This window comes from Halobacillus locisalis (genome assembly GCF_013694105.1).
Taxonomy (GTDB): domain Bacteria; phylum Bacillota; class Bacilli; order Bacillales; family Halobacillaceae; genus Halobacillus; species Halobacillus locisalis.
On sequence record NZ_JACEFG010000002.1, the window covers coordinates 345,682 to 461,024 of the forward strand.

Genomic DNA, 115,343 nt, shown 5'->3' on the forward strand with positions numbered 1-115,343 from the left:
CAATTTTGGTGGTTCATATCAGGTAAACATGACTGAAGGCGAACCTGCTTTATTCAATCATCCTAAAGTGAACGAAATCATTAAGAAAGCTGCTTCACACGTAACGATTCATGACGAACCATTCGGTATGGGTAGTGAGGATTTTAGTCACTTCACTGCAGCTTATCCCGGGGCCATGTTTTTCTTAGGTTGTGGAACAGATGATGCCGCCAGTTTACATCAATCGAATTTTGATATTGATGAGGCGTGCATGGTAGAAGGTGTAGCTATTTTATATCGGGCGGTACATTTATTTCTACAAGAGAACCAATGAAAACCGAATACATCTAATACAATCTTATGGTTTACTTTTAATGGGAAAGGGAACTCTTCTTAGCGAGAGGAGGAGTTTAAATGGCTCAATTTTATGTAAATCAAAATCAACAAACAAACGGGGATCACGAAGTGCATGAAGAGGGATGTAAATTCATGCCTTTTGAAAAGAACCTTCTTGAACTTGGTGGTCATAAAGACTGCGCAAGTGCTGTCGAGGTTGCAAAGAATACTTACGATCAAGTGAACGGGTGCAACACCTGCTGTCCGGAATGCCATACAACGTAAGCGGAACCGCTATCCTAGATAGCGGTTTTTTTAGTGGAAAATGGAATGACTCCTATAGGATAAAATAAGCTTCCGCGTACATAGTAAGAAAGAAGAATTCCTAAGGAGGATGAATATGAAAAGAACGCTTTACCTACTCATTACGATACTCACTATGCTGCTCATACTCGCGGCTTGTAATACAGAAGAAGGTGCACGTGAGGACCAACAGAACAACATGAACCAAGTAAGCTTTGGTCCTGAAGATCAAGGCATACAACCTCACCAAGGTGGTTCAGAAAAAATGGCACCGGGACAGAACCGTTTTGATGCCAACATTCCATTTGAAGGATTAAATCCGAATGGGACTGGAAATTACACCAATAATGAAGGTCTGAATGCCTCTCCGGAGTCTGACCGTTACGCAAACGGTGATGATCATATGGGGTCGAATAATGAACGGATCGATCAAGCAGACGGAGCGTTCAAAGACCAAGTCCTTCGGCTGACAAACGATGCACGTGAGAAGAATGGATTAAAACCTTTGAAGATGAGCACTGATGTAACCGAAGTGGCACAAACAAAAGCAGAAGATATGTCAGAGAACAATTATTTCTCACATACGTCCCCGACTTACGGATCTCCGTTTGATATGCTGAAAGAATTTGGCGTAGATTACCGTACAGCGGCCGAGAATATTGCTGCAGGTCAGCAGACACCCGATCAAGTAGTCGATGGTTGGTTGAATAGCCAAGGTCACCGCAAAAACATCATGAACAAAAACGTAACGCATATCGGAGTCGGATTTGCCCAAGATGGTCAATACTGGACTCAGATATTTATTGGAAAATAAACAGGTGAAAAACAAGACGCTCTGAAACAAGAGCGTCCTGTTTTGATTGCGCTAATAGAAATGGAGCGGATGGTGATGAAGACTTGGATGATCATGATTGTCGTAGCTACAATGCTTTGGGCACCTTATGCAACCAGTGCGGAAGAGAAAAGACTGGTGGCCATAGGGGATTCCATTCCATTCGGCTACAACATCGAAGAGGAAAACCTTTCGCCACCGAAAGATTCCTTTCCCTCTATTATTGCAAATGAAAGAGGGCTTGAGGTGACCAACCTCAGTATCCCTGGACTGACTTCAAAGGAATTATTACAAGCGATCAAAGACAACGATATTTTTCGTGAATCCCTCAAAAATGCTGATTATGTAACGGTTTATATCGGTGGTAATGATCTATTGAATGTGGTCAAGAAAAACAAAGGTTTGGATGGGTTGAAAATCGAACAAGTAGCACCTGTCATGAGGAGGCTGGTGGACCATGTCCACTCCATCATTCTAGAGATCGATAAACTGACAGATGGTAAAATCCTCGTCTACAATTTATATAATCCTTATCCTCAGGCAGGGAAGCAATTAGATGTTCCCCTTACCTACATCAATCAACAGTATGCTTCATTGATTCAATTGTTGGATCATTTTTCTGATGTCCAATTAGTCGACGCCTATCACGCTTACCAAGGTCATCCTGAATATATTCTCCCCGGTGATGTACACCCGACCAAACAAGGTCAGCGTGTATTGGCACGTTTATCACTGAAATACATTCAATGACTTGTGTATAATGGGGATCAAAGAGGAGGTTGAACGATGATTCGATTCGGAGTAATCGGAACCAATAGTATCACAGAGAAATTCATTCAAGCAGGCAAGCAACATGATGCTTTTCAGTTAATAGGAGTCTATTCGAGGACTGAAAAGCGAGCCCGGGAATTTGCTTCTGAACATGGAGCAGACTTAACATTCACTTCTATTGAGGAGATGGCTAAAAGCGATCGAATCGATGCCGTTTACATTGCCAGCCCAAACTCATTTCATGCGGAGCAAGCGAACGTATGTATGACACATGGCAAGCACGTCCTATGTGAGAAGCCCATGGCATCGAACCAGCAAGAAGTCGATTCTATGATCGAAACAGCTCAAACTCACGGTGTCACTTTGATGGAAGCGGTGAAGTCGACTTTCATTCCAGGGTTTGCTCTCATCCAGGAGCATCTACATAAAATAGGGCCAGTCCGTCGATACGTCGGGAACTTCTGCAAATACTCTTCCAGGTATGATGCTTATAAAGAGGGAACGATATTAAATGCGTTTAATCCTGCATTTTCTAATGGATCGTTAATGGACCTTGGATTGTATGGTCTTTATCCCATGGTCGTGTTGTTCGGAAGACCTGAAAAAGTCCAGGCTCAAGCGGTCATGCTAGACTCAGGAGTCGATGGTGAGGGGAGTTTACTTGCGACCTATGACGATATGGAAGCGGTGGTGATGCACTCTAAAATCGTGCACTCGTATGCCCCTTCTGAGATTCAGGGGGAACGAGGGGCTATGATTATTCCGGATATATCCGAACCCACGAGTCTAACCCTCCGTTACAATGACGGGCATGAAGAAACGATTGATTGTACTGAAGATTACGATCCCATGTACTATGAAACGAAAGAATTTATAGACTTAATTCAAAAAGAACAAAAACAATCTACAATCAATTCGCATCAAAATTCACGGATTGTAGCAGAAATCATGGAAGAGGCTCGTCGTCAGATCGGACTCATCTATCCTGCTGATGAAAAGTAAGAAAAAGACATAGCTCCTGGTTTTTCTAGGCATACTAGAAAAAACGAGGAGCTTTTCTTATGAATTTACAATCAGGTACGTACTATTGGCCAACGACGATGGCTGCAGCCCCTCGCTATCCTTCCCTCGATCACAGCATTAGTTGTGACCTTTTGATTGTGGGTGGAGGAAGTTCGGGTGCTCAATGTGCATATTATTTTGCAGAGACCGGAATGGATGTCGTCCTTATAGAGAAAGGTGGCATCGGGCTTGGGAGTACAGCCACAAATACGAGTATCCTTCAGTACATGGGAGAGAAACTATTCACGGACCTAGTTCACCAATTTGGGGACGACTATGTGACAAGACATATGCAGTTATGTCAGGAAGCGATCGATGATATAGAGACAGCAAGCCAAGCCGTCCGTTTTGATACGGAATTTTCCAGGCGCAATACGTTGTACTATGTAAGTGAAGAAGAGGATGAATTAAGACTGAAGGAAGAGTGTCGCTGGTTGTTGGAGAGAGGGGCACCTGTCGAATGGGTGTCGGCAGATTGGATTCGTGATCATTATTCGTTTGAAAAGAAGGGTGCCATTTATACTTCAAACGACGGAGAATTGAATCCCTTCACTTTCACACATGGGCTGATTGATTTTGCATCTAATAAAGGCGTTCGAGTATTTGAACATACGGAAATGGTCGGTGTTCACAGTGACGATGATTCGCCAATTATAACCATTAAAGGTGGACATACGATTAGAGCGAATCAAGTCATTTATGCCGCTGGTTATGAAGATATGGATATCGTAAAAGAAAAGAAAGCTCGCTTTGTCAGTACCTATACAGTGACCACGACCCCTGTTCAATCTTTTACAGGCTGGCATGAAAGATCATTGATTTGGGAAACAGCCAGGCCATACGTGTATATCCGGACGACGAAAGATCAACGCATTATCATAGGTGGTCTTGATGAAGATACAGATATAGCGGAAGAACGGGATGCTAAACGGATTCATAAGAGAGATCAACTCATGCACGAGCTACGAGCAAGGTTTCCAGAAATCGAGGCGGAACCAGCCTTTGATTCGGCCGCTTTCTATGGAGGATCGGTAGACGGATTGCCGATGGTCGGCATGTATGAAGAGCATCCAAATAGTTACTTTTTGATGGGGTATGGTGATAACGGACTGGTCTACAGTATGATGCTCGCTAAGTTGATTCGCGATCATCTTGTCAGCTCTCAGTCCGAGGACTTGCATCTATATGAGCTAGAGCGACCATTGAAGAAGAGCCGTTTGTATAAATAAACGAAAAGCACTTGCCCACATAAGGCAAGTGCTTTCGTTCATCCTTTGAAGCTATATGTTCGTTTCCTTCTTTTCCATTGCTTTTTGGTAACCTTCCATAATTCCTTGTGCATAGACTTTGTTTAAAACAGTCATGGTTTGAGGAATGACATGGTTTTCAGAAGTATTGGACACTTGGTTCAGTAGATCCACCAATTCCAATAGTTCATCGGTGATCGGAAAAATCGGTTTAATATTGTCCCTCAAATACATCACCTTCCTGATTTATCATCTTGGGAATGAATATCGAAAATGTTATCTTAATAAACTAAGCCCAATGATTCGCTTTCAAAGAGAAAAGTAGACACTTATTATTATCACTTTAATTTTATACTTTTTCAATGACTAAGCCCGGGTTTTTGAAAAGTCACCCATTCCCATTGTTCATGCAATTGTTGTACAAACATTATACTGAAAAAATTAGAGTTTAGAGTTGGAAAAAGAGGGTGGTCAATGGCTTCTATCTCCCTGCTTCATCCTGTATAATTATAGGAACTTTCAGACATATCGGGGGACATCATTGTGCGTAAATTATTTACATACTCGCTTCCTTATAAATGGTCGGCCATCGTTGCCCTTTCGTTAATGGGCATCGAACTGGTTGTTGAATTAGTACAGCCATTGCTGATGGCGAAAATCATTGATGAAGGGATATTAAATGAAGACTACAGGCTAGTCTCTGTGTACGGAGCAGGACTGTTGGGCCTATCGTTACTCGCTTTTGCTGCAGGCGTGACGAATTCTTTTTTTGCGGCACGTCTCAGTCAAGGAGTGGGATATGATCTGAGGAAAGATGTGTTTGAAAAAGTTCAATCTTTTACAAGTAAGAACTTTCAATCGTTCTCCACGCCTGGCTTGATTACAAGGATCACAAACGACGTGGTCCAAGTACAAAATCTGCTGTTCATGCTTGTCAGGATTGCCTTGCGTGCCCCGTTGTTCATTATCTTTGCCTTAATCATGGCTTTTACCATTGATGTCCAATTAGCGACGATTTTAGTCGTCGCTGTTCCTGTATTTCTTCTGTTTCTATTTTTCATCCTAACCAAAGGAGTACGGTTATTTAACGCTGTTCAAACAAGAATCGACCGCGTGAATACGGTGATCCGGGAGAATTTGACAGGCATTCGCTTAATTAAAGGATTCAACAGAGGAGCTCATGAAGAACGTCGCTTTTATGACGTGAATGATTCATTGATGGAAAAGAATAAACGCGCGTTATGGCTGATGGAAGTAGCGATGCCGGTGGTGATGCTCGGAGTGAATATCATCATTCTTGTCATTCTATGGCTCGGAGCGAGTCGTCTTCAAGAACAGAGTATTCAACCAGGGGAAGTCGTTGCGATCATCAACTATGCGACGAGGATCATGTTTACGTTTTCCATATTCACGTTTCTCATCATGGTTTTTTCACGCGGTCACGCCTCTGCTACAAGAATCGGTGAAGTATTGGACGAAGAAACACCAACCTTCTTACAAGTAAGTGATGGAAAAACACCAGTGCTCAAGGGCGATGTCACATTTCAAGACGTCTCTTTTTCTCATGAAAGAGAGCCCACCCTCCATTCGATTTCGTTTCAAGTGAAGGCGGGACAGACGGTCGGCATCTTGGGAGAAACGGGATCTGGGAAAACATCGATGTTGCACTTGATTCCGAGGTTATTTGAGAAAGATAGCGGCTCTATCTACTTAGATGACTACAAGATTGAAGAGTTGGACGTCAAAGAACTGCGGAAGCAAATCAGTCTGGTTCCTCAAGAGATTCACCTGTTCTCTGGGACAGTCAAAGAGAATATCGCATGGGGGAAAGAGCAGGCGACAGACGAAGAGATTATAACAGCTGCGAAACAAGCACAAATCCATGCGTTCATCACTTCTCTCCCTGATGGCTACGCGACGCAATTAGGTCAGAAGGGCGTCACGTTCTCAGGAGGTCAGAAACAACGTTTATCGATTGCCCGTGCTCTTGTCCGTAAGCCGAAAGTGTTGATTCTTGATGACAGTACGAGTGCATTGGACGCTCATACAGAGTATCGACTGATGGAAGCCTTGAAAGACCAATCGTGTACGGTGTTTATGGTCGCTCAAAAAATCAGTTCACTCAAAGCCTCGCATACGATCATGTTGCTTCATAAAGGAGAATTGATCGCTGAAGGGACACACGAGCAGCTGCTGAGAGAAAGTCGTTACTACCTGGATGTGTACCAATCTCAGTTGGAGGAGGTGCAGTAATGGCGCAACGATCGAACATTCGCCGTCACCAAGGAATCGGCACGACCCCGCCGAAAGTGGACGATATCCGTTCTACAATCAAGAGGATTTGGAGATATATGAGAGCGGAAAAGGTCCGTTTTTATACCGTTCTTGCTCTTATTTTATTAAGTTCTAGTTTATCGTTGTTAGGACCGTATCTGTTAGGTCGGACGGTCGACTTAGTGATTGAAAATCCCAGCGTCAGTGTTTTATTTACGATGTTACTCGTGCTTTTCTTTGTGTATTTATTTCAATCCGTTTTTTTATGGTTGCAAAATTATTGGATGATCGGGATAGCTCAAAACGCGGTCTACGAAATGAGGAACCACTTGTTCTCACACCTTCAACAGCTGCCACTCCTTTTCTTCCAGGATTATCAGCAAGGGGAGCTGATGAGCCGCCTTACGAATGATATGGAAAACGTCAGTAGGACATTGAATACCGCCATCGTCCAATTTGTCACAAGTGTCCTTACGATTACGGGAACACTTGCCATCATGATTTGGTTAAGTCCTTTACTGACACTAATGACGGTGACGATTGTTCCGGTTATGTACTTCGGGATGAGGTGGATTACGAAACGGACGGGTAGGTATTTCAAGGAACAGCAGCATCATCTCGGTGAAGTGAACGGGTACGTCGAAGAAATGTTTTCTGGGCAGACGATCGTGTCGATGTTTTCTCGGGAAGAGCATGTGGTCAATGAATTTCAAGAGAAAAATGAAGCTTTACGAAAGTCTGGCTATTGGGCTCAAGTCTATACGGGCTTCATTCCGAAATTGATGAACATGTTAAATAACGTCAGTTTTGCCATCATTGTAGGTGGGGGTGGTTTGCTTGCATTGAATGGATTTGTTTCCATCGGAATTATTGTGACATTCACCACCTATTCCAGGCAGTTTACTCGCCCGTTGAATGATTTGGCCAACCAATTCAACATGATTTTATCCGCGGTGGCAGGTGCGGAACGAGTCTTTCAAATTATCGACGAGCCGGAAGAAACAAAAGATGAACAGGAAGCAGGGGAGCTTCATAAACTGACCGGTGAAGTCAAGTTCGATGGTGTCGACTTTACGTATGAAGGGGATCAGCAAACGCTTAGGGACTTGAACTTCCATGTGAAGGCAGGCGAAACCGTCGCCTTGGTTGGTCCCACGGGAGCTGGGAAGACGACCATCATTTCTCTTCTTTCGCGTTTCTATGAACCGACAGGGGGGCAAATCCTTATCGATAACTTACCGTTGTCCTCGGTCACACGTGAAAGTTTGAGGAGTCAGATGGGGGTCGTTCTTCAAGACTCGACGATGTTCCATACGACGATTCGAGAAAATATTCGCTACGGTCGACTTGATGCCACAGATGAAGAGGTAGAACAAGCAGCGAAGGCCGCGTATGCCCATGATTTTATCCAGCAGCTACCGGAAGGCTACGGTACATGGTTAGACTCGGATGGAAAAGGCGTCAGTCACGGACAACGACAATTGTTGTCGATTGCAAGAGCAATGATTGCAAGTCCCCCGCTGCTTATTCTGGATGAAGCGACGAGTAGCATCGATACCGTGACAGAAATGAAAATTAATGATGCCCTTGCCACCCTGATGGAAGGGCGTACAAGTTTCGTGATTGCCCACCGTTTAAATACAATCCGCTCAGCTGACTTGATTCTTGTTCTACAAGACGGGAAAGTTGTTGAAAAAGGATCACATAAAGAGTTGCTTGCGGAACGAGGGTTCTATGCGGATTTGGTAAAAACCCAAATGGCAGAAAACCAAGCCCTTTCTTAACGGAGATCAACACGCCTGATATCAAACGGACATACCCTAGTAAAAAAGGGGTATGGCGAATGAGTAAACGTAAAAAAAATCTGCCGTCATGGATCGATGTTCCATACGCTGGCGCATCATCTCCACCGACAGTGGCCGGTGGAGTCGAGCCAGAAGCAGGAGATTGGAAAACCTATTTTATTAAGCATAGCAAGAGACACGGATTCACAAAGTTGGATGGACGTCCGATTCGTTTGGCCATTCAAGATCCGAATTCCATCGATTTCTTACAACAACTGCAAGTCGTGAAAAAGACCTTAGCCAATTTGACTGAGGAACAAAAGGATATCGCCATCTATTGGGGGAGTGGACCTCCTTCCAAACAGTGGACACCGATAGCTGATCGTCTGATTGACACTTATGAGGTGGAAGCACCACGGGCAGCAAGGATATTGGGAGCGTTATTCAGCGGCATGAACGACGCGTTCGTTGTCGGGTGGACATTAAAGTATAAGTGGCTAGTGCCAAGACCGAACCAATTGGATAAGAACCTGGCGACGGTCATCTGTACGCCGAATCATCCATCGTACCCGTCTGGTCATGCTGTTGTTTCGGGAGCGGCCGAAGTGATTCTCAGTTATTTCTTCCCGAGTGAACGTAGAAAACTGCATGAACTGGCAGAAGAAAATGCGTTATCTAGGTTATATGCAGGAGTACACTACCCCGCGGATAACGAGCAAGGACTTCGTTTAGGACGTCAAATTGGGCGGGTCGTTGTAGAGGAGTTACAGAAGGATGAAGTGAATGGGTTTCCCCTTGACCGTCCATTCCGTTCCTATCGCGATGCAGATATCATACTGAAAAACTATGAACAGGTCATCCCGTTCGACTATGATGAGAGATGTGACTCGCTGTTGTTAGGTGATGACGATGAATCTTCTTCGAGTAGTGACTGGGGAAGGCCGCGATTGTTCTTCTAAAAGAGTAGCGAAATGCTGCTCTTTTTTGTATGTATTGAAAATGGTTCCTTAGCTCTGGGAGTAAGGAAGTTTAAAGCAACCATAGAGCATATAACATCGAATTCTCAAACTCTATTTTCTCGAATATATATTCTCTTTAAGCACCTCTAAAGTACCCAATTTATACCTCTCCCTCGACTGGATAGAATTTTTTATGATTGCAAAGTACATACTTCATACCAAAGTGGTAAACTAAGGGGAGTTAAGAGAAGGTGAGGGCATAGAATTTGTCTTATAATAAAAAAATGAAGTCGACCGAATACCGTGTTCAGGAGCAAGGTGAATTGCTCCTTTTTTTGTTTGAAGTTTTACCCGATACGGGGAGGAACTCTGTGAAATCCATGCTGAAGCGAGGGCAAGTGTTGGTGGATGAGCAGACGGAAACGAAGCACGACTTTCATCTTCGTGAAGGTCAAAAAGTGACGATCATCAAAAACAAAGTCGCGAAGCGCAAATCGACGTTGACTGGTCTTTCCATACTCCATGAAGACGATGATGTCATCGTTGTGGATAAAAGCTCAGGCTTGCTCTCGATTGCGTCTCCGAAAGAGAAACAGATGACCGCTCATCGCCAATTGATGAATTATGTGAAGCAACAAAATCCGGGTAATCGTATTTTCATTGTTCACAGATTGGACCGAGACACATCAGGGGTCATGCTTTTTGCCAAGAGTGAAGAAGTGAAAGAGAGACTGCAAAAAACGTGGAAGAAGAGCGTTGAGGAACGAACGTATATCGCACTCGTTGAGGGGCGTCTAAAGCAACAGGAAGGTACAATCACTTCTTATTTGAAAGAAAGCAAGTCATGGAAAGTCCACTCCAGCCAAAAGCAGAATGGTGGGCAGCATGCTGTCACTCATTATCAAGTTCTAGAATCCAAAGGAAATGGGACGTTGGTTCAAGTTCAACTGGAAACGGGGAGAAAGAATCAGATCCGTGTTCATATGCAAGACATCGGCCACCCTATTGTAGGAGATGATAAGTACGGTTCGACGGTGAACCCTATTCAACGCCTTGGTTTACATGCTCATATCCTCGCTTTCAAACATCCGAAAACAGGGAAGTCGTTGCGATTTGAATCCCCTGTTCCGAAAGGTTTTTACAAAAAGTTTTAAAAAGAAGACAACTTCCCAGGGCTTGTTCGCATATACATGAAGCAAACAAGTCTTGGGAGGGATTTCATTGGATGCACTTATTTTATCTGCGAAAAAGATCGGACTGATTGCGGGCGCATTAGTCATCGCTTTTGCCGCCTACTTCATTGGTAGTTATTTCTGGCAAGGAGCTGTCCCGACATCTCTGATGAACAAAGGCGAACCTCGGGTCATCAATATGGTGACTGGAGAGTTCAAGGCACAAACAGCGGATGGAAAAGAAATTGAAGCGTACCGGTTTGACCCAGGAACCGTTTTTGTTGAAAAAGGAGAACCTGTCCAGCTGAACATTTATGGTGTGAACGGTAAAGAACACCCTTTCTATATTGAAGGAACGGACATCAAAGGGACGGTGAAACAAGGGGAAGAGACTGTCGTAGATGCAACGTTCGATAAGGAAGGCATATATCGCATGATCTGTGAGACTCATTCAGATACATCGACAGACGGTCCGATGATTGCTTATATCGTCGTTGATTAAAGAAGAGGAAAAGGAGGGGGACGAGCTATTGTCTCTCTTTTTTGAATCGAATCTGCGAAGGGGTCGAATAGATGTTAGCGATGATTGTGGGGAACATTTTTCTTGGTCTCTCGATTGCAGCTCCTGTTGGTCCGATCAATATAGAGATCATCAAAAGAGGGCTGTCATTCGGTTTTTGGCCGGCATTGTTCGTCGGATTTGGCGGCATGTCCTCAGATCTCCTGCTTATGGGGGCCATGTTTGTTGGAATGTCAGCGGTGTTGTCGATTACATGGGTAAAAGTCCTTCTGATGTGTTTAGGTGCAGTCGTGCTTTTACATAGTGGCTGGTCGAGTCTTCGAGCACCTCAGGTTTTGGAAGATCAATCACACGATCAGCGCGGGGGAAACAGCCGCTCTTTAAGGTGGCATTCTTTCTTGAAGGGCTTTATTATAGCGGGGACGAATCCGATGAACCTTCTCTTCTGGATCAGTATCTATGGTTCGGTTCTTAGCGGAGCATTCCAAGAAGAGAATATCATGACGTCTTTTTTACTCAGTGTCCTCGTCTTTATCGGAATCGGGCTTTGGAACCTGAACTTGGCCTTCACGACGCATTTCGGGCGACTCTTAGCCTCCCCTTTCTTTTTGCGAACGGTGAATGTTGTGGCGAGTTTGGTGCTGATTGGATTCGGAGTCCGCTTTGGTTATCTAGGGGTTCGGTTGCTTGTTGGTATGCTATAGAAAAAGGCTCCGTCTAGAGGGACGGAGCCTTTAACGGTTTGTTGAGAAAGCCACTTTCGGTTCTGACAAAATGAGAAGAAACCGGTGGCGTGGAAACGACTCCCTTTCCGCAGGAGGCGGTGAGCTTCCTCGGACGCTTCGCGCCCTGCGGGATCTCACCCAAGCCTCAGGATCCTGCAGGAGTGTCGCCGTTTCCACGCCACCTCAACCAAGGAAGGCTGAACCTTTAGAGATTCAATTACAATGGGGATCTTTACTGATGACAGCAGCATTTTTAGCAAGGTTCTGTTCCCGCTATTTATAGCATAGTGGGAGGGGAAACGGGGAGACTCCCGCGGGAGAAGGACCTAGGCGAGACCCCACAGAGAGTGTTAACGAACGAGGAGGCTTGCCGGCTCCCCCGCAGGAAAGCGAGTCGTTTTCCATCCCACGGCATTCTTATATGATCTAACAGAACCTTCTTCAACAGCCTGAAAAAGGCTCCGTCTCGAGGGGCGGAGCCTTTAATGTTTAGAAGTTAGGAAGCATTGTTTTCTTTAAGAAGACGGTTAATTTCATTTTTGTAAAGGTCCGATCGTCCACCGAATATCGCTTGGATATTTTTATCGACCTTCACGACACCTGCCGCTCCTAGTGATTTGAGGTGATCTTCATCAATCTCTCCCACATCAGATACTTCGACGCGAAGGCGTGTAAAGCAGGCATCCACGTGTTTCAAGTTTGTTTCTCCACCAAGAGCCTCCATAATAGCAACGGCTGTTTCTTTCGTTTGGTTGGATTTGCCGCCTTTTTTATTTTTCTCGTTGAAATCTTTACGTGTGTATAATTTGTTCTCTTGACCGCCACGACCAGGGGTAGCAAGGTCCCATTTCTTGATAGCGAACGAGAACGAGAAGTAATAAATGACAAAGAATATAGCACCAGCGACCAGATTCATCCACCAGTTGCCTGTACCGGGCAGAGCGTTGACAAGGATGAAGTCTATCAATCCAGACCCTCCGGCCCAACCAAGATGTACATCAAGCATATACATAACGGCAAAGGACACCCCAGCCAATAGGGCGTGGAAAACGAATAATAAAGGTGCGACGAATAAGAATGTAAATTCAATCGGTTCTGTTATACCTGTTAAGAATGCTGTACCTGCTGCGGCAATCAACATTCCCTTCACGACTGGTTGGTTTTTCTTATCTGCGCGTTTATACATAGCCAGGGCAGCACCGAGTAATCCGAACATGATGACAGGGAACTTACCAGCCATAAAGCGTCCGGCTGTTACTTCCACACCTTCTGCAATCTGAGCTAAGAAGATGTATTGATCTCCCGATACCATACTTCCGGCAACCTCGGTTGTACCACCGAGAGATGTCCAAAGGAACGGGGCATACCAGATGTGGTGTAAACCTGTTGGAATCAAGGCACGCTCCAAGAATCCGTACAAACCAATATATAACGGATTAGTTGCTCCGTTTGCGATGACGTTTGCGACAGAGTTAATGCCCATCTGGATAGGAGGCCAGACGACCATCATAGCAAGAGCTAAGAAAATCGAGGAGAACACCATGGCAATTCCGACAGAGCGGTCTCCTGCGAAAAAACCGAGAACTTCAGGTGGGTCGAATTCATGGAATTTATTATAAATCCAGACAGCTAGTAAACCGACAACGATACCACCAAGGACACCGGTTTCTAAGGTTGGTATCCCGAGGGCCATGCCATACTCTCCGCTTTCAGACACCATCTCAGGAGTAATGTCTAAAGCGAAAGAAATCGTCTTGTTCATAATGATGTATCCAAGTAAGGCAGCAAGGGCGGCGATGCCGGATCCTCCGGTCAAACCGATTGCGACACCAATGGCGAAGATTACTGCTAAGTTATTGAAAATGCTGATTCCGATATCAGACATGCCGTTTCCGATCAGTTGTATAACATCGTTTTGTAAAAAGGTAAGCGAATCGGCGAGCGGCCCTGTTAATGCGGCTCCAAATCCAAGCAGGATTCCTGCTGCGGGTAGTAGAGCGACAGGGACCATCAGCGACTTACCAAACTTTTGTAAACTCCCGAAATATTTCTTCACTGTATATCCTCCTTTTTAAGGAAACGCTTTCGTAATCGTTCAAGAAAAGCCCGGACCGAGGTCCGGGTGTGACCGGTTACGATTGAGTGACCAACTGCTTGTTTTTATGAAGTTCAGGCCAGAAATCTTTATTCGCTTCGATCATGTCATCAAGAATTTGGCGAGCGCGTGGAGCATCAACGACTGTGCGGTTAAGCGTGAGTGCTTGAAGCGCTTTTTCATAACTGTTCTCATAGTAGGCATCTACCACAAGCTTCTCATAGCCTAGTTGTCCTTCGATCAGGCCTTTATAGAATGTGGAGATATGCCCAACAGCGAATGGTTTTGGTCCGCGGTTCGTAATCATCGCTGGCACTTCCACCATCGCATCGTCAGGTAAGTTAGCAATCGTGCCGTTATTTTCCACCATTACGATGAAGATGTCCCCATTGTTATACGCCATTGAAGCGGCTACACGAATCATATAGCGACCATGAATGTCTACTTCGAGTTCCACATTAGCTGTTGTGTCATCAGCTATGATTTGGTCGGCTAGCTGGTGTACGCGAGCTTCACGACCATTGATCACTTGACGAGCGCGGGTATTGGTCGGCTCTTCTTTTTCCACCATTTCTGAAGGATAGAGATAATATTGCAAGTACGTATTCGGTAAATATTCAGGGAAGTCGGTAACCATCCGCTCGACTTGTTTGAATGTCTTGATCCATGATGGATCGTTTGCGATTTCAGCGTCTTCCGGGATGAATCCGTCTTCCGTGATCGCCCTTTTTATCGTGTTCGTGTGATCGTTTCCGTCTTTGTCGAGAATCTTCGTAAACCAACCAAAGTGATTCAGACCGAAGTATTCGGGCACAAGGTCGAAAACATCTTTTCCTAGAATGCCGGCGTAGCTGACCATGATGGCTGCAGGCATATCACAAATGTTCAAGAGCTTCTTATCTTCAGGGAACTCACGACGAAGTGCTTCCGCAACGATAGCTGCTGGGTTCGTATAGTTGAGGATCCATGCATCCGGTGAATAGTGACGGATGTCGTTGACGAGTTCGATCATATCGCCGATGGAGCGAAGTCCGTAAGCCATTCCACCAGGTCCGCACGTTTCCTGTCCGACCGCACTATATTGGAGTGGAATCTGTTCGTCTTTCTCACGCATCGCAAGACCGCCTGTACGGATTTGAACAAAAACGAAATCCGCATTCGTTAAGGCTTCTTTTTTATCCGTCGTGTATGAGAAGCTTTCCAGCTCAGGGTATTTTTCACGTAAGATGATTTCAGAAGCTTTGGCGATCTTTTCTTGACGTTCTGAATTCGTGTCATAAAATGTGATGGATTTCAACGGAAACTGATCTTTTTCAGCGATTAAGCTCATAATCATTCCGATTGTGTACGTACTACCGCCGCCTACTACGACTAGGTTTTGCTTTTTCATATTGTATGACCTCCATAAAGGTATTATATTTGTATTAATAATTTGTTGATACAAATATAATACATATTCATGTAAGCGTCAACATGTTATTTTATATCTTTGTTATACTAAGACTATCGACACACACAGGAGGATGTACTATGGGATCTCCTTTATATAGAAGGATTGCACAACAAATCAAAAAGGAAATAGAATCGGGCCAATGGAAGCAAGGCGATTCAATTCCAGCTGAGCTCCACTTGTCAGAGAAGTATGAGGCGTCCAGAGTCACTGTGCGGCAAGCCATTAAAGTGCTTGTGGAAGAGGGGTTATTAGAAAAAATCCAGGGGAGCGGTACGTACGTTAAAGAGCAGAAGATCGAGCACAATATTTTTGAACTCATCAGTTTTACAGAAGAAATGCGCAGTTTAAGCAAGGAACCGGTAAACCGAGTATTGGACTTTCAGCTGATTCATCCGCCAGATCATGTTCAGCGGAAACTGAAGCTATCTGATAATGAAAAAGTTTTTTATGTAAGGCGTCAGCGTTTGGTAGATGAGGTTCCTTACGTACTCGAAGATACGTATTTGCCAGTCAATCTTTTTCCGAACTTGTCTTATCAAATTATGACCGGTTCCAAGTATGACTATATTGAAAAAGAAGTTGGGAAGAAGATCAAGGATAGTTTCCAAGAAGTCATTCCGGTTCTTCCGAGTGAGGATATTGCTGAGGCGCTGACGGTTAATGTGGATACTCCGATTTTAAAAATTCAATCCTATAGCGTATTTGAGGATGGGACGGTATTCGAATATAGTGAGAATCATTTCAAGAGTGATGAGTATAAGTTCACTTTAAGAGCATCTCGCCCATAAAAGCTGAAGCAGGTAATTCTCTTGATTTATTACTATGATTGTTCAAGAATAGGGCAGTAATGTTGAACACTCAATTTCGAGACTTTTGTATTGAGGACGGGGGAGATGGGGAACGAGTCGCTTTCCGTGGGGCGGGCGCTGAGCCTCCTCGAGCTAAAGCTCTGTGGGGTCTCAGCTGTCCCACTTAATCCCACAGGAGTCTCCCCGTTCCCCATCTCCCCTTGCCAAAATAGTCTCTCGAAATCACCCCCCTGGAGTCCGTGAACAATGCGACTCCAGGGGGATGTATTGGATGAACGCACCCCAATCCGGACATTTACCTAAGCAATCAGGACAACAGATGCACGATTTCAGACATCTTCTGCTCAATCAGGACAAGTGATCCTCTATATCGGTCATTTCCTTACGATTCGGACAAGAATGGCAATTTATCGGACATTTACTTAGCCTATTCAGTCAGACGTGCTTCTTTTCATCAATGAATGGTCCGACTAACTATATTTGGACGGGTGTGGTGGGAAATGGCGAGACTCCCGCGGGAGAAGGAACAAGGCGAGACCCCACAGGGAGTGTCAACGACCGAGGAGGCTCCCGCAGGAAAGCGAGTCATTTCCCACCACGCCCTTTTCTTACTTCAGTAGAGGACCCAAACACCTCACCTTCAAGTCTTCAAGATAAGGGGGATTATCTTGAATATATAGATTGAATAATGAGGGATTATAGTGAAAAAGTTACAATAATAACGACAACCCATAACAAAGCCGATTGAAAAGAAAAAGGAAACCGCAGAGGGTTTCCTTTTTTTCGTGTCTATTCTTTTACCGCACCAGAAGTCAAACCAGAAACGATTCGGCGTTGGAAGAGCAGAACCATGATGACGAGCGGTATCGTAACGATAACCGTCGCAGCCGATATCTCTCCCCAAGGAATCGTGTACTGTCCTTGGAACATCCCGATCCCGACAGGAACGGTTTTGTAATCTTCCGCTGTGTTAATGACGAGGGCGAAGAGGAATTCATTCCAAGCAGCGATGAATACAAGAATCGCTGTGGTAAAAATACCCGGCACAGCAAGCGGAAGGATGATACGGAAATACGTCTGCATCATAGATGCACCATCCATCTTCGCTGATTCTTCAAGGTCGAACGGAATTTTGCGGAAGAAGGTAACCAACAACCAAATGGATAATGGTAAAGCGAATGTTGTATAAGGGATGATCAATCCTAAGTGACTGTTTGTCAGGCCGATATTTCTTAAGAATATATAGATCGGGGAGATCGTTGCAATCTGTGGAAACATCGATACAGACAACACGACACCTAGAATGATCGCTTTTCCTCTAAATCGTAAGCGTGCAATAGCGTACGCTGCAAAGGCAGCTACAAATACGGTATATACCGTTGTCACGGTTGCTACGACTAGGCTGTTCCAAAGGTATAAATGGAACGGGCGAATCGTGAACACGGAAATATAACTTTGAATCGTAGGGTTGCTTGTGAACCATGTGAACGCTTGGTCTCCAAAAAGCTCAGATAACGGTTTGACGGAGCTTAAGAGAATCCAAAGGAACGGGAACATGATGACGAAGACAAAGATCACTAAGAATACGTAAAATCCTACACCTGCTTTTTTCTGCATCTATTCTCTCACTCCTTTATTTTTTAACTCCGTCACCGAGTAAGTCGGATCCCAAGAATTTAATGTAAATCGACGAAATGATCGCTACACAGATAAATACGATAACCGCTAAGGCTGACCCTTCACCGAAGTTGGTTTGTTGGAACATGACCTTATAGGCGAGTAGCGAGATGACTTCTGTGGAGTTCGCCGGTCCACCACCGGTCAGTACATAAATCAAGTCAAAGACGCGGAAAGCATCCAGCGTACGGAACAACAGGGCAACTAGAATACTAGATTTGATAAGTGGTAGCGTAATGTTGATGAACTGCTTCCATTTGCTCGCCCCATCAATCGAAGCCGCTTCATATAGAGAAGACGGGATTGTTTGAAGGCCGGCAAGTAATAATAGCGCCATGTAAGGTGTCGTTTTCCAGACGTCGGTAAGAATGACGGATGCCATCGCCCCGACAGGCGTTGTCAGCAGCACACTCATATTTTCAATAATTCCGATTTCAGCAAAGAATTTTGCAATAATTCCGTTTTGACCATCGTACAAGTACTTCCACATCATAGCGGAAACGGCTGTCGGAATCGCCCACGGAATAAGAATCGATGCTCGCACGAGTCCTCGACCAAAGAAGGCTTTGTTAATCAATAAAGCAATGGCCATACCTAATACAAGCTCAAATCCGACGGAGACGAATGTAAATACAAACGTATTTCCAAGTGATCGCCACAGTCGCACGTCTGTTAAGTTATTGGCGTAGTGTGAGACACCGATGAAGTTCGGTCGAATGATACTTTCATTGAGTCCACTGGCAAGTCCAGTAAGACGGTCGGCGTTTTGTAAGGCGTCTTCTGACTCTAACTCTACGAGACGCTCTTCAACCTGTTCAAAGGTTTGCTCAAAATCTTCGCCAAAGGAACTATCGATTGTGACTAATTTCAGCTCTTCACTAGGTACTTCAAAGTTGAATAGTATTTCATTCACTTCATTATAGGGTTCCTCGATGCCTTCTTTTTCTAAAAGTTGGTCATCATAAGACACCACGTTCGACTTGATGTCTTCCAGCACCTCATCCACTTCAGGTGGGGCGACTTCTATTTCATTATCTAGCGCGGTAAGTAAGAAGGGTTGGTTATTTAAGTATCGTTCTAAATCTAAGTTATAATCTAGATGAATGCTCGACTTTTGAGGGTCGTTTAGTTGGTAATCGAATAAACTGAAGTAAAATGACTGGATAACGGGCCAAATGGCAATCGCTAAGATTAAAATTAAAGAAGGGGCAACCAATAAATACCCAAGCCGTCTTTCTTTTTTCAATGAATCATTTAACGTCTTTTTTGCCACGAATAGTTCCTCCTTTATGCCAAAAGGGGATTTAGCCCCCAGGTTCCATAGATCGACCTGAAGGCTAAATCAGAGTGTAGAGACTTACTGCATGACAGCTTTTAGTTCTTCTTCCATGGCTGCTACAGCTTCTTCTGGTGTCAATTCACCAGCGATTGCTTTAGATACATTGATTTGAATGACTTCAGAAACCTCAGGATAGTTCGGTGCTACAGGGCGGGATACTGCACCTTCAAGAGCGTTCTGGAATCCTTCTTGTGTGAAGAATGGGTTCGCTTCTAGGATTTCTTCGTCTTCAAATAGAGCAGGAAGTGTCGGAGCTAGACCACCATGGATGGCAGAGATCTTCTGACCTTCAGGACCCGTCATGAATTTAACGAACTCCCAAGCCTCTTCTTTGTGCTCAGAATATTTGTTGATGGCAGACATCCAACCACCAAGGGCAGCTGCGCTTCCAGCATCACCTTCAGGTAGTGGAGCTACACCTACGTTACCAGCAATTTCAGACTGTTCTTCATCGTTCGCAAGGTTCCATTGGTAAGGCCAGTTACGAATGTATGGAGATTGACCTTCAATGAATGCCGTGTGAGATTCAACTTCTGTGAACGTGTTGATGTTTCCTGGTACAAAGTCAGAAGTCGCTACTTCTACAAGTTTAGAAATCCCTTTGATTGTTTCAGGACTGTTAACAGCTACATCACCGTTTTCATCAAGAATCGTTCCGCCGTAAGAAGCGATGAACTCAACAGCGTTACAGACAAGACCTTCATACTGCTTTGCTTGCATCAAGTAACCGAATTCTGTTCCACCTTCACCTTGAAGGGAAGAAGCAGAAGACATCAAATCGTCCCAAGTTTGTGGAACTTCGCCTTCACCGACTAGATCTGTACGATAGAAAAGCATTCCAGCATCGATGAATTTAGGCATCGCCCAAGTTTTTCCGTTGAATTGAGCAGCGGATAGAGCACCTTGGTTGTAATCGCTTGTTTCGATTCCGTCACGTTGTAGGAAACGATCCAATTCTAGAACGTATCCTGCTTGTGCGAATTCTGCAGGCCATACAACATCTAAGTCCATAACGTCGATCTCAGAAGACTCAGCGTTCAACATCGTTACGTAAGCATCGTGTTGCTGACCAGTATCGGACGGCATCTCACGGAATGTTACGTTAATGTTCGGGTGCGTGTCATTGAACTCTTGAATTAACATTTCAGAAGCCTTCGTAGAATCTTGTCCACGGGCATAAACGAGTTCAACCACTTCATCAGAGGATTCACCTTCACCAGCTGATTCACCAGTGTCACCGTCAGTTTCTTCTGTTCCTTCATCTGTTCCTCCATCGCCTTCACCAGACGTTCCATCATCGCCACCACTACAAGCAGCCAATGCTACAACGACCAACAACATTAGGGAAAGTAACCAATACTTTGCTTTCATTACATAACCTCCTGGTTTAATAAAGATTTATTCTACAGCGCGTAAGGGACCTCCGACAGTGGACTCACGAATGATGAGCTCCAATGGAAGTTCATAACGCTCTCTAATCAAGGGTTTCTGGTCATTAATCTTATCAACCAGCACGTGCACAGCCTTTTGAGCCATCTGTTCAATAGGTTGCTCAACCGTTGAAATCTTTGGTTCGGTAATCTTCGAGATGACTTGATTGTCGAAGCCGATGACGGATAATTCGTTCGGAATCGTCACGCCGTATTCTCGTGCTCCGGCAATGATTCCCGCTGCCACTTCATCACTTCCTGTAAAGACAGCTGTCGGCGGGTCTTTCATGGCATGAATTTGTTTGAATACTTCCATTCCATTCTCAATCGTATAGGCATTATAAAAACCGTACGCATCTTGAAAAGGGATTCCATGCTCAGCTAATGCTTTATCGAAACCGAGCTTTCGATGATTGGCGACCATGCTCTTATAGCCTCCAGAACAATAGGCGATTTTACGATGTCCTTGGCGTAAGAGATGTTTTGTCGCCATATAGCCGCCATGGATCTGGTCAAGTTTGATAATCGGAATATCAGCGGATTCGTCAAATTCGTTACACATGATCAAAGGGCCATAAGTTAAGTATTCAGAAATGGTGCTCCAGTCGTTCTCCAGTGAAGCCATAATAATGCCATCAACCTGCTTCGTTTTCAGAAGCTCAAGATGTCCAAGCTCCGTTTCTTGAGAGTACATCGTTTGGCAGATCAGTAACTGGTAACCGGACTGGTTGGCTGCTACTTCCATGGATTCCACGAGCTGGCCGAAGAATGGGTTCATCAATCTCGGTACAATCACAGCAATCATTTTTGTTTTCTTATTACGCAAACTTCGTGCCGATGAGTTCGGGACGTAGCCTAGCTTTTCCATCGCCTCGAATACTTTTTGTTTCTTTTCTTGAGAAACATGAGGGTAATGGTTGATGACGCGTGAGACTGTCGATTTTGATAATCCAGCCAGCTCGGCTACATCATCAATGGTGACCACTATCAAACCTCCTCTCTGTCAGATCCACTATTGAAATCGTTTTCAAAATTGATGAAATAAAAAAGTGCTAAACGCATTATGTGGAGTAAGTATGACTTTTGAAAACGTTTTCAATAACTTGAATAAAGTATATGTGATAATCGAATGAAATTCAATGGGATTTGTAAAAAATTCTGAAAATTATTTTCGGCATCTAGGACAATTGGCGTGGATTAAGGATTTAGCGTCTTTTCGAAAATGATCATATCTTGTCCTTGGATCCCATGTTCGAAAAAAGTTTCAGGATAGGAGAGGAAGAAATCCCTTTCTATAGATGAGAAGCGGAATCCGGCTTTTGATAGAAAGCGAGATTTTCTAAACTGGAATTCGATGTTCCTACAATCAACTGTTTATACCCACGACCTTTATAGTGGTCCACTAGCCATGCAATCGTTCTTTTTCCTAGACCTTGTCCTCTTACATCCTCACTTAGGGCGATATTTTTAATTTCAGCTATGCCGCCCTCTGGAAAGGTCATGAGACAAGCGCCTATTGTTGCATGATCGTAGATGAGTTCATACAGCTCCCCTTGATCATAATAAGACCTCACCACGTCTTCACTTTCATCAGCCATCAGTAAATAGTCGAGTAACGCTTCGTGGTTCTTGGTTCTTTGAATAAGAAAAGAATCTTTCATTGGTCCGCATACTCCTTTGAAAACGTTATTATATTTTTTGTGTTGTTATCCCGCCTTAACAGGCAGTAATACCCCTTCAGGATTTTAGGATGAACCGAAAAAGTTAAGATGGGGGTAAACTGCCTGTTAAGGTCCGATTGGTTCAACTTACAAGCAGTGGGGGATGAAGAACCCCACTGCTTGAAATTTCACTTTATGGTACCATAAACATAGAGGAATGATTTCTGAATGGAGACTCTTTTCAGAAAAAAGGAGCAGTGAAAAGATGGAACAACATGAGAAATTGTATGATCTTATCGGGGTAGGCGTAGGCCCTTTCAACTTGAGCCTTGCTGCGTTGCTAGATAAAGTAGAAGAGGTAGACAGTTTGTTTTTTGAACAAAACGAAGGATTCGATTGGCATCCTGGCATGTTGATTGAAGGAACGAAGATGCAGGTACCGTTCATCGCTGATCTTGTTACAATGGCTGATCCTACAAACAAATATAGTTTTCTTAACTATATTAGTAAAAACGAGCGAATGTATCAGTTTTACTTTTTGCAACGCTTGGATATCCCGCGCCGCGAGTACAATGATTATTGTCAGTGGGTCGCTGAACAATTAAATAGCTGTCAGTTCGGGAAGCGCGTCACCAATTTGCGTCACATCAAAGATAATCAGGAGTTTTATGAAGTGGAAGTGACGGATGTTGAATCAGGAGAACAAACGGTTTATCGAACGAAGCATTTGGTCATGGGCACAGGTAGTAAGCCCGTCATGCCGAAATCTTTCCAAGGATTCCCTGAAGAAGATGTCTTTCACACCGCAGACTTTCTACCTAACCAAGACCGCTGTCGTAAAGCCAAGTCTGTCACAGTTGTGGGGTCTGGACAAAGTGCGGCCGAAACTTTCCGGGAATTATTAAAAGAACAACGAGAATGTGGATTCCGATTAGACTGGATCACCAGGTCGCCCGGATTTGCTTCAATGGAGGAGTCGAAGCTGAGTCTGGAACATTTCTCCCCGGATTACGTGAATTACTTCTATCAACTTCCTCAAGAGCGTAAAGATGAAATATTCGCGACACAAGGCTTGTATTATAAAGGAATCAGCAATCATACGATCAATGACATCTACAACCTTCTATATGAGTATTCTGTCGGAGAGGAAGAATTGGACGTCGGTTTACAGGTGTTAAGTGAAGTGCGCGATTTGAAACAAAAAACAGATGGTCGCTACGAAATCGATTGCTACCATTGGCAAAAACACGAAGCGTTCACGCATGAAACGGATGTGGTCATTGCCGCAACGGGGTACAAACCTCATGTCCCTGATTTTGTCCACGAGCTCTCTGATTTCATCGAATGGGACGAGCAGGGCCGTTATAAGGTGACAGCTGATTATCGTCTGGAGAAGCAGGTTGATACGGAAGGTGAAATTTATGTGCACAGTGGCATTTCCCACACGCACGGAGTAGGTTCAACCAACTTAGGCTTATCTGTACACCGAAACAAAGTCATCATCAACCACCTGGTCGGACGTGACGTGTACCCAATGAATGAGAAAAGTATCTTCCAATCGTTTAACGTATAAGAGAGCAGCTTCGGCTGTTCTTTTTTTTATGTGCGGGATTCATTTGTCCGAATAGGCCGAGCAAATGTCCGATAAGGTGCATCATTTGTCCGAATAAGAAACAAATGTCCGATATCGTACGTCTCCTGTCCTAATAATCCAAACACGTGTCCGAAATACCTCAACTCTTGTCCGATTGGCTCCACTAGATGTCCGAAATAGAATCCAAGTTATTCACCAGGCCCTTATAAGAAAAATGTCGAAAATGTTCGAATAGATGACATATGTGTAAACATTGCCCGAAATCCATAGCTATTGGTTGACATCTACCAGCTGAGGGTTAATAATATTGTAAATATACAAGGTAAATTATAAATATACATAGAGGTGAATATAGATTGATAGCAGGAATTGTAGGCGCAACCGGATACGGTGGAATCGAGCTTTTTCGACTTCTCTCGAAACACCCACAAATAAACCAACTTAAACTTTATTCCTCTTCCCAAGCAGGTGTGGAGTTCGAAGCGATTTACCCCCAATTTGAATCACGTGAGAGGCACCCCCTTCATGAAGTAGATCCTGTAAAAATGAAAGAAGAGTGTGATGTTGTTTTTCTAGCGACACCAGCTGGCGTGTCCAGTCGGTTGACACCAGAATTACAAGACGGCAAAGCGAAAATCATCGACTTGTCCGGCGACCTCCGTTTGAAGAATTCCGCGGATTATTCGGCGTGGTATAAAAAAGATCCGGCACCAGAACCATCGTTAGAAAAAGCGGTGTATGGACTTCCGGAATGGAATAAAGAAGCGATTCGCTCAGCAGATGTCGTTTCGAATCCCGGCTGTTATCCGACGGCCACGCTGCTCGGTTTAGGCCCGGTCATGAGTGAGCAACTGGCTGATCCTGGTTCCATTATTGTAGACGCAAAATCTGGTGTTTCTGGAGCGGGGAAAAATCCCAATGCCTTGACCCATTTCGCACATGCGCAGGAGAACTTCCAAATCTACAAAGTGAATCAACACCAGCACATACCAGAAGTGGAACAGCAACTGATGCAGTGGAATGAGGAGACGACACCGATTACATTTTCAACCCATCTAGTTCCCATGACGCGAGGGATCATGGCGACGATCTACTTTACACTAAAAGAAGAGAAAAGTGCGGAAGAGCTACTCGCCTTGTACAAGGATGTCTATGCTGATCAGCCTTTTGTCCGTGTGAAAAGTGAGGGCCAATTCCCCTGCACGAAAGATGTCTATCAAACGAATTTCTGTGATATCGGTTTGACGGTCGATTCACGTACGAAGCGTGTGACCGTTGTATCGGTAATTGATAACTTGATGAAAGGAGCGGCGAGTCAAGCCGTTCAAAATATGAATCTAGTATTCCATTTGGATGAAGCAGCGGGTCTACCTCAATTCCCAGTTTATCCTTAATACAGAAAGGGAGCGTTAATTTGGTTCAAACAGTGAAGCAATTTCAGGTTGATAAAGTGGATGGAGGAACAATCTTAACACCTGGAGGATACCAAGCTGGAGGTTTTCATAGCGGATTGCGCTACAAGAAACGGGACTTCGGATTATTGATGAGCGACGTGCCTGCCTCTGTTGCGGCGGTTTATACACAGAGTCATTTTCAAGCACCTCCGCTTAAAGTCACACAGGAAAGCATCGAAGAGAGTGGAAAGATTCAGAGCGTTGTCATCAATAGCGCGGTTGCGAATGCTTGTACCGGAAAGCAAGGACTTGAAAATGCCTATCAAATGCGAAAGATGATTGCGGATCGCTTTCAGATTCAAGAGTCTTATGTAGCGGTGGCGTCAACGGGCGTCATTGGTGAACAGCTTCCTATGGACAAGATTACGTATGGTTGTGAACACGTAGAGATTACCAATGAAGATGCCCCATACTTCCAAGAGGCGATCTTGACGACGGACACGTGTCAAAAAAGTACGTGTTACCAATTGCAGATCGATGGTCAAACGGTAACGATCGGCGGAGCGGCAAAAGGGTCAGGGATGATCCATCCCAATATGGCGACGATGCTCGGTTTCATTACGACCGATGCTGCTATAGAGTCGGATGTTTTACAAAAGGCGCTCAGCCAGTCGATTGAACGTTCTTTCAATCAAATTACGGTTGATGGAGAAACGTCTACGAATGACATGGTGCTTGCGATGGCTAACGGCAAGGCCGGTCATGACACGCTTACAGAAGATCATAGTGATTGGGAAGCATTCCGGCACGGCTTGCAGCTCGTTTGCGAAGACTTAGCGAAGCAGATCGCTCGTGACGGCGAAGGCGCAACGAAATTGATCGAAGTGAACGTGTCGGGCGCACAAACCAATGACGATGCTCGTGTAATTGCAAAGAAAGTCGTAGGATCGAGTCTAGTGAAAACAGCGGTGTACGGTCATGATGCAAACTGGGGCCGGATTGTTGGAGCTATTGGGCACAGTGAAGCACATGTGAATCCAGAAGCCTGCGATATTTACATCGAAGACCAACTCGTTTTTAGTGATGGGACGCCTTGTGCCTTTTCAGAAGAGCAGGCAACAGAAGATATGAGCAATGATAAAGTGGTCATTGAAATCCGTCTGCACGAAGGGGACGGAGAAGGAACGGCTTGGGGGTGCGATTTGACTTATGACTATGTCAAAATCAATGCCAGTTACCGAACATAAGGACAAGCCTGTCGTCGTCATCAAATTAGGGGGGAGTATGCTGGACCAGCTCACCGGTGATTTCTATGATAGTTTCAAGGAATTGATTGATCACTATCATTGCATCATCGTTCATGGAGGTGGACCAGCGATCTCAAGACTGCTGGATCGTTTACGTATTGAAGGCGTTTTTTATGACGGCTTACGAAAAACGACGGCCGAAACGCTGGAAGTAGTCGAGATGACACTGGGCGGAACAGTAAATGGGCACATTACTTCCAAACTATCAGAGCGGGGATTACTTCCTCTAGGTATAAAAGGTTCGGATGCGGGATTGTTGAAGGCGACCATCATCGACCAAGAACGTCTCGGTTATGTCGGTGAAGTGAGTCATGTGCAGCCTGATGTCATCCATCATTGCCTTCAGGCAGGCTACACACCTGTCATAGCCCCTTTAGGAAAGACGGAAAGTGGGCAGACGGTGAATATCAATGCGGATGTCTCCGCCGCTGCCATTGCCAAAGCGATAGGTGCGGAAAAACTATTATTTGTCACGGATGTACCCGGCATTCTAAGGCAAGGAGAGTTGATCGAAGAGACGACGCCTGAAGAAATAGCGTCCTTGATTGAACGAGGGTGGATTTACGGTGGGATGATCCCCAAAGTACAATCCGCCACTCAAGCGCTCTCAGAGCGTCTGGAAGAAGTCATGATTGTAAGTGGAGACAGGCCGCTGATCAAAGACCAGCAAATGGTTGGAACGACAATCCGGATGAAGCGAAAGGAAGGTGTGGAATGAGTTTATTCCCAACATACAACCGATTCCCGCTAACGATTGTATCCGGCTCCGGAACGAAGGTGCAGGACAATCAAGGGAAAGAGTATTTAGATTTTGTTTCAGGCATTGCGGTCTGTAACTTGGGCCATAGACCTCCTGAAGTACAGGCAGCCTTGCAGAAGCAATTAGACGAGGTGTGGCATGTTTCGAACTTGTATCAAATTCCGCAGCAAGAGAAAGCGGCGGAGTTGTTGACCGAAGCCACCAACTTAGACCATGTGTTTTTCTGCAATAGCGGAGCCGAAGCGAATGAAGCGGCGATTAAACTCGCCCGTAAACATACACAGAAAGAGAAAATCGTAACCTTCAAGCAATCCTTCCACGGGCGTACTTTTGCTACCATGAGTGCGACAGGACAGGAAAAAATCCATGAAGGCTATGGCTCCTTGTTGCCGACTTTCGACTACCTTCCGTTTAACGACGTTGAGGCGGTCAATGGACTAGAAGGAGACGATGTCGCCGCGATTATGGTCGAAGTGATCCAAGGAGAAGGTGGTGTCGTACCGGGAACAGAGGCTTTCCTTCAGTCCGTTGAACAGAAATGTAAGGAGCTTGGGGCCTTGCTGATCATTGATGAAGTACAAACAGGGATCGGGCGGACAGGCGCACCTTTTGCACACCAATTATTCGGCCTTGATCCGGATATCGTAACATCAGCGAAAGGACTCGGAAGCGGGTTTCCTGTCGGGGCTATGCTAGGTAAAGCCTCACTAGTCGACTCTTTCCAAGCAGGAGCTCACGGTTCGACGTTTGGTGGTAATCCACTGGCATCTGCAGCCGTTTGTGCTACGGTAGAGACTATTTTTAACCCATCCTTTTTAGAAGAGGTCCAGGCTAAAGGGCAATTCTTTATGCAAAAACTGGAACAATCCGTTCTTCCACTGCCAATGGTCCGTGAGATACGTGGAAAAGGGTTGATGATAGGAATGCAGATTGATGGACAAGCGATTGATCTTGTTCATAGGTTAAGAGAACAGGGCTTACTGACTGTTGTCGCCGGTCCACACGTCCTTCGCCTATTGCCCCCTTTGACGGCAAGTTATGGGGAAATCGAGAAAGCCGTCGTGTTGATCGAACAAGTGCTGCAAGAACAAGAACGTCTCCAAAATGTATAAAACGGTATAAATCTAAAGCGGGGAAAACTAATGTTTGTTTTCCACCGCTTTTTTCTTTCAAAGCATTGTATAAAAATTCATTATATATTATAATTATTCAAACATTGAGGTGGTGGTAGAGTGAAAGGTTATCTTTTATTACAAGATGGTCAATGGTTCGAAGGAGAAGCTTCCGAACAGTGGAAAACTCCGGCACAAGGTGAAATTGTCTTTTTTACAGGGATGACAGGATACCAAGAAGTATTGACGGATCCTTCCTATAAAGATCAAATTGTCGTGTTCACGTATCCGCTGATCGGGAATTACGGAGTGAATGAAAGAGATTCAGAGAGTAGTAATATCCAAGTGAGTGGCGTCGTGATGTTCCATTGTGCCGATGCGGCCTCTCATTATGAATCGACAAGTTCACTCGGTGCGTATTTAGAGAAAAACGGGGTTCCGTTTTTGACGGGAGTGGACACAAGACAAATCACCAAGACGATTCGAACGGACGGTTCAAAGCAAGCACTGCTTACACAACAGAAAACAGGCGTTTTGCAAACGAGTGATAAGAAGCAGATCTTTGAGACGCAGTCTGAGCAGATCGCAACGTTCGGTGAAGGGTCTATGCATATTTTACTTATAGACTTCGGTTGGAAGAAATCGATTGTCAGTTCCTTGATTGCACGAGGGATGAAAGTGACGGTCGTTCCTTTTACCAAGGTAGACCAAGTGTCGAAGCAATCGTTTGATGGGGTTGTGTTATCGAATGGACCTGGGGACCCGAAAGATTCGCTCTCTTTACTTCCAGAACTGAAAAAACAAATCGAGTCGAGTCCGACTTTCGGAATTTGCATGGGGCATCAAGTGATTGCGCTCGCTTTCGGGGCAAACACGAAGAAACTGCCGTTCGGTCATCGTGGGGCGAACCATCCGGTGAAAGATAGGCAGACGGGAAAAGTGTTCATGTCTTCGCAAAATCACAGTTATGTCGTTGACGAGACAAGTCTTGAACAGACGCCGCTTGAAACGCGTTTCTATAACGTGAATGATGGTTCCGTGGAAGGTTTGACACATAAGGATAAGCCGGTTTTATCTGTCCAGTTTCATCCTGAAGCACACCCGGGACCAGCGGATGCAGAATGGTTGTTTGATGAATTTTTAACGATAGTACGTAATAAGAAAGGAGAGAAGGTTTATGTCTAAGACGGTGCTCGTCATTGGGTCCGGTCCGATTGTCATCGGGCAAGCGGCTGAGTTCGATTATTCTGGTACACAAGGGTGTTTGGCGGTTCGAGAGGAAGGTTACAAGGCGGTTCTCGTTAATCCGAACCCTGCGACGATCATGACCGATTACACCATTGCTGATGCCGTCTATTGTGAACCTTTAACCGTTCAAAGCATCATCGCCATAATCGAGAAAGAAAAGCCGGATGCGCTCCTTGCCGGTCTAGGCGGTCAAACCGCTCTGAACTTAGCCGTCGAATTAGAGAAAGAAGGCGTGTTGGAGCGTTACCAAGTAGAATTACTGGGTACGAGTGTCGCCTCGATTCAACAAGGGGAAGACCGTGAATTATTCCGTGAATTGATGGAGTCGCTCGGTCAACCGATCTCCGAAAGTCAGGTGGTTTCTAAAGTAGAGGAAGCCATCGAATTTGCCACTAAGGTAGGGTTTCCAGTCATTAGTCGTCCTGCTTATACGTTAGGGGGACGTGGTGGCGGAATTGCGAGCGATCCGGAAAGTCTTAAAGAACTGATTGAAAATGGGCTTAAAGCGAGTCCGATTCAACAAGTCATCATGGAGAAAAGCATTGCCGGTTTTAAAGAAGTGGAGTACGAAATCATGCGTGACCAAAATGGAACGTGTATTTCTGTTTGCAACATGGAGAACTTTGATCCTGTGGGAGTACATACAGGGGACTCGATCGTGGTCGCTCCGTCTCAAACACTGACAGACACAGAGTATCAAATGCTGCGAACGGCTGCGTGCACCATCGTTTCTGCACTGGATGTGATTGGTGGCTGTAACGTGCAATTTGCGCTGGATCCTTATAGCAAAGATTACTATGTCATTGAAGTGAATCCGCGAGTCAGTCGTTCATCTGCATTAGCTTCTAAGGCAACCGGTTACCCGATCGCCAAGATGGCAACAAAAATCGCGCTCGGTTATCCGCTTGATGAATTGATAAATCCGTTGACGGGAGATACCTATGCCAGTTTCGAACCAGCACTCGATTACGTTGTCGTCAAATTCCCGCGTTGGCCATTTGATAAATTCCCAGAAGCGGACCGTACACTCGGGACAAAAATGAAAGCAACAGGCGAAGTGATGGCGATCGATCGTACGCTGGAAGCCGCTTTCCAAAAAGCGATCCAGTCGATTGATACAGCCGTTCCTTTTATAGAAGATATCGAAAAAGAAATGACGGCTCCCACTGACCTGAGGTTCTTTGCCATTTTACAAGCGATGAGACTGCAGGCTTCGGTCGATTGGATTCATGAAAAAACGCAGATCGATCGCTTTTTCTTGCAATCTCTAAAGCAAATGGTCGACCTCGAATCCAAGTTGCAGGCGCATACAATTTCCAGCTTGCCTCATTCATTGTTAAAAACGGCGAAATGGTTTGGATTCTCTGATCAGCAAATTGCCCAGCATACGAAAGCATCTGAAGCAGAAGTGCGTGGATTAAGGGAACGTTCCCATATTGTGCCGAGCTACAAGATGGTTGATACGTGTGCTGCCGAGTTTGAAGCACAAACGAATTATGTCTACCGCACGTATGCAGGCGTGAATGAGATTGAACCACTGCAAGCCGAGAAGAAAGCGCTCATCATTGGATCAGGGCCGATTCGGATCGGGCAGGGTGTGGAGTTTGATTATAGTGCTGTCAAAGCAATCGATAGCTTGAAAGCGCTCGGTTGGACGACGATTATGCTGAATAATAACCCTGAAACGGTGAGTACGGATTATGAGACGGCTGATCGCCTTTATTTCGAACCGATTACTACAGAAGTCATAGCCGGTATTGTGGAGCATGAAAGTGTAGATCTCGTCTTTACGGCCTTTGGTGGTCAGACGGCCATCAATTTAGCGGAAGACTTGGAGCATGCTGGTCTACCGGTTGCGGGAGTAAGTACAGATGTGCTGGACGCTTTAGAAGATCGTGACCGTTTTTATGAAGCGCTCGATCAGCTTCAAGTTCCGCGTGTCGCAGGACAGACGTGTTACAGCCAGCAGGAAGCCCTTCAAGTTGCAGATCAGTATGAGTACCCTTTACTTTGTCGTCCGTCCTATGTAATTGGCGGACAGGGCATAATGAAAGTCCAAAATAAACAAGAGTTGAAGGAAGCCCTTGCTAAGACGAATAAACGTCATTACCCGGTTATTCTGGATCCATTTGTCGTTGGAAAAGAAATCGAAATCGACCTTGTCGGTGATGGAAAAGATGTGTTCATTCCAGGGATGATGGAACATATCGAGCCGGCCGGTGTTCACTCAGGTGATAGCATGTCCGTCTTTCCAGCTTCATTACCGCAAGCGATTAAAGAAAAGGTAAGGCACTATAGTCAACAAATCGTCGAGTACTTTACGTATAAAGGAATCATGAATATTCAATTTTTGTGGCAGGAGGAAGAGGTATTTGTCCTTGAAGTGAACCCTCGTGCCAGTCGTACCGTGCCGATTGTCAGTAAAGTATCCGGTCATTCATTGGTCGATCTAGCGGTTCGCGTGATGGCGGATAGCCAAGATGTAAAGCAGATTCCATTTGTCGAGATGCCTTATGTCGCCGTGAAATATCCATTGTTTTCTTCTCATGCGATGCCGGAACTTGACCATATCCTAGGTGCGAATATGAAATCTACGGGAGAAGGCATGTGCTTAGGGCACTCTGTAGGTGAGGCTTTGGCGAAAGTATTCTCTCATCTGCCAGACCTACGTCAAGAACCGGAAGCTTGCTTCATCGACTCTGATGATGTAGATGAGTCACTGGCCACTTCCCTGTCATTTGATGAATGGGTTCAAACGAAAGAAGCCGCTGTCTACGTAAATGACAAGTCAGGGGAAGTCGCAAAAGGAAGAAGAATTCAGGCTTTAAAATATGGAATATCTGTATTTAGCGAACCTTCTACATTCAAGGCTTATGTTGATTCATTCCCTTACAAAAACACAGAGCCGATTGCGTTACCGAAAATGAACCAAGGAGTGCAAAGTATATGAATTTGATGGAACAAATGGCATCGACCACAAACTTCAAAGGACGTAACTTACTTCATTGGCTGGATTATTCCCAAGCCGAAGTTTCGGAACTGTTAGCTCAAGCCCAATATGTGAAAGAGAACCCCCATTCTAAAGTGTTGAGCGGCAAGACTCTTGGGATGATTTTCGAAAAATCTTCAACGCGTACACGTGTCTCATTCGAAGTCGGCATGGTGCAAATGGGCGGACATGCGTTGTATTTGAATACAGACGACATTCAAGTCGGTCGAGGAGAATCATTAGCGGATACAGCCAAAGTGCTTTCAGGCTATGTGGATGCCATCATGTATCGTACGACATCCCACCAGAAGTTAGAGGAGTTAGCCGAACATGCAACCATACCCGTCATTAATGGACTGTGCGATGTGTATCACCCCTGCCAGGCGTTAGCCGATATTTTCACGATGCTTGAGTGGAAGGGGCGTCTATGTGGACTCAAGGTCGTCTACATCGGCGATGGAAATAACGTCGCGCACTCTTTGATGATTTTGAGTGCGATGATGGGGATGGAAGTCGTCGTCGTGACGCCAGAAGGCTATGAACCAGATTCAGATGTCGTTGCCCAGTCGCAAGCTGTTGCTGAGAAGTATCAAGGGTCTGTAACGATTTCCCACGATCCTGAAGAAGCCGTTTCAGGAGCGGATGTCATTTACACAGATGTATGGGCATCCATGGGGCAAGAAGAGGAACAAGAGACGAGAATGAAGGATTTCCAAGGATACCAAGTCAATCAATCTCTTTTGGAAAAAGCAAAGCAGGACGTCCTGTTTCTCCATTGCCTTCCCGCTCATAGAGAAGAAGAGGTGACAGCGGAAGTCATAGACGGTCCTCATTCAGCTGTTTTCCAGCAAGCGGAAAATCGTATGCATGTCCAGAAGGCGGTATTACAGGCTTTGATCGGGTACCGTTAAAAAAAGTAGCATAAACGTTAGGGAGCGTGAAGTAGGATAGTAGGGATGCTTGCTCTGAAAAAGAATATCGAACGCCTTCTTATTTTGTCGAAGGAGTAAAAAAGACAAGGGATCTGTCAATTGGTGTGGAAATGGTTAGGGAGAGCTGAACAAATAATAAAGGAGTGGCCCTTACATGAGTGAACAAATCTCAACGGCTGTCCAACCGGAGGTCGTCAAGAAATCGAACTTCAAAGTCGTCGGTACGTACTGCCAAACGATGATGGATGAGAGGCATGTGAAGATTCCAAGGCTGATGGAGAAATTTCATACATCCAAGCTTCATAAGGTGAAGAATCGGATTCATTCCCCTCGTTCGATCGGAATGTTCGTCGATCCTCCCAACTGGAATGAAGAAACCGACACGTTTTATTGGATGGCTGCTGTTGAAGTGGATAGCTATGAGAAGGTCCCGCCCGATATGATTACGAAAACGATCCCATCCCACGACTATGCCGTGTTGGATTATGATCCCGATGTCCATGATTTCAATCCCTATCCTTACTTATTCGAGTGGATTCAGGAGAAAGGATATGAGCTGATTGAAGGGTTCGGATTCGAGGTGTACCACCCTTACACAGGCGCGAACACGAAATATACGCTGTATTTACCGATTAAGAAATGATGCTACAGAAAAACGTCCGGACTCTCTCCCGGACGTTTTTCTTTGTTTACGTTTCGCTCATGCTCAAAAAGGAAGATACTATTCCGGACATTTATCCGAGCAATTCGGACGAGAGGTGCACGATATCGGACAACTATTCGGTTAATCCGGACAAGAGACTTACTATTTCGGACATTCACTTCCGATTCGGACAAATGATGCACGATATCGGACAACTGCTCGGACTATTCGGACAAAGGCCACGCTTTTCCGGACACCCACGCTATATTTATAAAAAAGATATGCCGAAGTAGAGTGCTGCAGCTATACCGGCGGCGATCAGGGCCGGTTTCAGCTTGAATTTTGCATACTGGACCGCATTCAAATTCAAAATCCCGGCCGTCGTATTCGTATCATCACTGAGCGGAGAGGAAAAAGCACCGAACGTACCACTTGCAAAGACAGCGCCGATGACGATGGGTAACGAGCTCCCGGCCACCGTTGCAATCGATACACCGACAGGCATCAGAATACCCCAAGTTCCCCAGGAAGACCCTATGAAATAAGATAGGGCACAGCCGACCACGAAAATGACGACAGCGACAAATCCAGGAGGTACCCAATCAAAGGAGGAGGAGATCGTTGTCGCAAATTCCAATGCCTCCGACCCCTTACTCAATCCCCACACAGTCGCTAGAAGGAGAATGACGCCCATCATCTCATTACCACCAACAATTAAAGCATCCATTGTCTTTTTCAACGGTTCTTTCATGATCGTTAAATAGATGACAAAGCCGATCAGCGTCAACATGACGCCGAGTACCATCGCATCAAGTACATTAGGGTTGATCAGAGCTTGGAAGCCTTCTTCCCCGTTTTGCACCCCTACTTGATACATAAGGAAGAATGTGAGCACGATGACGCTGGCTAAGGGAATGATCAGCCGCCAAGGTTTAGCGGGTAAGTCTTTAGTGACCGCTGGGTGGCAATCCTCCCACTGATCATCTTCTTGATCAGGTTGGTCTTCTTGAACATCTGTAGCTGGCTTTTTATTGCGGTGAAAAAAGCTGAGATAAAAGCCGATGACCAACATAGAAAAAGCAAAGAAATTGAAGGGGATGCTTTGAATATACAAGGAATACGAATCCCCACTCGTGTTGGCCTGCTTCAACGACAGGTCAATGACGGATGTCATATAGCCGACAAAAGCTGTAGCCACAGGAATAAGCACGACGAGAGGAGAGGCGGTCGTTTCAATAACGAACCCTAGCTCTTGTTTTGTCATAGGAATCTTTTTTCTCATCGCTTTCATGACAGGTCCGATGGTGACGATGCGGAAACTAGGAGCGCTGAAGGTTCCGACCGAGGAGAGCCAAGTGAGGATGAAAGCCCCGCGCTTATGATCAATGCGTTCCGTCGCAGCTTGTACAAACCCTTTAATTCCACCAGACATTTTTACAATTCCGATTAAAGCAGAGAAAGCATAAAGGAACACGATGATCTTCAAGTTGTTTTCGTCCATCAACCCTTCATAAATAAAAGAAAAAGCAGTCATCATTCCACCTAGCCAATGAGGGTCGACCAAATATCCCGATACAATGACCGCCAATAAAAGACTCGGAATGACCTGCTTCGTCCAGATTGCTACAATAATGACGACGACAAAGGGAATCACTGATAACCATTCCACGAGAAAGCCCCCTTTCTGTTACACTTCATATAGGTTGTGAATAGGCGATTCAATTTATTCATCACTTTGTAAACAAGGAATTCAGGGAATAATAGCGAATAATACAGAAGAGATAATGATTAGGGGGGAGAACCATGTCCTTTTTAGAAAAAAGCATTATGATCAAGAAACCGATTGAAGATGTGTTTCAAGCGGCAACCGATTTTTCGAACAGTCCTGAAATCATGGATGCGGTCGTAGGCGTTGAGCTGCTGACAGAAGGGCCTGTACGAGAAGGCTATGAGTTTAAAGAAACGAGAGAAATACGTGGACGTAAAGTGTCATCAAAAATCGTCGTGACTGATTTCGAAAAAGATAAATCCTATTCTGTCAGAAGTGTTCAACAAGGTCTTGATTTGCGTTATCATTACACATTTACCCAGACGACAGAGGGGACACGTGTCGACTTTAAAGGGGATCTATTCACCGAGGGGTTAAGAAACAAGTTGGCACAGCCTCTTATTAAAAAAATTATTAAAAAGGAAGATCAGGACCATTTGAAGCATTTGAAAAACTATATCGAATCCATGAATTAATGGTGCTATAATAGTAATAAGCTATGGATTATTTAAGGCCTCTTCTGATAGAGGTCTTTTTTTCATTCATGTGAAATGATCGAAACGTTAGATCAACTAGTCATAATGATTTAGATTGGGTAAGAAAAGGAATACTAACTATATAAAAAAGGATGAAGAATAGATGATGAATAAAGAAGGATTCCCACAATGGCCTTCGTTTATCGAAGACGCATGGAAAGCATCAGGATTCGAGTCATGGACAACGGTACAAGAAAAAGCCATCCCGTTTATTCATAACGGAGAAGACGTGTTGGCTGAAGCCCCTACAGGCAGTGGGAAAACGCTCGCGTATCTCTTACCGCTTCTAGAGAAAGTCGACCCGAATGTGAAGCGCACCCAAGTCATGATCTTAGCTTCTTCTCATGAACTAGTTATGCAAATTCACCAAGAAGTACAAGAGTGGACGAAAGGAAGCGGCATTGTCAGTACCCCTTTGATTGGCGGAGCGAACATTAAGCGCCAGATTGATAAGTTGAAGAAGAAGCCTGCCGTCATTGTCGGGACACCAGGCCGTATTCACGAACTGATGAACCAGAAAAAAGTAAAAGCGCATGAAATTAAAACGATCGTAATGGACGAAGCTGACCAACTGCTTGTGCCTGAGCATATGCCTACGGTAGAAAGCATTCTGAAGGCGATGCAGCAAGAAGACCGCCAAGTGCTGCTATTCTCAGCTACTCTGCCAGAAGAAGTGATTGAAGTAGCTCAAGATTTCATGGACGAAGAAGCAGAAGTGATTCAAATCGAAACAGAAGCGAAGAAACCGAATGTTGATCACGTGTATGTGACTTGCGCAGATCGAGAGAAAGTAGATGTGCTGAGAAAGCTTGCTCATATGAACGGGTTCAAAGGACTTGCCTTTATGCAGGATATCGCTAAGCTGAATGTATTTGCAGAGAAGCTCACGTATCGCAACCTAGATTTAGGGCTGCTTCATAGTGATGCAAAGAAAGAGCAACGGGCGAAAGCGATAAGAGAATTCCGAACAGGCGAATACGACCTGCTATTAGCCACTGATGTCGCTGCTCGCGGGCTTGATATTCTAGATATCACGTATATTGTGAACTTGGATGTACCGAAAGAGTTGTCTTCCTACATCCACCGATCAGGCCGAACGGCTAGGATCGGTGCTGAAGATGGCGTCGTAGTCTCTTTAGTCAATCCTGTAGAAGAAAAGCGTTTGAAGAAGTACGCACGTGACCTGGACATCCCGCTTGTGAAGAAAGAGGTCTTCAAAGGAAAACTGGTCGACGCTAAATAGGTCGAATCGGTCGTGATAAGGAGTGGCAAAGATAATGAAAAAATGGATTGTCGTTTTCGTTGCTGTCTTGTTGTTGTTATCTTTTGCTGGTCCCACTTCTCCTGTGAATGGTTGGAAAATCAATGCTGAGACCATAGGATCCGTTGAGAATGCGGCTCAAAATGTATCATCTTGGATCAAAAATCAAGACCTTTCTCAAGAGTTTGATGAGCTCTTCATGCAAATCAAAGATTTCCTCCAAGCACTTGAACAGTTTAATGAGCTGGAAAATGAACAGGGGACGCCTGCAGAAATTCCATCACTTGATGATGCGAAAGAGGAAAGTGACGCTCAGGTTTCGGAGTATGAAAGCCGGGTGGTTGAACTTGTAAATGTGGAGCGTACGAGCAGGGAACTGTCTCCTTTACAACCCCACAAACGATTGAGTGATTTAGCCGAGGTGAAATCTCAAGATATGGCTGACAAAAACTACTTCAGCCATACCTCTCCGACATATGGTTCGCCGTTTGACATGATGAATGAATTTGATTTCACTTATCGTGCAGCTGGGGAGAACATTGCCGCTGGACAACGGACACCTGAGGAAGTAGTAGAGGGATGGATGAATAGTGAAGGGCACCGTAAAAATATACTGAATGAGCAATTCACGCATATAGGAGTGGGGTATGTAGAAGGTGGTTCGTATCGAACATACTGGACACAGCTTTTCATGACGCCTCGCTAATCCCAAACGGTCTTCCTGAATAGGGAGGCCGTTTTATTTGTTTTCTTTGATTGGATGAACGTAACCTTTGACGGATATCCGGTCTGTATGGGACTCCGACTTTGACCAAGTCACCATCATATAAAGAAGGGTTAATAGCATGGCTAGTAGCCCGCTGATCATAAAACCGAGGGTTGGTTTAGCCTGGTAAAAATAAAAGGTAATTTGATGGTAAATGAAGAATAATATAGAAGTAAGCGTGAAATAGGCAAATCGATTCATGTGAGTTTTTGTCTTCGTAAACGAACAATGTAGAAGTAGCGGTGCCCAGTAAATAAGGGAGCAAATACTAAGAAAACAAAGATGGGCGAAGAATCCATACGGTATCATCAAAGAAACTTCGTAGCTGACAAGTGTACCGATAAAGAATAGAGCGGCGCTTGGAATGATGAGTTGGCTGGTGTGGACGATCCATCGATAGCTTTTTCGAAACCATAGGTGCCGGTGGTTGGCATGCAAAATCAATAACGGAGCAATAAAGAATGCAATGGCGCTTCTCGTAACGGTTTCCATTGTGGCATATCCAGCGAGATATAAAAGAAGGAACGCAGAAAGCATACAACAGGAGAAACCTCCTATGATTTTTTGTACAGACACCTATGATCATCTCCTATATTCTTTGTTTTAAATTTCCCCCACAGAAAGAAAATAAACGCTCTTCATTTTTTGAGTTTTTATCATCGACGCCCATTGTTTATGTAAAGAATCATTTAATTTATAAAATTAAGTTTATTTTATAGGTTAAATGGATTATGAAGTGATATAATTGTGTGGATTGTACAAGTCGGAATACATAAAAGTTTAACAAAGAAAGAAGTGGCGAAACGATGCAAGGGATTGCCCAATTATTAAACCATACCTCTTTTCTTGAACAATGGCTGCATTCAATGAATGTAGCGATAGCCGTCATCGAACAGAACAATGATTTATACACGTACACATATATGAATGAAGAGATGAGGAAATCGTTTGGAGAGTGTATTGGGAAAACGATCGAGGCTGTTCATACAAAAGAGGAAGTGGGAGTGTTGGCTCGCTCTCTTAAACTCGCAGGTTCTGGGGAGGGTTTTTCTCGTGCGGAACGAGTGACTGTTCAATCGATTCCCTCTACGAATTCTTATATTTTAGAGTGGAAGAAAGAAAGTGTAGAGAATAACTATAAATCGATGGTGGAAGAATCCCCGAATTCTATTATAGTTCATGATTGTCATAATCACCTTATTTATGCTAATCATTCTGGTGTGGAGTTATTGGGCGCAAATCATCTTTCAGAGCTTCTAGGGAGAGATGTTAGTACTTTTATTCAAAATGAGCCAAGGGTTGATATACGCAACCGACTCAATAAGGTGTTAGGTGGAGAACCTGGATCAGTATTGCTTGAAAGAACGATTAAGAGAATAGATGGACGATCAATCGAAATCGAAATGTCAGGATCGAGGGTGGAGTTTAATGGTGCACCTGCTGTTCAAACGCTTTGCCGCAACATCAGTGAACGGCGAAGAAAGCAATCCCGATTAGAAGAGATGGCCTACTATGATCAGCTGACGCAAGTATCGAACCGTAGATACTTCTTTAACCAGCTGCAAGTGGAATTAGAGGAAGTAGACGAAAATGAGTCGATCCTTTCCCTTCTGTTCATTGACCTGGATAACTTTAAAGATATCAATGATCAGTACGGGCACCAGGTGGGAGACGATGTTCTTGTCATATTCACGAAGCGAGTGAAGCAGATGCTTCGTGATACCGATACGTTCTCAAGGCTCGGGGGAGACGAGTTTGTGGTGTTGCTGACGAATTTACAGTCCTCCTCAGACCCTGAGCAAGTTGCTGAAAGAATGATTGAACGGGTTACACAACCAATCGTAATCGATGAAAAGGAATTGCACATCAGTGTATCAATCGGCATTTCGATTTACCCCGATCATGGAACAACGAGAGAGGGTCTTCTCACCAAAGCAGACCAGGCCTTATATGAAGCGAAAAACAACGGCCGGAAGTGTGTAGAAGTTTATAAACACGTCTAGTTCATACACAACTACAGAAGAGCAAGGCAGGCTCCCATGCCACCTTGCTCTTCTTCTATTTTCTGCTTGGAACTACTAGGTCCTCTACGTAAGTAATAGAAGGATGTGGTGGGAAATGACTCGCTTTCCGCAGGCATGTGCTGAGCTTTCTCAGGCTTCGACTTGCGGAATCTCACCTATCATGTACATCCCACAGGACTCTCACCATTTCCCGCCCCTTCTTGCTTTTATATAAAAAACGGCAACATCAGATTAACTTATTCAGTAGTTTAGAGGCATCAATCACGTTGGGATCGATCTTCTTCTCGTCGATAGGGGTGGTTTTGAAACAGCGAGACTCCCGCGGGAGAAGGACTCAGGCGTGACCCCACAGGTCGTGTAAACGACCGAGGAGGCTTGCCGGTTCCCCCGCAGGAAAGCGAGTTGTTTCAAAACCACCCCTGCTCTTCATGTAGTAACGAACCCTAAGCACCTCGAAATCATGCGGAACGTCCATCTTTCTGAATGGAACGTCTTTTTGGTATAGTTTACAGTAGATACCAAGAAAGGACGTGGATCATGGAAATCAAGGAAATACATCAGTGGGACGGGACGACTATTAAAGAAAAAATAGATTGTGGAGAGCTACAAGCGGAAGACGTCATCGCTCACTACCAATCCGTTATCGATCGCAAGAATCCTGATTTGAATGCCGTTGTACATAAAACCTATGAAGAAGCAGCGGTTGTGGACAAAGATTCGCCTTTATCGGGGCTTCCTTTTCTAATCAAAGACTTGAATGCGATGGAAGGTTATCCCCTTTCATTCGGCTCAAAGATCATGGAAGGGTTCAAGGCTTCAGCGGATGATGTCATTGTTAAGCGCTATAAAGAAGCGGGGCTCACCATTTTAGGCAAAAGCAATACACCAGAGTTCGGCTTCACTCCGGCTACTGAATCGAACTACTTGGGCTATACGAAGAATCCGTGGAATCCGCATTATTCTCCAGGTGGGTCAAGTGGGGGAGCGGCTGCAGCGGTTGCATCGGGGATGGTCCCATTTGCTCATGGTAGCGATGGAGGTGGGTCGATTCGAATCCCAGCGTCAAATTGTGGCGTCTTCGGAATGAAGCCGACTCGTGGTCGAACACCGTTTTCTATGCGACTCAATAGTTTTGCGGCCAGTCACGCGATCACACGCTCGGTCAGAGATAGCGCGTGGTTGCTGGATGTTTTAGAAGGTCCTCAACTGGGGGATTTCTATGCAACACCAACAAAAGGCAAACCGTTTGCTGAAGTGGTGAAAGAAGAAGTGGAGACGTTGAACATCGGGTACTTGGCTGATTTTGGTGAATTGATGGACATTGATCCTGATGTGCAAAAAGCGATTGAAGAGACGGCTGAATTATTGGAATCCTTGGGGCACAACGTGACGGTTGCCTTTCCTGATTTTGATATCCACCGCTATATGGATGCATTTGTGACAGTTTGGGTTGTCGGCGGAGCGCTTGCGGTTCAAGAAGCGGCAAGCCTGAATGGTCAAGAAGTCACCACAGCAAATGTCGAGACTATGCTATCTACCCTAGTGGAAAAAGGACGAGGCTACTCCGCGATGGAATATGAAGAGGCGCGTAATTTCTTAGCGTCAGAAAGTCTCAAGATTCACCAGTTTTTCGAAACGTATGATGTACTGCTTCATCCGGTTACGATGAAAAAAGCTCTACCACTAGGTTGTTATGACGGCGAGAAAAATACGATTGATGAAATCCTGGCTGTCTCAGCCAAATATGCTCACCTTTCTCCTATTGCCAATGTCACTGGTCAACCGGCTATGAGCGTGCCTCTTTATTGGACGGAGGAAAACCTGCCAATCGGCTCTCATTTCACTGGTCGATTTGGTGATGAAGCGACATTGTTCAAGTTAGCAGCTCAGCTGGAGCGAGCGAAACCTTGGTGGCCGAAATACAAAGAAATAGAGTGACAGTTGCGCCACTCTATTGGATCTGTTCCCATATTTGTGAAATATCTTCGTTGAGCTCATCTTCCTTCACTTGTTCCTGAGGGGAGTTGAGCTCATATTTTTGTTTGGTTTGTAAAATACGCTCGACGCTTTCATTCACTTGTTCTAGAGAAACCGTCTCTTGCTCGACCGCCTGTTTTAAGGCTGTATGGACGTTCTGGAAGTTTCCGTTCCGAGTATCCGTGAGCATCACCATATCAGCACCTGCTTGAACAGAACGGACAGCTGCTTCGGTTGTTCCGTAATCATTGGCAATGGCGCCCATCGCCATGTCGTCTGTGATGACAAGCCCGTCATAGTTGAGTTGCTCACGAAGCACCCCTTGAATGATTTTTTCAGAAAATGTAGCCGGATATTGATCATCAAGTGCTGGGAACAAAATATGAGCGGTCATGATCACGTCAGCTCCTGCTGCAATCGCCTGTTTGAAAGGCTTCCATTCAAACGATTCTAGCTGTTGTACGGTTTTATCAATGACAGGAAGCTTGTAATGAGAGTCGACCGATGTATCTCCGTGGCCTGGGAAATGCTTGATGACCGGTACGATACCTTCAGATTCAATACCTTGCATTGTGGCAACGCCGAGGTTCCCCACTTTAGCAGGTGTTTGACCGAAAGATCGGTCTCCAATGACTTCATTGGCTGGGTTGTTGTTGATGTCGAGTACGGGCGCGAAGTTCATATTGATGCCGAAGTGTTTTACTTTTCGAGCTAATACAGAGCCGACTTGTTCCGAAATCTCCTTATCGTTAAGTTCCCCGATACGTTCGCTAGAGGGGAGGTTCGATAGAGAAGAAGGAATGCGGCTCACTCGGCCACCCTCTTCATCTATTCCAATGAATAAAGGGACGGGAGATTGGTTTGCTTCTTTAATCGAAGACACGAGAAGGTTTAATTGATTCGCATTTTTCACATTACGTCCAAGCAGCACAACGCCTCCGACATGCCCTGATTCGATCATATTGCGTTCCGTTTCACTCAATGTGGTTCCTTCCACACCAACGAATAGAAGTTGAGCCAGTTTGTCCTCTTCGCTCATCGACGCCAACGTTTTCTTTGCGGCTGTCTGATAAGCGGGGAGCGTTTCTTTAGCTGAATCGATTTTCGTTGGGCTTGCTGTAGCAACCTTTGAGGCGGTTGATGGACTCGTGTTCACTTGGCTGTTCCAGACTAAACTGAAGATCAAGCCCATTCCGGCTGTCAGACCAACAAGGGTGAGGGTTACCTGCTTCCACTTCATCAAATGCCTCCATTTATAAAAAAAAGTCATGTTAGTATGTGCGAGTTTTCCAAACGCTACGCTAAAAATGTTCGCATAGCCAAGCTGATGTCAGTTGCTCTATATCATCCATATAATCCAAGAAATCATGAGGCGCTCCATCAATGATTTCAAGCCTGGATCCTTTGGGTAGCCATCTCATCCCTTGTTTGGTCAGTGGCATTAACGTCGCTTCTTCTCCTTCTGTTCCATGAACGATGAGAGTAGGACAAGTCACTTGTGATAGAAGAGTTTTCTGATTGAATTGCTCAAAGTCTGCAAGCATCTGTCGTGTAATCACGATTTTCGTTCGGTAAGGATCGGTGACGGGGTGAGTGAATGCACCGGTCTGTTGTAACTCTCTTAACTGCTCCTGGGTGAATTCTTCCGACCAATCATAAGACACAGGACCTGTCCCGGCACCAGTCAAAATCATGGTTTTGACAAGGGTTGGGTCGAAGGCTTCTAGACTCACGCGTGCCCCCAAACTGTGGCCATACAGGGCGATTTGATCGTACCCTAGCCTGCTGGCATATGTTAGTGCGGCTCGTACGTCTTCTGTTTCCCCGGCGAGTGTAAGAGGGCGGTCATCACTATCTCCACATCCCCCGAAATCAAATCGAAGAACGGAGAAACCGAGATTTTGAAAAGTGGTGGCAAGGCGATCGAAGCGTCCTCTAGAGGAGCGGTTTCCTCGAAAACCGTGGCACATGATGACTAGTTTGTCAGGACTAGCTGGTTGAAGAACCCCCCGAAGAGTGATTCCGCTATCATTCATAAAAGAGATTTGGTTCATTTTTCCCGACTCCCCCGTTATTTGCTATCTCCATTCTATCATGTAGGTTCTTATGGTTCGAATGACCACTCTAATTACGCTTTAGAGTAAAAAAATTACTTTTTAACAAAAATAAAAATTGCTTTTAACCGTATATAGAATTACTATAAAGAGTAACAAAGGAGGTAAATGATGGAATCTATTCACTTGAATGTGTCTTTACTGAGGAAGCGTGTTCCTCAATTGACGAAGGCCGCTAAGTCTGTAGGTTTAAGACCGGCAACCGTCTCTAATTTATGTACAGGTAAAATTTCAATTGCGCGCACGGAAGTTCGTACACTAGTAGCCTTAGCCAATCTAGCTGATTGTAGTTTGGATGAATTAATCGTTCGAGGGGAGAGGTATGAGATGATTGAAACTGGAATCAAGACACTGGATTTATTTGCACCATTAGCCAAAGGAGGTACAGCGGGGTTAGTTGCACGTCCTGGTATGGGGCAACTGGTTGTACTAGCTGAAATTTTTCACCGGTTAAAAAGTGAGGGATATACGGTTGTCGTGTTATTACCGGAAGGAGACCACCCAGAAGTAAACGACATTACAGAAGGGTTGGATCATGTGTATGAGGATATTGATGAAGCGGATCAAGCTGTTCAGTCCATCGGTGTCGACCATGATGTTATCTTTGTGGCGGACCGTTCTCACGTTCAGAACGGAAATACGATGCGCTTGCAAGAAAAATGGGCCTCTCTCACCTCTGTCACGACTTTCTTAATTGACTTTAAAGGAGAAGCTGTCGACGAAGAGTTTCCGTTTGGTCCTTTAGAGACGGTATGGCAGTTTGATAGTGATTTAGCTGCACGTCGCCTGTACCCAGCCATCCACCCTTTGTATTCCACCTCATCCGTGCTGGAAGGGTCCAACCTTGAACAACATCACTTTACCATTCAACAAAAAGCGAAACGTCAATTGAGAAGGTACCGGGAATTGCGCTCAATCGTTCGTATTAATGGAGTGGACACTCTACCGGAAGCGGATCAACGATTGTATAAAAGGGGAGAACGATTAGAAGCATACCTTACCCAACCATTTTTCGTTGCCGAGCATTTTACGGGACAAAAAGGGGAGAACGTTCCGTTAAATGAGATGCTCGAAGACGTGAGGAAGATCCTTGATGGAGCCATCGATCACCGTTCGGTAGATGAACTAACATCAATTGGCCGGCTAACTTAATATAATCAAAGCGTCTAGATGTAACTAGGCGCTTTTTTGATTTGAAAAAGTCTTGCACCTTTTTGTGTAACTGTTATATTATAAGTATAACAAGCAAATAGAGAGGAGTTGTCGTAGTGTTTATCCAGTTAGACTTCGAATCCAAAAAGCCGATATACACGCAGCTCAAGCACGAAATCATCGCTGGAATTGCCAAACAGAAGCTTGAAGCCGGTGAGGGTCTTCCTTCAGTACGGTCACTGGCGGCTGATTTAGGGATCAATTTGCACACCGTCAACAAAGCTTACCAACAGCTGAAGCAGGAAGGGTTCATTTTGATTCACAGGCAAAAAGGCGTTGTCATCAATCCTGATGGTGTAACGCCTGCTGATGAGGATTATCATGCAGAACTGAAAGATTTGCTGCGACCTTCTATTGCAGAGTCCGTTTGTCGCGGTATGAGTGAAGAAGAATATCTATCGATGTGTCGTGAGTTATTCAAAGAATTTTCAGAGGGGGAAGAGAAATGAGTTCGTTATTAGGGGGCGTCATTTTTGTAGCAATCATGATTCCTGTATTTCTCACATCGATGTTCATTCCTTACTGGACGAGAAAAACGGAAAGCTTTGGAGTCTCCATTCCAGAAGAGGTGTACCATTATAATGAATTGAAGGGGTTCAGAAAGTCGTATGCCACAAGAGTAGGGATTTTCAGTGTGGTGATTGCCGCTGTGTTTCTATTGTTCAGTGCAGGTGGGCTTGAAAGCGAACAGGCTTTCAGTTGGTTGTTCAGCACAATCATATTAACCTATTTAGTAGGGAGCTTCATCATTTACTTGAGGTATCATAACCGAATGAAAGTCATGAAAAAGGAGCAAGGGTGGCAGAAGGAAAAACCACAGCGCACCGTGATTGACACGTCTTTCCGTGATCAAAAATTGACGTATTCGAATGCATGGTTCCTGCTGCCGCTTGCGGTTACCGTAGCAACGATTTTCATGACATTCAGTTTTTTCGACCGCATACCGGATCGGATTCCGATGCAGTATGATTTTGCAGGGAACGTAACAAACTGGGCGGATAAATCGTACCGTAGTGTACTCTTTATGCCCGTGATGCAAGTGTATTTGATCGGATTATTTCTATTCATTAACAGTATGACGGCACGGGCGAAGCAACAGGTGAGTGCTGAGAAACCTGAAGAGTCAAAGGCTCGCAACGTCATCTTTAGGCGCCGTTGGTCTCTATTTTTGATCCTGACCAGTGTGGGGATCGTCCTACTGTTCTCCCTCATTCAGTGGTCGTTCATCTTCTCAGTACCTCAGTCGCTCCTTGTTTACACACCGATTCTATTTGGGGCAGCGGTCACAATCGCGTCCATTTGGATTGCATATACGACAGGGCAAGGTGGAAGTAGAGTCCAGATGACGACTACAGACTCGGGAGATGTCATTGATCGTGACGATGATCGCTACTGGAAGTTGGGCCAATTTTATTTTAATAAAAACGACCCTTCGCTATTTTTGGAAAAACGCTTTGGAGTCGGATGGACAATCAACTTGGCCCGCCCACTGGCCTGGATCATTTTCCTTGTCATCATCGGATTAGCCGTAGGCCTCCCGCTCATTCTAGGCGTATAACAAAACCGTCGCCATTCACATTGTGGTGGTTGTTATCGTAGCCCTCTCGGGTTCGTCGTCTCGACTATTTTGATAATCATCTACCTGCAAAACGGTTGAGATAGGATGTCTCTCGGCAGTTTTAGATTCTTTCCATCGTAAATAGTGTTGAGAGAAAGGTGATCACAACCATTTTAAGTGCAGTCTGTTTAAATAATTGTCGAGATAGCGGTTGTCACAGCACTTTTTTAGACATCAGCCTGATTAAACGGTAGAGAAAGAAGTTATCCTGTCTTTTTCAGAAAAACAGCCACCGCTCATTGCGGTGGCTGTTTTGGATAAGAATCATATTAGTGCGTGTACCATTTATACAACTTCTTAGGTCTGCCAATCTTCTGATGGCTGACGACCTGCTTCACTTTTCCTTCTTCAAGCAAGTGCATTAAGTAACGATAAACCGTTGGATAAGCGAGCCCGATTTCCTTGGATATAGCATCAACAGGGTAGGGGTCACGGTGTTCTTTCAGGAACTCAGCAACGGATTGCAACGTTCCCTTACTGATTCCTTTCGCTGTAAAGACATCCTCATCCTCTTCTTTAGCGTGCTTCATATTGGCGATTTGAACATGCAGACGGATGCGCGAGATTAAATCAGGCGCTTTAACAGGCTTCAAGGCGAAATCTGTCGCCCCTTCTTCAATGAAGCGGTCGGCCACTTCTTGGCGTTCATCTACGGTTAACACAAGAATAGGGATGGTTGTGTTATGCTTGCGAATCTCCCGTACCGTCTGTAGTCCATCCATCTCCGGCATGTGATAATCCACTAAGATGACATCATACGTCTCAGAGAGAAACTTGCTGACCCCTTCACGACCATTCTCTGCCGTATCCGAATCCCAATCGGCATGCTTGCAAAATTCAGACAACATGTACCGCAATGATTCATCGTTATCTATAATTAAGATTTTCATAGCGCACTCTCTCCTTCGGTAAATGAATCCAGAATGTCGTACCCTCTCCATCCACACTTTCAATCGATAATGTCGCATCGTGTTCTTTGACGACGTTTTGGACGAACGTCAACCCGACACCAGGGTGGGATTTAGTGCTGAATCCAGCTTTCCATATTTTCTGTTTGTTTTCTTCGGTAATGCCCTGACCATTGTCCTGCACCCCGAGGAACAGTTCGTTGTCTGAGATTTTCGAACAGATGGTGACGGTTGCGTCCGTTTGTCCTTCAACAGCATCACTGGCATTATCAATTAAATTGACAAGCGCGCGGGTCATCCGGATTTTGTTGATGTGGATTTCGATCTCTTCATCGGCTTGAAGGTCAAATTGATAGATCGTAGCTGAATCAGACAGCTTGTTCGCTCGGACATATTCGATGAAGGATTTCATCGTACACCAATTCTTTTTTTCATGGTAAAGGATTTCAGATACCATATCACTGGTCGATTGAATAGAGGAAGAGATTTTCTTCGTGTACCGTAAAATCTCAGGATCTTCTGTCTTTAATTCAATTAACGAATTCAAACCTTCCATTAAAGAAAGCGGGGTTTTCAGATCGTGAACGAGGTGGAGGGCCTCTCTTCCAGATCGTGATTCTGCTACATCATGACGAGCCCGGTGTAAATCCTGTCTCATTTTCCATTTTTGTTCAGATACCGTTAAATAAATAGCGAGGATGAGGGCGTTCATGATAAAAATACCGCAAAAGACTAAACTATAAAAAGACAACGTCGAACCGAAGCCTAGCTGCTCAGCCGTTTGTTTCACTTCCGTGGAAACGGGGCCGCCTCCAAAACCAAATGGACTGAGGAACAATACAACATCGAGCCATTGAAAACCAAGGAGTAATTGCCCTAAAACGATGGATTTAAAAACAGGGCGGAGGCGTCCTTTTCCGAGTAAATGAAGAACAGCAATCGATAACAAAATTAAAAGAGCGGGCCCCCCGAAATGGTAGTTCAACGTATTGTATCCGTTAATGATTCCATAGACCAGCGGGATAATGAGAAGAGGGACTGCCACCTTCAACCAGGACTTATCGAGATGCACTCCGAGTTCATCCCCGAGGAGTAAGGCGCCTAGGTAGTGGGGAAGAGCACGAACCGTGTTGAGCATGACCAGGGCGAAAGCCACCATCATCAAGGTGCTCCCAGAAGGCTCATCACGTAATTGCTGCAAAAGGGACGCTAAGCCTGAACTTTCAACATTCAACCAGATCGGCATGGTGACACCAATCAGAATGAGGGTTATATAAATCCAGATGCTTTTCGAGTGTAACAGTTGTCGGTTCATCGTTCTTTTCACCCTAACGCGTACAATCTTTTCTATTATTTTAATACAGTTAAGAGAATTTTTCGATTCTTTTTTACACGAACGCGTTAAATGATAGGGAGGATGGAAGGAATAATCACTTTGTAAGCGAGCTACTTCGTTTTATAATAGAATATGAAAATCTTACTCTTCTAAGGTTAGTTTTATGCCTTGATCGGAAGAGTAGGGTCAAGCAACATACGGAAGATTGAATCGAACGAATGAAGGTGCATACAATGATTGTCATCATAGATAACTATGATTCCTTTACGTATAATTTATTTCAATATTTTCAACAAATGACAGGGGACGTACGCGTTTATCGCAACGATCAAGTCACGACCAGTGAGCTCTTTGAAATAGGGGCGACGCTCCTCGTTCTGTCCCCTGGTCCCGGGCATCCTGGAGAGACGGGGGTCAGTGCGGACGTCTTGCGAGAATTCAGTGGGAAGGTTCCGATTTTAGGAATCTGTCTAGGTCATCAACTGATTGTCGATTTCTTTGGTGGAAGTGTAATCAAAGGGCTGCAGCCAATGCAGGGGAAAGTGACACGTGTGACGCATGACGGGCAGACCATTTTTGAGAACCTGCCCTCTTCTTTGCAAGTCACGAGGTATCACTCCCTCGTTACACCTGCAGATCAGTTGCCGCCATCTTTAGAAGTAAGCGCTACATCGGAGGATGGGGTCGTGATGGCCGTCAGGCATCGTCACCTTCCGGTTGAAGGCATTCAATTCCATCCTGAATCGATTATGACGGAATATGGATACGATATGCTCTATTCTGCTTATCAACGTGCGGAAACCTTTTCGAAAGAGGGGATTGGATGAAAGAGCGAGAGGTCTACTTATTATTTGAATTCCTAGATTCAGAAGGTGTGCAGGAGCCTCACTTATTCACAAAACCGGAAAAAATTCTTCTGGCTGATACGCTGGATGAGGTTCAGGAAGTATTTCGTGAAGCTGATGAGTGGCTCGGCCAGGGGTATTATGTAGCAGGATACGTCTCTTATGAAGCAGCTCCAGCCTTTGATACCTCGTTCCAAGTCCATTCCAACCCTCACTGGCCGCTTATTTGGTTCGGGGTATTCGACCGACCAGTACCTTATGATTCGGAAAAGCGTAAGGGAGGAGAATTCTCTACTTCAGATTGGACGTGGAAAGGCGACTATCATGAGTATCAAAATGGCATCGAGGAGATCAAAAAGGCGATTGAGCGCGGTGACACGTATCAGGTGAACTATACAACTCGATTAGAAGCTGATTTCTCAGGGGACGACTGGTCATTTTACAAACAGCTCGCGAGAAACCAACAATCTTCTTATAGTGCTTATCTTCAAATGGGAAGTCGGCGCTTGTTATCGGCTTCTCCCGAATTGTTTTTTAGAATTGATGACGGGCACGTGACGACGAAACCGATGAAAGGAACGGCGAAACGTGGCCGGTTCACGGAGGAAGATGAGCGGTACATCAACCATTTGCGTACTTCAGAAAAAGAACGGGCGGAGAATCTAATGATCGTCGACCTTCTAAGAAATGATGTAGGGCGCATCGCGAAAGCCGGCACAGTGCGCGTGCCGAAGCTTTTTGAAGTAGAGACGTATCCGACTGTTCATCAAATGACGTCTACCGTTCAAGGGGAACTGCCAGAGGAGTTTACCATGCACAACGTCTTTCAAGCTTTGTTTCCGTGTGGTTCTATAACAGGCGCGCCGAAAGTGAGAACGATGGAATACATCCAAAAACTCGAATCATCTACGCGTGAGGTATATTGTGGGGCGATCGGGTTTATGACACCAAACAAAGAAGCGGTCTTCAATGTTCCGATTCGAACGGTCATGATCGATCAGGACGAGCAGAAGGCGGTCTATGGAACAGGTGGTGGTGTGACATGGGACTCAACTTCAGAAGGGGAGTTTGAAGAGATTCATACGAAAGCCCGTCTACTGACGGAAAAACGTCCAGATTTCCATTTACTTGAAACGATGAAGTTACAAGACGGGGCGTTTCCGCTTCTGAAGCAACATCTTCATCGCTTAGAGAAGTCTGCCCGTTATTTTGCGAGGGCGCTTGATTTGAAAGCTATTCGTGGAGCTTTAGAGACAGTGGCTGTATCGAATGGGAGGGGCGTGCACAAAGTGCGTCTGCTTGTCGATGAATTGGGCGAACCGACCATTGAGACGACGCCTTTAGACCAAACATCAAAGACCGTTACATGTTCATTAGCCCATTCCCCTGTGAATGAGAGTGACCCGTTTCTTTTTCATAAAACGACCCATAGGGATGTATATGATGTACACAAAAACCCAAGTGTCTATTCCGTTTTACTATGGAATACACAAGAGGAGTTGACGGAATTCACAACGGGAAACTTGGTCGTGCGGATCGGTGATGATTACTATACACCACCCGTTTCCTCAGGATTGCTTGCAGGGACGCGCAGACAACAATTGTTAGATGAAGGAAAAGTTGTGGAAAAGGTATTATATAAAGAAGACCTGAATCGTGCAGACGACGTTTGGTTTATCAATGGCTTACGTGGTTGGTTGAACGTCACGTTCGACCATCAAGAAGAGGAGGGGATCGAATGAAACATATTGTGTTTTATGACGCGCAATGTCCGTTTTGTTTTTATGTGAAGAAAACGTTCCGCTTGTTTGACTGGCGTAATCAAATTAAATGGGTGTCGGTTCAAGAGACAGAGAAGAGTGAAAAGTACCCTTATTTGGATGGTAGGGAGACATTAGAAGAGATCCATATGCTGACGAAAAAAGGTGAAATTAAAGAGGGGTTCTATACAATCCGTCAGTTGCTCCTCTCGCTCCCTTTATTCTCTGTGATCGGAGTACTGCTTTACTTACCAGGCGCGAGCCAAGTCGGCTCTCCGTTGTACCGATGGTTTTCAGAACATCGTCATCAGTGGTTTGGTCGATATGATTTACCGAGATATGCATAAACAGAAGAAGGATAGAGAAAAGAGGACAGGTCCGCTTTTCTCTATCCTTTTTTCTGCTTCTTGACCAAACGATACCCACCGAAAACGATGACGACGATCGCAATCATCATGGAGGTCCATTGATCATGCGCAATCCCTCTGTAGAGACCGTTAGCGATGAAGAGAAGGCACAATATAGTAAAAATCACGAGTGTCGCTTTGTTCAAAGTTATCCTCCATTCTCAATCCGTGCATGCTAACATTATAACATCTACGTTTCAGTTATCGTTCTTCATCATGTGGTAGTAGCGATAGAGAGCTTGCGTCCCTTCATTTTCCCCACCAGCTTTGCTTAATTGTTCGTAAAGTTGCTTCGCTAGAATCAATCCAGGCACAGGTATATCCATCTGTTCAGCGGATTCGATCGCTAAGCCCATATCTTTAATGAAGTGCTTTACGTAAAAGCCAGGAGCAAAGTCTTCTTCAATCATACGCGGAGCCAGATTCGATAAAGACCAGCTTCCGGCAGCTCCGTGTTCGATGCTTTGCAACACACGCTTCGGATCGAGCCCTGCTTGTTCTGCGTAGATCATCGATTCTACGACGCCCATCATACCAGCAGCAATGGCAATCTGGTTGCACATTTTCGTATGTTGTCCAGACCCTGCTGGCCCCTGCAGCACAATGTTTTTGCCCATGGATTCTAATACGGGAAGAATGGCCGGGAAAGAGGATTCTTCGCCACCTACCATGATACTCAATGTTCCATTCCGTGCTCCGATATCGCCACCTGAAACCGGTGCATCAAAGGCATGTAGTTGCTTACTTGCTGCTTGATTGCCAACTTCCTTTGCGAGTTGAGGGGAGGAGGTCGTCATATCGATGAGGTAAGATCCGGGTCTTGCCTGTTCGAGAATCCCGTTTTCACCGAAATACACCTCTTCTACATCACGTGGGTACCCGACAATCGTAATGATGATGTCTGCTGCTTGAGCTAAACTAGCGACAGAGTCTTTCCACTCCGCGCCTTCATTCAGTAGGTCTGCTGCTCTTGATTTCGTACGGGTATATAAATGGACAGGGTAACCGGCTTTCATAAGGTTCCGCGCCATACTCGTTCCCATTACACCAGTGCCAATAAATCCGATTGTTTCTTTCGTCATAAAAAAATACCTCCTTTTATTAATCAATATTTTTAAAAATAGAGCAGTCATCCATAACACCTGATTTCGAGATGTTTTAGAGAGAAAGAGGAGGTGGGGAACGAGTCGCTTTCCGTGGGGCGGGCGCTGAGCCTCCTCAGGCTATCGCCTTGCGGGGTCTCAGCTGTCCCGCTAAATCCCACAGGAGTCTCCCCGTTCCCCACCTCCTCTTACAAAGGCAGTCTCTCGAAACCCTCCGAAATCTCGTTCAGGAATCGATGCACTTGGGTGAGACAAGCTACTCTACGTTATATTAAATGTGTTCAGGCCAACATCCTCTAATAGAAGGGTGGGCCGACTCTCTATATTTGGCTGGGTGAGGTGGGAAATGGCGAGACTCCCGCGGGAGAAGGACTTAGGCAAGACCCCACAGGGAGTGTCAACGACCGAGGAGGCTTGCCAGTTCCCCCGCAGGAAAGCGAGTTATTTCCCAGCTCACCCTAGTCATTTTTTTGAGGAGGACCGGTGCATCTCACCTCTGAATCTTTAAGATATAGAAGATGACTGTAAAAAACGAACGCCTTGGAAGGCGTTCGTTTGATTGTGATTACGATTGACTAGGTTCGTTGACTTTGACAAGCTGCTTCCCTAAATTCTCTCCAGTAAATAGACCGAAGAACGCATCAGGAATGCTTTCGAACCCTTCAGATATCGTTTCCTCATACGAAAGCTTGCCTTCTTGCAACGACTTCGACAGGTATTGGAACCCTTCAGAGAAACGGTCCTGATAGTCACCAACCGTGAATCCTTTGATTAAGGCGCTTGATTTGATCAAGTGCATTTGCATACGAGGTCCCTGGTCGTTCGGGACGTTATAAGAAGCAATCGCTCCACATTGCGCGATACGAGCGAATTTGTTGAGAAGCGGGTAAACCGCATCTGAAATATCTCCGCCGACGTTATCGAAGTAGACATCGATGCCGTCTGGACATGCTTTTTGTAGGGCATCAGAGACGTTTTCCGTTTTATAATTGATGGTTTCGTCGATTTCTAGTGTTTCCTTTAGGTAAGATGTTTTTTCGTCAGAACCAGCGATTCCGACAACGCGACATCCAGCAATTTTACCGAGTTGAACAACAGCTGAACCAACAGCTCCGGCAGCCCCAGAAACGACGATGGTTTCGCCTTCTTTTGGTTGTCCGATATCCATTAAACCGAAGTAAGCGGTCAATCCTGGCATGCCTAAGATCCCTAACGAATATGTGATAGGTCCAAGTGATGGATCGATTTTTCGCAATTGGTCTGCCTGAGATACACTGTGCTCTTTCCAAGGAAGCATACCTGTTACGATATCACCTTCTTGCAACGCATCAGCCTCTGAGCGTACGACTTCAGCAACAGCACCTCCGGCCATCGGTTCGTTCAAGGCAAAGGGCGCAATATAAGATTTCGTATCATTCATACGTCCGCGCATGTAAGGATCGACGGACACATAAAGCAATTTTACGAGTACCTCACCTTGTTTGGGTTCAGGTGTCTCTCCTTCAACGATTTGGATGTGTTCAGACGTCGGAGCCGCCTCCGGTCTTTTCACTAAATGGATTTCTTTGTTCATTTGTCATTCACTCCTTCACTGATTTCTCCTATCTATTTTATCGTGCTTGACTGAGGAAAGGGAAATGAATTGATTTATAACTACCAAAAATTGTAGATTGATAAGGGAGGGGGGATTAACGATGATTTATGACAAAGTGAAGTTTGTAGAAGGAGAAAAATTTATAACCATCGAAGAAACGGGTGGGTTGACGGAGGACGAGATGTTGGAGCTGATCCGGCAATTGAACGAGGATGAACGGATGAATGAAGTGCCGCATTTATCTTTATTGCTTGCTGATCATTTTTCGGAAGCTGTTGAGGACCGATTAGGGGATGAAGGGTTTGTCCTGCATGACGAATTAATGTTTGTTGAGCGTGATCTAGTGAATATGAATAGTGTTCCTCAGACTTATTCGATCCGGTCGCTTCGTGATGGATCGGCTCATGAGTTCAAACAAGTATGGGAGAGGTGCATGCAAGGGTCTCTGAATGCTGTGTCCTATTTGAATATGGACAAACAAATGCGCAGCGTAGAAAAAGAACTAGGCCCAACCTATGTTGATACATGCAACATTGCTTATGAGGGTGACCAGGCGATTGGAGTCATCATGCCTCATATCGAACCTGGTACTAAACAGGAAGGGCGCATTTTCTACTTTGGATTAGTGCCTGAAGCGCGCGGACAGAAAAAGAGTTTACCGTTGTACCAGCAGGGTCTGGTGTTACTGAAAGATCACTTCGGTGCCACGTATAGTGTCGGAGCGACAAGTGTACATAATAAGCCGATGCAACGGGTTTTCGAGCATGCAGGATGTAAGCTGACAAGTCGGATCAAACTGTATAAAAGAAGTCTATGAATCTTTCAAGCTATCAAGAATAACGTAGCCAGCTACGACTCCTGCGACTACTGTGAACGAGGAAGGGGCTATGGGCATGATTTGATCCTTAAAGGGCAAAAGGGCATAGACACTTTTGCTTGTTGTGTAATAAAGGATCGGCATTGTTGCTACGTAAAGGGCAGGTAAGCCGATAGCGATCAGCTTGATCCATTGAAACGTCCAAGGTCGACTATCCCGAACCTCTAGGATGAATTGCGGTACCCTCAACAGCAAACCAAAAACAATATTGATGCACGTGGCGTAAACGATGATCGGGAGGACATTAAAATTCATTTGAGATTTTTCTTCAAGGTGAAGCTGATAACGAATCATCCAATAAAACGTAAAACCTAATACAAGGGTGGATAAAAAATAATAGAGAAATTTCTTCAATGGAATCCTCCTAAATGACAGGGTCTGTACATAGTATGCATGATAGAGGAAAACATGAAAAACCGGAGCTGTATCATAAGCTCCGGTTCATGTTGTGCAATTAGACTTTTTCCTCGGCTTGCAATTCTTTACGCTCTTCTTCTGTGAAAGCACGGGAGCGGGACAAGAAACGCTTGCCCTCGACCCCTTCGACAGAAAACATCCCTCCACTCCCATCAACTACGTCAATAATCAATTGAGTATGTTTCCAATAGTCATACTGCTTTTTGTTGATGTAAAAGGGGGTGTCACCTATAGTCCCTAAGTAGAGGTCTTGAGTTCCGAGCATCAAATCCCCTTCTGGATAACACATAGGTGAACTGCCATCACAACAACCGCCGGACTGATGAAAGAGAAGCGGCCCGTGCTTTTCTTTCAACTTCTCAAGCAATTCAAGTGTTGCCTCCGTGGCTGTCACGCGTTTAACCATCATGATCACTCCTTATGGATCTTAGAAGAATCCGAGTTTCTGAGGGCTGTAGCTGACAAGCATATTCTTCGTTTGCTGATAATGACTGAGCATCATCTTGTGGTTCTCACGACCGACACCGGACATCTTGTAGCCACCGAAAGCAGCATGAGCAGGGTAGGCATGGTAACAGTTCGTCCATACACGACCGGCTTGAATGCCGCGTCCGAAGCGATAGGCCGTATTCATGTCTCTAGTCCATACACCAGCACCTAAACCGTACAGCGTATCGTTTGCAATCTTCATCGCCTCTTCATGGTCTTTGAACGTTGTCACGGATAATACCGGTCCGAAAATCTCCTCCTGGAAGATACGCATATCATTGTTCCCTTTGAATACGGTCGGTTGGACGTAATAGCCGTCTTTCAGGTCCCCTTCTAACTTATTCTGAGCACCTCCGACTAAGCACTCTGCACCTTCATCTTTGCCGATTTCCAGATAAGATAAAATCTTTTCTAGCTGTTCAGAAGAAGCCTGCGCACCCATCATCACCTCAGGATCCAATGGGTTTCCTACTTTGATGGCTTTGACGCGTTCGATAGCCCGCTCCATGAACTGATCATAAATCGATTCTTGAACAAGCGCACGTGAAGGACACGTACATACTTCACCTTGGTTAAGGGCGAACATGACCATTCCTTCAATCGTTTTATCAAGAAAGTCGTCATCTTCACGCATCACGTCTTCAAAGAAGATGTTAGGGGATTTCCCACCCAGCTCTAATGTGACAGGGATGATATTTTGGGAAGCGTATTGCATGATCATACGTCCAGTCGTTGTTTCTCCAGTGAAAGCGACTTTGCTGATGCGCGGATTCTGAGCTAATGGTTTCCCGGCTTCTAAGCCAAATCCGTTTACAATATTCAATACCCCTGCAGGGAGAATGTCTTCAATCAATTCCATCAAATATAGAATGGAAGCTGGAGTTTGTTCAGCAGGCTTAAGGACAATTGCGTTTCCTGCAGCTAAGGCAGGGGCAATCTTCCAAGTCGCCATCAGGATCGGGAAGTTCCAAGGTATGATTTGTCCAACGACACCAAGAGGCTCATGGAAATGGTAGGCAATCGTATCATTATCGATTTCACCAATCGATCCTTCTTGTGCGCGGATCACGGATGCAAAGTAGCGGAAGTGATCGACAGCCAGTGGCAGGTCAGCGTTCAGCGTTTCCCTTACAGCTTTTCCGTTTTCCCACGTTTCTGCTACAGCTAATGCTTCTAAATGTTCTTCCATGCGATCCGCAATGCGGTTCAAGACAAGCGAACGTTCTGTAACAGACGTTTGTGCCCACGCATCCTTTGCTTCATAAGCCGCATCAATCGCTAGTTCTATGTCTTCTTCTGTAGATCGAGGAACCTGGCAGAATGCTTGTCCTGTTACAGGTGTAACATTATCAAAGTAATCTCCATTTACAGGTGGTGTCCATTTTCCTCCGATAAAATTATCGTAACGCTCCTTATAGTGAACAATCGACCCTTCTGTGTTTGGAAATGCATAGACCATGATTATTCCTCCTCAAAAATAAATGATAACGCTTACAAAAAATGATATGTAGCCATAAGCCGTTTTCCTTTTTAAACTACCACCTTGACAGAATATTGTCAATTGTTAGAAAAATATAGAGAAACTTTTTATCTATGCATCTAGTTTTGTTATAATCTATATATCTGTGAATAAAGGAGATTAAATACAATGACGACAACTAATCGCGTCATGCTTGTAGATGGAATGGCTCTATTATTTCGTGCTTTCTATGCTACAGCGATGAGCAATTATTATATGATCAATAGTAAAGGAATGCCTACGAATGCGGTATATGGCATGATGAAACATTTATTTACGGCTATTGAAACGTACCAGCCGACCCATGTCATCTGCTGCTGGGACATGGGGAGTAAGACATTCCGGAATGATTTGTACCCAGATTACAAAGCGAATCGTGGGGGACCACCAGAAGAACTCATTCCGCAATTCGATTTGGCAAAAGAAGTCGTGGCTTCGCTTGATATTCCGAACGTCGGCCAAGTCGGTTACGAGGCGGATGACTGCATGGGAACGCTCAGCCGCGTTTATAGCGAAGACTCCCAAGTTTTCCTTTTGACAGGGGACCAAGACCTTCTTCAATTACTGAAGCCGAACGTCAACGTCGTCTTGTTGAAGAAAGGCTATGGAAACTACGCGGAATATCAGGAAGATTCTTTTGTAGAGGAAAAAGGGATCACACCTACGCAGATGATTGACTTGAAAGCTCTGATGGGCGACTCCAGCGATAATTATCCAGGCGTCAAAGGAATCGGAGAAAAAACAGCTCTGAAGTTACTTCTCCAATATGAGTCAATAGAAGGTATCCTTGAGAATATCGACAAGCTGACAAAAGGGCAGAAAAGTAAGATCGAACAAGGTCTAGAGATGCTGCACCTCTCTAGAAAACTAGCAGAGATCCACTGCGCTGCTGATGTCGATTGTTCTTTAGAGGAAGCGTTGTTCCATATTGATGATGAGAAGATGGCGGCGAAGTTTGATGAGTTGGAGTTTCGGAACTGGGAGAAAAATATTGTTCGCATGTAATGTAATAATGCCGGAAGCTTTCATAGCTCCCGGCATTTTGTGTTTTTCGATATTATAGAAGGTCTTTTTTCTGGGTGAACTTGAATGTATTGGCTTCTTTATAACAGGAAGCTGCCTTTTTGTACATGCGTTTTTCGTAATAGATGTCTCCAAGCATTTCGAGGTAGTTCTTGTATTGCTCGAACTCATGTAATTTACGCATATCAGGTATAACTTCTTGTTCTAATTTTTTTATGAAGTCTTCTTCACGAGTGGATTGGTTTATTGTGTTTTTCAAGATGTAAAATTCGTGTTTGAAGAATAACAGGTCGTGTTTTTTAGTTTCTTTCTCCCCTTTTTTGATATACATCCAACAATCATCTAATTTATTACAGTAATAGCTAGTAGAGGCAAGTAAATAAAGAGTACTAATATAAAAGAAATTATCAGGAGTTTTAATTTGTATAGCTTTTTTAAGAAACTCAAAAGCTTCTTCAAACTTTTCTTGGTTTGCATTAATATACCCAAGATTATGATAAGTTCGCCTTAGTTCTTCTGAGTTAAAATGATTTTTTCCTATTTTTAATAACTTTAGAAAGTATTCTTCTGCAATATGGTGAATGTTGAGGTATCGATAGTTTACAGCGATCATCATGTAGGTATCAATGATTCTTGAATAATTCATATCATTTTTATAACCCTCAAGAGCTTTTTCGCCATAATAATTAGATTCTACTGGTGAACGTAATTTGGAGTATGTCATGCACAAATGGAAAAATGTTTCATTATCTTCAAAAGGCACTTTCTCAAGTAACTTGTAATTTGATGTGAAGTGTTTTAAAGCCATTTTTAAATCGTTCTTTAATATATAATGAATTCCTAATGTTTTATGGAAGAAAAACTTATATTCATTATTTGAATGGGGGAGTAAATTTTCTAATTCCCTAATCTTTTCTTCTGGGAGGGGTTGGACGCTGAATTTCATATCATGCCTTGACTTTGCAATTTTATATAGATGATTTAGGTCAGTGTTTTGATTTTCTGTCAGTCCAGATTCATATTTCTCATCATACTCTTCCATCAATTCAGTATCTTGAAGTTGTGCCGCCTCATGCCAGTCCAATAAATCTTGGTAAATATCCTCGTCAAACTCATCATTGATATCAACCAACTTAATATTTAAACGTTCTTCCAAAAGGCGATAGATCTCGTCGCTTGCACTGATTGAGTCATGCTCGATTTTGCTTAAATAAGAGACGGAACAAATGCCGTCGGCTAATTCTTCCAAAGTCATGTTGTTAAATTTTCGGTGTTGTTTAATTAAGGTTCCTTTCAACTACATCCACCCCTTTAACGCGTCTACGTATACAGTATAGCAGAGGAAGAGGTCTGGGAATTAAATTCAGAAAAGGAAAATATATTAGAATGCTCATCATGATCTAGAAACATGAAGAAAGCCACCCTGGAATCGGGGTGGCTGACTGTTTACCTTATAGAGATTTCAGGGCTTCTTCGATTTGAGTATCGCCTTCAACGAGTTCGAATGTCTTGTGATAAGCGTTTGCTTCTTCAAGACAAGCGATCATCGTTTTAGCAACGTCTGCGCGTGAAATTGTGCCACGGTCAACCGTTTCTGCCACTTTGATTTTGCTTGTGCTCTCGTCATGCGTTAGACCGCCTGGACGGACGATTGTATAGTCAAGCTCTGTAGACTTCACGAAGTCATCAGCTTCACCTTTCATTTTCAAGTAATGCTTCAACTCTTCTGGTCCTCGTTCAGGACTTCCAGCTGCAATACTGCTTAGCATAATGAACTTCTTGATGCCTAAGCTTTCTGTTGCTTTCGCTAAGTTGATGGCACCATCACGGTCCACGGCTTCTGTTTGGTCAGCTCCGGTACTGGAACCGGATCCTGCAGCGAAGATCACCGCGTCCATGCCTTTGACAGCATACCCGATATCTTGCTGCGTCACATCTCCAAGGACCGGTGTACCTCCAAGTTCCTCGATTTTTGCTTTCTGTTCTTCTTTTCTTATTAAACCATATGGCTCATGGCCATCTTCTTTAAGGTATTGGATAAGTAGACGTCCAGTGTGTCCGTTTGCTCCTGCTACTAGTACTTTCATAAGCTCAATGCATCTCCTTCCAATTTATGTTTGCTCCGTAATTGTTTATCCGCTTTTCGTGAGGTTTAAACATCGGAAGCGTTCGAGTGTTGCAGTTCTGGGAAGCAGAGCTCTTGATAATTGCAGCGGGAACAGACCCTTGGGTCGTCTTGCATAGGGAATGATGTTAAAGGTAATGGTTCGTTACGAGACGTATCATTCAAATATTCTTTCATTCGCTCTATGCTGATTTGATAGAGGTGTTGAACGTTGATTAAATCTTGTTCTTCCAACTGATGCTCAATATGTGTGCCATCTAACAAATATTCGTTTCGAATGACGATGTCTTTGATGGAATCAATGTTGTACTTCTGCTGAAGGTACAGAGCATAGAGGGCGAGTTGGTTTCGGTCTTCATCGGATTTTTTTCCTGTCTTCCAATCGACGATCACCCATTTATTTTCCCTCAAATCTTTGTAGACAAGGTCCATGACAATGAACACCTTCACACCATCCGCTTTCATGAACCGGAATTTTTCTGAGTCGATAAATTGCATGTCTTCCTGGTTCAATACGTCGGCGAATGATTGGCTTGCAAAGAAATTTTTAACCGTCGATTGTAGTCTTTCGGTGATTTTATTCACCTTTGCTTCTGGGAGTGTATTTGTCTGACTATAGTAGATTTCATGAAGCATCGTATAATGCTTAGGGCGGTTCCACCATAAATGTTCTTTACGGGTGGACTCAACGAATCCGCGGTTCAAGTGATGTCGTACGTTGTCGACCATCGCTTCCTCCGAAGGGATCTCTCTTCCTTGTAATACGTTTTGAATGGCTTGAAAAATCAAGTCGTGGACGACACTTCCGAAGTGCATCTCTAGATTCGTGATTTTCTTCAGGCGATAGGCTTGTTTAGCTAACGTGTCTGCACTACTCAACCAGCCGTTGTGTGAAGTGTAGTAATCATAAGCGTACTTTCGCAAGCACGTCAGCATCGTTTTATGCCTTGTTAAAGACCAAGACAATTCGGGGTAAGGCTTTACTTCATACATCACTATATCCTCCGATACCGTTATTGTTCGACTTGATAGCCAGAAAGATCGATTTTTCCATTTATGACAGGTATTCCTTCACTTTCAAGTGCCATCCGCTGAATATCAGATCCCGCTTCATCCTTGATCACGATGTTCCCTTTAGCATTCACAACGCGATGCCAGGGAAGGGAGTGTTTTTCACTCATCGTATGCAAAAGTCTTGCTACTTGTCTAGCCGCTCTTGGGTTTCCTGCGACGCGAGCGACTTGACCATATGTCATGACTTTTCCTTCTGGGATATCTTGTATGATTTCAATCACACTTTTCGTAAAAGGCTGCATGGCGATAACCTCCTCGTATCTCTTATTCTATCGCACTCAACTGTTCTATGAATAGAAGATCCGGGAATCGATCTGATACAATGAGGGGAGATAAAAGGAGGAACGGTGCACATGAGTATTGCTCGAGTATTGTCGATTGCAGGTTCAGCTTCCCAAGGGAGTGCCGGCATCCAAGCAGATTTGAAGACGTTTCAGGAATTCGATGTATATGGAATGAGTGCGATCACCGCAATGGTCGCGAACAATCGTACGACAAATCAAGGGATCTTCACACAACCTATAGAAGCTATCGAGGCTCAAGTGTATGCGTCACTCGAGCACGTCGGTGTGGATGCTTTGAAGACGGGCATGTTGTTTACAGAAGAAATCATAGACTGTGTCGCAGGATTGATTCAACAATCAGAGGTTCCCTCTATCGTGGTTGACCCTGTAATGGTGGGGAAGATGGGATCACAGTTATTGAAGGATGAAGCGATACAATCCCTAGTAAGCAAGATGGTTCCTCTTGCGACCATCATCACGCCCAATCTTCATGAGGCAGCCAGGATGCTTGAGACCAAAGTTCCGGAGACGCCGGATGAAATGAAAAATGTCGCAAGGCAGCTATATGAGTTAGGTCCAGAACATGTACTTGTGAAAGGGGGAGCTCTTGAGGGTTACCCGGCTGTCGACATGCTGTATGACGGGAAATCTATTACAGAGCTTGAAACAGAACGAATTCAGACCATTCATACAAGTGGTGCGGGATGCACATATTCAGCGGCTATTACGGCTGAGCTGGCGAAAGGGAAAAGTGTGGAGGAAGCGGTAAGGCGTGCGAAGTCCTTTGTGACGACAGCTATACGTCACGCCCTTTCATTTGAACGAGGAATAGGATCCACGTATCACGCCGCTCATCGTAAAGAATTATGAGGGAGGGGGGAACGCCATGAATCAAGATACTCATCTGTTTTTATTCGGGTCATCTCCTCCGTTTAACGAGCAGCTAGCTGACGGATTTTCGAAGCAAATGAAGAATCGGACTGTAGCCGTACTCTATATCGATCGTGACGGATCAGAGGCTTATTTACCTAAATATACGAACGCGTTGACTCAAACGAATTTGTCAGTGGTTCGACTGCCATTAAAGAAAACGTACACGGATGTGGAACGAAATGTTTTGAGCGAATGCGGTGGAATTATTATCGGAGGGGGAGACACGGTCGCTTATCACGATTTTATCGTGAATACCTCTTTAGGTGCCATGATCTATGAGCGTTTTCAGGAAGGCGTTCCTGTCGCCGGGTTTTCAGCTGGGGCGTTGATTTCCCCTGAACACTGCGTCATATCACCAATGGACAATGTGGCGCAAGTGCAACAGTTCAAGAAAGGCTTAGGGTTATTGAAAAAGGCTGTGATTTCCGCGCATTTCTTAGAGTGGAAGGAAGAACAGAATTTGAAAAAAGCACTGGTTGAAACAGGTCAACCCGTTGGTTATGGCATAGCAGAAGGGGCTGGAATCTACTTACGTAACAATCAATTCATCGCGTCTGAAGGATATGTACAAGTTGAATATCAATGAATCAAAAAAAGCATGGAATGCGACTGCCATTCCATGCTTTCTATTCGGATAATTATCCTGAGATTTTATCATACTTATCGATTTGCTTTTTGCGTTCAACATCCCAACGGTTCTCTGGGTGTTCTTTACATTCTGTTGTACATGCCGCATGTTGTTCTACTTCACAATCTTCACAACATACATACTGACGGTTACATACAGGGTTTGAGCAGTTGATCATACGATCTTCTTCTTTCCCGCAATGTTCACATTCAGCGATGACCTTTTCTTCTACTTGGTTGATCGGAACAGAAATACGCTCATCGAAGACATACATTTTACCATCGAATAGCTCACCTTTCACTTCCGGGTCTTTCCCGTACGTCGTGATACCGCCTTCGAGTTGGTACACATCTTCTACGCCGTTTTTCTTTAGAATCCCTGTCAGTTTCTCACAGCGAATTCCACCTGTGCAATACGTCAGTACCTTTTTATCTTTCCACTGGTCCGCATTCTCTGCAATCCATTCTGGGAACTCACGAGAGTGGTTCACGTCAGGCTGAATCGCATTGCGGAAGTGTCCGATACGGTATTCGTATTCGTTACGGCCGTCGATGACGATCGTATCATCGTCTTTCAGCATTTCGTTGAATTCTTTAGGCTTCAAGTGCTTTCCACCGAAGGTCTTCGGATCGATATCATCGTCATCGATGCTCCAGTTGACAAGCTCAGGCTTCACGCGGCAGTGCATCTTCTTGAATGCGTGACCTTCATGTTCATCAATCTTGAAGTGAATGTCAGCGAAACGTTCATCGGAGCGAACATACTCCATATATTGTTCCACTTGCTCTACCGTACCTGATACTGTACCGTTGATTCCTTCATGGGACACAATGATGCGTCCTTTCAAACCAAGGTCTTTACAGAATTTCAGGTGGTTCTGGCAATATTCTTCATAATCAGGAAGGTCGACATACTTATAGTACAACAGAACTCGATAATCTTGTGAGCTCATTGATGATTCCTCCTATATTTATATCTATATCTTTAAATGAAATAACAGAAATGTCCATAGTCCATCATAGTCGATTCATAACAAAAATTCAAATGTCAGATTATTGACTTTTTTCCTTCCTTTTCTTCAACCCTCTCGTGTACAAGTAAAGCACGGAGCTTGATGCAATCATGAGGATGATCAATACACCGAACGACAGCTTGAAGTTCCCTGCCGTATAAGGTTGTGTGTAAACTTCAAGTAAAATACCTGCTAGCACGGACCCTGTCGCACTCCCGATGAACTGCGTCTGTTGTTTAAGTCCGATTCCGGCGCCGATTTGTTCACTTGGTAAGATTCGTGATACTTCATTGGTTGAACTGGATGACAGGCTGGAGAAGCCGAAGCTCGTAAACATGTAAGCGACCATAATCATATAAGGACTCCATCCTGAGAATAGGAAGAAAACAAGGGCACTGATCATCAGCAATATTTGAGATAGAAGAAGAATGCGGATGTTTCCATATGCATCAATCAAACGACCTACATAAATCGCTGCAACGGCAGACAGCATCGCTCCCGGGAAGATAATGAACCCGATCGCTGCTGCTCCGCGGTCGTAGACTTGTTCAAGCATGATCGGCATTAAGAACAAGACAGCGAAATGCAGCGTAAACCCGATATAGCTCATAAATACAATGCGCCGGTAATGCTTGTTACGCAATAGCTCCGGCTGTATGAAAGGAGCTTTGAAACGGTTGATGCGCCACCATAGTAATCCAGCAGAAGCTACACCACCGAGTAAATACCAGAAAGTGAAGGTAGAAAAATAGAGTAATAGTAGCGTGACACTGACTCCGGATAAGAGGGCCCCAATGACATCGAACGTTCCTCGCTTAGTCGTTTCCTTTGGCATAAACTTGAATAGAATCGGAATGACGAGGAACACCATGACCGTTACAATAAATAAATAATTCCAGTCCAAATAATCCGTGATGACTCCACCGACAACTGGACCAAGTCCAAAGCCTAACGATGTAGCGGATGCAATCAAAGCAAAGGCACTACCTCTGCGCTTCATAGGGATATACCTTCCGGCAAAGACCATAGATAATCCGGGTATAGCCGCTGCTCCTGAAGCTTGGCATAACCGGGCAATCAATAACACGATGTAGCTATCGGAGAAGAATCCTATAATAGAAGAAAAACTGAAAATCAGGATTCCTATCGTTAACAAATTCCGGATGGGCATGTAATCCGATAGACGGGTGAACGTAATCGTGAAGATTGCTAGAACAATAGAATAGCCCGACACAATCCATGCTCCTTCTGAAGGTTGAAGGGAGAAATCTCTTAATATATTGGGTAAGGCGATGTTGAACATCGTTGTATTCATGACAACTATAAGAATTGAAGCACTGAGTAAGAAGACGGTTTTGAAATGATCCATAGAAGGACTTGCGTGCTGGTCCATTCTCCATACCTCCTTTATCAAAAGTAATGACTTATTTGAAGTAAGCCTGCGATTCTCTTATATATATCCGAGTTACTATACCATAAGCTCTATATATTGGAAACTGTCAGTCTATTCACACAAAAACGGCTCCCCACATGAGTGGGGAGCAGAGAGTTCGCGTGCTCTCTATTTTACTGTTGCACCTAAGACGGATTCGAAATGTCCTAAAGCCCATTCATGACCGGCCTCGTTGAAACTAGCAACAGCGTCTTGATGAATGACGAGTTGATAGCCTCTATTAAAGGCATCGACTGCCGTGTGCAGTACACAAATGTCTGTACATACTCCAACAAGATGAAGCTCCTCAACCCCACGTTCACGGAGCTTCAGGTCTAAATTCGTCCCAGCAAAAGCACTATATCGCGTTTTATCCATATAGAAGACATGGGACTTTCCTTTATTCGCTTCATAAGACTGACGTAAATTTCCATACAGTGTCCGACCTTCTGTCCCCCGGATATTGTGGGGCGGGAAGAGTTTCGATTCCGGGTGGAAAGGGTCCTCTTCTTCATGGACATCAACAGCAAATACGACGAAGTCCCCGTTTTCTATGAATTGATTTGTCAACTCAACGATATTGGGTTCGACCACTTGCCCTGGTTCCCCGCAAGTCAACGCTCCGTTCTCAGCAACAAAATCATTTGTGTAATCAATGTTTATTAAGGCTCGGTTCATAGAATCTCCTCCAAAGTGTCTTTACATATATCTTAACAGAAGAGGGAGAGTTCATGGTAGTTAATGGGAGTAAGCATGTGCTTGTTTAACCGATTTTGGATTCTTTTGCATCGTAATGAGCATCATTAATCCAGAGCTTAACAGCAATGCACTCGTGACGAAGAATACGGCAGAAAATCCGAACGCTCCTGAAAGCATCCCACCGATAGCGGGGCCGATAATGTTACCTAGAAATCGAACGCTTGTATTATATCCGAGAACCTCTCCTTGCATCGCAACAGGAGCTTCTTGGCGAATATACGCGGTTCGCACCGGAATGATGCCTCCGATCGATACACCTAGAAGGAAACGCAGAGCAACCAGTTGCCAAATGTTCGTTACGAAAGCAGCAGGGAGGTACACGGCACCTGCCATGAACAAAAGCATCACTAGAATTTTCACATAACCTTGTTGATCAGCAATTCGTCCCCAACGTTTTGCCATCATTAAGTTTCCTAATCCAGCTGCCGAGAAGGCAATACCAGAAAATAGGGCCAGGTTCTCTGGCCCGTGTAATTCTCCTACAAATAAGGAGAGAATCGGTTGAATGCTGAAGTGTGCGATTTGAACAATCAAGGAAATGAGCATCACCATCATCAAGACAGGGTGACGGAAAATATGACCAAGCACTTCTCTCGTCTGATAGCTGGTTTTTTCTTCTTCGCTTTCTTTCTCAATGCGTTGCTCGTGAATGCCGAAGTACACGATTACGGCAGATGCAGCAACGGTAATCGATACAAATTGGAACGTTGTTGCATATCCGATTTTATCTGCAATTAATCCACCGAGCATCGGACCAAGCAGGCTTCCTGTAATACTCCCCGTTTGCAAAGTGCCGAGTACTTGTCCGGCAATCTCCTTGGGCGTTTGGGTAGAAATCAGTGCTTGAGACATCGGGATGAACCCTGTAAATACACCCATAAACAATCGGAGCAAAAACAGTTGCCATACCGAGGTCACAAACCCCATCAATAAAACAGATAAAGCTAGTCCGCTTGCTGAGAATATCAAAATGCGTTTCCGTCCGTATTTATCACCAATTTTTCCCCATATCGGTGAGAAAATGAGGGCCGTGACGAAAGTGATTCCAAACACCCAGCCTGACCATGTTTGCACGAAAGACGCTGAAAAATCCCCTAAGGTTTCTATATATAACGATAAAAATGGTAGAACCATCGTGATGCTGCCTGCTATGAAAAAGTTGGCAAACCACATGATCCATAAGTTTTTTCTTGCACGTTGTTCTTGTGTAAGGATAGAAATCCCTTCTTCCTTTTTATTTCGACTCCCTAAGTATATATCATAAATCCCATGTAAATGAAAGGAAACGACTTCTGAAAATCGACGAAAGCGGATGACTTCTTCAGGTATAGGACTCAATTCTTGTGCGGATTATTAAAGAAATGCAATCAACGACTGTGATGTATAAATGGTAGTTAATCGGGTATTAGGAATTTATATGGTTTATTCCTTTATTTTTCCATGAGCTCCCTTCAAATATTTTAAGTGTTAACGGTTGCAATACTTGTATATACAAATTATAATCGAAGTGTAATCATGTATATACATGTTAAAGAACTTCAATGATAAAAAATGTAAGCGTTTGAGGAGGAGTTAGAATGTTCAAAAAATTATTTGGTAAGAAAGAAACGTCTGCAGAGGTTTTTGCTCCTGTGACAGGCCATAAAGTAGCTCTTGAAGAGGTTCCGGATCCTGTTTTCTCACAGAAAATGATGGGCGACGGAATCGCGATTGATCCAACAGATGGTACGGTTGTAAGCCCAGTTGAAGGCGAAATCGTTCAAGTATTTCCTACAAAACATGCAGTAGGCCTTCAAACAAAAAGTGGGGCAGAAATTCTGATTCATATCGGTTTAGAAACCGTAAGCATGGACGGAGAAGGTTTTGAGGCATTCGTATCGCAAGGGGACAAAGTCAGTGTTGGGGACAAGTTGATCACGTTCGACATAGACCTAGTGAAAGAAAAAGCGAAAAGCACTGTAACTCCGATCATCGTCACAAATAGTGATGACCACGCCGTGGAACTATCAGGCGTAAGTGAATTGACGGCAGGTACGACAAGTCTGATGACGGTCAATCAGAAATAAACATCATCAAGGAGGATATCCAATGAATCACAAACAATCAGCGGAAGAGATTCTCGAAGCTATTGGCGGAAAAGATAACATTTCAGCTGCAACTCACTGTGTGACTCGTCTACGCCTTGCCCTTGTGGATGAAGGGATTGTCGATCAGGAGAGACTGGATAACATTGATGCGGTCAAAGGTTCATTCTCTACAAATGGTCAATTCCAAATTGTCATCGGACAAGGTACAGTAGATAAAGTATATAAAGAATTTGCTCCCCTTGCTGGAATCAGCGAAGAGCAAACCAAAGAGGATGTAAAAGATGCTTCAGCTGAGAAGATGAATCCTCTTCAGCGTGCAATCAAAACGTTAGCGGATATCTTCATCCCGATTTTGCCGGCAATCGTAACGGCTGGTCTATTATTAGGAATTAACAACATCTTGACGGCCGAAGATATTTTCTTTGATGGTCAAGCGTTAATTGATGTGTATCCACAATGGGCGGACTTTGCCAATATGATCATTGTCATCGCAAATACCGCCTTCGTGTTCCTACCCGGCTTGATCGGTTGGTCAGCCGTGAAGAAATTCGGTGGTAGTCCCATACTCGGTATTGTCATTGGTCTAGTGCTCGTACACCCGGATCTCTTGAATGCATGGGGGTACGGTGATGCCGTACAGAACAATAGTGTGCCGACATGGAATTTATTCGGCTTAGAAGTTGAGAAAATAGGTTATCAAGGTCAAGTATTACCTGTGTTAGTCGCTTCTTACCTATTGACGAAAATTGAATTATTCCTTAGAAATCGCATCCCAGATAATATTCAATTATTATTTGTCGGCCCGATCTCCCTATTAGTTACAGGGTTCCTGACGTTCATTATTATTGGCCCCGTAACATTTCAGGTTGGTAACTGGATTACAGATGGACTTGTAGCTACCTTTGATACTTTCGCATGGTTAGGTGGTTTGATCTACGGTGGTCTGTATGGTGTGCTGGTTATTACAGGTATGCACCACACCTTCCTTGCTGTTGATATCCAACTTGTAGGTAGTACGGGAACAACATTCCTTTGGCCGATGCTCGCTCTATCCAATATTGCTCAAGGTTCAGCGGCCTTTGCCATTTGGCGAGCTTCCAAAAACGATAAACTTAAAGGGCTGGGGTTCTCTACTGGTATTTCTGCTTGGCTCGGTATTACAGAGCCTGCACTGTTTGGTGTTAACTTACGCTTTAAGTATCCATTTATTTTTGCTATTGCATCTTCTGCTATTGCCGGTCTTTATATTTCCGCGCAAGGCGTTGTGGCAAGCTCCATCGGTGTAGGTGGTGTACCAGGAATCTTCTCCATCGTTGCTGAGTATTGGATTGATTTCGCAATCGGTATGGTGATTGTAATCGTCCTACCGTTTGTAGGGACGTACCTCTATGCCAAGCGTAAAAAAGACGTATAAGTAATAAAACATAGTCCGTGGGGATGTTTCTTTCCCGCGGGCTTTTCATTAATCCATGACGATTAGAAAAGAATACAAGATAAGGATGGTGGTGTGACCATGACCAATCAACCATGGTGGAAAAAAGCAGTCGTTTATCAAATTTATCCGAAAAGCTTCAATGACACGACAGGGAACGGTGTCGGCGATATCCAAGGAATCATTGATAAGCTCGATTACCTCAACGAATTAGGTGTCGATGTCTTATGGTTAACGCCGATGTACAAGTCTCCTCAAAATGACAATGGCTACGATATCAGCGATTACTACGACATTCATGATGAATATGGGACGATGGAAGACTTTGAGCGTTTGCTTGATGAAACCCATAAACGCGATATGAAGTTGATCATGGACATCGTGGTCAATCATACTTCGACGGAACACGAATGGTTCAAACAAGCCCAGAAGTCAAAAGACAACCCATTCCGTGACTATTATATTTGGAAAGATCCTGTCGACGGAGAGGAACCGACCAACTGGCAATCCAAGTTCGGTGGTAACGCCTGGAAGTACGATGACACGACAGGACAGTATTACCTCCATCTCTTTGATGTCACACAAGCCGACTTGAACTGGGAAAATGAACAAATGCGCTCCGATATTTACGATATGATGCACTTCTGGGCAGAAAAAGGAATCGATGGCTTCCGCCTAGACGTCATCAACTTGGTATCGAAAAATCAAGACTTCCCTAATGATGACGGCAGCGTTGCGCCAGGGGATGGCCGTAAATTCTACACGGATGGTCCACGCGTTCACGAATTCATGAATGAGATGCACGAGGAAGTATTTGGTCCTCACGATTTGATGACTGTCGGAGAAATGTCCTCGACGACAATCGATCACTGTATCAAATATACAGCTCCTGAGCGAAACGAGTTGAGCATGACATTCAATTTCCACCATTTAAAGGTCGATTATCCGAATGGACAGAAATGGACGGTTGCCGACTTTGATTTTCTTGAGTTGAAAAATATTCTCTCTACATGGCAGAAGGAAATGAATAAAGGCAACGGCTGGAATGCTTTGTTCTGGTGTAACCATGACCAGCCTCGCGTTCTTTCAAGGTTCGGTGATGATGTGAACTATCCAGTGGAATCTGCTAAAATGCTGGCGACGACCATTCATATGATGCAAGGTACGCCTTACATCTATCAAGGGGAAGAGTTCGGCATGACGAATCCTGGTTTCGAATCGATTGATCGTTATCGTGATGTAGAATCATTGAATATGTACAAGGAGTTTCGTGAAAAAGGGTACAGTGAGGAAGAAATCATTGCGATTTTGAAACAGAAATCCCGTGATAATTCGCGTACTCCTGTTCAATGGAATGATCGTAAGCACGCTGGCTTCACCGACGGAACACCGTGGATTGATGTTGCAGATAATTACAAAGAAGTGAATGCTGAAAAAGTCATGAATGAAGAGGGGTCTGTATTCAAGTACTATCAGAAGCTGATTCAATTGCGTAAAGAATACGACATCATCACCCACGGTGACTACCAGCACCTGACACCGGAAAATGAGCGTGTGTTTGCTTACCTTCGTGAAGCGGATGGTCAACAGTTGTTTGTCGTCAATAACTTCTATGGTGAAGAAACCGAGTTTGCTATTCCGGAGCAAGTGAATGGTGACGGTCAAGCGGAAGTATTGATCAGTAACTATGAAGACTCTCAGTGGGAAGCGGGTCGTGTCCGCCTTCGCCCTTATGAATCAGTCGTTTATTACATTCCGAGTCACTGATATACTATAGTTGGTGATGACGATGAAAAATAAATTTTTATTTATCTATAATGATCTTGTCCGGATGATTCAACAAGGAAAGATTAATCCAGGAGATACGCTTCCTTCTGAGCATGAACTGACGAACCGATATGAAAGCTCACGGGAAACAGTGAGGAAAGCATTGAACTTGCTTGCTCAGAATGGCTATATTCAAAAGGTGAGAGGAAAAGGTTCCGTTGTCCTCGATCATGGTAAGTTCGAATTTCCGGTATCAGGGTTGACGAGTTTCAAAGAACTTTCCAATCAACTTGGACAAGACTTTCAGACGATCGTTCATGAATTATCTCTTGAGATAGCGGAAGAAGGCGTCAGAGAACACTTGCAATGCAAACGGGACCAGAAGCTTTGGAAAGTGGTGCGGTCGAGGCAGATTGCCGGAGAGAAAATCATTTTAGATAAAGATTATATTCGTGAAGATTTAGTTCCAGCCTTATCGACATCGATCGCTGAGGAATCACTCTATGCGTATATCGAAGATGAGCTGAAGTTGGATATTAGTTTTGCAAAGAAGGAAATCGTCGTTGAAAAAGTGACCGAAGAGGACCGGCGATACCTTGATTTATTAGATCATGAACAAGTCGTTGTGATCCGGAGCTATGTATATTTAGCGGATGCAACACTGTTCCAATTTACCGAGTCCAGGCACCGTCCGGATAAATTTCAATTTGTGGATTTTGCAAGGCGTACAAAAGCTTGAGGGCAACCTCAAGCTTTTGTAATAGGAAAGGAATGCCATCCCAAAGTGGATAGAAACAGCTATCTTTTCGGTCTAAATGCCAAAAATGATACAATAACAATAGTATAAAAAGCTGAGGTGAGTGCATTGTTCGTAATCGGAGCCACAAAAAAACTACAAGATCAATTGAGCTACACAATAGAGGATGCGGAACAATATAAAGAAGTACCGGCAATCAACCAATGGACAGCGAATCTGATCACGTTGAATCGCAGGAAGTGTTTATTACTGATGAATCATCAAACAGGCTTGAATTTAACGTTATTCGGTTTGCGTAAACAACAGTTCGATCACTTAGATAGTGTCATCAAAGGGTCGCTCAGGCAATTGTTGCAAACGTTGGAAGTGGACCCTGAAATCATTGAAAAGATGGAAAACGAGTCAAACGAGATTGTCTATACGAAAACGAGCAACCGTCAAATTCGTGGAATGATGAATGAAATGAAGATGATGGTGGAAGCGAAAACAGAAGGGCAGTCATTCGAAGACATTGATGCCGTTGACATCAATGTCGATTTGAATAATATGGTGTTTTCCCCTCTTAAACACATCAGCCCCATCAATACATTTGTAAAGTTTTTTGAAGAAAGTAGTACGTGAATTTACGTACTGCTTTTTTTGTATATAATATAGATAAAAGACAAGCAAATTCGTTTACTACATACCAATAGGGGTATTATAATAGAGACAAATAAAGTTAACGGAGGGTTTATTTATGTTTTTCAAATCATTTTTTGACGAAAACTTAGCTCAAATGTCTTACATGGTTGGATGTCAACGTACTGGTGAAGCACTCGTGATCGATCCAGCAAGAGACTTATCACCGTATTTGGAAACCGCTGAAAAAGAAGGATTCAACATTACAAAAGCGGCCGAAACCCATATCCACGCCGACTTCTTATCCGGCGCACGAGAACTGGCTAATAATCAAGAAGTCACACTACTTGTTTCAGGTGAAGGCGGAGATGATTGGTCATATCAATATCTGAACGAAACAGACCACCAACTACTGAAAGACAACGATACCTTTTATGTCGGAAATATCCGCCTGGATGTGCTTCACACACCTGGACATACACCTGAGAGTATCTCCTTCCTATTAACAGACGAAGGTGGCGGATCGGAAGTGCCGATGGGAATCTTCACCGGTGATTTCGTATTTGTCGGAGATGTCGGCCGCCCGGATTTATTAGAAAAAGCAGCAGGAGAAGCTGGCACTTCACAATCAGGCGCCAAGCAAATGTTCGAGTCCCTTCAACGTTTCAAACAGTTGAGTGACCACATTCAAGTATGGCCAGGACACGGTGCGGGAAGTGCTTGCGGGAAATCCCTAGGGGCTGTTCCTTCTTCTACAGTCGGATATGAGCGAATCAACAACTGGGCGCTTCAGTATGACGAGGAGTCGTCATTTATGGACGAGCTTTTAGATGGTCAACCAGAACCACCTAAATACTTTGCGATGATGAAGAAGTTGAATAAAGAAGGTCCATCTTTAGTAAAAGATCGCGCCATTCAAGAGCTCTCCATCGAGAAAATCGATGACTACCGATCAGAGGATTACGTCATCTTGGATACCCGTTCGAAAGAAGCATTCAAAGAGGGTCACTTGCCTGGTGCTATCAACATTTCTTATGATAAATCTCTTCCAAACTGGGCTGGATGGACGATTGGTTACGATCAATCCATTGTACTGATCAGTCCGTTAAAAGACGTATCAGGTATTAAGAAGCAGCTGGAGTCTATCGGCTTAGATGACGTCGTTGCCGTCCTTGATGCAGAAAAAGTGGAAAACCAGTCAGACCTTGAGACGTATGAGAACATTACGCCACGTGAGTTAGAAGCACAGTACCGCGGAAATGATGATTATGTGATCGTCGATGTTCGTAATCAAAATGAATGGAACGAAGGGCATATCGCAGGTGCAGAGCGGATCTTGCTAGGGGAGCTACAGGAAAACATTGATCAGATCCCATCAGGTAAAACTCCGATTGTTCATTGCCAATCCGGTAAGCGTTCCGCCATTGCCGCAAGTGTATTGCAAGCGAATGGCTTTAAAGATGTCTTGAACTTAACAGGCGGTTTCAGCGCCTATGCAAAAGAATATGAACCCGTAACGACCTAAACAGAAGGCCTCGACGCATGCAGTGTTGAGGCCTTTTTAAGTGGTGATGGGAAAGGGATAGTGTGGGGGTTCGGCATCCATGCACCATGTAGGTGATTTTCCTTCCGCGGCCCAGTGCCACGCGGCAATTGAAGCCAGTACAGCATCGACATCATGACTCTCATGGACGGGAGGGAGGGACGTTGTCAGGAAGGTAGACGTTAACCAATCCGTGACCCATTCCAGGCCTGTGGGTTCCTTTTTATACGATAGAGCATGATGGAAATCTTCTGCACTCAGCCTCGAAGCTAGAGCTACGCCAGGGTGAACTTCAACCACCTCGACCCGTTCGATCGTTTTCAATGAATGAGCAAGATGAATACCTCGAGCTGTTAAATAGATCATCCTTGTTAAGGTCGGCGTCATCACGGATCCTGATTTCATGCCAAGGTCTTTTGCGAACCGTCGTAATTCACGGTCGAAAAGGCGGTCTCCACCACCATCCTGATAGGAAAGGGGAGAATCAATTCCGACAATGACACGACCTTCATCTGCATAGCTAGATACAAAGTCGAGAAGGTCAACGTCTGAAGCGCCCTGGATTCGGTAATCGAATTCAAGGCGTTCCCCTTTTTCATGAAAAGCAGCAGCTACTGTATCTTTATGATTAGAAGGCCCGGATAGATCAATGCCAATAATATTCATATGTTTCACCTCAAAAAAAGACCTCTACCACATAGTGGGTAGAGGCGAATAGTTTGTAGTATAGGATTAGGGGAGTTGCTAGTTGTTACAGAAAAAATTAGAAATCTTGAGCGATTAGTGGTTGTGGGTATGCAAATTCAGCATTTTCTTGCGTTTGAGGTGCAAAAGCAGCACTTGATAAAAACGCCACAACACCTAGCAATACTAAGAACTTCTTCATAGAAATGTCCCTCCTAAGTGAGAATGTTTATTTAACAATTTCATTGCTAACCTAAGGTATTCAGAGGACTTTTTATACATTCGTTTCTTTTCGAGAAGATCAGCCAAGACCATTGAATAACGAATGATGTAAATATGCTCTTTTTTTACTTCAAAATATGGAATTAATACTTCTTCTAGATGGTTAAGAAGTGATTCATCACCATTAATCATCAATTTATAAAAATAAAAGTGATGTTTATGCGGTTCAGAGTAGTAATTCTTAAGTTCGTTCTCTCCTCGTAGTACCCACTCTAAACACCCTTTATAGTCTCCTAGACGGAAGTGCTCTAACATAAGACTATGAATAGTAGTCAATAAATAATTTTGTTTATAAGGGGTATCCAAGTCATTGAAGTTAATACTGTTAATATAGTTTTTAATAGCATTGTAATGATTACCTAGTAATGATTCTAAATTACCGATGTTAATGTAGATTAAGTTTAATTGATTACGATTGTGAGTTTGTGTAGCAATTTTTTTTGCGGAATAGTAGTTCTCCAAAGACTTAGCGTAATTCTTCAATTTACTATAATTGATACCTTGGAGTATGTGGCAGTCTGCGCTTTTTTCTAAGTCGTATCTAGATTGATAGATCTCCAGAGCTTGATCTACGTAAAAGACTGAAGCAGATGTGTGGTTAGCTTGGCTTGTGCTTAAAGCTAATAGATAATATAAGTCACTGAACTCCCAATTAAATAACTGTACTGTGTTGGAGGAACTGTGGTTTTTAGCCTCCATTAAGGACTGAAATGATTGATCAAAATTACCCTTGTAGTAACTTAATAATCCAGAGACAACATGATAGTAGAACTCCATCTCCTCATCAAACGTATCCCGGTGTTGACGGATATCTTCCCACACTTCATAAGCCTTCTCCACGTCATTTTCTAACAACAAGTGGCGAATGCGGAAGAGCTCGAAAAATATATACAAATGATGATTCTCGTGTGTATCTTTCTGTTCAAGAAGCTCGTTCATTAATGTGCGAGCTTTTTCTTTATCCTTAAAAACGATCGATTCATACCACTCTTTCAGTTTCTCCTTTGACGGATGACTGTTAGATGAGTCATGAAAGTCGAGACCGAGTCGTTCATAAAGTAACTCGAGTACCTCGAACGCAGGAACGGTTTGATCGTTCTCAATCTTGGAAAGATACGCGGGTGAGATGATTCCATCCGCTAGCTGGTTTTGTGTTAAACCTTGCTTTACGCGGTGAAAACGAAGTACTTTGCCATATTCCATTTTTAACACACCTAGTTGATCAACTGAGATTTATGAGCGGCGAGCGCTTGTAAATCTATTTTTAGAATACATGTTCGGCTAGTAAATTTCAACTACATCGACAAGTTTCCCAAGTCGCTCTAAATTATCGCCTTAAAGGGGTGCTTTAAGACCTAACTTTCCCAGACATGTCGTCAGAATATTATGATACATTGGGGGTGCGTTAAAAACTAGGAGGGTTTAGATGAATTTGAAATCAGTAATGGCGACTTTTGTACTAGGGACTAGCCTAGTATCCGGCGGGGCAATATCGCATGCAGAAGTAAGTGCTGATGCAGAAGTGAAAGAGGCTCCACAGTTTATTAAGAAAAATTTTGATGTGAAAAATGTCGTTTCAGAGAACGCTGTTAAAGAGTTCTTCAAAGCGAACGAAAAGGAATTCAATCTTAAAGTCAATAAAGATTTGAAACTAGTAAAATCTGAAACAGATGACTTGGGCATGACTCATTATGTGTACGAGCGTGTCATTCAAAATGTTCCGGTTGCGAATTCCAAAGTAGTCGTACATACGGATCAAAGAGGAAATGTTACGGCAGTGAATGGTGAGTTTCATAAAGAGGCTCCGAATAAAGTTCGACAATTAAAAGAGTTCAATAAGAATCAGGCGGTTGACTACGCTTGGGATCATATTGACGTAGATAGAGAAGAAGCCGACAAAGTTCAAGAAAGTGAAATAGGTGAGGACTTCCATACATTGACGGAGAATTCGGACCTCGTGGTTTATCACGAAGATGGTGAATATACGCTTGCTTACCACGTAGAGCTTCAATTCTCGCAACCTTATCCTGCCAACTGGCAGCTATATATCAATGCTGAAACAGGAGAGGTATTGAAATCGGCCAATGTTGTTCATGAAGCAACGGGAACAGGTACCGGCGTTTTAGGGGATACGAAATCTTTGAACACTTACGCCTACAATAATACGTATTATCTTTTTGATACTTCTAAGCCGATGAATGGTGTCATTGAGACATTCGATAATTATGGTGGTCAGTACAGCAGTTTACCTGGGTATTATGTAACAGATTCAGGTAACACATTCTATAGTGAGCGACAAAAAGCGGCTGTGGATGCTCATTACTATGCTGGTGAAGTATTTGATTACTTTTATGACACGTTTGGACGCGTCAGTTATGATAACCAAGGTGCAGACATTCGTTCGACAGTTCACTACGGCAATGACTATAACAATGCCGCTTGGACAGGTAATCAAATGATTTACGGTGATGGCGATGGATCTAAATTCACATACTTATCTGGTGCGGATGACATTGTTGCCCATGAATTGACGCATGCGGTGACAGATACAACAGCTGAATTGATTTATGAGAATCAGTCAGGCGCTTTGAATGAATCCTTCTCTGATGTATTTGGGTATTTCGTCGATTCTGAGGACTGGTTACTGGGTGAAGATGTGTACACACCGGGAGTAGCAGGTGATGCTCTTCGTTCTCTATCGAATCCAAATGCCTATGATCAGCCAGACCACATGAACGAATACCAGAACCTTCCGAACACTGAGCAGGGAGATTGGGGTGGTGTCCACATCAATAGTGGTATCCCGAACAAAGCAGCCTACTACACAATCAACAGTCTTGGCATGGCCCAGTCTGAACAGATTTACTACCGTGCTTTGACGGTTTATTTGACACCTAGCAGTGACTTTGCCAGTGCGAAGTCAGCTCTAGAGCAATCCGCTCAAGATTTATATGGCTCTTCTGCTGCAAATGCCGTGACACAAGCTTGGAACAATGTAGGGCTATATTAAAAAGCAGCAAATTTTGTTCACCCCTTATCAAAGAGTGTGGAACCTGAATGGGTCCACGCTCTTTTTTTAGTGTCATTAAAGTAAAGGGTTTCTCGAAACCCCTTACTTTTCCTTTTCAGAAATGAAAACGGCGAGTAGAAGACCCTTTTTAAGGGTATAAAAGGTATAGGAAAAATAACGAACATCAAGACAGACATCCACATACTCGTTTTAAAGGAGGAGTTTCGTGTGAGTCAAAATGTCACACAAAAATTAATTAAAGACCACTTAGTAGAAGGGGAAATGACTCCAGGTTCTGAAATTGGGTTGAAGATTGATCAAACCTTAACTCAAGATGCGACAGGGACAATGGTGATGCTTGAGCTGGAGGCGATGGGGATTGATCGAGCGAAGACGGAAGCCTCGGCTCAGTATGTAGACCATAACTTAATCCAGGAAGACAGCAAAAACCCGGACGATCATCTATTTCTTGAGAGCGCTGCCAAACGGTTCGGGCTTCATTTCAGCCGCCCTGGTAACGGGGTAAGTCACCCTGTGCACATGCAACGGCTGGCGAAACCAGGTAAAACATTACTCGGATCTGATAGCCATACATGTGCAAATGGTTGTATGGGGATGCTCGCGATGGGTGCTGGCGGAATCGATGTAGCCATGGCGATTGCCGGTGAACCTTTTTATGTGAAAATGCCGAAAGTGTGGGGCGTTAAAGTAACCGGAAAACTACCAGACTGGGTCAGTGCGAAGGATGCCATTTTGGAGATGCTGAGACGTCATGGCGTCAAAGGCGGCGTCAATCACGTCTTTGAATATTACGGACCAGGGTTAGAGAACTTAACAGCCATGGACCGCCACGTTATTGCAAACATGGGGGCGGAACTTGGAGCAACGGGAACCGTCTTTCCATCCGACGATGAGACGAAACGTTTTCTTAAGCTGGAAGGTAGAGAGGAAGACTGGATTGAATTGAAAGCGGATGAAGGAGCTACTTATGATGTACATGATGAACTTGATTTATCTACCATAGGCCCGATGGTCGCGAAGCCATCCAGTCCTGGGAATGTCGTATCTGTTGAAGAAGTTGAAGGAGAATCGATTTATCAGTCGTACATCGGATCTTCGGCAAACCCAGGGTACCGTGATTTTGCGATCGCTTCTAAGATTGTAGAAGGGAAGCATATTGCGGACGGGGTATCCTTTGACTTGAACCCTACATCCAGACAGATGCTGATCGACCTTTCTAAAGAAGGACATATCGCGAACTTCATGCAAGCAGGCGGTCGGCTTCACCAAGCGGGATGTAATGGCTGTATCGGTATGGGGCAGGCACCGGCAACGGGGCGGAACAGCCTTAGGACAACACCGCGAAACTTCCCTGGACGTTCTGGTACAAAAGAGGATAGTGTCTTCTTGTGTAGTCCGGAAACAGCGGCAGTGAGTGCGTTGCACGGAAAAATCATGGACCCTAGAAAAGCCGGGTTCGACTTCCCGCAAGTGAACGACCTTGAGCAACCGACAGTGGACACTCGATTGTTAGACGAACCACTTCCGTTTGAAGAAGCGAAGGACGTACAATTAGTGAAAGGACCGAACGTTGCCTCCATTCCTGAAATGGATGAGCTTCCAGATGAGTTGGAGGTACCGATTCTTCTGAAAATGGGAGACGATATTTCAACCGATGAAATCCTAGCTGGTGGCGCACGAGTTCTTCCTTATCGAAGTAACTTACCAGAAATCAGTAAGTTCACGTTCGAGATTGTAGACGATACGTATTATGACAGAGCGATGGATATTCGCGATCAAGGCGGTCATACCATTGTAGCAGGTGCGAACTATGGGCAAGGATCAAGTCGTGAGCATGCGGCCTTGGCTCCGAAATATCTCGGTATGCGTGTAGCGATTGTAAAAGACTTCGCCCGCATTCACTGGCAGAACCTTGCGAACTTCGGTGTGCTTCCGCTTACGTTTACGAATGACTCGGACTTGGATGAATTAGAACAAGGGGATGTGCTTGTATTTAAGGACCTACGAAATAAAATCAAGCAATCCAACCAGGTGGAAGCAGAAGTAAAAGGCAAAAATAAGACGCTAACGCTCGAACATGCGATGTCAGAGCGACAAATTGAAATCATGCAAATGGGTGGACTGATCAACTGGGTCAAAAACCGTTTGAACGCATAACAAAAAGGCTGCGATGTCGCAGCCTTTTTTGTTTGTGCTTACCTTTTTGTATTTAATGGTGTTAAGTCTGCTTCGATTTCCTCTCGTTTATCCTCAAGGAAAGGAGGCAGAGCAAGTGTTTCTCCTAAATGGTCAAGGTCCTCGTCTGTTGCGAATCCTGGACCATCTGTAGCGAGCTCAAATAAGATGTGATTAGACTCCCTGAAGTATAGCGATTTGAAATAGTAGCGATCGACTAGTCCTGAATTCGGGAATCCGGCTTCTTGTATTTTCTCTTGCCATTGTTTGAGCTCATCTTCATTTTCTACGCGGAAAGCAACGTGGTGAACACTCCCTCGACCTGGTTTTTCTCTTGGAGCCTCGGGCAGCTCTTCGACGTGTACTTCAGCTCCCGTTCCACCTTCTCCGGAAGAGAATACGTTGTATTGTTCGTAGCTTCCGATTTCTTCAAAACCAAGGATATTGGTGAGCACGTTCCGTGTTCCAGCAAGTTCTTGAACTGTTAGATAGACTGGACCAAGTCCGGTTATTCCTTTATCTTGTGGAACAGTTGATTCTGACCAGGGCTGACCTGGTGCAACACCCCTGTTGTTTTCGTCGGAAACGAGCATCAATCGCTGGTCTTCATGGTCACGGAAAGCTAATGTTTTTCTCCCCATGCGTTCTTGAATCGGGTCTTGATCGACACCATGCTCTTCAAGACGTTTTTTCCAGTAATCAAGTGCTGCATCGTCTTTCACACGCAATGAAGTCGTGGAAATACTCTGTGAGCCAGGGTAAGTATGCCCGGCATGATCAATTTCAAAAAAGGTTAAATCTGTTCCGGGATTCCCTTCGGCATCGGCATAAAATAGATGGTACATAGACGGAGCGTCTTGGTTGACGGTTTTCTTAACTAAACGCATTCCTAATAAATTTGTATAAAAGTCATAATTTTTCTTCGCATTTGCAGTAATGGCAGATACGTGGTGAATTCCTTTAATCATCATAAAACACATACCCCCTCGATATTTATCTCGATTTCAAGATAATTATACGTAGTAGCTGAAATTTTGTCAAATAGTTAGAATTCAAGATATATATCCCTTCTTCTCAAAGGGGAAAATATACGTATCCAACGACTTGGAGTAATACGTCATGGGCTTCGATTCAAATACCGAAGCAGGGAGGAAGTCCGTTAATTGGTTGATATAGACTTCAGATTCTGCTTTCTGGAGGGACCAGTTTCTGTGATAAATCGGTCCCTTATAAATGGAGGAGCCGCGGATCACCCACAAGGCATAGCGTTCTGTAAGCCAGTAAAGAAGCGATCCGGGTTGGGATGGTACAGGAGGGGATATGGTTTTGAAGCTTGCATGAAAGTGAGCAGGAGCATAACCTGAGTGTGTTCGGCGACTCGTAAAATGAAAGATTTCGTCTGTTTGGTCCATTCTCATGTTAGCATGAACATATGGAAGGCCGAAAACCGTTCGTGCCAAAAAAATACCCAATGGATGATTAGCATCCAGGGTGACGAAATAGACACCAGGTTCTCCGTTGTAAGAGACATATGTTCTTACATTCAGCTCAAGTAGCTGGTTTCCGAGCGGTACACTTGGCATGCCTCTAAACCGGATATCGTTCATACGAAAAGGAACAATCGCAATCCAAGCGGTTCCGTCGTATGTATCAATCTCGAAGGTTTCGGGAATATGTGGTCTCAGTAAATCCACTGAAACAGGCCAATGCATAAAAACTAACTCTTCCCATGTCTGGTGCATAATCCAGGATTTTGTTTTCATATAGCGACACCTCTCTTTTAGAGTGGTTTACCCTATATGGGAGAAAACATTCCAAGAAAGAGGTTATTCTAGTTAAGCTTTTTTCTTTTCAAAAGTCTCCTCTTGTTCTCGGTCACTAATTTCTTGTTCAAGCAGCCTGATGAATTCATGGTCTAACTCTAATTCACGCGCTCTATGAAGAGAAAGGATGAGGAGTTGGTAGTTTAAGTTGCTTACAATCACCAGGAATGCCCCCTTTTATTTCGAAAACTCTGTCGAAGCCGTAGCTACACCTATAATGTTGTTATTCGAGTCATAAAGAGGTTGAGCAAACACGTCATAATAAATCAAACCATCGGATAGTGGAAACGAAATGGTTTCTCGAATCGTATTATTCTCTTCAATGACTCTTTTTTTAATGTCCATCATAGCTAATGTTCCGGGGTTTTGATCCAGCTCATCATCGCGCTTCCCAATGATTGGACTCATCTTGAAGTCTGGGTGTGGGTTGAAGACCCACGTGTATCGTAATTCAAGATCGCAATGAGCGACGACAATCGGTGAATTGGATAAGGCTGTCTCAAAAGGTTCGCTCAAGTGATCAGCGAAAAAGAGCGAAGGGTTGATGTTAAGAAACGAAGCTATTTGAGAGGCGACGGCCATACTTGGGTTTCTTGTTCCATTCTCTATTTGGGCATAATAGGCTCGGTCAATATGAGCACCATGCGCGATTTGTTGTTGGGTATATTGTTGTTCTTTGCGTATTTTAATAAGCCATCTTCTCATTGTGTTCACATCCTACTCTATTGTACCTTACATACTAATAAATTCGTCCTAGGTATAAAAAATCCTTTGTGGCACTTTGCAACATACAGTAATTATTAAATGGTAAAATAAATACTTGTGTAATCTTGATTAATTATTTTTTTGAAATAACGTTATACGCTGTGGTGAAGGGATTCCTGACAAGGTGAGTCTAGCAAAAACCACATCAAAAACCTAATGTCTAGAAATGGCCGGAACCTGATTCGTTCGTAGGATGTTCGAGGGGATTTCTAGAAGATTATTAAAGGAATGGAAGGGGGACTCATGGTGGCATGGGAAATTTTAAATATATTAGCTGTCGGTGCTTTCGCTTTTAGTGGGGCTATTGTCGCGTTAAATGAACGATATGATATATTCGGCACATTTATTCTTGGTATTGCAACGCCATTTGCAGGTGGAGTCATTCGAAACATCGCACTCGATGTCCCGGTTGTGCACGTTTGGGAACAGGGGTATCTGCTTTATGTAGCTTTTGGAACCATCGCGATCGTTTATTTCTTTCCGAAGAGCTGGGTGATGTCATGGGATCGTTGGAATATTTACTTAGATGCCATCGGTTTATCTGCGTTTGCTCTCCAGGGGGCATCGTTTGCCATTGAAAATGATTTCCCGCTCGGAGGGGTCATCTTCGCGAGCATCCTGACAGGTGTAGGTGGAGGTGTCACGCGTGACGTACTTGCCCAGCGAAGACCCATGGTCCTCCACCAAGAGATTTATGCTGTATGGGCGCTGTTAGTAGGGCTGGTCATAGGCATTGGATTGTTCAGTATTGATAACGCGATTCAAATGTATATATTATTTATATTGATCATTGCCTGCCGAGTGCTTTCTTATCATTTAGGATGGCACTTGAGATTCAGGGATATGTATCGAATATAAAAAAAAGAGACCGAACCATTTTAATAAATGGTGGTCTCTTTTATTTTTGTCTTGGAAATTATAAAATTCGCACCCTGTGGATAGGCATATCTAATCAGCCACGTCCGGCTCCAGCGCCCAGCCCCTCGCGCACGTAAAACCCACCCTGCGGAAGGAAAAACCACATTCCTCCGGGGGGGATGCTTATGCGTGTCGGAGCTCCCGGGGCGCTTGCGCCTTTGTTCAGTAGCGGAATAAATCACCTGACAAGTATCGCTCTCCCGTATCAGGTGCAATACAGACAACGACTTCCCCGGGCTGTTTGCGCTCGGCTACTTGCATGGCTGCCCAGCAAGCGGCGCCGCAAGATGTTCCTAACAGTAAGCCTTCTTCTCTAGCTAAACGACGGGTGATGTCGTAAGCGTCTTCGTCCGTCACTTGAAAAATTTCATCATAGACTTCTTGGTTCAGAATATCAGGAATGAATCCTGGGCTCGTTCCCACAAGTTTATGCTTTCCAGGCTTTCCTCCAGATAAAACAGGTGATCCGGCCGGTTCTGCCACATGTACCGTCACATCTTTGAAATGTTTCTTCAGTTCTTCCCCAGTTCCGGTCACCGTGCCCCCTGTACCCGCTGTTGCGACAAAAGCAGATAGAGATTTTCCGATTTCGTCCATGGCTTCAATGATTTCCGTGGCTGTTGTATAGCGGTGGGAATCAGGGTTTGCCATGTTCTCAAATTGCATAGGCATGAAGCCCCCATCAATTTCTTCTACCAGTTCCTTGGCTTTAGCAATTGCTCCAGGCATCTTTTGATCGCCTGGAGTGAGCACGATCTCTGCACCGTAAGCCTTCAGCAAGTTGATTCGTTCTTGAGTCATGGTATCCGGCATGACAAGAACCGCGCGATATCCTCTAGCGGCAGCGTTCATAGCAATCCCGATACCCGTATTTCCGCTCGTGGGCTCAATGATGGTGGAGCCTTCTTTCAAGTGTCCGTCTTTCTCTGCTTGGAGCATCATATTATAGGCAGCGCGGTCTTTGACGCTTCCGCTTGGATTGTACTTCTCAAGTTTCATATATATGTCGGCCCCACCTTCAGGGGCGAGGCTGTTGAGCTTTACGAGAGGAGTATCTCCGATGAGGTCCGCAATATTGTTAACAACGCGCATGGTGTCACTTCCTTTTTCAGTTATGATTACCTGTATTTTATCATACCATTCTTTGGTGCTTCACTTGTGGCGCTTACGTGCTGGGATATGAAAAAACGCTATCCCTTCGTAGTAGGATAACGTTTTATCTGAGGAATTGTTCTTCGACGACTTTTTGTGCGAATTGGAACGAGTTTTTCGGTACCGAAACCTTGAATGCGAGTTGATTGGCATTCAGGTTGAAGCGGTCGACGCGCACATTAAAGTTGTTGGCTGTTTCCATTTGGGTGACGGCAACATAAATGTTCTCTTCATTCGGGTTTACAACGACCCACTCAGGAAATTTATAATTATCTTTCACGAATTCCAGCACTTTTTTGTTCGGAAGAGGTAGTTTGCCAAGGGATATGCTGTCTTGTTCTAAAATGATATCCCCGTTTTCCTGTACGACTGGATTCAACTCGACTTTTATCGGGATTTCTTGATCGAATGCTCTGATGTTACCAGTTAGGGCAACGTTACGATCTAAAGAAATCGAGTAGTTGAATACGGTTTGGGTTGAAAGTTCGCTCAAATATTCATTCGTCAATTGTTCCAAGTTTTCCTTCGTTGATACAATGGTGAATTCTGCATCAGATGTCGTTTTCTTCTGATCGATACTTACAAAAGAATAGGAACTCGGTAAAAAGACTAGAGAGAGTAACCAAGCTATGATGCCGATATTGATCAGCGCGAGAATCCAAAACGATGTCCGCCATTTATTTTTGAAAAGAAGTTGTTTCATTTACACATTCCGCCCTATCGTTCGATATCTTCTTTTATATATTCTAACACGCGTTCGGCGATTCGTTTATACCCTCTCTCATTTGGATGGAAATAATCCTCTTCCCAAAGCAGGTTCTCACTTGAATTTTCGAACAAATCTTTAATCGGAATGAAGGTTGTTCGATTGGACTCTTCGACGACTTGTCGACTTATGTCATTCCAGTCGTTCATGATTTGACCGAGCTCTGGGATGTTATTGAAGTAAGCGTTGAAAGGGTTGTATAATCCTACTAAATAGATAGACGCATCAGGGTTGGTTTCATTGACCGTCCGGAGGATTTCACCTAGTCGTTCCTCGTATCCTTCCTGCGCTTCTACAAATGCTTGGTAATTCAAATTTGTGAAATTATCTTGAACAACTTCCATCACGTCATTGGCACCTATGGTGATGATGGCAATATCCGATTGTTCAATCGAGTTTGTGATTTCTTCTTCATTGTTGAGGCGCTTCAGCAACTGATCCGTACGGTTCCCTCGTTTCCCGAAATTATCAATCTCAACATCTCCTGCATTCGGGTTGCTGTCAAAGGTTTGATCCAAAATCCCGACATACCCGCCTTTGTCCGTTGCGTCCCCGACGCCTTGTGTAAGGGAGTCACCGAGAGCTGTAATGTGCAAGTCTTCTCTTATGAATAGATCTTTGGCACTCTCGATCACACTGGTGAATACATCTCGTATCCCTTCTCGGAACGTGGGCTCTTCGGTTTCTGCAGGATCTTCAAGTTCTTCATCGGGTGGCTCTTCCTCGATCGGTTCTTTAAGGATTTCTTGTTCTTCTGTTTCTTGTGTTTCTTCTTCCGTTTCCGTAGGTGGCTGGACTGTTGCTTCCTCTGGTGAATAGACGAAAGCAGCCACAATAAAGAATCCGATTGTTATACTTAATGCGATAGATGCAATCCATCTCCATATTTTCATAGGGGTCACCCCTGTTTATCGTAGTTCTGTTTGATAACATTATATGATGATTATACAGAATGAGAAATCAAAACGGGTTACCGATTATTATCTCACCTTCCTGATATAGACATACGTGAATGGTTCAGGTAAGTTGAGGGTATCCGTAATTTTCCTGAAAAAGCTTAAATATTGTAGGTAAAAAGCATGAGAATGTTAGAAAAGGAGGGACGAGTTATGGAGCAATCGATTGCCATATCGGTTAGGGAGCTGATGACGTACGTGTATCGTGGCGGTGATATCGATAACCGCTTCCGGACCAATACAACATTAACAGAAGGAACTGCCATTCACCAGGAAGTTCAGAAAACGTATAAAGAAGCGGATGAGAAAGAAGTGGCATTAGAGCATTCCTTTACACGTGATCATATACATATTCACCTTCAGGGGCGTTGTGATGGCTTGCTACAGACCGAAGATGGACCGGTCATCGATGAAATCAAATCGACCGCTCGCGAACTAGAAGAATTGACTGAAGACAGCGACCCCGTCTACTGGGCTCAGGCGATGGGATATGCTTTCATATATACAGAGAAAGAGGGTTTGGATCACGTTCGTGTACAGCTGACCTATGTTCAGAAACAAACGAAAGAAAAGAAACATTTCCTCAAGGTTATAACAAAAAGCGAGCTCACCGACTTTATGGAAGCATGTATCGAGAAATACCTTTCCTATGCACGGATCCTGTTGCATATCCGGGAGCAAAAGCAGCAATCCATTCCAGATCTATCGTTTCCATTTCCGAAGTATCGTGATGGGCAAAGGCCGTTAGCGGGAAGCGTATATCGGACGATCGAAGAAAAGAGAGACTTGTTCGCCCAAGCGCCGACAGGTATCGGAAAGACGATCTCTACCTTATTTCCAGCCATTAAAGCGATGGATCTCAAGAATATGGAGAAAATCTATTATCTGACGGCTAAGACCGTGACAAGGGCTACAGCAGAAGAGGCCTTACAGTTGATGTCTGAGAATGGATTGACGCTCAGGTCTGTCACGCTTACGGCAAAAGACAAGATATGTTTTCAGGAAGAAACCATCTGCCAACCGGACTATTGTGAGTTCGCAGACGGGTATTATGATCGAATCAACGGAGCCCTGGTCGACATTCTCATGAATGAAACACAAATGACTCGCCCTGTTATTGAATCTTATGCTAGAAAGCACAAAGTTTGTCCGTTTGAGTTTTCCTTGGATTTAACGAATGAATCCGATGTCGTTATAGGGGATTACAATTATATTTATGACCCCAGAGTAGCACTAAAACGTTTGTTGCCGGACCAAAAGAAGAAAACGACACTGCTTGTTGATGAATCTCATAACTTAGTAGAACGAGCGAGGGAGATGTATTCAGCACGTTTGCCAAAGCGGGAATTCTTGGTGCTCAGTGAAGATTGGGAATATGAGAATGACAAGCTGGCGAAAGCAGCAGACGCGATTTATAAGGACTTAGAGCGTATACAGGGGGGCAGGACAGAACCCTTCTTGATCGAGGAGCTACAAGGTCAATGGGAAGAAGCACTCGAGCGTTTTATTGAACAAGCGGAAAGGCAGTTGAAAGACGAGCCTGTCGATCAGCAGTCCGAACACTTGTTGGATACGTATTTCACGACCCAAAATTTTCTCAAAATCTTGCAGCTCGTCGATGAACATTACCAAGTGCTCGGAACAGTGGATGATGGAGACTTCGCTATAAAATTGTTTTGTATCGACCCTTCCCATGTTTTAAGTGAAACGACGAAAGGCTTTCGATCGAGTATCTTCTTCTCGGCTACATTGTCACCTTTCGGTTATTACAAAGACATGCTGGGTGGGAAGAAAGATGACTACATTTTGCAGTTGCCATCTCCATATGACTCATCTCAAATTGATTTAGCCATCGCGCCCTTATCGACAAGGTATAAAAGTCGCGAGCAGACGGCACCGAGACTGGCCGCCCTGCTTTATGAACAAGTGAAGCGGGGAGAGGGGAATCACTTGTTCTTCTTTCCTTCCTACCATTATATGCATCTCGTGTATCAGCATTTTCGAATGTATGAGGATGTTGAAGTAGCCGTTCAAGAACAAGGCATGGATGAAGAGCGCAGAGAGGACTTTCTTGCTCAGTTTGTACCTGGAGGATCACTCATCGGCTTTGCTGTGCTCGGGGGTGTCTTCTCAGAGGGAGTCGACTTGCGAGGGGACCGGCTGAACGGAGTGGCTGTAGTTGGTATCGGACTTGCACCTCGGAGTTTTGAGAGGGAGTTGATCAAAGACTACTTCCAGCAGAAAGGGCGCAACGGGTATGATTATGCGTACGTGTATCCAGGAATGAACAAGGTGTTGCAGGCGGGTGGGCGGTTGATCCGTTCGGAATCTGATTACGGATCGATTCAATTGATTGATGATCGTTTCCTGTCGCCGAAATATGTGTCGCTTCTGCCGGAAGACTGGGGAAATTATCGAATCGTAAAAGAATAGCATTTCCCGGGAAATTTTATCGGTGTTTCTGTCGATTTTCAGAACAAAGTTCGAGCTCTGCTGATGAAAGGAGTGCTATTTCGGACAGTCTGACGGGCTATTCGGACGAGAGGTTCGGTATTTCGGACATTTGCCCGGCCTATTCGGACAAGGGGTATATTATTTCGGACATCCGCTCACAATTCGGACATCTGCCCGACTTTTTCGGACAGAAGAAACGCTATTTCGGACACCCACTTTCGTAAAGGGCACAATCAGCTCTAAAGCTGATCTGCTTAGGGCAATAAAACGCGGTCTCAGTAAAGAGACCGCGTTTTTTGAGCATTATAATCGTTCCAATACATGGTCGCAAAAATCTCTGACATGGTGACGGTTCTTCTCAGATATGCCGTACACATCAAAGATGACACGATCTATTTCTTCGTGAAGTTCTTCAGTTGGATAATCCCGATTCTGGCACTTCCCTTCAACCAGCTTACGGGAAAATTCACTGATGATTGATTTCTGTTCAGGTGAAGGGGTAACGAACGGGATTTTCTTAATATAGCCGGATGTTACCATATTGGTGCGGTTCAATACTTTGCGGAGCATATATTTCACGAGTCGACTATTTAAAAAGCCTAAGAAATAATATAAGTCCTCTTGATTATCTGGGAATAAATTTGCATTAACGCCGAATAAGCTACCCTCGGGTAGATAGGAAGCAGAGAATTTCACACCCATAGAAGAGCATGTGATCCCCTCTTTAAAGAAATAGGATGGGTTCCTTACAGTGAAGGTTTTGTGTGCTTTGCTTTGTTGCTCCCAATCTTTATGAATGTAGAATTTCGGTTGATAATACCAGGCATCCTTAGCACCACCATTTTTGTAAAAAGGAATCCAACCGTCTGTTTCGCTCGCTTCATTTGCTTTTCTCAGGAAATGTCCGTCATTCCCTGTAGATAACCCTGTTTTAATTGGTACAACTTGTTCAAGTGGTGTGTACGCAGTTTGAAACAAAGATAGGATTTCACTTGGAACGTTGACGGTGAGGTTGAAGTTCGGAAGTTTCAAAAAGGCTTCCTGTGGTAAATATTGGACACGTTCTTCTGGTGGATTCGTATATTGCTGGTAGTTGAGACGGTCGACTAACCTTACGTGATGGGAATGATCAACCGGTTTCTTCTTCTTCAAAGTAAGGATGGCTGTTCGAACATCCGCTTTACCATGATGGAACAATCGCCTTGGAGCTAAAATGATTTCTTGAATTTCTGTATGGGTTAATAAATATTCTCTGAATCGTTTATAATAAACATTCGTTAAGAATGAATCTTGAACGATCATCGAGAGGATTCCATTTTCTCTTAGTACTTGGATTCCTTTATAGATGAACAGGGAGTACATGTTATGTACGCCAATGTCCTTGAATTCCTCTTCTAATACCTGTTTGTTATGATTAAAATACGTACTCTGCCGCTTCGACTTATAGGGCGGATTACCTATTATCGCATCAAATTGTTCCTCATCGTCGACCTTCAAGAAATCTTGGTAGGAAAATTGAATACCTTCAGAAGGCTGTGGGGTATTGGGATCAACGTCATAGGCGTGCAACTGGGAAGGAGTCATGCCAGCATGGATTAATGATTGAATAAAGATACCGTCACCTGTTGAGGGATCTAATAGTTGGGGGCGATCATGGGCATTCAAGTGGTCGAGCACGGTTTCAACCATATAGTGGACCGTCTCTTGTGGGGTGCTGTATTGGCCCATCGCGCGTTGTTGTGATAACATCCAAATCTCTCCAGTATTTTTGTGTATACTTTATTATAAAAATAGGAAAAAGTCACTACTTATGTACTGTTAAATGTTAAATTTTTCTTTAAAACGTAAATAAAAAGAACTAAAGGAGTCTGATTTTTATGCCATGGGTGAAACCAATAAAACAAAAAGAAATGAAAGAGTATAGTAATGGGGAGGCTGTAGGGGTGTTTGATCGATTGCTCGCGAACGACCCAGATACCTATCAATCATTTTTGCCATTGCAAAAGGCCGTTAAACGAACGGATCTCTCAGAAGACTTAAGAGAAGCGATTATCACATTTGTATCAATGAAGAACGGTTGTAAATTTTGTACAAAAAGTCATTCCGAAATACTCGCAACGTATGTGGATGAGCCGGATTTACTCGGTTGGCTGAAGGAGTATGAGCGTTCGGATATGAACGATGTTTGGAAGGCTGTACTAACTTATGCTGATCATCTAGTATCTAAGCCTGTCAAAGTGACGAAAGAAGATATTGTTCGGTTGAAAGACACGGGTTTTGATGAAAAGGGCATTGTAGAAATAAATCAAACAATTGCTTATACCTCCTATACCAATCAACTGTCGATGGGGTTAGGTTTATAAGTGAGTAGCCACCTTCTGTTGTAGAGGGTGGTTTTTAGTGTTAACAATAAAATAAATAGGTTGACATTTAGTGGGCGGTTCCCGTAATTTAATAGATAAGAGATTGAATTTACGGGAGGGGTTTTTGATATGCAAGCGTCACGTTGGTCAGCTTATGATATTACGGTTGGTGCTTTATTTGTAGCCTTAATGGCTGTTGGTGCGAACATTGCGTCGGTTGCACCATTCTTATCTGTATTAGGTGTTCCGCTCACGTTACAAACTTTTTTCGCTATTTTAGCTGGTATTGTTCTGGGTAGCCGTCTAGGTATGTTCTCCATGATTGTTTATACCGTGTTGGGTTTGATTGGTGCTCCTATCTTTTCGCAATTTTCAGGGGGGCTTGGTACCATCTTCTCTCCGACATTCGGATTTATACTTTCTTACATAGTGCTCGCGTTTGTAGTCGGAAAAATCGCTGAAACAAAACGCAGTCCCTCCTTATATGTTGCGGCTTCGTTAGTCGGGGTTGCGCTCAACTATTTGATCGGTGTGAATTTGTTTTATGCCGCAATGAACTTTTGGGTAGGGGGAGATGGAATCAACTATGTGATCGCCTGGTCAAGTATGATTCCATTTTTACTGAAAGATATCACCCTAGCTGTCGTAGCAGGCTTGTTTGCTTACCGGTTAGAGCGGTCATTCTTGCACCGAACGCCTCTTAGACAAGCGAAAGTTTCCTGACCATTTCTTTTCGCTAGTCCTTCTGAACCTTGGTACAATAAAGGTATTAAAAAAGGAGGGGCAGAAGTGAAACGGATCTATTGGTTGTTACTCGTAGTATTCATCGTGGCTTGTTCAAGTGAAAATGTGGAAGAAACTGGCGATAAGTTTCAGAGTATAGTTGCGGAATTGCGTGCACCTTGGGATATCGAACATAGTGAGTCCACCTTCTACATTTCGGAACGGGCAGGGTCGATCGTTTCATGGCAAGAAGGCGAGGGGAAAGAAAGGCTTCCCGTGCAAACAGACCGTGATATCCTGCAGCGAGGTGAAGGTGGTCTGCTAGGGTTGCGTCTGCACCCTGACTTTGCAACCAATGCTCGTGCTTTTGCTTACCATACGTATGAAGAGAATGGTGCCATTCAAAACAGGGTCATTGTACTAGAGAAGCAATCAGATACATGGAAAGAAGTAGACGTAATCCTAGAAGGGATTCCGGGAGCGCGCTTTCATAACGGGGGCCGTCTTGAGGTCGGTCCGGACGAGAAACTTTACGTAACAACTGGAGACGCTCTACAGGAAAGTATAGCTCAAGACCGTGGTCAGTTGGCTGGAAAAATATTAAGAATGAATCTTGATGGCAGTGTCCCGGCAGATAATCCTTCTGAAGGATCACATGTGTACTCCTATGGCCACCGAAACCCTCAAGGAATTGCGTGGTCCGATTCAGGGGAGATGTTCGCTTCCGAGCATGGTCCAGATGCGCACGATGAAATCAATCAAATCAAGGCTGGGGAGAACTATGGCTGGCCTGATGCAGTAGGAGAAAATCACGGGGACTCTGTAATGGCTCCGATTTTTCAAACGGGAGATAATACGTGGGCTCCTTCTGGGATTGTCGTTCATGATGACCGGTTGTTCATCGCTACATTGAGGGGAACAGCGCTCAGGACTCTTTTGTTCAGTGGAGAAGATCCGCAAGTTGTGACCAATTCGTATGGTAGAATTCGTGATGTAGAGAAGATTGATGATGAAGTGTATTTTATAACGAATAATACAGATGGGCGAGGCAACCCTGCTGACGGGGATGACAAGCTTGTCCGGTTTTCTCCATAAGAAAAAGCAGGCCGAGTGCCTGCTTTTTTACTGTGGTTATGGGTTTAGCTCTGTTATGAAGTGGGGTCTTCTGAGATGGCTTTTCCATGAACGAACACCATGATGGCAAAAACAACAAATGCAATTAATAGAACCGTTCCTCCGACAATGAAGAATACGGTGTTGAATGCGCGCATGCCTTCAATCGGTTGTGTATAGTAGAGCCACATTCCAACGGTCAGACCGAATACTCCGATAAAGGAACTCCATACGTGAACGATTGAGAGTTTAGAGTCCTTAGGAATAGAGAAAACGCGATAATAAATGCCGAATGCGAATAATGATAACCACCCGACCACGAGGATGTGTGCGTGGATGGCACTTAATTGAAGGCCTCCACCACCAGCCATATGTGATCCCATGAAAGCCCCGATCAAGGCATAAATGGCAGCTACCCGAACGAAAAAACGTGTACGATCCAAAAGTACGACCTCCTATGTATCCTTTTCTTCTACCCATTATATCGGAATCGCTTCGGAATGAACATCAATGGCGCGTAAATGTCGCAAAACGTTCACCCTCATTTGGATTGTTTCGTTCACTAGGTTATCATGAAGGAAAAAGGAGTGATTTGATGGAACAACGATTGCAACAACTATCTACTTATTTACAAGAACAAAACATAGATGTGGCGTTTATCAATTCGCCAGAGAACTTCTTCTACCTCACTGGTTTTCATACGGATCCTCACGAGCGCCTCTTAGGTCTTTTAGTCTTCCCGAATGCAGATCCCATTGCTGTTTTGCCGGGCATGGAGAAGGGCCAGCTCATTGAAACTGGTTGGACCTACGACGTAATCGGGTACGCCGACCATGAAGATCCATGGGCTCTTATGAAGGAGCGGGGTGTAAAGGAAGCACAGACGGTCGGTTTAGAAAAACAAGTGCTCTCATACGGGCGCAGCCAATCCTTCTTCAGCCTGTTTGGTGAAGTGGACGTGAAGGATGTAGAAGGCCAGCTGAATGAGATGCGTGTCGTGAAAGACGTCGAAGAGATCGCGATCATGCGGGAAGCGGCTGAGCTGGCCGATTTCGGTGTGAAAGTCGGTACCGAAGCACTTCGTGAAGGGGTTACGGAAATGGAAGTGCTCGCAACCATTGAATACGAACTGAAGAAAAAAGGCGTTGCGGCGATGTCCTTCTCGACCATGGTCTTATTTGGAGAGAAGTCTGGACAACCCCATGGTAACCCTGGAGATCGTACGTTGAAGCCGGGCGACTTCGTCTTGTTTGATCTTGGAGTCGTGTGGAAAGGGTACACGTCAGATATCACGCGTACGTTTGCCTTCCAATCTGTTTCAGACGAACAACGTAAAATTTATGAGAAAGTAAAAGAGGCTTTAGAAGCTTCTCTCGCAATCAGTAAGCCGGGTACTCGAATCGGAGACTTGGACCAAACCGCTCGTGACGTTATTACGGACGGTGGATACGGAGAATTGTTCCCGCACCGTATCGGTCACGGCCTTGGCATAAACGTCCATGAATTCCCTTCTATGAGTCACTTGAATGACGGCGTTTTAAAAGAAGGAATGACGTACACGATTGAGCCTGGTATTTATGATCCAGCTATTGGTGGCGTGCGTCTTGAAGACGATGTACTTGTCACGAAAGATGGATATGAAACCTTAACGAAGACACCGAAAGAGCTTCGTATTATCGAATAGGTCTGAATAGATGAAGAAAGCCGCCCTGTAGGGGGCGGCTTTTTTTGTGTTTGGGATGATGATTGTTCCCGAACGTCGCGTGATTGTCCTCTAACTGTTGGGTATTGTTCCCTAACCGCGCGAGATTGTTCCCTAACGCCAGACAATTGTTCCCTATCTCAATTAGATTGTTCCCTAACTCAAATTAACAATGTAAACCCGATCCTTCGTATTGCCGTAGAACTCCGGACAAGCCTCTTTCAAAAGCCTCCAAGCTACCTTCCGAGAATCTAGCAGAGCAAAGTTCATAAAATTTCTTACCGTCACTTCTCGACCAAACAACAGCGCCATTTCACGCAACAATCCATAGTGAGCATCTTGTGATTTACCTTCGCAATGTTGGCAAAACCAGTGATCACGCTTTCTCTTCAACGCAAGTTGACTACAACTAGGACAGCGTACACCGCGAATCAAATCACTCTCTAGAACCTGATACTTTTGCAGGGTATCACGCTTGTATTCGGAGTGTTCTTTCTGAATCAGATCAACGAATGCCTCCACTTGATGAGTGGTCCAGACAGGATGGGTGAACGCTTTCGATACATGAGACACCACAGAAGGGAGTCCCTTTGCACGAACGATCTTCTTTTTCAGACCATCACGATCCTCACCGGTCGTGATGTAGGAACTGTAAGGGTTTGAAAGAACTACGAGGGAGTAGATAGGGATTGGAGGGAAATCGAATCTTTGAAGCCAACGATTCAATTGGATGGACTGGTGTTCGATTTGCAAAAACGGGTCTGGGAAAACATCGTGACGATCATCAACCTGTCTAAACAACTGCCTGTGCTCCAAGTCGAATGTCAGGGCACCTTTGTAATTCTTCACTTCTAAATTCAATAAGAAATGCTGATTTGAGAGGAGAGCATCCATTTGAAAGTGCTGGATGCCATCATGAAGAGATACATTTTGAGAGAGCTTGAAGTGGGGAGGGAGGTAGGCTAGGAATTGATCCGTCATCGATTCGCCAGAAAAGCCGGCATCATACTTGAGGATCTGCTCCGTTATTTCTCCTGAACAAGGGTGATCAGGGTGAATACGTCCACCTAACGCTTCCATTTGTGCGTGTTGATTTGATTTTCTTCGATTCATTAAAACGCTCCTTTCTTATCCTCTACATCATTCGCCAAGCGCACTGGAAATCCTCTACTACGCCTCAAGACGTATATGAAAATATACCTCTAGCTCATTACGGTCATTCAGAAATCTCGGTAAGATTAAGACAAGAAATCAGCAAGGGAGGAAAAAATCGATGAAAAAGTTTTTACTGTTCATTGCAGGTCTTGTGGCGTTAACGATTCTACTAGCGAATCTCGGCCCGATGATCTTGCTAGGTGTCAGTGTCTGGTTGCTTTACGTCGTTTTTAAGCAGTTTATGAAAAGCGAATCGACAGCCGGAAAAATTGGATGGATTGTGCTCGGATTAATCATCTTGAGTGTCGCCGTGTCGAATATCTACGCGGTCATCGGCTTAGCTGCCGCTTACGGGTTGTACTTGATTTATAAAAATTGGACAAGTAAGAAGGCCGAAGATCCAGTCGTAGGTCAATCGGATGATCCATTCACAAATTTTGAAAAGCAGTGGGCTGAACTACACAAATAAGAAGAGGGAGCGATTTACTCATGGCTAACATTTTCACACGCATGAAAGACTCGATTACAGCAGACTTGCACGAGGCATTAGATCAGAAGGAACAAAAGAATCCGATTGCGATGCTTAATCAGTATTTACGAGAAAGTGAGAAAGAAACAGAAAAAGTTCGCAAGCTCGTCGAACGCCAATATCGCTTGAAAGATGAATTCACGAGAGAGTATCAAAAAGCGCTAGATATGGCGGAAAAGCGTAAACGTCAGGCTGAAATCGCCCAGCGTGCAGGCGAAGACACGATGTATGAATTCGCCGTTCAAGAACAAGAAGAATATGAAGCGCGTACCGAACGTTTGAAAGCATCACGTCTTGACGCAATCGAGCAGCTAGAAACACTGGAGCGCAAATATGAAGAAATGAAGCATAAACTGAAGGATATGCACTTGAAGCGCATGGAATTAATGGGTCGTGAAAATATCGCCCGTGCTCATCACCGCATGAATCAAGTCATTGAAGATACGTCGGACAAGCCTTATTCCAGGTTTTCTGAAATGGACCAGTACATCGAGGACTTAGAACATAAAGTGAATAGCGCCTACTATCGCAACACCTTCGATAGCAAAATGGCGAAGCTTGAGAAAGAGATGAAGGATACAGAGGAAGTTACGGTGAAATAAGAATCATGATATGATAAAGGCGCAGATCACTGCGCCTTTTACTTATCTGAGAGGGGGATGACCGGTATGTTTAAACGTTTATCGACAGACACCATCAACACTATTTTAATCATAGGGGTGATCCTCCTACTAGTTGAAGTGGTTTTCTTTGAAGGAGGGCTCGTCTTTTCGGTCCTGTTCTCTGGCTTGATGCTTTATATCGGTTGGAAAAAGTATCGCAAGCTGTGGGGGAAAGTGTTTTTCTGGATTGGGTTGCTCACTCTTGTTTTTACGATTCTCAGCATGATTGCCGTCCGCTTTTTGATTGTTGCGGTCATCTTTCTATTTGTAAGGGATTATTTCAGGTCACGCCAGGACCCTGAACGTGTGACTCCGGAGATTCTGGATGAAGAGTTGCCGCACCACCAAGAGCCGTTATTGCAACAGAAATTCTTCGGAAATCAATCGACGAAAGACCAATCCTATCAATGGAGTGACATTAATATTCACGGGGGGCTCGGGGATCGGATCATTGACTTGAGTCAGACGGTTCTGCCCCGGGATGAAGCGGTTATTTCCATCCGTCATCTTGTCGGAAATATCGTGATCTACGTGCCATATGAAGTGGAAGTTACGATTCACCATAGTGCTGTCATTGGGCGAGCGGCTATTTTTCAATATCGCAAATCGAAACTGTTCAATCAGGTCGTCAGCTACCGAACACCTGGGTATTCAACAGCTCGCCCTCGCGTCAAAATCATTACATCGCTTCTTTCTGGAGATGTAGAGGTGAAGCGCATATGAATGTGTGGCAAAGACAGGCAATGGTCGGGATCCTGACATTTCTAGGTTTTACATTCGTATTGCTCGGCTTTACGTTCATCGCCTTTCCGTTTGAACAGTGGTCAGACTTGTGGACGAGAACGGTACTTGATTTACCTTATGTGTTCCTCGTTTTCGCTTTTTCTTTGACGATGGGAGTCGTGGTGGGACTGACGCAAGGCTGGGTCTGGAAGCGATCTCTCCATTCTATTGACCATCAGCTGGATGAAATCGTCAAAGGGAATACGGTTGCGTATCAAGACAGTGATCTCCACGAAATGCAGCTCATCGAGGCAACGATGAAGAAGATTGAAGAAAAGTTCGAACAGCAAGCGTCACTCGCTCAAAAGGTAGCGACTGAAAGAGCCGAAGACCGTGAGAAGAGTTTACAGGAAGTAGTCGTTCAGGAAAGGAATCGTCTGGCGCGAGAATTGCATGACTCGGTCAGTCAGCAATTGTTTGCCGCGTCTATGATGATGTCAGCCGTCAATGATTCAGAGGAAGCCAAGACGGATTCGATGAACAAACAATTGAAGATGGTCGAAAATATGATTCATCAATCCCAACTTGAAATGCGTGCGTTACTTCTCCATTTGCGCCCCGTCGCCTTGAAGGATAAGACGCTTGCTGAGGGAGTCGAAGAGTTGCTCTATGAATTGACACAAAAAGTGCCGATGGAGATAGACTGGACAATCGAAGAGGTAGCTCTCGATAAAGGACTTGAAGACCAGTTGTTCCGGATTTTGCAAGAATCGGTATCGAACACATTACGTCATGCGAAGGCGGATTCATTAAGCGTTATGCTGCTTGAGCGTGACCATAACATCATTTTGCGTGTGGTTGATGATGGGATCGGTTTTGATGTGGAGGAAGAAAAAACGAGTTCATATGGCTTGCAGAATATGAATGAGAGAGCTATTGAAGTGGGGGGTTCCTTGAAGCTTGTCAGTTTAAAGGAGCAAGGGACGCGCTTGGAAGTCAAAGTCCCATATCGAAAAAAGGAGGAGGAGCGTCATGATTAAAGTGTTGTTCGCCGATGATCATGAAATGGTACGGATCGGGGTGTCTGCTTATTTATCAGCGCAGGCGGATATTGAAGTAATTGCAGAAGCTGATGATGGAACAGAAGCAGTAGAACTCGCCCTTGAACATCGTCCGGATATTATTTTGATGGATCTTGTGATGGTGAAGATGGATGGAATTGAAGCGACCAAGCGGATTGTCGATCAGTGGCCAGGAGCGAAGATCATCATTGTAACGAGTTTTCTCGATGATGAGAAAGTCTATCCGGCTTTAGAAGCGGGAGCCACAAGCTATATGCTGAAAACATCAAAAGCAGAAGAAATTGCTAAAGCAATCAGGGCTACATATGAGGGCCAGTCCATCCTGGAGCCGGAAGTGACCGGGAAGATTATGACGAAGATGCGTCATCCCAATGTACAAGAACTACATGAACAACTGACCACGAGAGAGATGGAGATTCTCCTTTTGATGACAGAAGGGAAGACGAACCAAGAAATATCCGATCACTTGTATATCGCCTTGAAAACGGTGAAAGTGCACGTCAGCAATATTCTAGGAAAGCTTCAAGTGCAGGACCGTACGCAAGCGGTCATCTATGCATTCAAGCACGACCTTGCCGAATAACCCCTTGCCACAAGAGATGGCTTGGGGTTTTTTGACGCCCGAGCCCCGCATCATAGGAGGATAAAAAGAATCACTGCGAGGAGTAGAATGAGGTAGAAGATGGCGAGTTTCAGGTAAATCCGCTTCACATCCATTCCCCCTTCTGTTCATAGTTAACTTAACCTATGTAAATCCCTCGTAAAAGATGACGAGGATTTTCTTATGAGTCGTACCGGTTTGATACACTTTAGATAATGAACGCTTGTTTTTTACGATTTTCGGGAATACCAAAAGCAAAGAGGTGAGGCTGATGAATTGGAGAAATCGTATCGCAACGAATGAAAGCTGGTCAGGAGATATATCGAATCTTGAGGCGAAAACAAAAGTCGCCAATCAAGTGAGTCGCTACGTGAAAGATGGGGATGTTATTGGCGTCGGTTCAGGGTCTACAGCTTTTCTCGCGTTACAAGCGATCGCTGATCGCGTAAAGCAGGAAAATCTCAACGTGATGGCCATTCCTACGTCTCAGGAAGCTTTATTGAACTGCGCGACCTTCGGTTTGAAAACGACGACGTTAGCTGCGGATCGCCCAGACTGGGGATTTGATGGCGCAGATGAAGTGGACGCACAGCACCGCTTGATTAAAGGCCGAGGAGGCGCATTATTCGCTGAAAAACTCGTAATGGCTAGCGCCGAAAAAACGTACATTTTAGTAGACGACAGTAAATTTGTCAGTCGATTAGGAGAAAAGTTTGCCGTCCCGATCGAAATCGATCCGCGAGCGGTTCATTTGGTTGAGACAAGGCTTGAGGGTTATCCTATAAGGAAGATCATGATGAGAATGGCTCAGTCGAAAGACGGTCCATTAATTACAGAAGCCGGGAACCTGATATTAGATGTTCACTTCGATCGTATTGAAGATGAATTCGAAAAAGAGCTGAGCTCGATTCCTGGCGTCATTGAGACAGGCTTATTCATTGGGTATTCCGTGGAAATTTTAACGGTCTAAGCCCAAATCACTTATATTTAATGGTATTTTGTAATACTTTTTCTATAATAGTAGTAAATCCTTCATTCAAAGGAGAATCATTATGGGACTGCCAGAGAGGATTACTTATCAAGACGACCGCTACCCGCTACTAGCCCTTGCGCCGATTGGAAAGAAGAATAAGCAAATACGATCGATCGGACACAAGTTTGAGCGAGGGTTACTGTCTAGACTTAATGATACGATTATGGAACATATCCAACAAAAAGGGTGGGATATTTCAACGATTCGTCATTATTTAAATGTATCTGGCGAGGCTGTACTTCCGGTTTCTCTTCAAAAAGAAGAAACGGTGTACCCTCATCTGTTGCGCCCGGAAATGTTTTTGTGGAAATCGCTGCCTGGCGAACATGGACTACCATTAAAAGAAACGTACCTTTATGATAAAGACTTTACGCACTTATCTGCTGAGCAACTGCATGACCATGTGGGAGAAGTGCTTCAAGACTACTTGTTTTTGGCTGATATTAGTCGACAAACCCGTGAAGCATGGCTTAAGAAAATGGCTGAAGCGTTCCATAAACATCCCTTGATTCAATTGATCCATGAAAAAAGGGAGGTCATTGATGCTGTAGAGACGATGAACCAATCTGCTCTACTTTCGGTACTGAAATATCCAGAAGATATTTCGTACTGGAGGCACCGTGTAGAGATTGTCATGCGCCCATATCGCTTTATGCCAGAAGAATGGTTAGAAGGACAAAGCGGAAGCTGCTCTCACGAAAAGGAGCTTCATTTCCATTCACAAGATCGAACGATATGTTGTTATTGTGAAATTTGTGACTTTTGCTTATATTACAATGTCGATGATGACACCGTTCGTTTCTCTGAGGACTTTGACGTAGCACGAGCTGAGAAGCGTATGGGCACAATCGAAAGACAGTTCAATGAAATTGCTGAGCAGAATACAAAGTTGCTCGAACAACTTGATCAACTTCGAGACTTGAAGAAGAAATTATCTTCTGTCAGCAAAACCTTGGATGAAAGCCTTGAAGTTGTGCAGCTAATCGAGCGTTATCAACAAGCTCCGGTCGATTTGACACAATATCCGATTTTAGATATGTACAATAAATTAAAAGATGTGAGAATCCCATCGCGTAAACCATCTCATCTCTTATGGTTAGCTGGTGTAGAGCTTGATGACATCCGAATCTTCAAGGAGCTGCCGAAGTGGTTGGAGGTCGTACCGAAACAAGTCTATCCGATGACCAGTCACCTATTAGATGAACTGAACGAAACGTTGGAAGAAGTGAAGTATGACGATGAGGACGTTATCTTGACTATTAAAGGCTATCCGCTTACCTATGCGAGAACGCAACAAATATTGGATCTCATCTATTACTATGGAACCGACTACCCTGCGCATACGCTTGTCCAAGTGTTAGCTGGAAAAGCAACGAATAAGTTGCGTACGTTGAAACTACACGAAACAAGATGGTTCGGATTGTTATCCGATTGGCCTGAAAAGAACGTGCAGAAGCTCTTCAATCAGCTGGAGAAACAAGGGTGGCTGATGAAACAGCAGAAAGGGTACTCGGTCAGTGATTATGCTGAAGAAGTAATGTGAAAGGATCATCGTCCACTCTAGGTTTGGGGTGGGCTTTTTTATTTTTCTCGTGAATCGAAGCAGTTATGTTTCTTATTCAGCTGGAAGCCTTACGGGTTTATACTGAAACCGTTTTCTTATGCTATAATTTCAATTAAGTGAAACTTAGTGGTTCGAAGGAGGAAAAGGGAATGAAGTCTATTTATCATCAAGCTTTGGGGAATGATTTTCACAAGTTGCACCCAGAGTTGCAGAAGAAGTATGGATTGACTAGCAAGCAAAATATAATGGCTTTAGGCCAAGGAAGAATGACGGAAATCCGCGGGATGAACCCTTTGCTTCGTCCATTTCTACAAGCAGGGACGTGGGATCATCTTGTATTTGCGGAGAGAGGGAAGGATGTTCCTTTCACCTTGGAGAACTATGCATATGTTGATGATTATGGCAATGAAACGGTAAGTTGGGTTCGTCGCTTCTTCTTCCCCTACGCGATTCGTGGGTTTGATGCATCGATGCGTTACGATGAAGAGAAACAAACCATTGTCGATGACATCGGGAAATCCGGAGCTCTTCAAGTTTCGTTAGATCTACATGTAACTGCGAGCGGTGGTTTGTATATGCAATCCAATGAAATGACCTATCAGAACAAGGTTCAACTGCCAGGACCGAAGACCGCTGTTTATGAACATTACGATGAACAAGAAGAAGCTTTCAGAGTGCATGTCCATGTGGAACACCCCATTTTTGGTACGGTGCTTATGTATGAGGGAACGTTCTACACAGAGTTTTTACCGATGACTTATAACAATATACCAGAACGTGGCTTGTTGACTTAAAGGGAGGGAACATTGTGAGTAACTATGAGTCTAAAGACCATGAAAAGGTGCATACAGATTTCAAGGAACGCATGACTTACGGTGAATATTTACAGCTTGGCGATTTGTTGTCAGCGCAGAATCGTTTATCCTCTCATCATGATGAAATGCTCTTCATTATTATTCACCAAGTGAGTGAATTATGGATGAAATTGATCCTGCATGAGTTGAATGCAGCTATTGCAAGTATCCAAAAGGGCGATGTACAAGCGGCCTTCAAGATGTTGGCGCGTGTGTCGAACATTCAAACGCAAATCATACAGGCTTGGGATGTCCTCTCCACGTTGACGCCTGCTGAGTACATTGAATTCAGGGACTCGCTTGGACAAGCATCCGGTTTTCAGTCTTATCAATATCGGATGGTAGAGTTCGTCCTAGGTTACAAATCGCCGCATGTTTTGAAAATTTACGAGAAAGATCCTCAGCTACATAAAGAATTGGAAGAAGCGTTCGAAGCACCAAGTATCTATGATGTGGCCATCGAGAAATTGGTGGAAGCAGGGTTCGATATCAATCCTGATCTTATTTCCAGAGACTATACCAAAACGTATCAAGCGGATCCGACGGTTGAAGCGGCTTGGGGCAAAGTGTATAAGAATGTGGATCGATATTGGGATTTATATCAACTGGCCGAAAAGCTTGTCGACATTGAAGATCACCTTCAACAGTGGCGTTTCCGTCATATGAAAACCGTTGAACGGATTATTGGGCACAAAAAGGGGACGGGTGGGTCTTCTGGTGTCGGATACTTGAAGAAAGTCCTCGATCACCGCTTCTTCCCCGAACTCTGGGACGTCCGTACTTCCCTGTAATACGTGAAGCGGTCAGGTCCTCCACTTTAGAAAGACTAGGGTGTGGTGGGGAATAACTCGCTTTCCTGCGGGGGAACCGTCGAGCCTCCTCGGTCGTTGACACTCCCTGTGGTGTCTCGCCTGAGTCCTTCTCCCGCGGGAGCCTCGTCATTCCCCACCAACCCCCTCCTAAATGTAGATAGTCGGACCATTCCTGCATGAGAAGGTTGCAGTCATATTGGTAATGAAGAATGGCCTTCGAAAAAACATGTCCTCATCCCGCGAATAGGTGTAGTGGGTGTCCGATATACTTCTGTATTTGTCGGGTTTGCAAAGCGATGTTGGCCGGATCGAGGTCCGTTCATCCACTATAATGCTAGGGAGGGGAAAACAGGTAGACTCCTGCGGGAAAATGGAACAGGCTGAGACCCCACAGAGCTTTAGCTCGAGGCGGCTCAGCGTTCCCTGCGGAAAGCGGACTGTTTTCCCTTCCCTCCCAAACTCTTATTTATAGAACGGACTTGCCCCTCATTGTTGGATACCAAAATTGTTAGCGTAAAATTAGAAATATACTGAATATAACGAATCTATTAAATGAATATTACATTTATGTTACACTAGGTTGTAGATTGACGTACTACTAAAAAAGAGGTATGAAAATGAGACAACCGATGATCTATATCGCAACATTCGCATTAGTTTTGTTGAGCGCTTGTTCATTTATTGCCAATGCAAATAATGATCCAAGTAAGGCGGAAGACAACCGTCCACTTACGTATAAAATCGATATGGCTACAGATATTTCCGAATATAAAGAATATCACATGACCATACACTATCCTCAAACACCGAATAACCAAATCGACCAAACGATTATTGACTATACAAACCAGAAGAAAGCCGCTTTTAAACAAAAAAGTTATCAAGCTCTCCAAAATCAGGAAAACAATCAATCATACGAACTACATGTTGATTTTGAGATTTTGTATCAGGACCGTCACTTCTTCGTCGTCCGTTTTATAGAAACGATGGATGTCGGGATGAGTGAGCCACTTGTGGAACAAACGATTATGAACTTCGAAAAAGAGGAAGGGAATCGATTAGAACCGCAAGAACTCTTCAAAGAAGAGGAGTACGACCTGGAAAAGCTTGTTGAAAATCGGGAAGAAGCTCCTTCAGTGGATGAAGTGAACGTTGCTTGGACAGCTGATGGGCTCGCGCTTTACTTGAAGCAACTGAAAAGTGGTCAAGAGCTAATTGAATTGAATCAGGATAAAGTGAAAGACATGTTGAAGGCTTCGTATGTAGAATTAATGCAGGCTAATCGCTCTATTGAACCTGAAGGAATTAAAAGCGAGGAGAACACTGCATCGTCAAGCGCTGGCCAGGCGACTTCAATGCCACTGAAAAAAGATTCTGGCAAACGCGTTGCCCTGACGTTCGATGATGGTCCACATCCGAAAGTGACGAAAAACATCCTGAACATTTTAGACGAACATGAGGTGCAGGCAAGCTTCTTCATGATTGGGAAGCGAGTCAGTTACTATCCGGATGTCGCACAAGACGTTGCGACAGCTGGTCATGAAATTGGGAATCACACGTGGAATCATCCACGATTGACCCGCCTGACATCAGAACAGATCGATGAGCAGATTGAGATGACGCAATCTGAAATTCAGCAAGCTGTCGGGTTTACACCGTCCCTGATCCGACTGCCATTCGGAGAGAGAACGACACACGGCTATAGACTACAGCCTGTCGGGTGGAATGTGACCTTCGAACATGGGCGAAGTAAGAGTGCCGCTGAGATTGCTGCTGAAATAGTGGCTAAAGTGGAGGATGAATCTGTGATCTTATTGAATGATATCCATCCATCCATGGTTGAAGTCGTAGATTTAGTTGTAAAAGAGCTATCTGATCAAGGGTACGAGTTTGTTCCGGTTAGTCATATACAACAATAATAAAGAAGCCTGTGAATTCATCACAGGCTTCTTTATATGGTTACAATGTCGATATGCGTACCAGTCTACTATTAATCTAGATTTTCCCTGATCCATTCCCCCCATTTTTCAAACTCTACTAAGAAACCGTCATGTCCGAAATCTGTCGAGACATGTTTGTGCCTGCCGTTCGGTACTTTTTCGCTGAAATGGCGCATGAAATCATCTGGATACAACAAGTCATGTTCAAAGCTCAGTGTATAAATGGGAGCTTTATATCGTGTGGCCGCTTCTTGCCATCCGTTACGGCCGCGTCCGATATCGTGGTTGTTCATCGCTTCTAATAAATATAAATAACTGTTGGCGTCAAAACGTTCCTTGATTTTCTCACCTTGATAATTCAAGTAGGATTGAACGTTGTATTGACTTTGCGTCTGTTGCCCCCGTTCGAATCTTTTATCGAAGAGTTTATGACTTCGATACGTAACCATTCCGGCCATTCGCGCAATCTCAAAACCTCTCAACTCTTCATTCGAAGAATAGTTTCCTTCTTTATAATGCGGATCATCCATGATGGCACGGGCTCCTATATGGTTGAAAGCAATACCGTAATCGCTCAAATGTGGTGTGGAGGCTAAAATGAACAATCGGTCCATGAACTCAGGGTACAATAACCCCCATTCATACACCTGCATACCACCCAGAGAAGCGCCTGTGACAGCGTGAAGATGTGTGATGCCGAGTTCTTGCAGGGCTTTGTACTGGGAGCGGACCATATCTCGTATCGATACCTTCGGAAAGTCGAGACGGTATGGTTCGTTCGTTTCGGGGTTGATGCTTATCGGTCCAGTAGACCCATGACAACCGCCAAGAACATTGAAGGTAATGACTTGGTATTTTTCGGTGTCGAGCGGTGCGCCAGGCCCGACTAGACCTGCCCACCAACCGGGGCTATCTTTATCGCCAACGGCCCATTGATTTCCTGTCAGGGCATGACACACTACAACGACAGGAGCGTCCACTGGTCCAACGCGTTCATAAGCTAGTTCAACTCCATCGATGACCTGGTCAGATTCGAAATGGAAAGAGCCGATCTCCACGGTTTTTGTGAGAGGCTCCGAGCTTATCGGGTTTTTCAATGACATGAGCTTCCTCCTTATTCATAATCGAGCAAATAAAAAAACCTCTTCTGGATAAGAAGAGGTTTGGATAGACGGATTCCTCCCCTTATCTTCCAGATCAATTCGACCTGTAGGAATTAGCACCTTTTCAAGTTATCCTTGAAGGTTGCCGGGCGTCGTCGGGCCTAGTCCCTCTGCCACTCTCGATAAGAGTATTTCAAATATTCAGTTCATTAAGTTGATGAAAATTATAAATGGAGAACGGATGAATGTCAACTGACTTCGTAGGTTTGAAGGGAATGGTTGATGGGAATAACCCCATTAAGTACTTAAAAGGAGTGTTGAAGAATGAAGGAATATAGTGTAGTACCAAATAAAGACGCAACAGGATGGTTTGTTAAAATCGAAGACGTCGCGCCAACGGACGAATTTGATGAGCGTGACAAGGCTGTTGAGAAAGCGACAGAAATAGCCGAGCAAAATAAACCGAGCCGTGTCTTGATCATGGATAAAAACCATGAGGTAGAATCAGAACGTAAATTCTAATCATCTTTAAAACTCCCATTTCGGGAGTTTTTTTATTTGGTTTGATGGATGCGTTCAGCTAGAAAAATGTCCTCGAACTCGGTACGATAGAGAAAAAGTCATCATAAAGGGTGAGGATAGAGATGAAACAGTATGACGTCATCATCGTCGGGGCACGTGTGTCAGGCTCGAGTTTGGCTATACTTCTAGGACAACAGGGAAAAAGCATTTTACTTATTGATAAAGCTGCGTTTCCAAGCGACACATTGTCGACGCACCACATGTCTCATGTTAATTATTTGGAGCGACTTGGAGTACTTGAGGAAGTAGAGGCAACAGGGTTGCGTAAGATTGAACGGATGCGCACTCATATCGGTGAAAGTTTTGTAGAAGGACCGAGATCTGCTTATACGATCATACCGAAGCGTGATCATTTAGATCATGTACTGTTGGAAAAAGCTAAGAAGGAACCTACAGTAGAAGTGTGGGAGCAAACATCGGTAAGAGAGCTTTTATGGGAGAACGATCGCGTCACTGGAGTTGTGACTGAGAACCGTTCTGGTCACGCGTCGAAAGTAGAAGGCGAATGGGTGGTTGGTGCGGATGGAAAGCATTCGAACATAGCCCATTGGGTGGGGGCTGAAGAATATCAATCTCACAAACCGCTCCGTCCTGTTCTCTATGGATATTATGAAGGTATCAATCCATTACCAAAACCGACGACGGAGATATTTCTTCATGAAGGGCGAATCGGCTTTCTTTTTCCGATGGAAGAAGGGAGAGACTGCCTTGGTCTCGAGATCCATCCTGAGGAGTTCAAGTCCATGATGAAACACCCAGAGGAACGTTTCGAGGCGATGTATAAAGAACTTTACGGAATGGATGAACGAATGGCGGGTGCAATCCGAATAGGGAAGATAGTCGGAACACCGGGAATGCCGAATCATTTCAGACAAGCATATGGGCGTGGCTGGGCGCTTATTGGAGACGCTGGTCATAGTAAAGACCCGAGCACGGGGCTTGGAATCAATGATGCCTTCATGCAATCGTTTCTTTTAGCGGAAGCTTTGGAGCAGGAGGATGTGGAATCGGCACTCAAGACTTTTCAACAAAAACGTGATGAACAACTGTTGCCCGGCTTTCAATTGACGATCGACTATATAAGGTCGCTACGCAAATGGACGACGAATGAAGTGGCACTATTTCAAGCGATGGCTGCAAATCCCATGGTATGGAACAAGCTTGTACCAAATCTAGCGGACCATTTGAAAGAAGAGTCTAAGGACATCCCTTTGCTTCATGGTTCTGTACAGATGGAAGCGGAGTCGTTCGGATACAAACCACAGTAAAAAGAAGGAAAGTACGAAGGTGATATCGAAACAAGGATATTGAGGTGATGAACGATGGACTGGACAAAAGAGAGCGCTTATGAGAAGCTGCAAGACATTTATACCGACCGTGTGATGCAAGATGAGAAACGCCGAGTTTTTCAACAGGTGTACCGTCACTTGCATGAGCACTTAGGAGATCTGGCCATTCAATCAGGGTTGAAAGAAGAAGCTGAAAAGCAATTGCAATTCTTTAAAGAGTACACGTTTATGCCTGGTGATAATTTATTCCAATCGATGCGTTATGTTTTCTTTCTTGCTCGTGGAGAACGGAAAGGGGATCATAATGAAACGCAAGAACACTTGAACCGGATTTACAAGGCGCTGTATCAACCGGCTGGTTTGAAGAACCCTTATATCCCTGATTCGTTCTGGGAAACGCCGCTGGGAGTGGCTTGTCTCGTAGCGGAAGAAGGAGTAGAGTCTGTGTATCCAATACTAGACGAAATCATGGAAACCGAAACCGTTTAGAATAGCAGAGGGGAAGGTCCCGCAGGTTCAAATTTGAACCTGCGGGACCTTCCCCTTTTATCAGACTTATAATTGATAATACGTACGGATTTGGCCGGCGATCCCTTGATAAGCAGCGTCTTCTTCTAAATTGGACAGCATTCCTTTAATGATGGCAGCACGTGGCTCCCTTTTTTGGATTTCATCTAGAAGCACCGTCAACGTAACTTGTAGATCTCCCGTCGACTTTTCTTTAAAGGCTACAATGGTCTGGATCATTTCGTCCAACTCTTGCTTATAGAAGTCTTCAGGGATGACCTTATTCATAAATTCTTCTGTTATGACTGGTTGGTCACCACTTTGTTTGAATCCCGCAACAATATAGTCAGTTCTTCGTAGGATGGCCTGAGAAATTTCATCGTAATCCAACTTCGCTCCTTCAATGATGATCAAATCGATAAACCCTTTAAAAATCCCATGTATGATTAAGCTGACTTCCCATACCGCGGCATCGATTTCTTTTCCATACATTGATAATAACTGCCTTTTGTAGAACAAATAGGTATTAAATCGCATCTTCGTTAAAAAGTCGTCAATATGGTCATTGAACGGAATAGCTTGCTCCCTGATTTGCATAATAATAAACTCACGATGATCGGCAATCTCCTCGAATGTAATACGCAGTTGCTCTTTGAATTTGGTTCGAGGATCTAAATCTTCCGACTGGACGTCGTCGATTTTACGCTGGATTTGATGATAGAAGTGATTGAATAATTCCAGCAACAATGCGTCTTTGGATTTGAAATGTAAGTAGAAGGCACCTTTAGATATGCCGCATTCGTTGGCAATCTCCTGAACTGACGTGGAGCTGAACCCCTTCTTGGCAAACAATTTGATTGATTCTTCTATAATGTGAATGGATTTCTCGTCCATAATGTGAACTCCTTTTATATATAATACCTTTTCATTATAACATTATTCTTGACTTATGACTGTTCGGTCATTAACATTGTAATTGATTATGACTATACGGTCAATGAAGGGGAGACACATAGTGAAAGGAATCATTAATTTTTCAATGAACAATAAATTCGCTATCTGGTTGATGACCATTATCATCACAATCGCGGGTTTATATGCAGGTCTAAATATGAAACTGGAAACTATACCAGATATCGAACCACCGATTATCACGGTCACAACGGTTTATCCAGGAGCGACACCTCAAGAGGTCGCCGATGAAATATCAGAACCGCTTGAACAACAGGTGAGTAATTTGAGCGGAGTGAAAACGGTCAGTTCAACGTCTTTCCAAAACGCTTCCTCACTGCAAATCGAGTATAGCTTTGATAAAAGTCTAGACGAAGCCGAAGACGAACTGCAAGATGCCGTCGGCGGTGCGGAATTGCCGGATGAGGCACAGGATCCGTCCGTATCTCGATTGAATTTCAATGCGTTCCCTGTTGTAAGTCTAAGTGCAATCAATGGTGAGCAGTCATTGGAGCAATTGACCACGACGGTAGAAGATCAAATTGTTCCGGCTCTAGAAGGGGTGGAAGGTGTAGCTGACGTTCAAGTGTCTGGTCAGCAAATCCAAGAAGTCCAAATCGATTTTAACGAAGAGGCCCTGGCTGAATATGGTCTCAACCAAGATACAATAACGAATGTCATCAAAGGATCAGACGTTAAATTCCCATTAGGGCTTTATACGTTTGATGATACGCAGAAATCTGTAGTCGTGAATGGAAATATCACGACCGTAGATGAACTACGTGAACTCCAAATTCCTGCTATTCCAAGTAGTGCAGGACAAGGACAAATGCCAGGAGCTCCGTCCCAAGGTCAAGCACCACAAGGACAAACGCCCCCTCAAGGGCAAACACCTCCTTCTGGAGAACAAGCAGCACTACAACAAGCGGCCATTCCGACGGTTCAGCTCGGAGAACTAGCGGATATTGAAGTAGTCGGTGAGGCAGAATCGATTTCGCGTACAAATGGAGAAGATTCCATCACCCTGCAAGTTGTGAAGTCGCAAGAAGCGAATACGGTAGATGTCGTGAACCTTGTCAAAGAGGAAACGGCTTCCTTTGAAGATGAGCTGAGCGGTGTTGACTTCGTTTACTCCTTCGACCAAGGAGAACCGATCGAAGAGTCTGTCAGTACGATGTTGAACAAAGCCTTGTTCGGTGGACTGTTTGCTGTCATTGTTATTCTGTTGTTCTTACGTAATATCAAAACAACAATCATTTCAATCATCTCTATACCGCTTTCTTTATTGATTGCGATTCTATTTTTGAATCAACTGGACATCACGTTGAACATCATGACCCTTGGTGCGATGACTGTTGCCATCGGGCGTGTAGTTGATGACTCGATTGTCGTAGTTGAAAACATATACAGGCGAATGTCGCTTCCGGGTGAGAAGCTGTCAGGAAAAGACTTGGTCAGAGAGTCGACACGAGAAATGTTCATGCCGATCCTGTCCTCGACGCTCGTCACGATTGCTGTGTTCTTACCTCTAGGGTTAGTCGAAGGTACAGTGGGGCAGATCTTCTTGCCATTCGCCTTGACGGTCGTGTTTGCACTTCTCGCTTCTCTATTAGTAGCGGTCACGATTGTTCCGATGCTTTCCCACGCATTGCTGAAGAAAGATAAAGTGAAAAAAGGTGGACACGAAGAAGGCACTGGACGTCTTGCGAACGTGTATCGTAAAGTGTTGACTAGTACGCTCAACCATAAGATTATTTCGACGATTGTAGCGGTTGCTGTCCTCGTTGGAAGTGTAGCACTTGTCCCATTAGTCGGAACAAGTTTCTTACCTGAACAAGAACAGAAAATGGTCATGGCTACCTACAATCCTGAACCAGGGCAGACGCTTGAAGATGTCGAAGAAATTGCGATCCAAGCGGCTGAAACGTTCGAAAGCCGTGACGGGGCAGAAACCATCCAATATTCCGTTGGTGGGGAAAATCCCATGAGCCCTGGGGCGTCAAATCAGGCAGCCTTTTTCGTAGAGTACGCGGATGATACAGAGAACTTCTCAGAAGAAACCCAACAAGTCATCGACGCCTTGAATGAACAAACGGAAAAAGGCGAATGGTCCAACCAGGACTTCTCTGGAACTGGCGGTGGCAGTGGTCTAGAGGTGCTTGTGTACGGTGAGGACACCGAGCAAATCAAGCCTGTTGTGGAAGAAGTAGCAGAACTGTTGTCTGAACAAGAGAATTTAAGAAACGTAGACTCTGGATTGTCAGAATCCTATGAAGAGTACACGTTAGTAGCGGATCACGAGAGACTAAGCGAACTTGGAATGACAGCCGCTCAAGTCGGGATGGCTCTGAACAAGAATGGCGAGCAGCCTGTTGTGACAACACTTGAAATGGACGGCGAGGAAGTGAACGTCTACGTTGAAGTGAGCACGGAGAATGTAAGCGGCATTGAAGATTTAACAGAAAAAGAATTGCAATCACCAACTGGTCAGTCTATTGCGATCAGTGAGGTTGTTGAAGTAGAAGAAGGGACAACAGCGGATACGATCACACGTCGTGATGGACGCGTCTTCGCTAGCGTGAGCGCTGAAATTACGATTGACGATGTTGGATCGGTATCGCAGAACGTAAACGAACA

108 protein-coding genes and 1 riboswitch (2 of these 109 only partly in view) are annotated in these 115,343 nt (G+C 44.3%); of the genes, 65 read left to right on the top strand and 43 right to left on the bottom strand.

Annotated features, from left to right (window positions below; all coding sequences use genetic code 11):
- The 6 genes from H0266_RS08985 to H0266_RS09010 form a co-directional block, all read left to right on the top strand.
- Positions 1–313, top strand: partial view of an amidohydrolase gene (locus H0266_RS08985; protein ID WP_181472071.1) — the 3' end only. Its footprint begins 869 nt before the window's first position; only the last 313 of its 1,182 coding nucleotides appear in the window; the start codon falls outside the window, past its left edge; the stop codon is at positions 311–313.
- Positions 314–393: 80 nt separating this feature from the next.
- Positions 394–600: a hypothetical protein gene (locus tag H0266_RS08990; protein WP_181472072.1), complete on the top strand. Its 207-nt coding sequence runs from the start codon at positions 394–396 to the stop codon at positions 598–600.
- Positions 601–715: 115 nt separating this feature from the next.
- The gene (locus H0266_RS08995) at positions 716–1,432 is read left to right on the top strand and encodes a CAP domain-containing protein (RefSeq protein ID WP_181472073.1); all 717 of its coding nucleotides are present in this window, start codon (positions 716–718) and stop codon (positions 1,430–1,432) included.
- A 75-nt stretch (positions 1,433–1,507) separates the two neighbouring features.
- Positions 1,508–2,200 (top strand): SGNH/GDSL hydrolase family protein, encoded by a 693-nt coding sequence (locus tag H0266_RS09000; protein ID WP_246363838.1) that lies wholly within the window; start codon positions 1,508–1,510, stop codon positions 2,198–2,200.
- A gap of 36 nt (positions 2,201–2,236) precedes the next feature.
- Positions 2,237–3,223 (top strand): Gfo/Idh/MocA family protein, encoded by a 987-nt coding sequence (locus tag H0266_RS09005; RefSeq protein WP_181472074.1) that lies wholly within the window; start codon positions 2,237–2,239, stop codon positions 3,221–3,223.
- 59 nt (positions 3,224–3,282) lie between these two features.
- The gene (locus H0266_RS09010) at positions 3,283–4,512 is read left to right on the top strand and encodes an NAD(P)/FAD-dependent oxidoreductase (protein WP_181472075.1); all 1,230 of its coding nucleotides are present in this window, start codon (positions 3,283–3,285) and stop codon (positions 4,510–4,512) included.
- Between the two features lie 51 nt (positions 4,513–4,563).
- Here the strand turns inward: H0266_RS09010 and H0266_RS09015 are convergent, their stop codons facing one another.
- On the bottom strand, positions 4,564–4,758 hold the full coding sequence (locus tag H0266_RS09015; protein ID WP_246363840.1) for a hypothetical protein: 195 nt from the start codon (positions 4,756–4,758) through the stop codon (positions 4,564–4,566).
- Between the two features lie 315 nt (positions 4,759–5,073).
- On the opposite strand from H0266_RS09015, the gene H0266_RS09020 reads away from it, so the two are divergent.
- The 6 genes from H0266_RS09020 (at position 5,074) to H0266_RS09045 (ending at position 11,943) form a co-directional block, all read left to right on the top strand.
- Complete coding sequence (locus H0266_RS09020; protein ID WP_181472076.1) at positions 5,074–6,783, top strand: ABC transporter transmembrane domain-containing protein; 1,710 nt, start codon at positions 5,074–5,076, stop codon at positions 6,781–6,783.
- Positions 6,783–8,588: an ABC transporter ATP-binding protein gene (locus H0266_RS09025; RefSeq protein ID WP_181472077.1), complete on the top strand. Its 1,806-nt coding sequence runs from the start codon at positions 6,783–6,785 to the stop codon at positions 8,586–8,588. Before H0266_RS09020 ends, H0266_RS09025 begins: the two co-directional genes overlap by 1 nt.
- A gap of 59 nt (positions 8,589–8,647) precedes the next feature.
- Complete coding sequence (locus H0266_RS09030; RefSeq protein WP_181472078.1) at positions 8,648–9,547, top strand: vanadium-dependent haloperoxidase; 900 nt, start codon at positions 8,648–8,650, stop codon at positions 9,545–9,547.
- A gap of 284 nt (positions 9,548–9,831) precedes the next feature.
- A complete protein-coding gene (locus H0266_RS09035; protein WP_181472079.1) occupies positions 9,832–10,701 on the top strand; it encodes an RluA family pseudouridine synthase in 870 nt (289 codons plus the stop codon).
- A gap of 67 nt (positions 10,702–10,768) precedes the next feature.
- Positions 10,769–11,221 (top strand): cupredoxin domain-containing protein, encoded by a 453-nt coding sequence (locus tag H0266_RS09040; RefSeq protein WP_181472080.1) that lies wholly within the window; start codon positions 10,769–10,771, stop codon positions 11,219–11,221.
- A gap of 71 nt (positions 11,222–11,292) precedes the next feature.
- On the top strand, positions 11,293–11,943 hold the full coding sequence (locus H0266_RS09045; RefSeq protein WP_181472081.1) for a LysE family translocator: 651 nt from the start codon (positions 11,293–11,295) through the stop codon (positions 11,941–11,943).
- Positions 11,944–12,460: 517 nt separating this feature from the next.
- Here the strand turns inward: H0266_RS09045 and H0266_RS09050 are convergent.
- The gene (locus tag H0266_RS09050; protein WP_181472082.1) at positions 12,461–14,020 is read right to left on the bottom strand and encodes a PTS transporter subunit EIIC; all 1,560 of its coding nucleotides are present in this window, start codon (positions 14,018–14,020) and stop codon (positions 12,461–12,463) included.
- A gap of 76 nt (positions 14,021–14,096) precedes the next feature.
- Complete coding sequence (locus H0266_RS09055) at positions 14,097–15,449, bottom strand: 6-phospho-alpha-glucosidase (RefSeq protein WP_181472083.1); 1,353 nt, start codon at positions 15,447–15,449, stop codon at positions 14,097–14,099.
- A gap of 140 nt (positions 15,450–15,589) precedes the next feature.
- Here H0266_RS09055 and H0266_RS09060 point away from each other — a divergent pair, with 140 nt between their 5' ends.
- Entirely contained in the window at positions 15,590–16,300 is a 711-nt protein-coding gene (locus tag H0266_RS09060) for a GntR family transcriptional regulator (protein ID WP_181472084.1), read from the top strand.
- An 810-nt stretch (positions 16,301–17,110) separates the two neighbouring features.
- Here H0266_RS09060 and H0266_RS09065 read toward each other — a convergent pair.
- The 5 genes from H0266_RS09065 to H0266_RS09085 form a co-directional block, all read right to left on the bottom strand.
- Entirely contained in the window at positions 17,111–17,938 is an 828-nt protein-coding gene (locus tag H0266_RS09065; protein WP_181472085.1) for a carbohydrate ABC transporter permease, read from the bottom strand.
- A 16-nt stretch (positions 17,939–17,954) separates the two neighbouring features.
- A complete protein-coding gene (locus tag H0266_RS09070; protein WP_343063244.1) occupies positions 17,955–19,271 on the bottom strand; it encodes a carbohydrate ABC transporter permease in 1,317 nt (438 codons plus the stop codon).
- Between the two features lie 84 nt (positions 19,272–19,355).
- Entirely contained in the window at positions 19,356–20,708 is a 1,353-nt protein-coding gene (locus tag H0266_RS09075; protein WP_181472086.1) for an ABC transporter substrate-binding protein, read from the bottom strand.
- 27 nt (positions 20,709–20,735) lie between these two features.
- Positions 20,736–21,752 carry a substrate-binding domain-containing protein gene (locus H0266_RS09080; protein ID WP_181472087.1) on the bottom strand — a complete coding sequence of 339 codons (1,017 nt, stop codon included), beginning with the start codon at positions 21,750–21,752 and terminating at the stop codon, positions 20,736–20,738.
- Positions 21,753–22,059: 307 nt separating this feature from the next.
- Positions 22,060–22,428, bottom strand: coding sequence for a GNAT family N-acetyltransferase (locus H0266_RS09085; RefSeq protein WP_246363842.1), 369 nt, complete (start codon positions 22,426–22,428; stop codon positions 22,060–22,062).
- Between the two features lie 265 nt (positions 22,429–22,693).
- On the opposite strand from H0266_RS09085, the gene H0266_RS09090 reads away from it, so the two are divergent.
- The 9 genes from H0266_RS09090 (at position 22,694) to H0266_RS09130 (ending at position 34,407) form a co-directional block, all read left to right on the top strand.
- On the top strand, positions 22,694–24,001 hold the full coding sequence (locus H0266_RS09090) for a lysine N(6)-hydroxylase/L-ornithine N(5)-oxygenase family protein (RefSeq protein WP_181472088.1): 1,308 nt from the start codon (positions 22,694–22,696) through the stop codon (positions 23,999–24,001).
- A 377-nt stretch (positions 24,002–24,378) separates the two neighbouring features.
- A complete protein-coding gene (gene argC / locus H0266_RS09095) occupies positions 24,379–25,416 on the top strand; it encodes an N-acetyl-gamma-glutamyl-phosphate reductase (protein WP_181472089.1) in 1,038 nt (345 codons plus the stop codon).
- A 20-nt stretch (positions 25,417–25,436) separates the two neighbouring features.
- The gene (gene argJ, locus H0266_RS09100) at positions 25,437–26,663 is read left to right on the top strand and encodes a bifunctional ornithine acetyltransferase/N-acetylglutamate synthase (protein WP_181472090.1); all 1,227 of its coding nucleotides are present in this window, start codon (positions 25,437–25,439) and stop codon (positions 26,661–26,663) included.
- Positions 26,626–27,441, top strand: coding sequence for an acetylglutamate kinase (gene argB / locus H0266_RS09105; RefSeq protein ID WP_181472091.1), 816 nt, complete (start codon positions 26,626–26,628; stop codon positions 27,439–27,441). Before argJ ends, argB begins: the two co-directional genes overlap by 38 nt.
- Entirely contained in the window at positions 27,438–28,595 is a 1,158-nt protein-coding gene (gene argD, locus H0266_RS09110) for an acetylornithine transaminase (RefSeq protein WP_181472092.1), read from the top strand. The genes argB and argD overlap by 4 nt, the downstream gene beginning before the upstream one ends.
- Positions 28,596–28,715: 120 nt before the next feature.
- Entirely contained in the window at positions 28,716–29,780 is a 1,065-nt protein-coding gene (locus tag H0266_RS09115; RefSeq protein ID WP_181472093.1) for a carbamoyl phosphate synthase small subunit, read from the top strand.
- Entirely contained in the window at positions 29,773–32,793 is a 3,021-nt protein-coding gene (gene carB, locus H0266_RS09120; RefSeq protein WP_181472094.1) for a carbamoyl-phosphate synthase (glutamine-hydrolyzing) large subunit, read from the top strand. Before H0266_RS09115 ends, carB begins: the two co-directional genes overlap by 8 nt.
- On the top strand, positions 32,790–33,743 hold the full coding sequence (gene argF, locus H0266_RS09125; protein ID WP_181472095.1) for an ornithine carbamoyltransferase: 954 nt from the start codon (positions 32,790–32,792) through the stop codon (positions 33,741–33,743). Before carB ends, argF begins: the two co-directional genes overlap by 4 nt.
- A gap of 175 nt (positions 33,744–33,918) precedes the next feature.
- Positions 33,919–34,407, top strand: coding sequence for a GyrI-like domain-containing protein (locus H0266_RS09130; protein WP_181472096.1), 489 nt, complete (start codon positions 33,919–33,921; stop codon positions 34,405–34,407).
- Between the two features lie 268 nt (positions 34,408–34,675).
- Here H0266_RS09130 and H0266_RS09135 read toward each other — a convergent pair whose 3' ends face one another.
- Positions 34,676–36,076 carry a Na+/H+ antiporter NhaC family protein gene (locus tag H0266_RS09135; RefSeq protein ID WP_181472097.1) on the bottom strand — a complete coding sequence of 467 codons (1,401 nt, stop codon included), beginning with the start codon at positions 36,074–36,076 and terminating at the stop codon, positions 34,676–34,678.
- A 134-nt stretch (positions 36,077–36,210) separates the two neighbouring features.
- Between H0266_RS09135 and H0266_RS09140 the strand changes: the two genes are divergently transcribed.
- From H0266_RS09140 to H0266_RS09150, 3 genes are all read left to right on the top strand, one after another.
- Complete coding sequence (locus tag H0266_RS09140; RefSeq protein WP_181472098.1) at positions 36,211–36,651, top strand: SRPBCC family protein; 441 nt, start codon at positions 36,211–36,213, stop codon at positions 36,649–36,651.
- Positions 36,652–36,814: 163 nt separating this feature from the next.
- On the top strand, positions 36,815–37,954 hold the full coding sequence (locus H0266_RS09145; protein WP_246363844.1) for a DEAD/DEAH box helicase: 1,140 nt from the start codon (positions 36,815–36,817) through the stop codon (positions 37,952–37,954).
- Between the two features lie 34 nt (positions 37,955–37,988).
- On the top strand, positions 37,989–38,678 hold the full coding sequence (locus tag H0266_RS09150; RefSeq protein ID WP_181472099.1) for a CAP domain-containing protein: 690 nt from the start codon (positions 37,989–37,991) through the stop codon (positions 38,676–38,678).
- 33 nt (positions 38,679–38,711) lie between these two features.
- Here H0266_RS09150 and H0266_RS09155 read toward each other — a convergent pair whose 3' ends face one another.
- A complete protein-coding gene (locus tag H0266_RS09155; RefSeq protein ID WP_181472100.1) occupies positions 38,712–39,314 on the bottom strand; it encodes a hypothetical protein in 603 nt (200 codons plus the stop codon).
- 230 nt (positions 39,315–39,544) lie between these two features.
- On the opposite strand from H0266_RS09155, the gene H0266_RS09160 reads away from it, so the two are divergent.
- Together H0266_RS09160 and H0266_RS09165 are read left to right on the top strand one after the other, a co-directional pair.
- Positions 39,545–40,741 (top strand): sensor domain-containing diguanylate cyclase, encoded by a 1,197-nt coding sequence (locus tag H0266_RS09160; protein ID WP_181472101.1) that lies wholly within the window; start codon positions 39,545–39,547, stop codon positions 40,739–40,741.
- A gap of 558 nt (positions 40,742–41,299) precedes the next feature.
- Positions 41,300–42,700 carry an amidase gene (locus tag H0266_RS09165; protein ID WP_181472102.1) on the top strand — a complete coding sequence of 467 codons (1,401 nt, stop codon included), beginning with the start codon at positions 41,300–41,302 and terminating at the stop codon, positions 42,698–42,700.
- 13 nt (positions 42,701–42,713) lie between these two features.
- Here H0266_RS09165 and nagZ read toward each other — a convergent pair whose 3' ends face one another.
- Both nagZ and H0266_RS09175 read right to left on the bottom strand, forming a co-directional pair.
- Positions 42,714–43,979 (bottom strand): beta-N-acetylhexosaminidase, encoded by a 1,266-nt coding sequence (gene nagZ / locus H0266_RS09170; protein WP_246363846.1) that lies wholly within the window; start codon positions 43,977–43,979, stop codon positions 42,714–42,716.
- Between the two features lie 61 nt (positions 43,980–44,040).
- A complete protein-coding gene (locus H0266_RS09175; RefSeq protein WP_181472103.1) occupies positions 44,041–44,793 on the bottom strand; it encodes an alpha/beta hydrolase in 753 nt (250 codons plus the stop codon).
- Between the two features lie 171 nt (positions 44,794–44,964).
- On the opposite strand from H0266_RS09175, the gene H0266_RS09180 reads away from it, so the two are divergent.
- The 3 genes from H0266_RS09180 to H0266_RS09190 all read left to right on the top strand — a co-directional run bounded on the left by H0266_RS09180 (position 44,965) and on the right by H0266_RS09190 (position 47,623).
- Positions 44,965–46,005 carry an ATP synthase beta subunit C-terminal domain-containing protein gene (locus H0266_RS09180; RefSeq protein WP_181472104.1) on the top strand — a complete coding sequence of 347 codons (1,041 nt, stop codon included), beginning with the start codon at positions 44,965–44,967 and terminating at the stop codon, positions 46,003–46,005.
- A gap of 116 nt (positions 46,006–46,121) precedes the next feature.
- Positions 46,122–46,514 (top strand): GntR family transcriptional regulator, encoded by a 393-nt coding sequence (locus H0266_RS09185; protein WP_181472105.1) that lies wholly within the window; start codon positions 46,122–46,124, stop codon positions 46,512–46,514.
- Entirely contained in the window at positions 46,511–47,623 is a 1,113-nt protein-coding gene (locus H0266_RS09190; protein WP_181472106.1) for a DUF1648 domain-containing protein, read from the top strand. Before H0266_RS09185 ends, H0266_RS09190 begins: the two co-directional genes overlap by 4 nt.
- Before the next feature lie 329 nt (positions 47,624–47,952).
- Here H0266_RS09190 and H0266_RS09195 read toward each other — a convergent pair whose 3' ends face one another.
- Together H0266_RS09195 and H0266_RS09200 are read right to left on the bottom strand one after the other, a co-directional pair.
- Positions 47,953–48,573: a response regulator gene (locus tag H0266_RS09195; RefSeq protein WP_181472107.1), complete on the bottom strand. Its 621-nt coding sequence runs from the start codon at positions 48,571–48,573 to the stop codon at positions 47,953–47,955.
- Positions 48,551–49,906 (bottom strand): sensor histidine kinase, encoded by a 1,356-nt coding sequence (locus tag H0266_RS09200; RefSeq protein WP_246363848.1) that lies wholly within the window; start codon positions 49,904–49,906, stop codon positions 48,551–48,553. Before H0266_RS09200 ends, H0266_RS09195 begins: the two co-directional genes overlap by 23 nt.
- Positions 49,907–50,145: 239 nt before the next feature.
- On the opposite strand from H0266_RS09200, the gene H0266_RS09205 reads away from it, so the two are divergent.
- Genes H0266_RS09205 through H0266_RS09215 form a run of 3 tightly spaced genes read left to right on the top strand, consistent with a single transcriptional unit; the run spans position 50,146 to position 52,879 of the window.
- Positions 50,146–50,754, top strand: a complete 609-nt coding sequence (locus H0266_RS09205) for an anthranilate synthase component II (protein ID WP_425484298.1) — start codon at positions 50,146–50,148, stop codon at positions 50,752–50,754.
- Entirely contained in the window at positions 50,751–52,514 is a 1,764-nt protein-coding gene (pabB, locus tag H0266_RS09210; protein WP_181472108.1) for an aminodeoxychorismate synthase component I, read from the top strand. Before H0266_RS09205 ends, pabB begins: the two co-directional genes overlap by 4 nt.
- On the top strand, positions 52,511–52,879 hold the full coding sequence (locus tag H0266_RS09215; RefSeq protein WP_181472109.1) for a thiol-disulfide oxidoreductase DCC family protein: 369 nt from the start codon (positions 52,511–52,513) through the stop codon (positions 52,877–52,879). Before pabB ends, H0266_RS09215 begins: the two co-directional genes overlap by 4 nt.
- A gap of 41 nt (positions 52,880–52,920) precedes the next feature.
- Here the strand turns inward: H0266_RS09215 and H0266_RS09220 are convergent, their stop codons facing one another.
- The 3 genes from H0266_RS09220 to H0266_RS09230 all read right to left on the bottom strand — a co-directional run bounded on the left by H0266_RS09220 (position 52,921) and on the right by H0266_RS09230 (position 55,615).
- Positions 52,921–53,085 (bottom strand): hypothetical protein, encoded by a 165-nt coding sequence (locus H0266_RS09220; protein ID WP_181472110.1) that lies wholly within the window; start codon positions 53,083–53,085, stop codon positions 52,921–52,923.
- A gap of 51 nt (positions 53,086–53,136) precedes the next feature.
- Positions 53,137–54,021, bottom strand: coding sequence for an NAD(P)-dependent oxidoreductase (locus H0266_RS09225; RefSeq protein WP_181472111.1), 885 nt, complete (start codon positions 54,019–54,021; stop codon positions 53,137–53,139).
- Between the two features lie 586 nt (positions 54,022–54,607).
- Entirely contained in the window at positions 54,608–55,615 is a 1,008-nt protein-coding gene (locus tag H0266_RS09230; RefSeq protein WP_181472112.1) for an NADP-dependent oxidoreductase, read from the bottom strand.
- A gap of 121 nt (positions 55,616–55,736) precedes the next feature.
- On the opposite strand from H0266_RS09230, the gene H0266_RS09235 reads away from it, so the two are divergent.
- Positions 55,737–56,453, top strand: a complete 717-nt coding sequence (locus H0266_RS09235) for a GNAT family N-acetyltransferase (protein ID WP_181472113.1) — start codon at positions 55,737–55,739, stop codon at positions 56,451–56,453.
- Here H0266_RS09235 and H0266_RS09240 read toward each other — a convergent pair.
- From H0266_RS09240 to exaC, 3 genes are all read right to left on the bottom strand, one after another.
- Positions 56,448–56,867, bottom strand: a complete 420-nt coding sequence (locus H0266_RS09240) for a hypothetical protein (protein ID WP_181472114.1) — start codon at positions 56,865–56,867, stop codon at positions 56,448–56,450. The genes H0266_RS09235 and H0266_RS09240 overlap by 6 nt on opposite strands.
- A 100-nt stretch (positions 56,868–56,967) precedes the next feature.
- A complete protein-coding gene (locus H0266_RS09245; protein WP_181472115.1) occupies positions 56,968–57,336 on the bottom strand; it encodes a DUF779 domain-containing protein in 369 nt (122 codons plus the stop codon).
- Between the two features lie 21 nt (positions 57,337–57,357).
- Positions 57,358–58,878: an acetaldehyde dehydrogenase ExaC gene (exaC, locus tag H0266_RS09250; RefSeq protein WP_181472116.1), complete on the bottom strand. Its 1,521-nt coding sequence runs from the start codon at positions 58,876–58,878 to the stop codon at positions 57,358–57,360.
- A 189-nt stretch (positions 58,879–59,067) separates the two neighbouring features.
- Between exaC and H0266_RS09255 the strand changes: the two genes are divergently transcribed.
- On the top strand, positions 59,068–59,943 hold the full coding sequence (locus H0266_RS09255; protein ID WP_181472117.1) for a 5'-3' exonuclease: 876 nt from the start codon (positions 59,068–59,070) through the stop codon (positions 59,941–59,943).
- Between the two features lie 52 nt (positions 59,944–59,995).
- Here the strand turns inward: H0266_RS09255 and H0266_RS09260 are convergent, their stop codons facing one another.
- The 4 genes from H0266_RS09260 to H0266_RS09275 form a co-directional block, all read right to left on the bottom strand.
- Positions 59,996–61,258, bottom strand: coding sequence for a helix-turn-helix domain-containing protein (locus H0266_RS09260; RefSeq protein ID WP_181472118.1), 1,263 nt, complete (start codon positions 61,256–61,258; stop codon positions 59,996–59,998).
- 154 nt (positions 61,259–61,412) lie between these two features.
- Complete coding sequence (locus tag H0266_RS09265) at positions 61,413–62,048, bottom strand: SDR family oxidoreductase (protein ID WP_181472119.1); 636 nt, start codon at positions 62,046–62,048, stop codon at positions 61,413–61,415.
- Positions 62,049–62,113: 65 nt separating this feature from the next.
- Positions 62,114–63,079, bottom strand: a complete 966-nt coding sequence (locus H0266_RS09270) for a PD-(D/E)XK nuclease family protein (protein ID WP_181472120.1) — start codon at positions 63,077–63,079, stop codon at positions 62,114–62,116.
- Positions 63,080–63,099: 20 nt separating this feature from the next.
- Positions 63,100–63,402, bottom strand: a complete 303-nt coding sequence (locus H0266_RS09275; RefSeq protein ID WP_181472121.1) for an MGMT family protein — start codon at positions 63,400–63,402, stop codon at positions 63,100–63,102.
- A gap of 111 nt (positions 63,403–63,513) precedes the next feature.
- On the opposite strand from H0266_RS09275, the gene thiD reads away from it, so the two are divergent.
- Positions 63,514–64,314, top strand: coding sequence for a bifunctional hydroxymethylpyrimidine kinase/phosphomethylpyrimidine kinase (gene thiD, locus H0266_RS09280; protein ID WP_181472122.1), 801 nt, complete (start codon positions 63,514–63,516; stop codon positions 64,312–64,314).
- Between the two features lie 16 nt (positions 64,315–64,330).
- Positions 64,331–64,963, top strand: a complete 633-nt coding sequence (locus H0266_RS09285) for a Type 1 glutamine amidotransferase-like domain-containing protein (RefSeq protein ID WP_181472123.1) — start codon at positions 64,331–64,333, stop codon at positions 64,961–64,963.
- Positions 64,964–65,015: 52 nt separating this feature from the next.
- On the opposite strand, the gene trhO is transcribed toward H0266_RS09285, so the two are convergent.
- From trhO to H0266_RS09305, 4 genes are all read right to left on the bottom strand, one after another.
- Positions 65,016–65,957, bottom strand: coding sequence for an oxygen-dependent tRNA uridine(34) hydroxylase TrhO (trhO, locus tag H0266_RS09290; RefSeq protein WP_181472124.1), 942 nt, complete (start codon positions 65,955–65,957; stop codon positions 65,016–65,018).
- A 100-nt stretch (positions 65,958–66,057) separates the two neighbouring features.
- Complete coding sequence (locus tag H0266_RS09295; RefSeq protein WP_181472125.1) at positions 66,058–67,410, bottom strand: MFS transporter; 1,353 nt, start codon at positions 67,408–67,410, stop codon at positions 66,058–66,060.
- Between the two features lie 168 nt (positions 67,411–67,578).
- Positions 67,579–68,127, bottom strand: a complete 549-nt coding sequence (locus H0266_RS09300; protein ID WP_181472126.1) for a cysteine hydrolase family protein — start codon at positions 68,125–68,127, stop codon at positions 67,579–67,581.
- Between the two features lie 60 nt (positions 68,128–68,187).
- On the bottom strand, positions 68,188–69,381 hold the full coding sequence (locus H0266_RS09305; protein WP_181472819.1) for an MFS transporter: 1,194 nt from the start codon (positions 69,379–69,381) through the stop codon (positions 68,188–68,190).
- A gap of 404 nt (positions 69,382–69,785) precedes the next feature.
- On the opposite strand from H0266_RS09305, the gene H0266_RS09310 reads away from it, so the two are divergent.
- The 6 genes from H0266_RS09310 to H0266_RS09335 all read left to right on the top strand — a co-directional run bounded on the left by H0266_RS09310 (position 69,786) and on the right by H0266_RS09335 (position 76,394).
- Complete coding sequence (locus tag H0266_RS09310) at positions 69,786–70,274, top strand: PTS sugar transporter subunit IIA (protein ID WP_181472127.1); 489 nt, start codon at positions 69,786–69,788, stop codon at positions 70,272–70,274.
- Between the two features lie 22 nt (positions 70,275–70,296).
- Entirely contained in the window at positions 70,297–71,709 is a 1,413-nt protein-coding gene (gene treP / locus H0266_RS09315) for a PTS system trehalose-specific EIIBC component (RefSeq protein ID WP_181472128.1), read from the top strand.
- A gap of 99 nt (positions 71,710–71,808) precedes the next feature.
- Entirely contained in the window at positions 71,809–73,494 is a 1,686-nt protein-coding gene (gene treC, locus H0266_RS09320; RefSeq protein WP_181472129.1) for an alpha,alpha-phosphotrehalase, read from the top strand.
- Between the two features lie 22 nt (positions 73,495–73,516).
- On the top strand, positions 73,517–74,233 hold the full coding sequence (gene treR, locus H0266_RS09325) for a trehalose operon repressor (RefSeq protein ID WP_181472130.1): 717 nt from the start codon (positions 73,517–73,519) through the stop codon (positions 74,231–74,233).
- Positions 74,234–74,350: 117 nt separating this feature from the next.
- Positions 74,351–74,872: a DUF6933 domain-containing protein gene (locus tag H0266_RS09330; protein ID WP_343063248.1), complete on the top strand. Its 522-nt coding sequence runs from the start codon at positions 74,351–74,353 to the stop codon at positions 74,870–74,872.
- Between the two features lie 115 nt (positions 74,873–74,987).
- On the top strand, positions 74,988–76,394 hold the full coding sequence (locus tag H0266_RS09335; protein ID WP_181472131.1) for an MBL fold metallo-hydrolase: 1,407 nt from the start codon (positions 74,988–74,990) through the stop codon (positions 76,392–76,394).
- Positions 76,395–76,430: 36 nt separating this feature from the next.
- Here H0266_RS09335 and H0266_RS09340 read toward each other — a convergent pair whose 3' ends face one another.
- The 3 genes from H0266_RS09340 to H0266_RS09345 form a co-directional block, all read right to left on the bottom strand.
- The gene (locus H0266_RS09340) at positions 76,431–77,078 is read right to left on the bottom strand and encodes a DUF429 domain-containing protein (protein WP_181472132.1); all 648 of its coding nucleotides are present in this window, start codon (positions 77,076–77,078) and stop codon (positions 76,431–76,433) included.
- A 97-nt stretch (positions 77,079–77,175) separates the two neighbouring features.
- Entirely contained in the window at positions 77,176–77,298 is a 123-nt protein-coding gene (locus H0266_RS19590; protein ID WP_281374277.1) for a hypothetical protein, read from the bottom strand.
- The gene (locus H0266_RS09345; RefSeq protein WP_181472133.1) at positions 77,295–78,581 is read right to left on the bottom strand and encodes a helix-turn-helix domain-containing protein; all 1,287 of its coding nucleotides are present in this window, start codon (positions 78,579–78,581) and stop codon (positions 77,295–77,297) included. Before H0266_RS09345 ends, H0266_RS19590 begins: the two co-directional genes overlap by 4 nt.
- A gap of 223 nt (positions 78,582–78,804) precedes the next feature.
- On the opposite strand from H0266_RS09345, the gene H0266_RS09350 reads away from it, so the two are divergent.
- Together H0266_RS09350 and H0266_RS09355 are read left to right on the top strand one after the other, a co-directional pair.
- Positions 78,805–80,388: a M4 family metallopeptidase gene (locus H0266_RS09350; protein ID WP_181472134.1), complete on the top strand. Its 1,584-nt coding sequence runs from the start codon at positions 78,805–78,807 to the stop codon at positions 80,386–80,388.
- A gap of 228 nt (positions 80,389–80,616) precedes the next feature.
- Positions 80,617–82,566 carry an aconitate hydratase gene (locus H0266_RS09355; protein WP_181472135.1) on the top strand — a complete coding sequence of 650 codons (1,950 nt, stop codon included), beginning with the start codon at positions 80,617–80,619 and terminating at the stop codon, positions 82,564–82,566.
- Positions 82,567–82,604: 38 nt separating this feature from the next.
- On the opposite strand, the gene H0266_RS09360 is transcribed toward H0266_RS09355, so the two are convergent.
- The 4 genes from H0266_RS09360 to H0266_RS09375 form a co-directional block, all read right to left on the bottom strand.
- Positions 82,605–83,555 carry a ring-cleaving dioxygenase gene (locus H0266_RS09360; RefSeq protein WP_181472136.1) on the bottom strand — a complete coding sequence of 317 codons (951 nt, stop codon included), beginning with the start codon at positions 83,553–83,555 and terminating at the stop codon, positions 82,605–82,607.
- An 81-nt stretch (positions 83,556–83,636) separates the two neighbouring features.
- Complete coding sequence (locus H0266_RS09365; RefSeq protein WP_181472137.1) at positions 83,637–84,347, bottom strand: YqjF family protein; 711 nt, start codon at positions 84,345–84,347, stop codon at positions 83,637–83,639.
- Between the two features lie 72 nt (positions 84,348–84,419).
- On the bottom strand, positions 84,420–84,569 hold the full coding sequence (gene sda / locus H0266_RS09370; protein WP_246363850.1) for a sporulation histidine kinase inhibitor Sda: 150 nt from the start codon (positions 84,567–84,569) through the stop codon (positions 84,420–84,422).
- A 15-nt stretch (positions 84,570–84,584) separates the two neighbouring features.
- Positions 84,585–85,112: a helix-turn-helix domain-containing protein gene (locus tag H0266_RS09375; RefSeq protein WP_181472138.1), complete on the bottom strand. Its 528-nt coding sequence runs from the start codon at positions 85,110–85,112 to the stop codon at positions 84,585–84,587.
- A gap of 306 nt (positions 85,113–85,418) precedes the next feature.
- Between H0266_RS09375 and H0266_RS09380 the strand changes: the two genes are divergently transcribed.
- Complete coding sequence (locus H0266_RS09380; RefSeq protein WP_181472139.1) at positions 85,419–86,030, top strand: TRIC cation channel family protein; 612 nt, start codon at positions 85,419–85,421, stop codon at positions 86,028–86,030.
- Between the two features lie 222 nt (positions 86,031–86,252).
- On the opposite strand, the gene cysK is transcribed toward H0266_RS09380, so the two are convergent.
- From cysK to H0266_RS09395, 3 genes are all read right to left on the bottom strand, one after another.
- Complete coding sequence (cysK, locus tag H0266_RS09385) at positions 86,253–87,182, bottom strand: cysteine synthase A (RefSeq protein ID WP_181472140.1); 930 nt, start codon at positions 87,180–87,182, stop codon at positions 86,253–86,255.
- Between the two features lie 124 nt (positions 87,183–87,306).
- Positions 87,307–87,945, bottom strand: coding sequence for a YpmS family protein (locus H0266_RS09390; RefSeq protein ID WP_181472141.1), 639 nt, complete (start codon positions 87,943–87,945; stop codon positions 87,307–87,309).
- Between the two features lie 14 nt (positions 87,946–87,959).
- On the bottom strand, positions 87,960–88,901 hold the full coding sequence (locus H0266_RS09395) for an SGNH/GDSL hydrolase family protein (RefSeq protein WP_181472142.1): 942 nt from the start codon (positions 88,899–88,901) through the stop codon (positions 87,960–87,962).
- 216 nt (positions 88,902–89,117) lie between these two features.
- Between H0266_RS09395 and H0266_RS09400 the strand changes: the two genes are divergently transcribed.
- Positions 89,118–91,397 carry an ATP-dependent DNA helicase gene (locus H0266_RS09400; protein ID WP_181472143.1) on the top strand — a complete coding sequence of 760 codons (2,280 nt, stop codon included), beginning with the start codon at positions 89,118–89,120 and terminating at the stop codon, positions 91,395–91,397.
- Positions 91,398–91,721: 324 nt separating this feature from the next.
- Here the strand turns inward: H0266_RS09400 and H0266_RS09405 are convergent, their stop codons facing one another.
- The gene (locus H0266_RS09405; protein WP_181472144.1) at positions 91,722–93,167 is read right to left on the bottom strand and encodes an Eco57I restriction-modification methylase domain-containing protein; all 1,446 of its coding nucleotides are present in this window, start codon (positions 93,165–93,167) and stop codon (positions 91,722–91,724) included.
- A 128-nt stretch (positions 93,168–93,295) separates the two neighbouring features.
- Here H0266_RS09405 and H0266_RS09410 point away from each other — a divergent pair, with 128 nt between their 5' ends.
- The 3 genes from H0266_RS09410 (at position 93,296) to H0266_RS09420 (ending at position 95,599) form a co-directional block, all read left to right on the top strand.
- Positions 93,296–93,781, top strand: coding sequence for a carboxymuconolactone decarboxylase family protein (locus H0266_RS09410; RefSeq protein ID WP_181472145.1), 486 nt, complete (start codon positions 93,296–93,298; stop codon positions 93,779–93,781).
- A 129-nt stretch (positions 93,782–93,910) separates the two neighbouring features.
- Positions 93,911–94,504, top strand: coding sequence for a biotin transporter BioY (locus H0266_RS09415; RefSeq protein WP_181472146.1), 594 nt, complete (start codon positions 93,911–93,913; stop codon positions 94,502–94,504).
- Between the two features lie 66 nt (positions 94,505–94,570).
- Positions 94,571–95,599, top strand: a complete 1,029-nt coding sequence (locus H0266_RS09420) for a PQQ-dependent sugar dehydrogenase (RefSeq protein WP_181472147.1) — start codon at positions 94,571–94,573, stop codon at positions 95,597–95,599.
- A gap of 53 nt (positions 95,600–95,652) precedes the next feature.
- Here H0266_RS09420 and H0266_RS09425 read toward each other — a convergent pair whose 3' ends face one another.
- Positions 95,653–96,060 carry a hypothetical protein gene (locus H0266_RS09425; protein ID WP_181472148.1) on the bottom strand — a complete coding sequence of 136 codons (408 nt, stop codon included), beginning with the start codon at positions 96,058–96,060 and terminating at the stop codon, positions 95,653–95,655.
- Positions 96,061–96,212: 152 nt separating this feature from the next.
- Between H0266_RS09425 and H0266_RS09430 the strand changes: the two genes are divergently transcribed.
- A complete protein-coding gene (locus H0266_RS09430) occupies positions 96,213–97,301 on the top strand; it encodes a M24 family metallopeptidase (protein WP_181472149.1) in 1,089 nt (362 codons plus the stop codon).
- Positions 97,302–97,475: 174 nt separating this feature from the next.
- On the opposite strand, the gene H0266_RS09435 is transcribed toward H0266_RS09430, so the two are convergent.
- Complete coding sequence (locus H0266_RS09435) at positions 97,476–98,432, bottom strand: nuclease-related domain-containing protein (protein ID WP_181472150.1); 957 nt, start codon at positions 98,430–98,432, stop codon at positions 97,476–97,478.
- Between the two features lie 160 nt (positions 98,433–98,592).
- Here H0266_RS09435 and H0266_RS09440 point away from each other — a divergent pair, with 160 nt between their 5' ends.
- From H0266_RS09440 to H0266_RS09485, 10 genes are all read left to right on the top strand, one after another.
- Positions 98,593–98,943, top strand: coding sequence for a lmo0954 family membrane protein (locus H0266_RS09440; RefSeq protein WP_181472151.1), 351 nt, complete (start codon positions 98,593–98,595; stop codon positions 98,941–98,943).
- Positions 98,944–98,963: 20 nt separating this feature from the next.
- Positions 98,964–99,605: a PspA/IM30 family protein gene (locus H0266_RS09445; RefSeq protein ID WP_181472152.1), complete on the top strand. Its 642-nt coding sequence runs from the start codon at positions 98,964–98,966 to the stop codon at positions 99,603–99,605.
- Between the two features lie 66 nt (positions 99,606–99,671).
- On the top strand, positions 99,672–100,388 hold the full coding sequence (liaF, locus tag H0266_RS09450; protein WP_181472153.1) for a cell wall-active antibiotics response protein LiaF: 717 nt from the start codon (positions 99,672–99,674) through the stop codon (positions 100,386–100,388).
- On the top strand, positions 100,385–101,428 hold the full coding sequence (locus H0266_RS09455; protein WP_181472154.1) for a sensor histidine kinase: 1,044 nt from the start codon (positions 100,385–100,387) through the stop codon (positions 101,426–101,428). Before liaF ends, H0266_RS09455 begins: the two co-directional genes overlap by 4 nt.
- Positions 101,421–102,053, top strand: a complete 633-nt coding sequence (locus H0266_RS09460) for a response regulator transcription factor (RefSeq protein WP_181472155.1) — start codon at positions 101,421–101,423, stop codon at positions 102,051–102,053. The genes H0266_RS09455 and H0266_RS09460 overlap by 8 nt, the downstream gene beginning before the upstream one ends.
- Before the next feature lie 289 nt (positions 102,054–102,342).
- Entirely contained in the window at positions 102,343–103,041 is a 699-nt protein-coding gene (gene rpiA / locus H0266_RS09465) for a ribose 5-phosphate isomerase A (RefSeq protein ID WP_181472156.1), read from the top strand.
- 82 nt (positions 103,042–103,123) lie between these two features.
- The gene (locus H0266_RS09470) at positions 103,124–104,647 is read left to right on the top strand and encodes an RQC-minor-2 family DNA-binding protein (RefSeq protein WP_181472157.1); all 1,524 of its coding nucleotides are present in this window, start codon (positions 103,124–103,126) and stop codon (positions 104,645–104,647) included.
- A 170-nt stretch (positions 104,648–104,817) separates the two neighbouring features.
- Complete coding sequence (locus tag H0266_RS09475; protein ID WP_181472158.1) at positions 104,818–105,462, top strand: DUF4166 domain-containing protein; 645 nt, start codon at positions 104,818–104,820, stop codon at positions 105,460–105,462.
- Positions 105,463–105,476: 14 nt separating this feature from the next.
- Entirely contained in the window at positions 105,477–106,313 is an 837-nt protein-coding gene (kynA, locus tag H0266_RS09480; RefSeq protein WP_181472159.1) for a tryptophan 2,3-dioxygenase, read from the top strand.
- Positions 106,314–106,951: 638 nt separating this feature from the next.
- Positions 106,952–108,253 carry a polysaccharide deacetylase family protein gene (locus H0266_RS09485; protein ID WP_181472160.1) on the top strand — a complete coding sequence of 434 codons (1,302 nt, stop codon included), beginning with the start codon at positions 106,952–106,954 and terminating at the stop codon, positions 108,251–108,253.
- A gap of 71 nt (positions 108,254–108,324) precedes the next feature.
- Here the strand turns inward: H0266_RS09485 and metX are convergent, their stop codons facing one another.
- Complete coding sequence (metX, locus tag H0266_RS09490) at positions 108,325–109,377, bottom strand: homoserine O-acetyltransferase MetX (protein WP_181472161.1); 1,053 nt, start codon at positions 109,375–109,377, stop codon at positions 108,325–108,327.
- 79 nt (positions 109,378–109,456) lie between these two features.
- A riboswitch (SAM riboswitch) is annotated at positions 109,457–109,566 on the bottom strand.
- A 135-nt stretch (positions 109,567–109,701) separates the two neighbouring features.
- Between metX and H0266_RS09495 the strand changes: the two genes are divergently transcribed.
- From H0266_RS09495 to H0266_RS09505, 3 genes are all read left to right on the top strand, one after another.
- Positions 109,702–109,899, top strand: coding sequence for a DUF2188 domain-containing protein (locus H0266_RS09495; protein ID WP_181472162.1), 198 nt, complete (start codon positions 109,702–109,704; stop codon positions 109,897–109,899).
- A 122-nt stretch (positions 109,900–110,021) separates the two neighbouring features.
- Positions 110,022–111,227 (top strand): FAD-dependent oxidoreductase, encoded by a 1,206-nt coding sequence (locus tag H0266_RS09500; RefSeq protein WP_181472163.1) that lies wholly within the window; start codon positions 110,022–110,024, stop codon positions 111,225–111,227.
- A 54-nt stretch (positions 111,228–111,281) separates the two neighbouring features.
- A complete protein-coding gene (locus tag H0266_RS09505) occupies positions 111,282–111,737 on the top strand; it encodes a hypothetical protein (RefSeq protein ID WP_181472164.1) in 456 nt (151 codons plus the stop codon).
- A gap of 66 nt (positions 111,738–111,803) precedes the next feature.
- Here H0266_RS09505 and H0266_RS09510 read toward each other — a convergent pair whose 3' ends face one another.
- Positions 111,804–112,649 (bottom strand): TetR/AcrR family transcriptional regulator, encoded by an 846-nt coding sequence (locus tag H0266_RS09510; protein ID WP_181472165.1) that lies wholly within the window; start codon positions 112,647–112,649, stop codon positions 111,804–111,806.
- 88 nt (positions 112,650–112,737) lie between these two features.
- Here H0266_RS09510 and H0266_RS09515 point away from each other — a divergent pair, with 88 nt between their 5' ends.
- Positions 112,738–115,343, top strand: partial view of an efflux RND transporter permease subunit gene (locus H0266_RS09515; protein ID WP_220127214.1) — the 5' portion only. 580 nt of this gene lie beyond the right edge of the window; the window shows 2,606 of its 3,186 coding nt (coding positions 1–2,606); it begins with the start codon at positions 112,738–112,740; its stop codon lies beyond the right edge, outside the window.

Excerpts from the sequence above, each read along its gene's own strand:
- H0266_RS08990 (WP_181472072.1), top strand. The coding sequence starts at position 394 with ATGGCTCAATTTTATGTAAATCAAAATCAACAAACAAACGGGGATCAC.
- H0266_RS08995 (WP_181472073.1), top strand. The coding sequence starts at position 716 with ATGAAAAGAACGCTTTACCTACTCATTACGATACTCACTATGCTGCTC.
- H0266_RS09000 (WP_246363838.1), top strand. The coding sequence starts at position 1,508 with ATGAAGACTTGGATGATCATGATTGTCGTAGCTACAATGCTTTGGGCA.
- H0266_RS09005 (WP_181472074.1), top strand. The coding sequence starts at position 2,237 with ATGATTCGATTCGGAGTAATCGGAACCAATAGTATCACAGAGAAATTC.
- H0266_RS09010 (WP_181472075.1), top strand. The coding sequence starts at position 3,283 with ATGAATTTACAATCAGGTACGTACTATTGGCCAACGACGATGGCTGCA.
- H0266_RS09025 (WP_181472077.1), top strand. The coding sequence starts at position 6,783 with ATGGCGCAACGATCGAACATTCGCCGTCACCAAGGAATCGGCACGACC.
- H0266_RS09030 (WP_181472078.1), top strand. The coding sequence starts at position 8,648 with ATGAGTAAACGTAAAAAAAATCTGCCGTCATGGATCGATGTTCCATAC.
- H0266_RS09035 (WP_181472079.1), top strand. The coding sequence starts at position 9,832 with ATGAAGTCGACCGAATACCGTGTTCAGGAGCAAGGTGAATTGCTCCTT.
- H0266_RS09045 (WP_181472081.1), top strand. The coding sequence starts at position 11,293 with ATGTTAGCGATGATTGTGGGGAACATTTTTCTTGGTCTCTCGATTGCA.
- H0266_RS09055 (WP_181472083.1), bottom strand. The coding sequence starts at position 15,449 with ATGAAAAAGCAAAACCTAGTCGTAGTAGGCGGCGGTAGTACGTACACA.
- H0266_RS09060 (WP_181472084.1), top strand. The coding sequence starts at position 15,590 with ATGGGATCTCCTTTATATAGAAGGATTGCACAACAAATCAAAAAGGAA.
- H0266_RS09065 (WP_181472085.1), bottom strand. The coding sequence starts at position 17,938 with ATGCAGAAAAAAGCAGGTGTAGGATTTTACGTATTCTTAGTGATCTTT.
- H0266_RS09075 (WP_181472086.1), bottom strand. The coding sequence starts at position 20,708 with ATGAAAGCAAAGTATTGGTTACTTTCCCTAATGTTGTTGGTCGTTGTA.
- H0266_RS09085 (WP_246363842.1), bottom strand. The coding sequence starts at position 22,428 with ATGAAAGATTCTTTTCTTATTCAAAGAACCAAGAACCACGAAGCGTTA.
- H0266_RS09090 (WP_181472088.1), top strand. The coding sequence starts at position 22,694 with ATGGAACAACATGAGAAATTGTATGATCTTATCGGGGTAGGCGTAGGC.
- argB (WP_181472091.1), top strand. The coding sequence starts at position 26,626 with ATGACTATGTCAAAATCAATGCCAGTTACCGAACATAAGGACAAGCCT.
- argD (WP_181472092.1), top strand. The coding sequence starts at position 27,438 with ATGAGTTTATTCCCAACATACAACCGATTCCCGCTAACGATTGTATCC.
- carB (WP_181472094.1), top strand. The coding sequence starts at position 29,773 with ATGTCTAAGACGGTGCTCGTCATTGGGTCCGGTCCGATTGTCATCGGG.
- argF (WP_181472095.1), top strand. The coding sequence starts at position 32,790 with ATGAATTTGATGGAACAAATGGCATCGACCACAAACTTCAAAGGACGT.
- H0266_RS09130 (WP_181472096.1), top strand. The coding sequence starts at position 33,919 with ATGAGTGAACAAATCTCAACGGCTGTCCAACCGGAGGTCGTCAAGAAA.
- H0266_RS09140 (WP_181472098.1), top strand. The coding sequence starts at position 36,211 with ATGTCCTTTTTAGAAAAAAGCATTATGATCAAGAAACCGATTGAAGAT.
- H0266_RS09145 (WP_246363844.1), top strand. The coding sequence starts at position 36,815 with ATGATGAATAAAGAAGGATTCCCACAATGGCCTTCGTTTATCGAAGAC.
- H0266_RS09150 (WP_181472099.1), top strand. The coding sequence starts at position 37,989 with ATGAAAAAATGGATTGTCGTTTTCGTTGCTGTCTTGTTGTTGTTATCT.
- H0266_RS09160 (WP_181472101.1), top strand. The coding sequence starts at position 39,545 with ATGCAAGGGATTGCCCAATTATTAAACCATACCTCTTTTCTTGAACAA.
- H0266_RS09165 (WP_181472102.1), top strand. The coding sequence starts at position 41,300 with ATGGAAATCAAGGAAATACATCAGTGGGACGGGACGACTATTAAAGAA.
- nagZ (WP_246363846.1), bottom strand. The coding sequence starts at position 43,979 with ATGAAGTGGAAGCAGGTAACCCTCACCCTTGTTGGTCTGACAGCCGGA.
- H0266_RS09175 (WP_181472103.1), bottom strand. The coding sequence starts at position 44,793 with ATGAACCAAATCTCTTTTATGAATGATAGCGGAATCACTCTTCGGGGG.
- H0266_RS09180 (WP_181472104.1), top strand. The coding sequence starts at position 44,965 with ATGGAATCTATTCACTTGAATGTGTCTTTACTGAGGAAGCGTGTTCCT.
- H0266_RS09190 (WP_181472106.1), top strand. The coding sequence starts at position 46,511 with ATGAGTTCGTTATTAGGGGGCGTCATTTTTGTAGCAATCATGATTCCT.
- H0266_RS09195 (WP_181472107.1), bottom strand. The coding sequence starts at position 48,573 with ATGAAAATCTTAATTATAGATAACGATGAATCATTGCGGTACATGTTG.
- H0266_RS09200 (WP_246363848.1), bottom strand. The coding sequence starts at position 49,906 with ATGAACCGACAACTGTTACACTCGAAAAGCATCTGGATTTATATAACC.
- H0266_RS09205 (WP_425484298.1), top strand. The coding sequence starts at position 50,146 with ATGAAGGTGCATACAATGATTGTCATCATAGATAACTATGATTCCTTT.
- pabB (WP_181472108.1), top strand. The coding sequence starts at position 50,751 with ATGAAAGAGCGAGAGGTCTACTTATTATTTGAATTCCTAGATTCAGAA.
- H0266_RS09215 (WP_181472109.1), top strand. The coding sequence starts at position 52,511 with ATGAAACATATTGTGTTTTATGACGCGCAATGTCCGTTTTGTTTTTAT.
- H0266_RS09225 (WP_181472111.1), bottom strand. The coding sequence starts at position 54,021 with ATGACGAAAGAAACAATCGGATTTATTGGCACTGGTGTAATGGGAACG.
- H0266_RS09230 (WP_181472112.1), bottom strand. The coding sequence starts at position 55,615 with ATGAACAAAGAAATCCATTTAGTGAAAAGACCGGAGGCGGCTCCGACG.
- H0266_RS09235 (WP_181472113.1), top strand. The coding sequence starts at position 55,737 with ATGATTTATGACAAAGTGAAGTTTGTAGAAGGAGAAAAATTTATAACC.
- H0266_RS09245 (WP_181472115.1), bottom strand. The coding sequence starts at position 57,336 with ATGGTTAAACGCGTGACAGCCACGGAGGCAACACTTGAATTGCTTGAG.
- exaC (WP_181472116.1), bottom strand. The coding sequence starts at position 58,878 with ATGGTCTATGCATTTCCAAACACAGAAGGGTCGATTGTTCACTATAAG.
- H0266_RS09255 (WP_181472117.1), top strand. The coding sequence starts at position 59,068 with ATGACGACAACTAATCGCGTCATGCTTGTAGATGGAATGGCTCTATTA.
- H0266_RS09265 (WP_181472119.1), bottom strand. The coding sequence starts at position 62,048 with ATGAAAGTACTAGTAGCAGGAGCAAACGGACACACTGGACGTCTACTT.
- H0266_RS09270 (WP_181472120.1), bottom strand. The coding sequence starts at position 63,079 with ATGTATGAAGTAAAGCCTTACCCCGAATTGTCTTGGTCTTTAACAAGG.
- H0266_RS09275 (WP_181472121.1), bottom strand. The coding sequence starts at position 63,402 with ATGCAGCCTTTTACGAAAAGTGTGATTGAAATCATACAAGATATCCCA.
- thiD (WP_181472122.1), top strand. The coding sequence starts at position 63,514 with ATGAGTATTGCTCGAGTATTGTCGATTGCAGGTTCAGCTTCCCAAGGG.
- H0266_RS09285 (WP_181472123.1), top strand. The coding sequence starts at position 64,331 with ATGAATCAAGATACTCATCTGTTTTTATTCGGGTCATCTCCTCCGTTT.
- trhO (WP_181472124.1), bottom strand. The coding sequence starts at position 65,957 with ATGAGCTCACAAGATTATCGAGTTCTGTTGTACTATAAGTATGTCGAC.
- H0266_RS09295 (WP_181472125.1), bottom strand. The coding sequence starts at position 67,410 with ATGGACCAGCACGCAAGTCCTTCTATGGATCATTTCAAAACCGTCTTC.
- H0266_RS09300 (WP_181472126.1), bottom strand. The coding sequence starts at position 68,127 with ATGAACCGAGCCTTAATAAACATTGATTACACAAATGATTTTGTTGCT.
- H0266_RS09305 (WP_181472819.1), bottom strand. The coding sequence starts at position 69,381 with ATGTGGTTTGCCAACTTTTTCATAGCAGGCAGCATCACGATGGTTCTA.
- H0266_RS09310 (WP_181472127.1), top strand. The coding sequence starts at position 69,786 with ATGTTCAAAAAATTATTTGGTAAGAAAGAAACGTCTGCAGAGGTTTTT.
- treP (WP_181472128.1), top strand. The coding sequence starts at position 70,297 with ATGAATCACAAACAATCAGCGGAAGAGATTCTCGAAGCTATTGGCGGA.
- treC (WP_181472129.1), top strand. The coding sequence starts at position 71,809 with ATGACCAATCAACCATGGTGGAAAAAAGCAGTCGTTTATCAAATTTAT.
- treR (WP_181472130.1), top strand. The coding sequence starts at position 73,517 with ATGAAAAATAAATTTTTATTTATCTATAATGATCTTGTCCGGATGATT.
- H0266_RS09335 (WP_181472131.1), top strand. The coding sequence starts at position 74,988 with ATGTTTTTCAAATCATTTTTTGACGAAAACTTAGCTCAAATGTCTTAC.
- H0266_RS09340 (WP_181472132.1), bottom strand. The coding sequence starts at position 77,078 with ATGAATATTATTGGCATTGATCTATCCGGGCCTTCTAATCATAAAGAT.
- H0266_RS19590 (WP_281374277.1), bottom strand. The coding sequence starts at position 77,298 with ATGAAGAAGTTCTTAGTATTGCTAGGTGTTGTGGCGTTTTTATCAAGT.
- H0266_RS09345 (WP_181472133.1), bottom strand. The coding sequence starts at position 78,581 with ATGGAATATGGCAAAGTACTTCGTTTTCACCGCGTAAAGCAAGGTTTA.
- H0266_RS09350 (WP_181472134.1), top strand. The coding sequence starts at position 78,805 with ATGAATTTGAAATCAGTAATGGCGACTTTTGTACTAGGGACTAGCCTA.
- H0266_RS09360 (WP_181472136.1), bottom strand. The coding sequence starts at position 83,555 with ATGATGATTAAAGGAATTCACCACGTATCTGCCATTACTGCAAATGCG.
- H0266_RS09365 (WP_181472137.1), bottom strand. The coding sequence starts at position 84,347 with ATGAAAACAAAATCCTGGATTATGCACCAGACATGGGAAGAGTTAGTT.
- H0266_RS09375 (WP_181472138.1), bottom strand. The coding sequence starts at position 85,112 with ATGAGAAGATGGCTTATTAAAATACGCAAAGAACAACAATATACCCAA.
- cysK (WP_181472140.1), bottom strand. The coding sequence starts at position 87,182 with ATGCGCGTTGTTAACAATATTGCGGACCTCATCGGAGATACTCCTCTC.
- H0266_RS09390 (WP_181472141.1), bottom strand. The coding sequence starts at position 87,945 with ATGAAACAACTTCTTTTCAAAAATAAATGGCGGACATCGTTTTGGATT.
- H0266_RS09395 (WP_181472142.1), bottom strand. The coding sequence starts at position 88,901 with ATGAAAATATGGAGATGGATTGCATCTATCGCATTAAGTATAACAATC.
- H0266_RS09400 (WP_181472143.1), top strand. The coding sequence starts at position 89,118 with ATGGAGCAATCGATTGCCATATCGGTTAGGGAGCTGATGACGTACGTG.
- H0266_RS09405 (WP_181472144.1), bottom strand. The coding sequence starts at position 93,167 with ATGTTATCACAACAACGCGCGATGGGCCAATACAGCACCCCACAAGAG.
- H0266_RS09410 (WP_181472145.1), top strand. The coding sequence starts at position 93,296 with ATGCCATGGGTGAAACCAATAAAACAAAAAGAAATGAAAGAGTATAGT.
- H0266_RS09415 (WP_181472146.1), top strand. The coding sequence starts at position 93,911 with ATGCAAGCGTCACGTTGGTCAGCTTATGATATTACGGTTGGTGCTTTA.
- H0266_RS09430 (WP_181472149.1), top strand. The coding sequence starts at position 96,213 with ATGGAACAACGATTGCAACAACTATCTACTTATTTACAAGAACAAAAC.
- H0266_RS09435 (WP_181472150.1), bottom strand. The coding sequence starts at position 98,432 with ATGAATCGAAGAAAATCAAATCAACACGCACAAATGGAAGCGTTAGGT.
- H0266_RS09440 (WP_181472151.1), top strand. The coding sequence starts at position 98,593 with ATGAAAAAGTTTTTACTGTTCATTGCAGGTCTTGTGGCGTTAACGATT.
- H0266_RS09445 (WP_181472152.1), top strand. The coding sequence starts at position 98,964 with ATGGCTAACATTTTCACACGCATGAAAGACTCGATTACAGCAGACTTG.
- liaF (WP_181472153.1), top strand. The coding sequence starts at position 99,672 with ATGTTTAAACGTTTATCGACAGACACCATCAACACTATTTTAATCATA.
- H0266_RS09455 (WP_181472154.1), top strand. The coding sequence starts at position 100,385 with ATGAATGTGTGGCAAAGACAGGCAATGGTCGGGATCCTGACATTTCTA.
- H0266_RS09460 (WP_181472155.1), top strand. The coding sequence starts at position 101,421 with ATGATTAAAGTGTTGTTCGCCGATGATCATGAAATGGTACGGATCGGG.
- rpiA (WP_181472156.1), top strand. The coding sequence starts at position 102,343 with ATGAATTGGAGAAATCGTATCGCAACGAATGAAAGCTGGTCAGGAGAT.
- H0266_RS09470 (WP_181472157.1), top strand. The coding sequence starts at position 103,124 with ATGGGACTGCCAGAGAGGATTACTTATCAAGACGACCGCTACCCGCTA.
- H0266_RS09475 (WP_181472158.1), top strand. The coding sequence starts at position 104,818 with ATGAAGTCTATTTATCATCAAGCTTTGGGGAATGATTTTCACAAGTTG.
- H0266_RS09485 (WP_181472160.1), top strand. The coding sequence starts at position 106,952 with ATGAGACAACCGATGATCTATATCGCAACATTCGCATTAGTTTTGTTG.
- metX (WP_181472161.1), bottom strand. The coding sequence starts at position 109,377 with ATGTCATTGAAAAACCCGATAAGCTCGGAGCCTCTCACAAAAACCGTG.
- H0266_RS09495 (WP_181472162.1), top strand. The coding sequence starts at position 109,702 with ATGAAGGAATATAGTGTAGTACCAAATAAAGACGCAACAGGATGGTTT.
- H0266_RS09500 (WP_181472163.1), top strand. The coding sequence starts at position 110,022 with ATGAAACAGTATGACGTCATCATCGTCGGGGCACGTGTGTCAGGCTCG.
- H0266_RS09505 (WP_181472164.1), top strand. The coding sequence starts at position 111,282 with ATGGACTGGACAAAAGAGAGCGCTTATGAGAAGCTGCAAGACATTTAT.
- H0266_RS09510 (WP_181472165.1), bottom strand. The coding sequence starts at position 112,649 with ATGGACGAGAAATCCATTCACATTATAGAAGAATCAATCAAATTGTTT.